Genomic DNA, 98,136 nt, shown 5'->3' on the forward strand with positions numbered 1-98,136 from the left:
ACAGCATTTCTGTTTCCTTCTGGAGCAGAAATTAAACAGATGTCTTTACTGTCTGCATAATCGCAATCAATATTTTCTAATCCTGCACCAACACGACCTATAAATTTTAAATTTACTGCAGCATCTAAAAATGATTTATCAATAGAAAATCGACTTCTAATTATAATTCCATCATAATCACCTATTTTAGCTTCAACTTCGGTTTTGGATGAGGTATAATCTTCATCATTTTGAAAGCCTAAATCATTAAGTTGATTTATTAAGAGTGGATGATTGGTATCAAGGTGAAGGATTTTCATGCTTATTTCCTGTGAAAGCAGGAATCTTTTTTAAGTTTAGATAAAAGTAATAGTTATGAGATACTGAAACAAGTTCAGTATGACAAAAAATTAATTATTTAGAACATTTATATTTTTGGATAATGTGTTTGTGTTTTTTCGTGTTGAACAGTTCCAGTATGTGCTATACTTAGTTTTTCAAAAAGAAGCACTTGAACTTCTTTATTATTCTTTGTCATTGGGTTGTGCTCTACACCTTTTGGAACGACAATAATTTCGCCTTGTTTGACAACTTCAGTTCGGTCTCTAAATTGCATATATAGTGTGCCTTTTATAACTTGAAACAGTTCGTCTTCATTGTCATGACTATGCCAAACAAATTCACCTTTAAGCTTTGCTAAAATTACCTGCATATTATCAACCACAGCAATTTGTTGAGGATGCCAGTTTTTATTAAATTTCGAAAATTTATCTTTGATATTTATTGCATTCATACTGTAAATGTACAAAAGCTAATACATTAAAAGCCAATTATTAATCCTGAAAGAACAAAGAATAAATAGATTCCAAGAATGTCATTACTTGTTGTTATAAAAGGTCCAGTTGCTATGGCTGGATCGATGCCACGTTTGTCTAAAACTATTGGTACAAAGGTTCCAACAAGAGCAGCAACAACTATAACAGACATCATAGAAGCAGCAATGGCAATGCTTTCTATAAGTTCTTGATTTATAATAAAACCAAAAAGAATGACCAAAACGGCTAATGCTAAGCCATTAATTAAGCTAAGACCTATTTCTTTAAAAAGTCTGCTCGCAATGCTTCCTTTAACATTATCGTTTGCAAGACCTTGAACTATAATAGCACTAGATTGAACACCAACATTTCCTGCCATGGCAGCAATTAAAGGTGTATAGAAAAATAAAGAAGGTACGGTTTCCATGACATTTTCGAAACCTTTCATTATAAAGACACTTCCTAAACCACCAAAAAGGCCTAAAACTAACCATGGTAATCGAGCTTTGGTGAGCTCTAGAATACTGTCATCTGCTTCAACATCTTGAGTAATACCTGCAGCTAATTGGTAATCTTTGTCTGCTTCTTCTTTCATGACATCTACAATGTCATCAATTGTAATTCTTCCTAATAAAATTTGATTGTTATCAACTACTGGAATGGCTTCTAAATCGTATTTCTGCATCACTTTTGCCACTTCTTCAACATCGTCGTTTACATATACATAATCGACACTTGAAATGTAGATGTCTGCAATTTTTTGATCGCTCTTGGCAACAATTAAATCTTTTAAAGATAAACGGCCAACTAGCTTATTTTGTTTATTTACCACGTAAATAGAGTGAACTCTGGTAACATCTTTGGCTTGGCCTCTAATTCTACGTAAACAACCAGCAACTGTCCATGTTTCATAAACTTTTACAAGTTCTTTAGCCATAAGTCCACCTGCAGTATCCTCATCGTAAGCTAAAAGTTCTGTAATTTCTGCTTTGTGCTCTTCGTCTTCAATTTGAGAGATTACTTCTGCTTGTCGATCTTCAGGTAATTCAGCAATAATATCTGCAGCATCATCTGTGTCTAATTCTTCAATTTCTTCAGCAATCTCTTTGGCAGAAAGGTTTCTTAATATTTTTTCTCGATTGTCTTCATCGAGTTCCATTAAAATATCAGAAGTAGTTTCAGAATCTAATAATTTAATAACATACACGGCTTCTTCTAGATCTAGTTCATCTAAAATTTCGGCTATATCTGCATAATGATACTCTTTAAGAAGTAATTGCAATTCCTTATCGTTTTTCATTTCAATAAGAAATTGAACTTGTTCTATAAGTTCATCTGTTAGCTCAAACTGTATGTTATCGTTTTCTTCTGACAATGGATTTAGTTATTTATATCGTTTTCAATTAAGATGGTTAGTTCAATAAATTGCGAAACACTTAATTGTTCTGGACGCATTCCAAAGATACTATCTTCTCTTAAATTATCGCTTAAATTCAAAGTTTTTAAACTGTTACGAAGTGTTTTTCTTCTTTGCTGAAAAGCTGTTTTAACCACTTTAAATAATAGATTTTCATTACAAGAAAGTACGTAATTTTCTTTTCTTTTTAATAATAACACACCCGAATCTACTTTTGGTGGTGGATTAAAAACAGTAGGATGAACAGTAAATAAATATTCGGCATCATAAAAGGCTTGAGTTAGTACAGATAAAATTCCATAAACTTTACTTCCTTCTTTAGAACAAATGCGTTGTGCTACTTCTTTTTGGAACATGCCAGAAAATTCAGGAATTTGATCTCGCATTTCTAATGTTTTAAAAACAATTTGTGAGGATATATTATAAGGATAATTACCAATTATAGCAAAAGGTTCGTTTTTGAAAACCTGATTTAAATTGTATTTAAGAAAATCTTGTTCTATAACTCGATTGGCTAAAGTTAAATAGTTGTTTTTAAGATATTCTACAGATTCTGTATCAATTTCTATTACATGTGTGGTGACATCTTTTTTTAGAAGATATTTTGTAAGAACTCCCATTCCTGGACCAATTTCGAGCACATGATTATAGCCTTTAAACGATAAGGAATTTGCTATTTTTTCAGCAATAGATTCATCGTTTAAAAAGTGTTGTCCTAAATGTTTTTTTGCTTTTACTTGATGGTCTTTAGACACAGTATTTCTTTTTTATTATTATTTAAAAGTAACTGAATATTCATCTACAATTTGAAGTTCTGTTCTAAAAGCAAGCATTTTGTCTGCAAACTTTTTTAAGCCTTCTGCTTTCAATTTTTCGGCATCTTCTTTATAATATGCATTTAAAGCTTCGCGTGAATAAGATCTATATTGTACAGAGTATGTATGGCCACCAAGATCTTCTTCAACTAATACTTTACTAAGTGTTGCTTTTTCAAATTTACCAGTTGCTAATACTTGTGGAATATGCTCTTTTATCCATTGAAGCCATTCATCATGGATGCTTTCGTCAATGTTTACTGTAACGTTATATATAATCATATTAAAAATAATAAGGACTTAAAGTATTAAGTGCTTAAAGCTGATTGTTATTAAAGTGTTTTTGCAAATAACAGAAGTTCTTCGTCATCTTCAAAGGGTTTGGTTCTTTTTTCAAAAGATAAGCCTAATTTTTCTAATAACTTAATAGAATTTGTATTAGTTGGTAATGTTATAGCAAAGATTTTATCAAGTTTGAATTTATTTTTAGCTAATTTTAAAATAGCCTCTGAAGATTCAAAACCAAAGCCTCTACCTTCATAGTCTGGTAACAAGGCAAAGCCAATATCAACATGCTCTAATTGCTCTCTTTTTACAAGACCACATGTGCCAATAGATTTATTGTTTTCTTCTTTAAGCTGAAGTTTATAGAATCCAAAACCAAAATCTTTATAACTTTTAATGGTTCCATTACTTAAGTAAGTTTTAGTATTAGTAACAGTTTTAAGGTTTCTGTCTCCAATATATTTTTTAAAATTTGGAGTATTAACTAATTCTAAAAAGAATTGAGCATCATCTAAAGTAATTTTTGAAATAATAAGTCGCGTTGTTTCAGCAATTTTCATAAAACTTTAATTAATTGTATCGCCACGAAGGGATCTGAAATTATTTCTTGAATCGACAAAATAGATGCTATCTTCATACTCAAATACTATTTTTTCGTAAAGTTCTTTAGCTTTTTCAGGTTGTTCTAGTTTTTTATAATAAAGTTCTGCTAAATAAAAATAAGCATCGTCGGCAAGAATATCATCGCTATAATTTGTTATTATATTTAAATAATTTTCTTCTGCTTTATGATAATTTTCTTCTTTATAATATAATTGTGCCTGTTTAAATAAAGCTTGGTCTTCTATACTTTCGCCTTTATGCTTGTTTAATATTTGATCTAATAATAGTATAGCTTGATCTGTTTTATTTTGAAAAGCCATTAAATCTGCTTTGGCATAAAGTTTTAAACCTGCCTGTGTCGAGTCTTCAAATTTATTATCTGTTATTAAAAGCATTAGTTCTAAAGCATCATTTGCAATAAGCTGAGACGTTGAAGATTTAAGAATTTTTAATTGAGATTCTGCCCATTGAAAATCTCCTTTATAATAACTTGTTTTTGCCACCTTAAAACGCGCTTCTTGAGAAAGTGTGCTATTTTTTAAATTACGTTGAATTTGAGAATAATAAATTAATGCTTCGTTAAATTTTTCTTGTAACACTAAAATGTCTCCTAGTTCCAATTTCGCTTCTGCTTCTTGAAAAGAAGACAGAGGAAGTTCTAAAGTTTGTTTTAAGAATGAAATAGCCTCATTAGGATTATGCATAAAGAATGCTAAAAAATGTGCATAAGATTTTTGAATGTAAAATGTTTGGGTAAATTTTCCGTAGGTATTAAAAATCTCCTGATATTGCTTATCTATATCATTATATTCAGATTCTGATACTATTAATACTTTAATTTCTATTAAGTAGTAAATTGCATTAAGTTTGGTTTCTAAATCTTGTGCCGTGTCCGTAATGTATGAAAAAATAGAAATTGCAGTTTGTGCTTCTTGGTCATTTAAGGCAATATGTGCCAATTCTTCAATCCTATTTAAACTCTCAGGTTGTCTATAGAAAATGGCTTTTTCTTGTGCAAAAGCTTTAGAATAATCTTTTTGTTGCACAAAAAGCCAGCTTAACATTTCATTCCACATTAAGTTTGGTTCTTGCTGAATTTTTTTCAGAAGAATTCGTTTTAAAATGAGGTTGTTTTCGTTTTCACTATTTTCACTAATAAAATCGCTAAATGCTCTTTTTATAGTATTTAGATAGGTGTCGTTTAACTCAACAAAATTTAAATAACTATCAAACATTTTCTCAATGTTTCCTTGATCTCCATAAATTCTAGCTAGCTGGATATTAAAATTTAAGTCAGGTTTTAGTAGCATGGCTTTCTCGTAAGATGTAATTGCCTGATCCAATAAGGATCTGTCTTCAAAAGTTTTACCAATTATAAAGACATAATTTGGATTTTCATCAAGTGTTGCAATAGCATCATTGTAATATTTATTGGCATTTGCTAAATCGTTTTTTAACTGATAATTATAACCTAACTCTATAAGAAGAGGAGGATAATTAATTCGTGACATTTGATTTAATAAAAGTGTTTCAGCTTGATCTAACTGCTCTAATTGTTGATGAGATTTTACTAACTGAAGGAGATAAGTATTGTTGTTTGGAGTTTTGTTATAAAGGCTTTGGTAAGTAAGAAGTGCTTTTTCAAAGTCTCCATTTTTAAAATATTCTGATGCAACAAGATCTTCTTGAGAGAAGGCATGGAAGCAAAAGAAAAATGATAATATAAATAAAAACCTCATAGCATAACTTTATGTAAATATAATAAATGTGCTTTGTAGAAAGTGTAAATGTTATTATAAAAAAAATGCCTGAAGGTTATTCAGGCATTTTACCAACCAAAATAAATGTGCTATTAATCTTGTTTTATTTAACATGATTCAAATACTCGATTGGGACAAATCGTACTAAATCAAATTGATTTATTCTGTTGCAACAACAGTAATGTTATTATTTTCAAATTTAGGTAATTCGAAATCTGAAAATAAGACTTTACTAGCCAAAACAATTAAAGCAATAAGTAGAAAAATACGTTTTACATTTTTCATTTATAAGTAGGTTTCTGTTTAGGAGGTACTAACTTGAAAAAAATAAATTAATAATCAAAGAAAAACGCTAAAAAATCGTTGAACAACGTTATATTTTAGCGTTTCATCGATAAAATAAGAAATATCCTACAGAAATATAACTAATTAATTTATTATTTTAAATCCAGTATAAGGGACTAAAACATCTGGAATTACAATGCCATCTTTAGTTTGATAATTCTCTAAAATTCCGGCTAGAACTCTTGGTAAAGCTAAAGAACTTCCATTTAACGTGTGAGCTAATTCGTTTTTACCATCATTATTTTTAAATCGAAGTTTTAGTCTGTTTGCTTGAAAAGTTTCAAAATTAGAAACAGAAGATATTTCTAACCAACGGTCTTGAGCAGTTGAAAATACTTCAAAATCGAATGTTAATGCTGAAGTAAAACCTATATCTCCACCACAAAGTCTTAAAATTCTATAAGGTAATTTTAGCTCTTTAAGTATGTGTTTTACATGCTCTACCATTTCGTCTAAAGCTTGATAAGAACGATTAGGATGTTCCACTCTTAAAATTTCAACTTTGTCAAATTGGTGCAATCTGTTTAACCCTCTTACATGAGCTCCATAGCTTCCAGCTTCACGTCTAAAGCAAGGTGTGTAGCCAGTGATTCCAATTGGTAAATCAGATTCATTTAATATTACATCTCTAAAAATGTTTGTACCAGGAACTTCTGCAGTAGGAATTAAATATAAGTTATCTTCTGTAACATGATACATTTGTCCTTCTTTATCTGGAAGTTGTCCTGTACCAAAGCCTGAAGCTTCGTTAACTAAATGTGGTAATTGATATTCTGTATAACCAGCTGCTGTATTTTTATCTAGGAAATAAGCTATTAAGGCACGTTGTAATTTGGCACCTTTGCCTTTGTAAACAGGGAATCCAGCTCCAGTAATTTTGTTACCAAGTTCGAAATCAATAATGTCGTATTTTTTTGCTAACTCCCAATGTGGTAGTGCTTCATTGTCTAGTGTTGGAATGGTTCCTTCGCTAAAAACTATTTCGTTATCTTCTTCTGTAGTTCCTTTAACGACTGAAGTATGTGGTACATTTGGAATTTTATATAACAACTGATTTAATGCTTCAACTTTTTCGTTAAGAGTTTCTGTTAACGTTTTAGTTATTTCTTTAAGTTCTGTTGTTTTTTCTTTTAACACATTTGCTTCAGAAGCTTTACCAGATTTGTACAAATTCCCAATTTCTTTAGATAAACTATTCGATTCTGCTAATGCATTGTCTAATAAAGTTTGCGTTTGTCTTCTGTCTTCATCTAAAGAAATAACCTCGTCAATCATTAGAGTAGCATCTATATTTCTAACGGCTAATCTTTTGATAACTTCTTCTTTGTTTTCTCTAATAAAAGGTACTTGTAACATGTATTAAAAATTTAAGCGACAAATTTAAGGAATTACTTAGTAAATCAATCTTCATTTGAAGGTAAAATCCAATCACAATGCTTAAAAACTTGCCATGGAACAGAAGCTATATCTACATTAGGATTAATTAACTGTTTGTAAGGCTTTCCATTAATACTTATTTTACTATCCACATAAACAGAAACATCTTCACCATTTTTTGCATATATATCTTTTAAGCGTTGAGAAAATTGCCAAATAACATCAGGTTTTGTAGATGCTAAATGGATTTGTTTGTTACTTAAAAAATCGTTTAGATTAATATTTGTAGGCTTTAGGGTTTTATTGTTTACTACTTTGTACATAGCAAATCCTTGTTTAGAACGAAGCATCATTCTCCAGGATAACCTATGTCCTTCTTCTGTCCAAAGCACATCATCTACAATAAAATGATGTCTTAAAGGAAGCGCTATTTGGATAGCAAAATATATAGAGAAAACAGCAATTAGAGGGTTTTTATAAGATGGGATAATAACCTCGTCTCCATTGTAGAATGGTTTGTTTTTTAGAAATATATTATGAATGGTTTTAGGGTCGAAAAAGAATAATGTAAAGGCTAAAGACAAATATGGAAAGATACCTACTTGAAATATAAAAGAATTAAATAGATGAAAAAATATCGATGCGAAAAAAGCCCATTTTCTAGTTGGTTTAAAAAGGAGTAAAGGAATAATTAATCCATCGAATAAAATACCACCATAAGCTAAAAAATAATGTACCCATTTTTGTTGAAGCAACTCTCCAACAAGGAAATAGTGTTGCTTTCCTTTCATTAATATTTCAATAAAGGTAGTGTTTAGCCAATCTGGATATATTTTAGCAATTGATCCATATGTGTAAACAATAAACATTTGGATAATGAAAATTAAACGACACCAATTAGGCATAGATATGCTCTTTATGTCAAGATTGTTTTTAGCATCTATAGAATAATACTTGTTTGCTGGCTGTAAAATCATGAAAGTACTTAATAAAATCAGTAAATAATAATGATTGTTATAAGATGCTTTTTGCATGAAATAAGTTCCAGCCCACATTATGGTAAACATGATAGTACTTATTCGATATTTATATCCAAACATAATCAATAAGCCAAAAACCCCCATAACTAGATAATAGGCATACATTATGTTGCCTGGAAGTGGCTGTAACCATTCAAAACCAATAAAAGAAAAGGTGAATTCTGGATCAATAAGAGTTCTTTTAATCCATCCAGTAAAAATGGCTCCAACAGACTCTAAAAAACATAATAGGCCAAAAATAATTCTAAAAACTATTAACGAGCTATTATCTATGTGTTTAAAGAGGAGTTTATTTAGCATGATATTTTTCAATAAAATTTAAAGAAGTCTCTTTGTCTTTTTGTAATTGAATTTTTAAGGTTTCTACAGAGTCAAATTTTTGTTCGTCTCTAATTCTATCTAAAAGCTCTATAGTTAAAGTTTTTCTATAAATAGTCTCATTAAAATTGAATAAATGAATTTCTATAGTTTGTTTATTATTAGAATCTATAGTAGGATTTAACCCAATATTCATCATGCCAAAAACTTCTTGATTATTAATGGTAGTTTTAACAATATAAACGCCTTGTTTCGGGATTAATTTATAAGATTCCTTAATGTTTATGTTAGCAGTTGGAAAACCTAAAGTATTTCCAAGCCCTTTGCCTTTTACAACTTTTCCAGTAATTATGAAATTGTTTCCTAAATATTTATTGGCAGTTTTAATATCGCCATCAACTAAAGCATTTCTAATTTTTGTTGAACTAACCGAAACATCATTAATATCTTGAGCTGATATTTCTTCAACTTCAAAATCATATTGTTTACCAAAGGCTTTTAAATCATCAATATTTGCTGAACGATTCCTTCCAAAATGATGGTCGTAACCAATTATTATTTTTTTTGCATGAAGTTGTTTGATTAAGATTTCTGAAACAAACTCCTCAGCAGTTAAGCGTGAAAATTCTTTAGTAAATTTTTTTATTACTAACACATCTAAACCAAGTTGATCTAAGATGTTACTTCTTTCTTCTATGGTATTTAAAAGTTTAATATTCGCATCTTTCTGTAAGACCATTCTGGGGTGTGGAAAAAAGGTAAGAACAACAGACTTTAAATTACTTTTTTTTGCTGTATTAACTAATCTCTCAATAATTTTTTTATGACCAATGTGGACACCATCAAAGGTGCCAATGGTAACCACTGTTTTCGAATTAAAATCTGCTGGTAAGGAATCGAAAATTTTCAAACGTTTATTATTTCTTCAAAAATAAAAAAAGAGGATTGATAAACATCAATCCTCTTTTAAGTTTATTTAGTATTAAAATTTATTTCTTAATGAAAGGTAAAGAAACTTGACTAGATTCTTTAGAAATTTTAATAAAATACATACCATTACTTAATTCTGAGGTATTAATTGTTAAGTCAGATTCGTTAGCAACTTTATTGCTTAAAACTATTTGACCTAACATATTGTAAACAGCATAAGCATCAGGAACAGTGTTACTAGTTGCTTTTATAGTTAACACATTAATTGTTGGATTAGGGAAAATACTAATAGAATTATTTAACTCATTTTCTGAAGTACTTAAAGAAGATACAATTATTGAAGTGTCTTCTGAATCGCCAAATGTGCCACCACTAAAGATTAGTGTGTCATCGTTAGTTCTTAATTCGTAAGAGCCATTGCCCCAAGCACAGCATATTCCATCTCCATAAACATCATATATAGTAAAAGTATAACAACCTGTTGCATTTAAAGTAAATACTTCGTTAATTGGTTCCGAATTACCATCTGTATAAGGGCCGCCAGAGTATAACACCGTATTAGACTCATCTATAAACTCCCAAGTTGTATCAGAACCATAATCATCTGGAATAATTTGCATTCTTACTTCATTAGTAACATAGGCACCTGCAGCAGAAAAACTTTTCGATGCTACATCATTACAAGCTCGTGCATCTGCACCTCCATTGACATTTGTAATCGTTGCGTTAAGGGTTTGAGTTCCACCATCAGCAGAAATGGTAGGAAGTGAAACTGCATCATATTCACCATATGCTAAAGAGCCAGACCAATTGTAGTTAGTAGCTCCATTTCCATCAACATCATAACTAATTGTTGCTGAGGTTAATGTTGATGTTCCCCAGTTGACAATCTTAATATTTGCATTAACATCTGATGTACAAGGAACTGTACTTAAACATTCTATTGCTATTTCAGCATCATTATTAACAGCAGTTAAAGGGGTTGCACCATTTGAAGTAACCAATCCAGCTCTAGATCCTGCCATTACGGCTTGAACTCTAACTTTTTGACCTGCCGTATAGGTATTCATACACGTATCATCTGTGTAATCCATATAATTCTCAATCATATCTACAGTTCCACAAGAAACATGTCCTGTTGGACAACCAAAATTTGGCGAATCAACTGCAGGAGTATCTGCTACTAAGTCTCCACCACCTAAACAACCTCCTTGAAAAGTGTGATATAATCCTAAATAATGACCAACTTCATGAGTCATAGTTCTACCTTTATCATAAGGAGGGCTTAATTGAAAAGAGCCATCATCATAATCAGAACTTCCAAAATAAATGTGTCCAGCACTTACACCATCAGTATCTGCTGGTCCTCCTGGAAATTGGGCAAATCCTAATGTGCCAGATAAATCTCCTACATATTTTGAAGACCACATATTCATATATAAATCACGATTCCAAATAGTTTGTGCTTTCCAATAATTAACATCAGACTCATTTGTACCATCTTGACAAATGTTTACACGATTAATTCCATTGGTTGGACATCCATTTGGCGTTCTTTGAGCCATAACAAATTCCACTTCTACATCTACGCCTCCAGCAGTACTTTCACCAGGAGTTCCTACCATCATTCTGAAATCTTCGTTCATTACTGTTACTTGAGAAAGAACTTGTGCATCAGTAATATTTGCTCCAGTACCTAATGGTTCTCCATTGTGTAAAACATGAACGACTAAAGGAATTTCTAAAACAACACGTCTTTGAGGCGTGCTTTCTAATTCTTGAATTTTTTGATTTAATTGCGTTCGAAATGTTTCACTGCCCATCATGTTAGGGTTTGTCTCTAGTAGTTCGGCATTATAATTATCTGTTAAACACTTAACGTTTTCTTGAGAGTTTTTTTGTTGTGCCATCATAAAACTAGGCATACATAATAGTATAAATAGTATTTTTGACAAAGTAGTTTTTTTCATAAGGGAGTAATTAAATATTTTAAGAAAAATTAAAACGTAAATTTAAAAAAAATATTAAGAAATTGTTAAATGTTCTGTGCAATTAACATGTTAATTATAGTCAGTTTAACTTTTTAACATATAAAGTAATAGAATAAAATATTATTGTTGATTGAGATATTAAATCGATATTTATTTATAATTTAGCATATTCACTAAAAATCAATAAACTATGCAATTAACTATTACTAACTTCAAATTAAATAAATCTTGCTTTATCTATTTAGCAGTTTTTTTATTTAGTTTAAATCTAATGGCTCAAAAGCCAATGCCAACAAGATCTTTTGAAATAAGTCTTGAGGCAGATGAAAAAATTGAAACAGAAATTAAAACTAATGGACGTTTTATTTTAGATACAGGAATTCCAATAGCTCTTTATGGTTTAAATTACGAAGTGCCTGCTGGCACACCAGAATCTATGGCGCAACATTATATTGCTCAAGAATCTGAAATATTTGGAATTAAAAAGAATGAAATTTCAAATTTACATCATCATGCTACTAGAACTACAAATGCTGGTTCAGTAGTGCGTTATCGTCAGTATTCAGGAAATTATCCAGTTAATAAAGCCGAATTAACGATTTCTATTTCACCACAAAACAAAGTGGTTTTTGTAATGAATAGTTATGAGCCAAATGTAAATATGGCAAATGTACAGCCAACTGTGTCTGAAGCAAGAGCCTACCAATTAGCTTTCGATTATTTAGATCCAAAATCACCTGTGTCATTTAGTGACAGCAGATTGATGATTTACAAGAATACTAAAATGACACGTCTAGCATATGAGGTTACAATATTAACGAGTAATCCTCTTGGAGAATGGCATGTCTTTTTAGATGCTAGAACAGAAGAGATTTTTAAAGTGGTAGATATGGCCCATTATTATTGCGAGCATAAAGAAGGAGAGCATAATAAAACTTGTAATCATGATAATAAAAAACCACCTGTTGAAAACGAACGTTTTATGCTAGTTGATGGAACAGGAATGGTTTTCAATCCAGACCCATTATCATCAAATACAGTGGCATATGGAACAGCAGGTTATGTAGATGGAAATGACGCAACAACTACACAGCTAGATGCTGCTAGATTTAGCGTAGTATTAAGAGATATTACATTTACAGGAGGGACCTATAGATTAGTTGGTCCACGTGCTGAAATTGTTGATTTTGATTCACCAAGTACAGGTTTATTTCATCAAGCAACATCAACATTTAATTTTAATAGACAAGATCAAGGTTTTGAACCAGTAAATACGTATTACCATATAGATTATTTAATGGGTTATATAAATGATGATTTAGGGTGTAATGTTTTGCCATATCAATATAGTTCTGGAGTTCGTTTTGATCCACATGGAGCTGGAGGAGCAGATAATTCATACTACACTGGAGGTACAGGAAGATTAGCTTTTGGAGAAGGTTGTGTAGATGATGCAGAAGATTCAGATGTTATCCATCACGAATTAGGTCATGGATTGCATGATTGGGTGACCTCAGGAGGATTATCGCAAGTAGATGGATTGAGTGAAGGTTCTGGAGATTATGTAGCTCAATCTTATAATAGAGGAGTTAGTATTGCTAATGGTTATTGGACATCTGCAGATGCAGCTTGGAACTATGTGTTTAATTGGGATGGGCATAATACTTGTTGGCCTGGTAGAGTTACCAATTATGGAGCTATTTATCCTGGAGGATTAGTTGGGCAAATTCATACAGATGGGCAAATATGGGCAAGTTGTTTAATGACAATTTGGGATCAGATTGGTCAACAAGAAATGGATAAAATATTTTATGAAGGATTAGGAATGACTAATGGTTCTTCAAGTCAGAATGATGCAGCTGTTGCTGTATATCAAGCAGCTGTTAATTTAGCTTATACAACGCCACAATTAAATGCTATTCATTCAGGTTTAACTGCTTGTGGATATACGTTACCTGCATTACCTGGCCCACCAGTAGCAGCTTTTAGTGCAGATAATGAATCTATTTGTTTGGACACAAACAATACAGTTAACTTTATGGACGAAACAGCTCCAGCAGGAACATCTTGGGCTTGGACTTTTGAAGGTGGTACTCCAGGAACTTCTACAGATCAAAACCCAACAGTCACTTATGCAGCAGATGGGATGTACGATGTAACTTTAGAAGTTACAAACTCTTTTGGGACAGATACTTTAACCTTAACTGATTATATTACAGTTGTTTCTGGAGGAGCTTGTCCATCCTGTACTATATACGATTCTGCACCGAACTTAAATATTGCTATTCCAGATGGTCCTGGAGGGAATGGAAATCCTGGGGCTCCAGCCGTTAATGTTATAAACATTCCTGGATCAGCAACAATAGATTATGTAACGGTTAGTGTGAATGTGTCACATGGTTGGATAAATGATTTAATTGTAGAAATTATTCATCCAGATGGAACAACTGCAACTGCTGTATTTGATAGAGAATGTAATGGTGAAGACAATATTATTGTTAATTTCGCTGATGGATATCCAGCATTCAATTGTGCAGCAACTACTGGAGATTATAATCCATCTTCTCCTTTAAGTGTGTTCTCAGGTCTAGATAGTGCAGGAGATTGGACGATTTCTATTACAGATAATTGGGACGCAATAACAGGTATTTTAAATAATTGGTCTATTGAGATCTGCGAAGAACCAACCATGTCAATTGCAGAAAACACGTTTGAAGATTTCTCAATATATCCTAACCCAAATAATGGTTCGTTTCATATAGCGTTAAATTCAACGTCTAATAAAAACATAAATATTGAAGTTTATGATATTAGAGGACGTGCTATTTTTAATAATACGTTTGGAAGCACAACTAGATTCAATCAAGAAATAAGTTTAAATAATGCACAGTCTGGAATGTACTTAGTAAAAATTTCAGATGGAGAAAAACAAACCATTCAGAAGATAATAGTTGAATAATTAAAAATACTTATTATTTAAAGGGAAGCAAATTTGCTTCCCTTTTTTATTTTCCATTGAATGTATTCATGGTATTATTAATACCTGCAGTACCAAAAGATTTTATTAACTCAAATGATTTTTCTAAACGTTCAGGAAGTTTTTTGTTTTCTGCTTCATCCCATTCGCCTAATACATAATCCACTTGAGAGCCTCTGTTAAATTCATTACTTATGCCAAATCGAAACCTATTATAATTAGTAGTATTAAGTTTGTCTTGAATATCTTTAAGGCCATTATGTCCACCATCGCTTCCTTTTGTTTTTAAACGAATAGAACCAAAAGGCAGATTTAAATCATCTGTGATTATGAGTAGATTTTCTAAAGGAATTTTTTCTTTTGTTAACCAATATAGAACTGCTTTTCCACTTAAATTCATGTAAGTATTAGGCTTTAATAAAATAAATGTTCTTCCTTTGAATTTGTAAGTTGTTATATCTCCTAATTTTTGAGATTCAAATGTTAGTGTTTCTTTTTCTGCCAAATAGTCTAATATTTTGAACCCTATATTATGTCTGGTGTTTGCGTATTTTTCACCAATATTACCAAGACCTACAATTAAAAATTTTTTCATGATGTCTGATTCTTCAATATTTTGGAAAGTATATTGTTTTTTAAATAGCTTTTTTAGAAAGTTACACATGTATAAGATTTGTGTAAAAATAAAAAAAGCATTCTGAAATATCAGAATGCTTTTTAATTAAGTTAACCTGTAAAAGTCTATTCTTGAGTTTCCGCAGCTACATCTTGAGTCTCTCCTCCTTCTGTAGTACCTTCAGCTCCTTCAATTTCTTCTTCATCATCTTCAGCAGCAACAACCATTGCAGCTCTAGCACGTTTTATTTGACAAACAACAGTATTGTCGGTATGCATAATTTTGTATAAATCGTTTTCTAAAGCAGTAACATATAATTTGTTACCAATTTTAAGTGGAGTAATGTCTACTTCAATAAAATCTGGTAAATTTTTAGGTAAAGCTTTTACTTTTAAACGACGTGAGTTTTTACGTAAAACACCACCTGCTTTAACACCCTTTGAGTTCCCTACAAAATGTACTGGAATTTCCATTACTATTGGTCTTTCTTCAAATAATTGATAAAAGTCAATATGTAAAATTTTGTCTGTTACTGGGTGAAACTGTATGTCTTGCATAATAGCATTATAAGTTTCACCATTTTCTAAAGCAATCACAACTGTATGCGCATTAGCCGTGTATACTAGTTTTGAGAAGGCTAATTCTTCAGCTGTGAAATGAACTGGTTTCTCTCCTCCGTATAATACGCAAGGAACCTGACCAGCATTACGTAAGGCTTTTGTTGCTTTTTTGCCTACGCTTTCTCTTTGAGATCCATTGATTGTAATTGATTTCATTGTTTGTGTTTATATTAATTATTAATTACATTATAAATTTAGAACTTATTGATTTGTTGTAATGTACATTATGCATCACATCAGCAAATAGTTCGGCACAGCTTAATACTTTAATTTTGCTGCTATTTTGTTTTAGAGGAATTGAATCGGTTACTATTAATTCTTCTAATTTTGAGTTTTCTATTCTTTCGTATGCACTTCCAGATAGAATAGGATGAGTACAAATAGCTCTTACACTTAAAGCGCCACGTTCCATCATGACATCTGCTGCTTTAGTTAATGTACCAGCTGTATCAACCATATCATCTACTAAAACCACATGTTTTCCAGTTACATCTCCAATTAACTCCATATGAGAAATAACATTAGCTTTAGCTCTTTGTTTATAACAAATTACTACATCACTTTCTAATGCTTTTGAATAAGCATAAGCTCTTTTCGATCCTCCCATATCTGGAGAAGCAATAGTTAAGTTATCTAGATTTAAGCTTTTTAAATATGGTAAAAAGATAGTTGATGCAAATAAATGATCTACTGGTTTCTCGAAAAATCCTTGAATTTGATCTGCATGTAAATCCATGGTGATAATTCGTGTAGCACCAGCTACTTCCAACATTTTAGCGACTAATTTAGCTGCAATAGGTACTCTTGGTTTATCTTTTCTGTCTTGTCTTGCCCATCCAAAATAAGGAAGGACAGCCGTTATATGTCTTGCAGATGCACGTTTAGCAGCATCTAGCATTAACAACATTTCCATTAAATTTTCTGGACCTGGATGTGTTGAGCCTATTATAAAAACACGAGTTCCTCTAATAGATTCTTCATAAGATGGTTGAAACTCACCATCGCTATAAGTAGAGGTTATAACATTACCTAATGGAACACCAAAAGCTCCTGCAATTTTATTTGCAAGATCTTTACTTTGTGTACAAGTAAAAATTTTAGCTTCTGTGTTTACGTTTGGCATTGTTAATGGGTTGTTTTGTAACGAATTAAACCGTTTTTGATAATTGAGGTGCAAATTTAGGAATTTATTTCAACTCCAAAAGCATAAAAGGCACTATTTTTAATTGTTTGTGCTAATTTATTTTCTAATTTTGCATTCTACTTTGCTCAAGTGGCGGAATTGGTAGACGCGCTGGATTCAAAATCCAGTTTCTTCGGAAGTGTGGGTTCGATTCCCACCTTGAGTACAAAAGGCTTTGCAGTTATTGTGAAGTCTTTTTTTTATTTAAAACAGTTTTGCAATTCCAAATCCAATATTAATGCTGCTGTATGCATCAAAAATTAAATCATAGTCAATTGCAAAAAGCATTTCTAGATTGTGTTTTGGAATTTCAATAGCATATTCGGCTCCAATTCTTGCTAACGCAAAATTTTCGTCTTCATCAAACTCCATTCCTGCTCCTAATTCAATACCAAATTGTTTAGTTAATTTGTAAGAGCCAACAATTACAGAAGCAATAGGCGTATTTCTTTCTAAAGTTTCTCCATCTGAATATTTTTTAATCAAAAAGTTCTCAATTATAATATCATTATGCAGGCCTAAAGCCCATTTTTCATTAAATGAATAGCTATAATCTAAAGCCCAAGAGGGAACAAAAACAGCCTTTTTTTCACCGTCTATTAGACCTTGAAAAATAGTGGTATGATTTATAATGACAGCTATAGAATGATGATGAAATTCATCAGAATTTTCAGGCTCTTCTTGTGCAAAGCCAAAGAAACCAATTAATAGAAAAGGTAATACTAGTAGGTTTTTTACATTAATTATCATAAGCCGAGAGTATAAAAATTATTTTACAAGATATCCATAACTTACAAAAATAACAAACTTTTCGTTTTTAATTGTATATTTGAACGCACCCTAAAAACTACAATAAACAATGTTCGATAATTTCTGGTTTCACGTAGAGTATGGCATTAACCACGTGCTTGATATTAATGCTTACGATCATGTTCTTTTTTTAATAGTTCTAGCAGTTCCATATCTTTTTAAAGATTGGAAACGTGTTTTATTATTAGTTTCTTTATTTACATTAGGTCATACTTTGTCTTTAGTTTTAGCTGCTTACAATGTAGTAAGTGTCAATGGCCAACTAGTAGAATTTTTAATTCCAATAACCATTTTAATAGTCGCACTTTTTAATGTGTTTACTGCTGGAAAAGGAGCGCAAAAAGAAAAAGTGGGTGTGCTTTTTTTCTCTACCTTATTTTTTGGACTAGTTCATGGATTAGGTTTTGCAAGAGAATTTAGAATGCTTGTTGGACAATCGGACAACAAATTAATAACACTTTTAGAATTTGCTTTAGGTATAGAAATAGCTCAAGTAATTATTGTATTTGTAGTTCTGTTTTTAGGCTACATCATGCAAACTGTTTTCAGGTTTTCTAAACGTGATTGGATTATGGTTATTTCTGCTATTGTTGTAGGATTAGTAATCCCTATGATTTTAAATAGTGATTTTCTAGCCTAAGCGAACCTTCATTTTTACCTAAAATTTTCATAAAACTTTAATTCTCTGGTTGTAATTAAAATACATACAACCTATATTCGTTGTATATTATTAAATTAGATTTTCACTTTGTGAAATACATATGAAAGAACACAAACAACTTAAATACGATAAGGCTTATTTAAGAATTGCTAAAGAATGGGGAAAACTTTCTTATTGTGAACGCAAACAAGTTGGCGCAATTATTGTAAAAGATAGAATGATTATTTCTGATGGATTTAATGGCACACCAACTGGGTTTGAGAATTATTGCGAAGATGACGAAGGTTATACCAAATGGTATGTATTACATGCAGAAGCTAATGCTATTCTAAAAGTAGCATCTTCAACACAATCTTGTAAAGGAGCCACCTTATATATTACCTTATCGCCTTGTAAGGAGTGTAGTAAGTTAATTCATCAAGCAGGAATTATTAGAGTTGTTTATAGAGAAGCTTATAAAGATAATTCTGGTTTGCAATTTTTAGAAAAAGCAGGTATTGATCTTGTTTTAATTGAAGATTTGAAAGCTAAATAAAACGAATGAAACTAAAGAAAAAATATCTACCACTTATCCTAGGTGTTGCTGTAGCAGCAGGAATCTTTATTGGTGGGAAATTAAATTTTTCTGACACTTCCGATAGATTATTTACTAAAAACAGTAAAAAAGACAAACTTAACAGACTAATAGATTATATAGATTACGAATACATAGACGATGTGAATACAGATAGCATTGTAGATGTAACTGTTAATGGTATTCTTAATAATCTAGATCCACATTCAGTTTATATTCCAAAAGAAGACATGGAAAGAGTTGCTGATAATATGAAAGGAGATTTTGTAGGTATTGGCATTAATTTTTATACTTATAAAGATACCATAACAGTAATTAGAGCAGTTGAAGGAGGTCCAAGTGAAAAAGCTGGAATTATAGGTGGAGATAGAATAATTATGGCAAATGGCGACTCTATTTTTGGCAAAGATTTTAGCAATAACGATATTATTAAAAAACTAAAAGGACCAATTAATACTCTTGTAGATTTAAAAGTTTATAGAAGAGGTGAACCCAAACTTTTAGATTTTACAGTTAAGAGAAATCACATTCCAATTAGATCTGTTGATGCAGCTTATATGCTTACAGATAAATTAGGTTATATAAAAATTAATCGGTTTGCAGAATCTACTTATAAAGAATTTAAACAGGAACTAACTAAATTAAAAAAAGTAGGCATTACTAAATTAGCAGTCGATTTAAGAAATAATCCTGGAGGTTTTTTAGGGGTTGCAGAACAAATAATAGATGAGTTTCTTGAAGAAGATAAGCTAATATTGTTTACTAAAAACAAACGTGGTGATATTGAAAAAAGTTATGCGACAAAAAAAGGATCTTTTGAAAAAGGAGAAGTCTACGTGCTAATAGATGAAAACTCGGCTTCAGCCAGCGAAATTGTAGCAGGTGCCTTGCAAGATAACGATAAAGGAACCATTGTTGGTCGTCGTTCTTATGGAAAAGGATTGGTACAACGTGAAATGGATTTAGGCGATGGAAGTGCAGTTAGGTTAACCGTTTCAAGATATTATACACCAACAGGTCGTTCTATTCAGCGGTCTTATGAAAATGGTAATAGAGATTATTATGATGAATATTTTGATCGATTAAATAGAGGCGAACTTTTAGATCCAGAAAAAATTGAAGTAGCAGATTCTTTAAAATTTACGACACCTAAAGGAAAGGTTGTTTATGGAGGAGGGGGTATTATACCAGATGTTTTTGTGCCTTTAGATACAAGTATGCAAAACGAAACTCTTACTTTTTTAGATAGAAGAGGTTTTATAAGCAATTTTGTTTTTGAACTTTTAGAAAAAGATCGTCATGCTTTCGATGGAATCTCTAGAAAAGAATTTATAAATGATTTTCAGTTTAATGATGATATGGTTCTAGATTTTCAAAATTATTTAAATGAAAAAACTAAGGCTAATATTACGTTTGTTGCTTATAACGAAGAAGTGAAACAATACATTAAAGCTACTTTAGCAGATCAGTTATTTGGAAATGGTGCTTTTGAAGAAGTTATCAATCAAACAGATATCATGATAGATGAGGTGATTACTTTAAGCCATAGAGAGGATTAAATTTTATCATGAATTTTAGTATGCTCACCATTATTCCAAAGCGTTAAAACATCTGTAGCTACTTGAGCTCCACTACCACATGCAATAGAAAATTGACTTCGCCAACCCGCTAGAGTGCCAGCAACAAATAGGTTTTCTTCTATTTTATGATCTATATTTTTTAACCAGATTCTGTTTTTATCGGCTTTTGCTCTTGGATGAGGTTCAATATACTTTTCTAAGCCTTTAATAGTCATTAAATTAGTATATCCAACTGCTACAACAACTAGTTTAGAGGTGTATGTTGCTTTGTTTGTTATTATAAAAAAACCATTTTCAATCTTGCTAATATCGCTTACTTTTTCATGTTCTATTTGTTGCACATGTGGATATATTGAAGCAAGTTGTTTTATGCCACTTTCAAGAATTGAAGCACCTGTTGTGCCAGGAGTTACACCTAAAGCATTATTAAATAATGCATTTTGAAGATGAGATGTTTTTTGGTGTGTTATAATTCCAATTTGTTTATCCTTAGCAAATTCTTGATTTTTTGCAGAACCTAGAACTAAAGCACAAGACATGCCTGAAGCACCACCACCAATAATTAAAACATCGAACATTATTTGTTGTTTTTTACATGCTTTTCAATTTTCTTTGAAAGTCTTAATATTTGCAATAAAACTAAAGCACACATAGACGCTAAAATAGTTATAAAAGCAACAAGACTATCATCCTCAAAAGGTGCATTAAAATTAACTTTCGTTAAATTGTAAATAATTAATGCAATTGCAATTAATGATAAAAGAATTTTGAAAATTTTCATTGGTTATAATATTTAATCTAACCCTGCAAATTTCGCTAATTTCAATCTAATAATAGATGCTTTTAGCATTTTATTTGTGTTTTTAAACTGTATCTTTGCCTCATGTTTCAATTAGGAAAAACAATCGTTTCAGAAGATATTATAGAGAAAGATTTTCTTTGTAACCTTTCGGCATGCAAAGGTGCTTGTTGTATTGATGGTGATGCTGGAGCTCCATTAGAAACCGAAGAGACAAAAATTCTAGAAGACATCTATCCTAAAATAATGCCTTTTTTAAGAAAAGAAGGCATTCAAGCTATTAAAGAACAAGGTGTCTTTATTACTACGGAATTTGGAGATTTTGAAACACCCTTAATTGATGATGCAGATTGTGCTTATGTTATTTTCGACAAAAATGGAACAGCTTTATGTGCTTTTGAAGAAGCTTATAATCAAGGTGTGATTAGCTGGAAGAAACCAGTCTCTTGTCATTTATATCCAATTAGAGTAAAAGATTATAGTGAATTTTCTGCTGTAAATTATGATAAATGGGAGATTTGCGATGACGCTTGCACTTTAGGGAAAGAACTACAAGTGCCTATTTATAAATTTGTAAAGGAAGCACTCATTAGAAAGTTTGGAGAAGATTGGTATGCCGAATTAGAGAATGTAGCCAAAGGATTTAAAAAATAAAATTCTGGATTAAGCTGTTTTTAAAACCGTTGCTTTTATCGGAATGTTAACAATAACTCTTGTGCCAGAAGGACTTCCGTTTTCAAATAAATCTTCAATTTCTATTTTATAGTCGTTTATAAAACCTTTAGAAAAATTTGCTAAACGTGCTTTTGTTATATCTATTCCAACAGATTGTCTTTTTAATTTTTTCTGGTTTTTAATTTTTTCTGAAACAGATCTTCCAACACCATTATCAGTAATTGTTATTGTTATGAAGTCAAGATTTATTTGAGAAACTTCTAAATGAATATTTTTTTCGCCAGATTTCGAAGACAATCCATGCCAAAGAGCATTTTCTAAAAAGGGTTGTAAGATTAAAGATGGTACTTTTATTACAGATGGATTCACTTGGTTATCTATTGTGGATTTAAAATTTATTTCATTAGAAAAACGCATATTTTCAATGTTCATATATAAATCCATTGTGTCTAATTCGTCTTGTAAAGAAATCTCTTTTTCGGTTGATGCAATGAGAATTTTTCGAATAAGTTTAGAGAACTTGTTTAAGTAATAAACAGCATTTTCTTTTTCATTATTAATAATATAAAGTTTTATTGAGTTTAAAGAATTAAAAATAAAATGAGGGTTCATTTGATTACGTAACATTTCTTGTTCTAGAGTTACAATCTTTTTCTCATTTTTCAACCTTCGTTGTGTTTGTAGAATAACAAAAAAGCCAACAATTAAAATTCCTCCAAGAAGACTTAACAGCAGAATTTTTCTATTTTGAATTAATTTTAGTTTTACTATTTCGTTTTCACTGGCTAAGGCTTTTATTTGATTGTTTTTCTTTTCACTTTCATATTTTAAAATTAAATCATTAACATATTGAAAGTTTTTTTCATTTGTAATGGTCTTGTCCAGCTCTACATATTGTTGATAATATTGAAGAGATGTTTTATAATTTAATAATTCTTCATTTAATTGAGATAGATATAAATAAGATTCAGATTCTTGAGATTTTAAATTGAATTTTGTAGCAATTTTTAAAGCTTCGTTTAGGTTTTTTTCAGATTCGTTAAAATCTTTCATCTTTAAATTTAACAAACCTAAATTTGCGTATGAAAGAGAAATATAATATTTATCGTTTATAATTTTTGCTCTTTCTAAAGCATTTTCTATTATTGGTAATGCCTCTTCAAAATCACCTTTTAGAATATCTATTTTACCAATACTATTATAGCAAATAACACGACCAATATCTGAGTTTATTTCGTTATTATATTTTAAAGAAGTTTTATAATTAATTAAAGCATCGTCTATTAACCCTTTAGCTTCTTGAGCATAACCTATATTATGGTAATTAATGGCTAGTCCTAATTTATTATCTAATTCCTTTTCTATTTCTAAAGATTTATAAAAAAGACCTAAGGCTAAATCATATTGTTTAAGTGCTAAATAGATATTTCCCATACTGTTTTGAGAAATGGCAATACTATGTTTTAGTTCTAGAGTAATTGGTTTAACACTTTCAGCTAGATCTAAGGCTTCTTTATGGTAATCTAAAGCTGTTCTAATAACGTCTAATCTTCTATAAACAACACCTAACATGTTTAAGCTTACCACTTGTAAATTTATATTATTTGCTTCAAGAGCTTTTGTTAAAGCTTCTTGATGCGTTTTTATAGCTTTATCATAAACAGATAAGTTTCTATAGCTTTCACCAAGCATATTAAGAGCATAACTTTGTCCTTCTAAATAATTTGATTCTAAGCTTTTAGACAAAAAGAATTTCATTTTTAGAGTATCTTTTTGATATTTATCAAAAACAGAGGTTAAATCTTTATATGATGATGTTTTATTTACTAAAAAATGATTGACTTCTATTTTAAATATAGAATCTGAAGGAATTTGAGAAAAACTAGTTAAAGAGAAAAATATCACGTTAAGAAACATTAGAAAACTGTTTCTTAAAGACATTTTTTGAGTATTTATGTAAGACATCAATATATTATAATTTACTTAAAAAATCTGTTTTTCTTTGTCTGGCAACAGGAATCTTATCATTAGAATCCATAACCACGTAACCTTCGCTTTTAACAAACTCTTTTATTTTATTAAGGTTTATTATATAAGAATTATGAATTCTAAAAAAGTAGTTTTTAGGCAATAAAGCATCTACTTCTTTTATTTTTTTAGTAACAACCATTTTTTGATTATTAATCATGATAAACGTACTATAATTCCCATCAGATTCTATATATAAAATATCGTCTACGTTTAAAAACACGAGCTTTCCATCTGTATTTATAGTAACTTTTTGCTTTTTTAAATTGGCATTAAAATTCAATAAAACTTCTTCAACTCTTGTAGCAGAGATATTATTGGTGTGAAACTTCTTTACCTTTTTAATGGTTTCTTTTAAATCGTCTGAGTCTATAGGTTTTAATAAATAATCAATAGCTTCGTTCTTTAAAGCCTTTAAAGCATATTCATTATAAGCAGTTGTAATAATTACTGCAAAATCTTTCTGACTAAAGCAATCTAAAAATTGAAAACCATCCATGGTAGGCATGTTTATATCTAAAAACAAACAATCTGGAGTGTTTTTTTTTAAATAAGCAATGGCTTCTTCAGGTTTAGTAAATGTTTCAATAACTTGAATTTCATTATCAAAACTTGCTAATTCCCAAGATAAGCTTTGTATCGCTTTTGGTTCATCGTCTACAATTACAGCTTTTATCATAGAATCAAATATAGCAATATATTGTTTTGATTTTGTTTTAGATGTATAGATGGAAGTGTTTTTTGTATAATAAGTTAATTTGAATTATTTATTAAGTATGTGTAAAAATTAGACTACCAACTATACAATATTTTATACCAACTATACATTTTCTCAATTTTGTATTGTAAAAATAAAGATATTTGATATGCTATTAATTAAGGGATATGCATTTCATTTTATAATGGTTGCTATTAATCGAACAAAAAAAAGCCAGTTTAAACTGGCTTTTTTTATGCCTTGTTATTTCTAAGAATACAGTAATACTCTTGCTTAGAGACGTGTTTTTTAGAAATATTTCCATGTATATTATAGTAATTTTATGTTTTGTAAAAAACTGAAAATCAGAAAGATGTAATTATTTTTAAAACCAAGTTACATTTAAAATCACTCTTATTTTGTTAAAAACTTGTCTACATTGTTTATAACTTAACCTTTCATTTTCAATCTCATTTTTGAATCTTTGTTAGTCCTAAATCGTGCCAGATTTTTCGTTTAATTTTTATAAAATAATTTAAATAATGTCTCAATTTACAGAACCAATTTTGCAAGAAAATAAGGATAGATTTGTAATTTTTCCAATTCAACACCATGATATTTGGGAATGGTACAAAAAATCTGAAGCAAGTTTTTGGACTGCAGAAGAAATAGATTTACACCAAGACTTAACAGATTGGAAAAGTAAATTAAATGATGATGAACGTTATTTTATTAAGCATATTTTAGCCTTTTTTGCTGCAAGTGATGGCATAGTAAATGAGAATCTAGCAGAAAATTTTGTTAACGAAGTTCAATATAGTGAAGCAAAATTTTTCTATGGTTTTCAAATCATGATGGAAAATATTCATAGTGAAACCTATTCCTTATTAATAGATACCTACGTAAAAGACGAAAAAGAAAAAGATCAGTTATTTAATGCTATCGAAAACTTTCCTGCCATTAAGAAAAAAGCAGATTGGGCATTAAAATGGATAGAATCTCCAAGTTTTGCTGAGCGTTTAATAGCTTTTGCAGCAGTTGAAGGTATTTTCTTTTCTGGTGCATTTTGCTCTATTTTCTGGCTAAAGAAAAGAGGTTTAATGCCTGGTTTAACTTTTTCTAACGAGTTAATTTCTAGAGACGAAGGAGTGCATTGCGATTTTGCTGTTCATTTACACAACAAACACCTAGTAAACAAAGTGCCTAAAGCACGTATTAGAGAAATTCTAATAGATGCATTGAACATTGAAAGAGAATTTATAACCGAGTCTTTACCTGCAAGTTTAATTGGCATGAATGCCAAGTTAATGGCTCAATACCTAGAGTTTGTTACAGACAGACTTTTAACAGAATTAGATTGCGAAAAAGAATATAATACTGCAAACCCATTTGATTTTATGGATATGATTTCATTACAAGGAAAAACTAATTTCTTTGAAAAACGCGTATCTGAATATCAAAAAGCAGGTGTCTTAAATAAAGAAGAAGAAGAAGATAAATTTAAATTCGACGCAGACTTTTAGTAGTACCCAAGGATATAAAATAAGTTAATAGTAACCCTTAACAATTTAATATTTCTAGTAAATATTCATTTAACTTATTTCCATTATAATTTTAAAAAATAAGTATTCAAAACAGTTTTGAATGCTTAAACCAACTAATTAACCCATTTTCTGAAGGTGTATCAGAAGAATAAAAAAGTGTAATAATATGTATGTAGTAAAAAGAGATGGTCATAAAGAACCAATGATGTTCGACAAAATCACTGCAAGAGTGAGAAAGTTATGTTATGGATTAAACGATTTAGTAGATCCAGTAAAAGTAGCTATGAGAGTTATTGAAGGTCTGTATGATGGTGTAACAACAAGTGAGTTAGATAATTTAGCAGCTGAGGTAGCAGCTACGTTAACAACTGCACATCCAGATTATGCTCGTTTAGCTGCAAGAATATCAGTTTCTAATTTGCACAAAAACACTAAAAAATCTTTTAGTGAAGTTATGCATGATTTATATACATATGTTAATCCAAGAACAGGTAAAAATGCACCACTTTTATCTGAAGAGGTCTACCAGGTTATTATGGATAATAAAGAGAAATTAGACTCTACTATTATTTATAATCGCGATTTTGGTTACGATTATTTTGGATTTAAAACTTTAGAACGGTCGTATTTATTAAAGTTGAATGGAATCATTGCTGAACGTCCTCAACACATGTTAATGCGTGTTTCAATAGGAATACATTTAAATGATTTAGATGCAGCCATTGAAACCTACGAGTTAATGTCTAAAAAATATTTCACACACGCAACACCAACACTATTCAACTCTGGAACACCAAAACCACAAATGTCATCTTGTTTTCTTTTAACAATGAAAGACGATAGTATTGAAGGAATTTATGACACGTTAAAACAAACTGCTAAAATTTCACAATCTGCAGGAGGAATTGGTTTGGCTATTCATAATGTTCGTGCAACTGGAAGTTATATTGCTGGAACAAATGGAACATCGAACGGAATTGTACCCATGCTTCAGGTATTCAATGATACTGCAAGATATGTAGATCAAGGAGGTGGAAAACGTAAAGGTAGCTTTGCTATTTATATAGAAACTTGGCATGCAGACATTTTCGATTTTTTAGATTTAAAGAAAAATCATGGAAAAGAAGAAATGCGAGCAAGAGATTTATTTTATGCTATGTGGATTTCAGATTTATTCATGAAACGTGTACAAGAAGATGGACCTTGGACCTTAATGTGTCCTAACGAATGTCCTGGACTTCCAGAAACTCATAGTGAAGAATTTGAAACTTTATACTTAAAATATGAGGCAGCAGGAAAGGGTAGAAAAACGATAAGAGCCCGTGAACTTTGGGAGAAAATATTAGAATCTCAAATAGAAACTGGCACACCCTATATGTTGTATAAAGATGCTGCAAACAGAAAATCTAATCAAAAAAATTTAGGAACCATTCGTTCTTCAAATTTATGTACAGAAATTATGGAGTACACGTCTCCAGATGAAGTTGCTGTTTGTAATTTGGCATCTATTGCTTTACCAATGTTTGTGAAAAATGGTGAATTTGACCATAAAGAACTTTTTAAAATAACAAAACGTGTTACAAAAAATTTAAATAAAGTTATCGATAGAAATTACTATCCTGTTGTTGAAGCAGAAAACTCTAATTTCCGTCACAGACCAATTGGCTTAGGTGTACAAGGTTTAGCAGATACATTTATTAAACTTCGTATGCCATTTACTAGTGATGAAGCTAAAGCTTTAAATCAAGAAATATTTGAAACACTTTATTTCGCTGCTGTAACTGCTAGTATGGAAGAAGCTGAAAAAGATGGACCATATAAAACATATAAAGGCTCGCCAATAAGCAATGGAGAATTTCAACATAACCTTTGGGGAATAAAAGACGAAGAATTAAGTGGCCGATGGGATTGGGCTAAACTTCGTAAAGATGTTAAAAAACATGGGGTTAGAAATTCCTTGCTAGTTGCTCCAATGCCAACAGCAAGTACGTCTCAGATATTAGGAAATAACGAATGTTTTGAGCCTTATACGTCTAATATTTATACACGTCGTGTATTATCTGGAGAGTTTATTGTAGTTAACAAGCACCTCCTTGAAGATTTAGTTGAACTAGGACTTTGGGATGAAAGTTTAAAGCAAGATATTATGAGAGCTAATGGCTCGATTCAAGATATTGATGTTATTCCTCAAAATATTAAAGAATTGTATAAAACAGTTTGGGAATTAAGTATGAAAGACATTATAGATATGTCTCGTCATAGAGGTTATTTTATCGATCAATCTCAGTCTCTAAATCTATTTATGGAAGGAGCAACTATGGCTAAATTAACTTCTATGCATTTTTATGCTTGGAAAAGTGGCTTGAAAACAGGAATGTATTATTTAAGAACGAAAAGTGCCGTAGATGCTATTAAGTTTACATTAGATAATAAAAAGAAAGAAGAACCAGTTGCCGAAGTTGTTGAAGTAGATAAAACAATAGTAGCACAACAACAACAAAAAGCAGCTAAAACAGCAACAAAATTTGGACAACAAACACAAGATGTTGAACCCATGTCTGCTGAAGAAATGAAAGCTTTAATTGCTCAAGCTAAAGAAGCTGAAGGTGATGACTGCTTAATGTGTGGTTCTTAATTAAATTTAATTTAAGTGTTATAAAAAAGCATCTCAGAAGAGATGCTTTTTTTGTTATTAAAAAAGATAACACTACTTTAATGGCATCTTTTTTAAAATTAAAAACCACAGTCTAATTTATGGATTACGGATTCTACGATATTTTACAGTTAATAGGAGCCTTAGGGCTATTTCTATTTGGAATGAAAGTCATGAGTGATGCACTTTTAAAATTAGCTGGAAATAAAATGCGTTCAATTCTAGCAACCATGACATCCAATAAATATCTTGGAATTTTTACAGGGTTTTTAATTACTTCAATTATTCAATCGTCTTCAGCTACCACACTTATGGTTGTTAGTTTTTCTAATGCTGGATTATTAACATTAACAGAATCTATAAGTGTTATTATGGGAGCAAATATAGGTACAACTATTACAGCTTGGTTATTAACCATTTTAGGATTTAAAGTAAGTATGAGTGCTATTGCATTACCTTTAATTGGTTTTGGCTTTGCTTTTACATTTATTAAAAGAGATCAAGCTCTAAATTGGGGAAATTTTATTATAGGCTTTGCTTTATTGTTTATTGGGCTTCAGTTTTTAAAAGAAGCCATGCCAGATTTAAATAACAACCCTGAAATATTAAGCTTCTTATCTCAATATACCCATTTAGGTTTTTTATCTGTTTTATTATTCCTATTTATAGGTACTATTCTTACAGTAGTCATCCAATCGTCAAGTGCTACAATGGCATTAACTTTAATTATGACAGCTCAAGGCTGGATTCCATTCGAATTAGCTGCTGCAATGGTATTAGGAGAAAATGTTGGAACTACTATAACAGCTAATTTGGCTTCAATTATTGCCAATTATCAAGCCAAAAGGACTGCCAGAGCTCATTTAATATTTAATTTACTAGGTGTCTTATGGATGCTTATCTTATTTTACCCTTTTTTAAGATTTATATCTTGGTTATCAGTTTATTTAGGGTCAGATTCTCCTTATATAAATGCAGCTGCAATTCCTGTAGCAATTTCGTTGTTTCATACCATGTTTAACATTATAAACACGTTTTTATTAATGTGGTTTATAAATCCAATTGCGAAACTTGTAGAGAGAATGATACCAGTAAAATTAATACCAGCGAAAGAAATTGATGAGCCAAAATTCTTAACAAAAGAGGTTTTAAAATACCCAGAAACTGCAATAGCTGGTTTAATTGAAGAATCTAAATATTTGTATAAAAATGCTGTTTTCGAAATAGTAACACATGCATTGAATGTTCATAGAGAAGATATTATTTCTAATCTGAAATTAAAAAAAGTAATTGAGAAGTCTAAAGTTCAATTTCAAACAGATGTAAGAGATTTATATGTTACAAAGGTGAAATATATTTATGGAGAAATTATTAATTATGCTACAAAATCTCAAAGTAAATTAAATTTAACAGAAGCTCAAAATAAACAAATAGCTGAAATTAAAATTGCTAACAGAAAAATGGTGGAAATTATTAAAGATGTTAGCGAGTTAAGTAGGAATGTAATTTTATATTTAAATTCTGATAATAAATATATTCAAAAAGAATACGATAAGTTTAGAAAAAAAATAGCAAAAACTTTGCGTGTTATTTATCTATTTAGAACGGAAGAAGATAACCAGTCTTATTATCAAACACTTCAAGAGCTAAAACATAAAGCAAAAGAAAACAGTTATAAAAACAATTTAGCTATTGACATGTTAATAAGAGAAGATTTAATTACTGTTGATATGGCTTCATCTTGGTTTAATGACAATAACAATGTAAATGATATGATAGAAAAACTTATTGTTGTTGCTGAATTACTTTATGGTAGAAAGGATTCGTTGTTAGAGAATGGCTTAAATAAAGACCAACAAAAAAGCGCCTAATTTAGGCGCTTTTTTTTTTATTAATATTTATAAATATTATTCCGAATCCTCAGATATTGTAGCTGGTTTCACAGAACTATCATGAGAATTATGATACTCTTCTAATAGATTCATTGTTGCTGTCAATAAATCTTTGGTCTCTAATAAAATACTAAAGTATAAGGTGGTGTTTTTAGGACTAGACTCTTCTGTTCTAGTACGTTCAACTTGTTTTTGAATCTTATCAGAAACTAAAGAGATAATTTCTTTTTTTCTAGTTAAAATAACTCCAATTTCTTCAAAAGATCTAGAATCAAAAGCTTTTTGAGTGTTGTTGAAGAATAATTCAAATCGATCATCAACTTCTTTTAATTCTTTAATCTGGCTAAACTTTAACTTCTTATGGTTATTGTGGATGTGTTTATAACTTACTTTAGAGATATATTCTAAAGATTGAGTCATATCCTGTAAGTAACCTAAAACATTAATATAGAAGTTACTTGCTCCAACACTAGATTCGTCTAAATTTTTAATAAAATAGAATATATTATCACGTAAGTCGTCAACCTCATTGGCTAATTTAACCACTTGTTTTTTACTCTTTTTAAGTAATGATAAATCTTGCCTTGCTAAACCAACAATGGCATTTGAATAAATTCTATTCGTACGCTTAACTACATTTGCTATATTATCTGCACTTTCATGAATAACACCTTGTACAGAGCTGCTTTCTGCTCTAGTTAAGCTATCTTCAGCTTTAACCTCTTTGGTTTTTTTATTATGAGCAATATAATTTCTTAAAATTAATCCAAAAGCTGCCAATAATAATATTGGGAACATTAAAGATAAATTTAAATTTAATAAATAGGCTACTAATGCTGCTGCAGAAAAAGCTATAACAGCAGTAAAGAACCAACCTCCTATAACGTTTAATACGCCAGCAACTCTATAAACAGCACTTTCTGCTCCCCAAGCTCTATCTGCTAAAGATGTACCCATGGCAACCATAAAAGTTACATAAGTTGTTGATAAAGGAAGCTTCATAGAAGTTGCTATAGAAATTAATACGGCTGCAACCATTAAATTGACAGCTGCTCGAACTAAATCGAAAGCAGGCATTTCATAAGTCTTATCTTTTTTTAACGGGATAATAGGTTTTTCAAACTGTTTTTCAATTTTTGCTTGCCAAGACTCAGGCAATATATATGAAGACATTTGAGAAGAAAGCATTGCAAACCTTACAAAACCACGTGATAAAAAATTTGGTTGGAAACGTTCTTTAGTGTCTTCCTGACTAGATAAATCTAATGATGTTTTAACAACATCCTTTGCTTTACTTGAAAACCATAAAGTGATAACCATAATTAATCCAGCAGCAACTAATAAATAAGTTGGTGTTGCTACCTTATCAGCCAAGAACCCCATACTAAACAACTCAGCTGACACACCAGAATTGGCCCAAGCAACATAAGATTGCCATCCTGCAATTGGTACACCAATAAAATTTACTAAATCGTTTCCAGCAAATGCTAATGCTAAAGCAAAAGTACCAACCAGTATTATTAACTTATATATATTCGTTTTTATAACAGTAATGAAAAGGAATGATAAAATAGACCAAAAAACTAGACTTGCAGAAACAATAAAAAGCACATTAGTTTCTAAAAAATGACTAATAGTTTCACCATTAATAATTTCGTATGTTTCTTTAGCATAAGCAGTCCCTTTTAAACCTTTCATAAAAATAAAGTAAGTAATTGAAGTTAATGCTATACCACCAAATACAGCACCAACCCAACTAGCTTTTTTCTCGAAATTAAACGAAAGTAAAACACGTGCAACATATTGAACAAGTGCTCCAATAGTAAATGCGACCACGACGGAAAGCAGAATTCCAAAAATAATTTCCGTGGCCTTAGTAGTGTTTATATAATTTATTACATCAGTAAGACCACCACCATCTTGACCAATTTTGATAAGTGCCATTGCAACAGATGCTCCTAGTAACTCAAAAACAATAGATACCGTTGTTGATGTTGGCATTCCAACTGTATTAAAAAAGTCTAGTAATAGAATATCAGTAATCATGACTGCCATAAAGATGATCATGATTTCATTAAACATAAATTCATGAGGATTAAAGATCCCTTTTCTTGCAACTTCCATCATACCACTTGAGAAAATAGCACCAACAGCTACTCCAATACTGGCAACAATCATAATAGTTTTAAAAGAAATAGCCTTAGAACCAATTGCTGAATTTAAAAAGTTTACAGCATCATTACTAACCCCAACTACCAAATCGGCAACTGCTAAAATGGCTAAGGCAATAATCATAAATAAGTATATATTTTCCATATTTTAATATCTTATAAGAGTTTGCAAATATCAATAGTGTAATTTACAGAAATGTTATCTAATTGTTATTATTTAAAAGTGAATATCGAATTGAAGTCTATATGCTAATCTGCTATTTATATTCTCTGTGTCCACATAAGTAAAATCTGATTGAACTTTTAATTTGTGTCCAACTATATATTTAGATACTCCAAGTGTATATTCATTAACCGTGCTTTCACCTGTAATACTTTTACTTAAATCTACATTAGAGTAACGACTTGCTACTTCCCAATTGCTTTTAAATAAGTATCCTGCTTGTAAGTTAACAGCATTTCCTACTTGAGCTACTTGTCCAGTAGGAATACCTTCATCATCTTTAGCTATAGGGTCTTCTGCATCTCTGTCTGCATATTCTCCCATAAAAGAGAAGCCTTTATGTTTAAAAGCGGCATCTACAAATATTGTAGTTATGTTAGTTTCATAATAACCAGTATCAGTAATCATATAAGCGCCTTGATTACTTCTAGTTTTTACAGCATTATTGTTAAAATCGTAAGTAATACCAATAGCAAGTTTTGGAGTTTCAGGCCTGTTTAAAGAACTACCTAAATAGTCTCCATTTTTAGGAAATAAACCAAAGGGTAAGAATTCTAATCGTCCAGTATATTCAAATCCACCTAAATTTCCAGTAGTCACATTTCTTCCTTCACCTTGAGAAATAGCAATTATTTCTCTTATTATAAAATTTTCTGTTAAATTAAAGTGATGTCTAAATTGTACACCTACATCTCTATCTATATTAAATCCTGCATTTAAAATAGATCGATCTACAAATTGCAAGTTTCCTGAAGAAATTACACGTTCTCTATTTCCAGGAAGTTTTGTTTGTCCAAACCAAAATTCGAAGTTTTTATAAAAATTCCATTTTATAACAGCGTCAAGAATATATCTTGGTGTATTACTTGTATAAACAGAAGATCCAGAAATATCTCTATTAGATAAACCAAGCTCTAATTTATACTTAAGTTTTGGAGTTAAAGCGTACCCATCAAATTTTAATCTGGCTCTTCTAACTAAAAAATTAGATTCGCCATTTATTAATTCGCCATCATTATTTTCCCAACTAGCTAATGCTAAAAATTGCATTCTTGCACCTACTTTCATGGTCCATGAACTGTCTTTGCCTACTAAGTTGAAAATGCCTTTTCCGAAAGGTGGAGATTTAATTTCTTGTGCAGTTGAATTACTTATTACACTTAATAAAAGCAAAATAAGAATTACTTTAAATTTCATAACCGAGTTTTTAGTTTTTGTCGCTGCAAAGAACCAACTCTAATGTTAAGTTAATGTTTCCTAAAGATTAAATCTAATTTATAAAAAAAAAGGCTGCCTTGGCCTAAGGCAGCCATAGAATTCATGATAATATAGTCGACAAAAACTAATAAATTATATGAAATTACTAATTGATTGTCTTAAGACTTAGCAAATATCATTAATGTGATTAATGTAATTGTAATCTAAATATTAAGGAATCATTAAAATTAGACAACAATAAAATAATTTAAAATTCTGATAATTAGGCAAAAACAACTTTAATGTAAATTTAATGTTAACAAAATGTTGTTTAAACGTTACCAAATAATTATATTTGATATATAATAAATCTAAACCCAAATAATTATGAAGAAAATAGTAATGTTTTTTACCTTTTTAATTACTGTGGGCTCTTTTGCACAAGAAAGAGAATTAAAACTTAACAAAGACACAAACCTAATTGAAGTTGTTTATTATCATGACAATGGAGTAGTAAGTCAAACAGGGACTTATACTTTAGATGGAAAACTTCAAGGCGAGTGGTTGAGTTTTGACACAGAAGGTGAAAAAGTTGTTTCTGCGAATTATGATAATGGGAAGAAAGTCGGCAAATGGTTTTTTTGGAGTGATAAAACTCTAAAAGAAGTAGATTATAATAACAATGCAATTGCAAGTGTAAATGAGTGGACTAATCCAACTTCAGTAGCACTTAGAAATTAAGTAGTTATATATTTAAAAACAATAAAGCATCTTATATTAATAAGATGCTTTATTGTTTTAGACTAATTCATATTTATTCGACAGTCCAAGATGCTCCCCAAGTAGCATAATCTGTTCCTGTTCCTGTTCCAATACCTGAAATAAAATCTGCTTCAGTAAATGTTTCACCTGTATCGTTTTTCAAGTTTAATAATACATCCGTAAAAGTAACATTTGTAACATGTAAATCGCCACTTAGTACGCCAGCTCCAGTTGGATTATCTCCAGCATCACCATCTAAATCGAAACCTTCTTCGAAACCTTCAATTAATACATTGTTAAAAATTCCTTGAGTCCCAGCTCTTAATCTTATTGCTTCATTTCCAGATGCAGAACCTTGACCAATTATAGTTAGGTTGGTAACAGTAGGTTTAGAATAGTAACCTGCAGCATTACTAAAATCTGTATTGTATCCATCTGCCTCAATACCCTTATCATGATTTGCTCCATGTTTTACATAAGCATTCATAATAGTTCCTGTGTAGCCTTCAGTCCAATCGATAGAGTCATCTTGAGCATTAACAACAGATATATAACTAGCATTTACAGTTCCACCAAAGAATTCAATACCATCATCTTTGCCTTCAAAAGCTTGAATGTATTCTAAAACAGTTCCGTTACCAACACCATAAAATGAAAATCCATTATTTTCAGATTGACCGTCTGCAGCTCCACCAGAATATTCTACACGTACATAACGAATAATACCTGAATCGTCAGCTTCATCAGTTCCTCCAAAAGGTAAACTAGCAATTTCTGAAGTTGATGTTGAAGAACCTGTAACCGAGTTAATAGGAGCTTTTCCTAAAAGGATTAATCCTCCCCAATCTCCAGCAGAAGGAGAAGAAGCATCTGAAGTAAATACAATTGGACTATCAGCAGTTCCATTAGCAATTATTTTAGCACCTTGAGAAATTGCTACATAAACATTTGCCCCAGAAGCTAAAGCTTCAATAGTCATTCCTGCAGGTATTTCAAGAGTAGTACCATTTGCCATAATTAGAGAGCCATTTACTTTGTAGGTATTATTAGCATCAAGAATTAAATCTTGAGTGTATGTTCCAGAAAGGAAAATAGTTTCTGGATCAGTAGTTCCACCACCATTATTGTTATTTGTAACACTATTGTCTGTGATGTAGATATCTGATGTGTCGTCTGATGAACAAGAGAAAAGCATGCTTATTGCAGCGAATCCTAAAATTAAGTTATTTTTCATTTTTTCTAATTTGATTTAATTTTTATTAGTTTATTAATTGTGTTTAAAATTTATATTTAAGTTGTAATCCTAAGTCCATTCCTCTTTTATAATCTGTAACACCTTTGCCATTAGCCGAGTTTATAGATATGTCTCCTAAAGTTGTTTCTCTAAAATATTCTATGGTTGGATTTAGTAAGTTTTTAATGCTTATGTTTACTTCAAGATTTTCTCCAATATTATTTTTCCATATAAAATCTAAAGTTGGAACTCCTTTTTCAATAACATTTCCTAATTGCCCAGAGCCTAATGCGTCTATTCTATCAGAAAAATAAGAGAATATTAAGTTGGCAACTGGTTTATAATTCCCAAAAGTTGGTGAATAATTAATATCTGCATTCAAAATTAATGGTGAAGCACCTTGTAATTCATCTTCAGATTTTTCAAAACTTACATCATAATACTCACCATCAATAGAACTGTATAAGTCTTGTTTAGTTTTCATATAAGTAGCATTAAAACCAACAGAGAGTTTAGAATCATTTTCTTCATCACTAAGGATGTTTTTTCTAACTTCTACTTCTATACCATAAACATTAGCTTTGTCTCCGGTTCTAAAATAACGTTGCGTTCCTGTAGCATCTGCTCCAACAACTAAGTTTATAGGATCATTAATTTGTTTAGTGAATAAAGCCACAGAAATAATTTCACTTTTAGTATAGAACCATTCGTATTTTAAATCGATATTGAAAATTTTCGAATAACCTATATCTAATAAGTCTGGATTTCCTCCAATTTTGGTTGAAATGTCTTCATAAACAAAAGGAGCTACTTCTTTAAATTCTGGTATAGAAACTGTTTGACTTGCAGAAAAACGCAAATTCTGATTATCGTTTAATGTATACTTAACATTTAAACTTGGTAAAAAGAAATTTTTGTAAGAGCTTAATGAATTTTTACCTTGATTTCCTAAGTTAATAACATCGAACGAAATATCTTGTTGAAATGATTCTAATCTAATACCTGGTAAAATTAACCATTTTTCACCAAATGTAATTTCAGCATCTGCATATCCTGCAAAAATATCAAGTTTACCTTCATAAGTGTTTTCTGGCAAACCAGGTCTGTTTGTGTTTGATAATCCAGGAATATTATTAATAACTTTAATTTCATAAACACCATTATCCTCTGGATTTAGATTTAGATTATCTAATGTAAAAACGCTATTAAAGTTATTTACATTAGTAATTTGGTAATTAGAATCTACAATATCATAACCATAACGAATGTTCTCAAAATCTCTTTGTTTGCTTCTTCCATTAAAGCCAAAATTTAGTTTTAAATTATCATTTAAATTGTAAGCAAGGTTTACTCTACCATTGTATTCTTCATCCTCAATATTTTGAAAATAACGTTGGTTATCGAATACTACATTACTATAAAAAATAGGGTTTGTATCACTATCATTATCTAATGCGTACTGATAGTTTTCTAAACTAATTCGCTTTCTGTCTGGTTGTTTAGAAAACACATAGTTATATCCAAACCCCCAATCAATATCAAATTTTCCTGAAGTATGATTTCCTAATAATTGATTAACATACATTTGAGTTTGATCAAACTGAACATTCATTTGGTAAAAACCTTCGTCTGTATTTACTTGAGCATCTCTATTTCTTCCTTTACCATCTATCCCAAAATATCCAACTACATCAGACGAATTATTAATAAAAAGGAAATTGTATTTAATTGAATTATCATAATCTATACGATAATTAACACTAGCCATTGCTGTTGTAGTAGTATTATATTCATACTCTTCAGCATTATTATCAAAAGCCTTTTTTTCAGTTAAAGTATAATCAACAGCAGACCCTTTTCTATATTCGTAATTATTACCAAAAGAAGCAGTTGCGAATACACTTAATTTCGAGTCGTTTTTAAACGTAAATGATTTTCCAGTAGATGCGCCATAATTAAAATTTATTGGAGTATCTACACTTACTGGATCCACGCCATGAGATAAAATAACAGCAAAAGGGTTATGGTCGTATCTTCCATAATAACCAAAATATCCTGTTCCTTCACTACGTACAAAATCTTTATCTATTGCATTGGTATTAAACCCTGTTGCTGTAAAGGCATCAAAAAACCAGTTGCCTGAATAATCTTTTGAATTGATATTTACATTTCCAGCTGCAAAATCTCCATAGAAATTAGTGGTATATGCTTTACTTATAGAAACATTTTCTATGATATCTGAAGAAAAGATATTTAAGTCAATATTCTTTTTATTAACATCGTTAGATGGTAATGATAGTTCATTCATGGTAGTGTTTAAATACCTGTCTCCTAAACCACGAACATAAACATTGCTTGAACCTTCTTGTTTAGAAACCCCAGAAATTTTTGCAACAGCTCCAGCAGCATCGCTTACTCCTTTTCTTGATAATTCTTCAGCACCAATACTTTGTTTAATTTCTACAGCCTTTTTTTGTTCTAGTAATAGGGCAGTTTCACTTTCTCTTTTAGTAGAAGTTGTTATAACAATTTCATCTAAAGAAGCTGCACTTGCTTTCATAGAGACATTTAATTCAGTGTCTTTATTTTCAAAAATTTCAACTTTAATTTCTTGAGTCTCATAACCAACAAAACTGTAAATTACAGTATGTATTCCTGGTTCAATACCGTTTATGGAGTATAAACCATCAAAGTCTGAAGTAGTTCCTTTAATAGTCCCTTTTATTAATATATTTGCAAAAATTAATGGTTCGTTATTAGAATCTAAATCTATAAGTTTTCCTACCAAAGATCCCGTATTTTGTGCATATGTAGTTAACGATGCAAAAAGTGTAAAAAAGAGTATTATTTTTTTCATTTCTAATAATAAGTTCTTGTGTCATTTTGTTTTGGCAAAGAAACTTTAACAATGTAAAGTCGGTGTTAATCGTGAATTAAACCTGTGTAATAAAACTGTTACTTAAATGTTATGAGATTAACATAATCTTCCTTTTTAATAAATGATTTCTTAACATAGAGAAGGATAAATTTGTTCATATCTGCTATAAAAAGCATGCTTTTAAGAAGATGAAAAATGTATCTTGCAGCAGTAAAATAGGTAATATGAATTGGGAACAGTTACTCTCTTTAAAACGTTTTGGAGACACAAATAAACGCTTAAGAAAAGAACAAGATGAAACAAGATTAGGATTTGAAGTTGATTACGATAGAATTATATTTTCTTCAGAATTTAGAAGTCTTCAAGATAAAACACAAGTCATTCCATTATCTCAAACAGATTTTGTTCATACTAGATTAACACATAGTTTAGAGGTTAGTGTGGTAGGAAGAACACTTGGCAGAAAGGTAGGCGTAAAACTAATTGAGAAATACCCTCATCTACAAACCATACATGGTTATCAAGCTAATGATTTTGGTGCTATTGTTGCAGCAGCAGCTTTAGCACATGATATTGGAAATCCACCTTTTGGGCATTCTGGTGAAAAAGCCATTGGAGAATTTTTTAAATCAGGTTTTGGAAGTCAGTTTAAAAATCAATTAAAAGAAAAAGAATATCAAGATTTATGCGATTTTGAAGGAAATGCCAATGGGTTTAAAATTGCTACTGAAAGCAGAGTAGGTAGAGAAGGAGGGTTGCGTTTAAGTTATGCGACTCTTGGTGCTTTTATGAAATATCCAAAAGAGTCTTTGCCAAAAAGACCAAGCAATCATATCGCAGATAAAAAATACGGATTTTTTCAAAGTGAAAAAGAGCTGTTTTTAGATATAGCTAAAGAATTAGGGTTAATAAATAGAGGGAATGAAAATAATATTAGTTATTCTAGACATCCATTAACTTTTTTAGTTGAAGCTGCAGATGATATATGTTACACCATTATTGATTTTGAAGATGGAATAAATCTTGGGCTTATTCAGGAAGAATATGCTTTAGAATATTTAATAAATTTAGTTAGACATTCAATTAATTCAAAAAAATACAATCAGCTTTCAACCACGCAAGATAGAGTGAGTTATTTAAGGGCTTTAGCAATTAATACTTTAATAAATGAAGCAGTAGAAGTATTTTTAAATAAAGAAGAGGATCTTTTAAATGATAAATTTACATGTGCATTATTAGATAAAAGTAAATACGAAGCACAAATAAATGATATTATTAAATTGAGTATAAAAAATGTTTATCAATCAAAAGAAGTTATAGATAAAGAAATAGTAGGCTTTGAAGTTATTAGTACTTTATTAGAAAAATACACTTCAGCAATTATTAATAATTTAAATCAAAAAGCATCAGCTTATGACAAGCTTATTTTAAAAAGTATTCCAGAGCTTGATCTAAAGGAGGGCAACTCAATCTACCATAAATTGTTAGGTGTTTGCAACTATGTATCATTATTATCAGATAGTAGAGCCATTTTAAAATTTAAGATGATAAAAGGAATTACATTTTAAAAATTACGTATTTTGTCGTATAAATATGCATTTTATCGATTTTTATATGTATATTTACAATTCAAAATGCTAAATCTATCCAAAATGAAAAAGAATCTTCTTGGAGCAATAGTCATTATATTTGTGGCTTTTGCTTGTTTTTTAGTAATAAATGAAGTTACTAACAAAAATACTTCAGAATTAGAAATACAACAATTCTATTCAGATGTAGAATAATAATTACAGTGCTTATATTATATTATTTTATAAGAATTCTTGATGATTAAAAAATTAATAATTTTAAGGATGTGATTTAAAGCTTATTAAAAAAATAAAATAATTGTTAGCATTTTGTATTTTTTAATAATTGAGTTAATTTAGCAATTCTAAAAAAATAACTCATGAAAAAATTTTCCCTATTAATTTTTGGAGTATTATTAGTTTCTTTATTTACATTATTTGTTATAAAGAATAATAATATTTCAACTAATGAAGAATCTTTAGTTTCTGTTGAAGAATTAAAACAAAAACATAAAGAAAATCTAGAAAAAAGCCCTTTTACAGAAAGCCTTAAATTATCTAAAGAAGAAAGAAAGGCAAATGGATTGCCTCCTAACAAATATAATGAAGAGATGTGGGAGTTAACCATGAATCCTGCATTAGGAAGACCTACCCCAGAAAAAGTTGCTGAATTACAAAGGCAACTTCTAGAAGAAAGAAGACAAGATCTGTTAAATGGGCGAGTACCTGGTGATGCTATAGATAATGGTTGGTTAGAACGTGGCCCAAATAATGTAGGTGGTAGAACTAGAGCATTAATGTTCGATCCAACTGATGCAAATAATAATGTTGTTTTTGCTGGTGGAGTAAGTGGTGGATTATGGAAGAATACGGATATTTCTAATGCAAGTAGTGTTTGGACAAGAGTAGATATTCCAGAAAACCTTGCTGTATCAGTAATTACATACGACCCAAATAATCCTAGTACTTTTTATGTAGGTACAGGAGAATCTTATGTAGGACATACAGATGGTTCAGTAAACGGAGATGGATTATGGAAATCTACAGATGCTGGGGAAACATGGACTAATATATTTGGTGGAAATACAGGGACAAGTTACTTTGTATCTGCTTCTACCATAACGGTAAATTCTCCTTCAGGAATTGCTGGAGACTATCAATCTTATCCAACAACAGCTTTTGGTACAGAAATAACATCAACAATTATTGCAGATTTTGTTTTAGCTAATGATGGAACTGGAGTTCCAACAGAAGCTTGTAATTCTTTTGGACCAAGTGCAGCAGGTAAAATTGCAGTTATAAGAAGAGGAGATTGTCCATTTGTTGATAAGGTATTAAACGCTCAAAATGCAGGTGCCGTTGGAGTTATAATGATGAATAATGTGCCAGGTGAACCTGTCCCAATGGGTGGAACAAATGGATCAATTACTATTCCATCTGTAATGATAAGTATGTCAGATGGTGATATTTTAGAAGCAGCAATGGCTTCTGGTACGGTTAATGGTTCTTTAAACCCATCTAGTGGAGATTTTACTGCTATGGTTGTTCCAGGTGTTCAACAAATTAACGATGTAAAAGTTAGAAATAATGGTGGTAATTCTGAAATTTATGTAGCAGCTGGAGATGCGGTTTATGGCTCTTCAAATGCAGCAACTACTATAGGAGGACTTACTTATGGGATGTATAAATCTGTAGATGGAGGAGCAAACTGGTCTTATATAGATTTACCTTTAACTGCTGATGGACATAAACATGCACCAAATGATATAGAGATTGGTCCAAATGGTAAAATTTGGATGTCTACTACAAATAGTCATTTATATGGAGATGGTGGTGGCAAAGTATTTTCTTCAACAGATGGAAATACTTTTACACAAGTATATGCAATTAATGGTGCAGCTAGAACACAAATTGCAGTTTCTTCTACAGTTGCAGATAAAGTTTATGTGCTTGCAGAAACATCAACTGGTGTTACAATTAAAAAAACTACTTCAGCTTTCGTGCCTATATTTCTTGTGCAAAACAAAGCACTACCAACAGATGCTGATCCAGGTGTCACTCCTGAATTTACAAGAGGACAGGCTTGGTTCGACTTAATGTTAGAAGTAGACCCAACAAATGATGAAATTGTATATGTTGGTGGAATCGATTTATTTAAATCTACAAATGGTGCTACAACATGGAATCAATTCTCGCATTGGTATGGTGGTTTTGGATTTCAAGAAGTTCATTCAGATCAACATATAGCTGCTTTTGGACATGGAGATTCTAATAAAGTTATATTTGGTAACGATGGAGGTGTGTATTATTCTGCTAATGGAGGAACAACAACTCAGTCAAGAAATGTTGGATATAACACATCTCAGTTTTACACTGCAGGCGTAGCTCCTACAACTGCACTTTCTGGAGATTACTTCGCTGGTGGGTTACAAGATAATGGGACTCAATTATTACAAAATGCTAATCCGAATGGTGTCGATGATGCCATAGAACCTTATGGAGGAGATGGTGCATATACCTTTTTTGATCAAGATGGTACAGATAGATACTTTATAAGAAATTATGTTTACAATAGCGGAATTAATTTACGTCATTTAAATGCAGATGGATCTCTTGGTACTAATGTTACAATTAATAATGAAGGTGCTAGTAATGGAGCTTTTATTAATCCACAAGCTTTAGATTCTAATTTAGATATATTATATTCTAACTATTCATCAGGAGGCGTGTTTGTTATAAAAAGATATTCTGGTATTAAGTCTGCTGCCACTTTAACAAGTTCAGATTTAACCAATGCAACAGAACTGACAACTACTCCAACTGCATTTACAGTCTCAACGCATACAACAGGTTCTTCAAAATTATTAGTTGGAACAAGACTTGGTGATGTTATTTTAGTTGAAAACGCGAATACAGCTTCACCAACATGGACTAATTTAGATGGAAATGTATTAGTAGGAAGTGTTTCAGATTTAGAATTTGGGCAATCAGATAATGATATTTTTGTAACGATGCATAATTATGGTGTAAACAATGTTTGGTATACAAGTGATGGTGGAACAACTTGGGAAGCTAAAGATGGAGATTTACCAGATTTACCAGTAAAAGCAATTTTACAGAACCCTTTAAATTTAGAGGAAGTAATTATTGGAACTGAACTAGGTGTTTGGTATACTAATAATTTTTCTGCTTCTTCACCAACTTGGCGTTCAGCTTTTAATGGCATGAGTAATGTAAAAGTATTAGATTTAGATTTAAGAGATGATAACATGGTGTTTGCTGCAACGCATGGTAGAGGTATTTTTTCTGGAATGTTTACTCCAGATTTCTTAAGTGTAGAAGAAAATACATTAGCATCAGATTTAACTTTGTATCCAACTGTTTCAAATGGTGAAATTACTATTTCAGCTAAATCAAATATTGGAAAAATAAATTTAGCAATCTATAACTTAAGCGGTCAATTAATTTATAATTCTGCTTTAGACATGAGTACTAATAATAGAAAACAGTTGTCTTTAGATTTAAGTTCTGGATTATACTTAGCTAAGTTTTCAAAAGGAAGTTTTACTGAAACTAAAAAGTTTATAATCAAATAAGATTATTATATTTTATATATAAAAAGAGGTGACTATTAGTTGCCTCTTTTTTTTAATACATAATTATTTTAAAAAATTTAAAATGATTTTGTAGATGTTTTGAGAATCTATTTGGCAATCTAATTGTAATTCTTCAACTAACCCATGCTCGATAAATTCGTCAGGAATTCCTATTAATTTTACGGTGTTTTTGTAATTATACTGCGAAGCAAATTCCAAAATAGAACTTCCAAAGCCACCTTTTATACATCCTTCCTCAACTGTAACAATTGTTTCATAAGAATTAAAGATAGTGTGAAGTAATGTTTCATCTAGAGGTTTAACAAATCGCATATCATAATGAGAAACGATTTGAGGTTCTGGTAACAATTTAATGGCTTCAGTACAGTTTCTAGAAATTGTTCCAATACTTAGAATTGCAATTTTATCCCCTGTTTGTAATTGAATTCCGGTTCCAATTTTAATTTCATTAAATGGTTGTTTCCAATCTAAAGTAACACCTCTTCCTCTTGGGTATCTAATGACAATTGGATGTTTTAATTTCCCCAATTGAGATGTATACATCATATTACGAAGCTCTACTTCGTTTCTTGGTGCAAAAATGATGAGGTTTGGAATGCATCGCAAATAAGCTAAATCAAAAACACCATGATGTGTTGCTCCATCTTGACCAACTATTCCAGCGCGATCTAAACAAAAAATAACAGGTAAATTTTGTAAAGCCACATCATGTATAACTTGATCGTAAGCTCGTTGTAAAAAGGTAGAGTAAATATTGCAAAATGGAATATAACCCTGAGTAACCATACCAGCAGCTAGAGTGACGGCATGTTGTTCAGCAATACCAACATCGAAAGCACGATCTGGAATTTCTTCCATCATGTATTTTAAAGAACTTCCAGTAGGCATAGCTGGAGTAATTCCTATAATAAGTTTGTTTTTTTTAGCTAATTCAAGAATGGTTAACCCAAAAACATCTTGATATTTTGGAGGTTGTTTGACACTCGATTTTGAAACTAATTCACCAGTTTCTGCATCGAATTTTCCAGGTGCATGGTATGTAACCTGATTGTCCTCTGCTTGCTTTAAGCCTTTGCCTTTTTTTGTTATAACATGTAAAAATTTTGGACCTTTTACTGTTTTTAATCTTTCTAACTCAGATATTAACTGAGGTAAATTATGTCCATCAATTGGGCCAGAATAATCAAAATTTAAAGCTTCAAATATATTATCTTGTTTTTGAGTCCCTTTTTTTACATTCGTTAGATACTGTTTTAAAGCTCCAACTGAAGGGTCTATACCAATGGCATTGTCATTTAATATTACAAGTAAATTAGTGCTAGTTACACCAGCATGATTTAAACCTTCAAAAGCCATTCCACTAGCAATAGAAGCGTCTCCAATAACTGCAATATGTTGTTTAGAATATTCTCCTTTTAATTGCGATGCAATGGCCATACCTAAAGCAGCCGAAATAGAAGTAGAAGAATGGCCAACACCAAAAACGTCATATTCACTTTCTTCTCTTTTAGGAAAACCACTTATCCCATGTAATTGTCTATTAGTGTCAAATATCTCTCTTCTTCCAGTTAATATCTTATGTCCATAAGCTTGATGACCAACATCCCAAATAAGTAAATCTTCTGGTGTGTTAAATACATAGTGTATAGCTATAGTAAGTTCAATTACACCTAAGCTGGCTCCTAAATGGCCTTCTTTTGTTGCAACAATTTTTATTATAAATTCCCTTAACTCTTTGGCTAGTTGAGGTAATTGTCTAGAATCTAGTCTGCGTATCTCTTCTGAAGAATTTATTGTTTTTAAAAGATCTGAACTCATTCGTATAAAATATTCAGTAAAATTATTAAAATAGATAGAATATCTACTAAGATGTTAATATTTTACTTATTTAATATGTAAATTGGAATATTGCAGTATATTTGAAAAATTCACTTAATATCTAATAATTTATTTAAAATGAAAAAAAATTACATCCAAAATTTTATGGTAATAGGATTGTTATTTTTTGGGTTACTAGGGTATTCTCAACATGCTTTAGATAATTCAGAATATGGCAATGTTATTCAAACGTATTTAGCTCAAAATCAAGCAAAATATAAAATTTCTGCAAATGATATTGAAGATTTATACGTAAACAAAGAGTACTTCTCTAAAAGCACTAAAATAAACCATGTATATGTAAATCAAAGATATCAAGGTATTGAAATACATAATGCCATTTCAAGTGTTGCAATTAAAGACAATGCTGTATTTTATTATGCAAATAATTTAATTGGGAATATTAGCCAAAAAGTAAATACAATAATGCCTCAAATAAATGCACAACGTGCCATTGAAAATGCTGTAACTCAATTAAATTTAGGAAGCATTCAAGGGCTAGAATTGATTTCAGGTAATGACAAAGAATTTTTATTTACTAGTGGTAATGTGTCACAAGTAAATATTCCTGTGAAGTTAGTTTATACTTTAACAGAACAAAATGAATTAAAACTTTCTTGGGATTTAAGCATAAATACTTTAGATAATAAACACTGGTGGAGTATTAGAGTTGATGCAATTTCAGGAATAATTCTTGATAGAAACGATTGGACAATATCATGTGATTTTGGTGATGGAAATCATGCTAATCATACTAATCATGCATCATCTAAAAATGAAGACATTTCATTATTTAAATCAAATGCATTTGTAGCAGATGGTTCTCAATATAATGTGTTTGCTTTTCCAGTAGAAGCTCCTAGTTTTGGAGGAAGAACGTTATTAAGTTCACCAGCAGACGATGTTGCTTCTCCTTACGGATGGCATGATACAAATGGAACTGCAGGTGCAGAATATACTATTACTAGAGGAAATAATGTTTATGCTTATGATGACATAGCAGCAGCAAATACTCCTGGAACTTCTCCTGATGGAACAGGGTCTTTAAATTTCGATTTCCCTTTAGATATTAATCAAGATCCAAGTGGATATCTAAATGTGTCATTAACAAATTTGTTTTATGTAAGTAACATAATGCATGATGTTTGGTATCAATATGGATTTGATGAAGCTTCGGGGAATTTTCAAGAAAATAATTATGGAAATGGTGGTTTAGGTGGTGATTCTGTAGATGCTCAAGGCCAAGATGGTGGAGGAACAGATAATGCTAATTTTTCAACACCTTCTGATGGTAATAATCCTAGAATGCAAATGTATTTATGGTCAGCACCAGGTGGAATACAAAACTTAGTAAACGTAAATAATAGTTCTGTTGCAGGTCCATACCCAGCAGTAAACCCTGCTACAACGCCACCAAATAATATTACAGGAATAGGTAGCACACCAGTAACAGCCGATTTAATGTTAGTAAATGATGGGTCTGGAACTCCAACAGAAGGTTGTAATCCTATTGCTAGTGTTGCAGGTAAAATTGCCGTTATTAGAAGAGGGAATTGTCCATTTGTAGATAAAATTCAAAACGCTCAAGATGCTGGAGCTGTAGCTGTTATAGTGGTAAACCATAACAACCCAGATAACGACCCAGCTTACGTGCCTTATGTAAATATGGCTGGAGAAACCAATCCCGTATTTACTATTCCTTCAGTATTTATGAATTATGATAATGGTGAAATATTAATAGCTGCTATGCAATCTGAAACGTTAAATGTTACTTTGCAAGGAACAGAAGCTTATATGATAGATGGAAGTTTTGATAATGGAATTGTAGCTCATGAATATGGCCACGGGATTTCAAACAGACTTACAGGTGGTAGTAGTGTTAACTGTTTATCTAATTCTGAACAAATGGGCGAAGGTTGGTCAGACTGGTTCGCTTTAATGTTAACTATGAAGCCTGGAGATCAACCAGAAGACCCAAGAGGTATTGGTACTTATGCCTTTGGTGAACCAACTGATGGATTAGGTATTAGATTAGCACCTTATAGTACAGATTTTTCAATTAACGACTATACATATATTGATACTAACGACACAAATGTAGCTGTCCCTCATGGTATGGGCTTTATTTGGGCAACAGTAATCTGGGATTTAACCTGGGCTTATGTAGATAAATACGGTTTTGATGAAGACCTTTTTAATGGAACAGGTGGAAACAATAAAGTGATGCAAGTTGTTATGGACGGGTTAAAATTACAAGGTTGTAATCCTGGTTTTGTAGCAGGAAGAAATGGTATTTTAGCAGCAGATATGGCTTTAACAGGTGGTGAAGACCAATGTTTAATTTGGGAAGTATTCGCGAACAGAGGAGTTGGTGCAGCTGCATCTCAAGGATTTGGTTTTTCTAGAACAGATCAAGTGGAAGACTTTGCACTTCCAAATTTTGATGACGAGAACAGTCCTTATTATGGTGATAATGCTAACTGTACAAGTTTAAGTGTGGAAGAATTTAATTCTAGTAGTTATAAAGTTTATCCAAATCCAACGAATGGTCGTTTATTTGTTAAAACAGCTAAAAACTATGGTGAAGTAACTATGACTCTTACTGATATTAATGGTAGACAAGTGCTTTCTAAGAAAGTAGAATTATTTAACGAAGTGGAAATTGATGTTAATAAATTACAGTCTGGTATTTATATTTTAAGTATTAATGGACAATCATTTAGTGCAAACCATAAGGTTATTAAAAACTAATTGACTTTAAATAATATTTTAAAGGCAGCTAATGTTATTTAGCTGCCTTTTTTTATTTTTACAGTTATGGAAAACATATTTGATGATGTTTATTTTATGAAAAAAGCACTTCAAGAAGCCGAAATGGCATTTGAAAAAGGCGAAATTCCAGTTGGTACAGTTATAGTTGTCGATAACCGGATTATTGCTAGAGCACATAATTTAACCCAGCTTTTAAACGATGTTACTGCTCATGCAGAAATGCAAGCCATTACTGCAGCTTCAAATTTTTTAGGTGGAAAATATCTTCAAAATTGTACGCTTTATGTGACTTTAGAACCATGCCAGATGTGTGCTGGAGCTTTATATTGGAGTCAGATATCAAAAATAGTATATGGAGCTAGAGATGAAGAACGTGGTTGTATTAATATGAAAACAAAATTACATCCTAAAACTACTATTGAAGGAGGCGTTTTAGCAGAAGAAGCTTCGCAGTTACTAAAACGGTTTTTTATAGAAAGAAGAAATTTAAACTAAGCATCTTTTTTTTCTTTATACTCACGCATTTTTTCTAAACTTTCTTTTGTTATCATATAGTCTTTAACATTTTTATCTTTCCATCTATAATATGAAAATAATGGAAAAACTAATATGAAAAGACCAACAACTCCAAATCCAATTAATTTTTCTGAATATTCTAAATCTAACAAATAACCAGCAAGAATACTTCCAACAGAAAGGATTAAGATAATAAGAGTAATTATTTTTATAGCAAAAGTTGTCATTAAGTAAAGTTGATTAATTCCTTTCTATAGGCCGTTAATAATTTTGATTTTGAAACAAAGCCATAATATTTACCATCTTTAATTACAGGTAAATTCCATGCATTTGTATCTTGAAATTTTTGCATCACTACACGCATCGAATCTTTATCATAATCAATAAAACCTGGTGGTAGTTGCATGAAAGTTTCAACAGAAGTAGAATGGTATAAAGATTGGTCGAACATAATACTTCTAATATCATCTAAAAGAATGATACCTACTAAAATGTTATCTTCATTAATTACAGGAAATAAATTTCTATTAGATTTTGAAACTCCTTTATGAAGCATATCTCCAAGGGACATATTTGGTTTTAAAGTTACAAAATTCTTTTCAATCACACTATCTATATGCATTGTAGTTAGAACATTCTGGTCTTTATTGTGTGTCAACAAGTCGCCTCTTTCAGCAAGTTCTTTCGTATAAATAGTGTGCTCCATATAATTTTTAGTAATCATATATGAAATAGCAACGGTTATCATTAAAGGTAAAAACAGCTCATAGCCTCCAGTAATTTCAGCAATTAAAAAAATGGCAGTTAAAGGTGCATGTATTACTCCAGCTATAAGTCCAGCCATTCCAACTAATGTAAAGTTAGATTCAGACACTTGATGCCCAAGCCCAATATTATTAACAACTTTAGCTACAACATTTCCTAAAGCACTTCCCATAACCATGGTTGGTACAATAACTCCTCCAACACCACCAGCAGCAAAAGTAGTAGTCATGGCAACAGCTTTAAAAATGGTGAAGCCAATTAATAGAACAATAACAACCCAAATATTATCTAGGTATTCATCAAATAAATTGGTTCCTAAAGCATGCAAATAATTTCCATCAAATAAATCTTTAGTAAAACTTAAACCCTCACCATATAGAGGAGGAATAAAATAAAGCATCACACCTATAGCTAGACCACCAACTAGTAACTTGGCAAATCTGGTTTTAAACCTGTCGAAGAAACTATAAACTGCAAAGTAAATTTTTGTAAAATAGATAGAAGCAATTCCAGTACCAATTCCTAGAATAATATAGAAAACAGTATCGTGTAATGTGAATTTATCTGTAAGTGTGAAATTAAAAAGCACTTCATCTCCTAGAAAAAAATAAGATGTTAAAACAGACGAAATTGAAGCAATTAGTAAAGGTAAAAGTGACGCAAAAGTTAAATCTAAGCTAAAAACTTCAACTGCAAAAACAATAGCTGCAATTGGCGATTTAAACATAGATGCAACTGCACCAGCTGTTGCACAAGCAATAAGTAGAGTTCTTGTTTTTTTATCAATATGCATCCATCTACTTAAATTAGAACTAATGGCAGAACCTGATGTAATTGCTGGACCTAATAACCCAACAGAACCACCAAAACCAACAGTTAATGGAGCAAGAATTAATGGATGATAAATAAGTTTATAGGATAATAAGCCTTTTTGTCTTAATAGAGAGTATAATAGCGATGGAACTGCACGTTTTATAAAAGGAGGAACAGATGGTACCATCTCTTTTTTAAACATATATTTTTTAATAAGATAAACGATAAGTAACCCTAAAATGGGTAAAATAAAATACAATTGATTCTGAGAAAAAACGATTCCTTTTTCTAATGAATTCTGAATGAAATAAGTAATGTTTTTTAAAGTTACTGCTGCTATTCCTGTTAGTAAGCCAACAACTATACTCAATAATAAAACAAAATTTTTCTGAGAGATATGCTTATATCTCCAGATTAAAAATTGTTTTATAAAAGATTTTAAATTCATTTAAGAGGTTAATTCAGATTTTAAAAGTACTAAATCTTCCATATAGATTTGTCTTAACGTTTCTACATAAGGTCTATTGTTATAATAACCCATATTAAAATCTTCAATGGCTTCATTAATATTTATTAAAGCATTTTCAAAATTACCTTTTTCTTTTAATATCTTAGCTTTATAGTATTTGGCATCTGCACTTAAGTTTCTGGAATATTGTAGTTGCTTATCAAAATTTATCAAGGCATTTTCTAAATCACCAGATTCAAAATATGCAATTCCTCTATATAAGAAGGCTGTTAATTCTACCCAGCCCTCACCAGATTCATTTATTTCCTGATTGATATACGTATCAAAGTAAGCAATAGAATTTTTATAATCATTTAGGCCTAAATAAGCTATGCCTCTCCAATAGTCAACACTATGTCCTTGAGGGTGATCTGTAAAATTAGGTGTTAACACATCTGAAGCATCAAAATCTGCAATGGCTTTTTTATAATCTCTATAAAACCATAGATATAAATAACCTCTCCATGGTTGCCAAGTTATTGGATCATATGTTACAGCACCATCATACCAATCTTTCCACTGGTGTGGAATGCCTCTTTTTAAATAAGTTACTGATAGTTCTCTATAAGTCTCTGCTTTTGTAGAATCTAACTCTAATGCATAAGCAAAAGCATTCATATGTTCAGGTGAACCTTGATAATATCTAAAGCCATAATCATAAACCTGCTTTAGCTTTTCTTCTTTGCTGCTACAGGATATAAAGAGAAATAAAATAAAAATACTAAGGAATAATTTCTGTAATGTTTCCATGTTCTATTCTATAAGACAAATACATATATGAATCTCTAAACTCATTTCGAGTAAAATTTGGATTCCAATCTTTTAATTGAGTTGTTAAGTGAAATAATTGATTAACTAAATCTTTATTGAAGCTTGTTGGCTCTAAGTCTAAATCGTTTTCATAAATAACATATCGTCCAGCTTGACCTTTACAATTAATAACAAATCGAATATTTAAATAACCAGAATCATTATAATTATTATTTTTATAGTTGGTTAAAATAAAATTCCGCAACCCGTTTTTCCCTTTACTATATGTAGCTCTTTCTGGGTTGTAATAATCGAAAATATAGTCATTGCAAGTTTCAAATCCTTCAGATAAAAGAGATTCATCAGGATCTATATATGCCACACGTTTAGTATAGGTGTTTTTAGATGGCATAAATTTGTAATTCATAACATAATAAGCATAACCATACATTCCAAATAATATGACTGTTAGGAAAACAGTAAGGTATAAGATAAACTTAATTATTTTCTTTCTCATGAATTAAAGCTACTAAAAAATCCTGCAATAGCAGGATTTCTTATCTTATGATTTTAAGTTGAGTTTTAAACTTAATTCTTCCAGTTGCTTGTTGTCTATTGGAGCAGGAGCATCTATCATGACGTCTCGTCCTGCATTGTTTTTAGGGAAAGCTATAAAATCTCTTATAGTTTCTTGACCTCCAAGAATAGCAACTAATCTGTCTAAACCGAAAGCCAATCCACCATGTGGAGGAGCTCCATATTCAAAAGCATTCATTAAAAAACCAAATTGAGCTTGAGCTTCTTCTTTTGTAAAACCTAAATAATCAAACATTAAAGCTTGAGTTTTTTTGTCGTGAATTCTTATAGAACCACCACCAATTTCGTTTCCATTTAATACTAAATCGTAAGCATTGGCTTTTACATCTCCTGGGTTTGTTTCAAGCATTTCTAGTTGTCCAGGTTTTGGAGACGTAAATGGATGATGCATGGCATGATAACGCTCAGTATCTTCATCCCACTCTAAAAGAGGGAAATCCATCACCCAAAGAGGAGCAAATTCGTTTGGATTACGCAACCCTAAACGCTCTGCTAATTCCATACGTAAGGCAGATAATTGTGCTCTTACTTTATTTTTATCTCCAGAAAGCACACAAACTAAATCGCCAGCTTTGGCACCAGTTTTTTCAGCCCATTTAGCTAAATCATCTTGATCGTAAAATTTATCGACTGAAGATTTGTAGCTTCCATCATCATTACAACGAGAATACACCATGCCTAAGGCACCAACTTGTGGGCGCCTTACCCAATCAATTAATTGGTCTATTTCTTTTCTTGTGTATGCATTTCCTCCTGGAACAGCAATTCCAACAACCAATTCAGCATTATTAAAAGCCTCAAAATCTTTGTGTTGAGCCACTTCGTTTAACTCTCCGAATTGCATTCCAAATCTTATGTCTGGTTTGTCGTTTCCATATAAGCGCATGGCATCATCATACAGCATTCTAGGGAATTCTTTAACCTCCACACCATTCACTTCTTTTAATAGGTGTCTTGTTAACCCTTCAAAAGCATTTAAAATATCTTCTTGTTCTACAAAAGCCATTTCGCAATCTATTTGTGTAAATTCAGGCTGTCTATCTGCACGTAAATCTTCGTCTCTAAAGCATTTTACAATTTGAAAATATTTATCCATGCCACCAACCATCAATAACTGTTTGAAGGTTTGTGGGCTTTGCGGAAGCGCATAAAACTGCCCTTCGTTCATTCTGGAGGGCACTACAAAATCACGAGCTCCTTCTGGAGTAGATTTAATTAAGTATGGTGTCTCAACTTCAATAAACCCTTCTTTAGACAAATAATTTCTAACTTCTTGAGTGACTTTGTGACGAAAAATCAAGCTGTTTTTTACCGGATTACGTCTGATATCTAAATAGCGATATTTCATTCTAATATCTTCGCCACCATCGGTTTTATCTTCAATAGTAAAAGGAGGTAATAAAGCTTCGTTTAAAATGGTCATTTCAGAAACCAAAATTTCAATATCTCCTGTTTGAATATTTGGGTTTTTAGAAGCACGTTCAATAACAGTTCCAGTTACTTGAATCACGAATTCACGACCCAGTTTTTGGGCCATTTCCATCATGGCTTTAGGCGTACGTTCCTCATCAAAAACCAATTGTGTAATTCCATATCTATCTCTAAGATCTACCCAAACTATAAATCCTTTGTCTCGAGATTTTTGTACCCAACCAGAAAGTGTTACTTCGTTATTGATATGTGATGCTCTTAATTCACCACAGGTATGACTTCTATACATAAATTTAAAATTTGAACTTGCCTGTTTTACCTCAAGTTATTAAATAGGTTGCAAATTTAATGAAGTTAACCGATTATCAAATAAAAAAGCCTCAACATTTGTTGAGGCTTTTCCTGCTATTAATTAGAACTCATAATTGAGCTATAATGTAATATTATATAGTTTCCTCTATTGCTTCAAATACTGGATCGTTATTTACCTTAGAATGAATCCACATTTTAAATTTTGTTACCAAGTAAAATAATATAGGAACTATAATTAATGTTAAGAAAGTTGCAATTAATAAACCATAAATAACGGTCCAGGCCAATGGTCCCCAGAAAACTACGTTATCTCCACCCATATATATGTTTGGATTAAATTCACCAAAAAGAGTGAAGAAGTTAAGATTAAATCCAATAGCTAACGGAATTAAACCAAGAATAGTTGTTATAGCTGTTAATAAAACTGGACGTAAACGAGCTTTCCCTGCTTTTATAATACTTTCTAATAAATCTTTATCATCTAAATATTCTGATGATTCTATATCCAATTCTGCTTTTTTCCTGTCTATTAATAATTGCGCATAATCTAGAAGTACTACGCCATTATTTACTACAATTCCTGCAAGAGAAATAATTCCCATCATAGTCATCATAATAACAAAAGCACTTCCTGTTATAACAATACCACCAAAAACACCAATAAAACTTAAAAAGATGGCAATCATTATAATAGCTGGTTTAGAAAGTGAGTTAAATTGAAATATTAAAATGAAAAATATTAATCCTAAGCCTGTAACAAGTGCACCCATTAAAAAACTCATTTGTTTGTTTTGTTCTTCAATCTGCCCAGTATAATCAATTTTGATGTTTTTAGGTAATTCTTCAAAACTTTTCATTTCGTTTTGAACCTCAGACACAATAGCACCAGCATCAGTAAATCCAGGAGATAAAGCAGAATACACAGTAACAACACGTTTAACATCTTTATGTTTAATAGCACTAAATCCAGAATTATTTTTTTGAACGGCTAGAGCTGATACAGGAACTTCTTTAATTTTTCCTGAATTATCCCTAAAGGTTATATTTTGATTAAATAAGGCACTTTGATTGTATCTATTTTCTTTGTTAAAACGCACATAAATATCGTAATCTTCACCTCCTTCTTTAAAAACGCCTGCTTTAGCACCAAAAATGGAGTTCCTTAATTGTTGACCAGCCTGAGAAGCAGAGATGCCTAATTCCCCCGCTTTTTTCCTATCAACTATTACTTGCATAGATGGTTTGTCTTTATTAACATCTATTTTAAGTTCGTCTATTCCTGGAATATTTTTAGTATTAATATAGTCCCGCATTTTTTCAGCTGTAGCAATAAGCTCATTATAGTCATCTCCTTCTATTTCTATATTAATAGGAGCTCCAGCTGCAGGACCATCAGCATTTTTTTCAACAGATATTAAAACACCTGGATAAATACCAACTAATGCTTTTTGTACTTTTTGTCTTAACAGCTCACTATCCTCTCCTCTTCTGTATTTAAACTCTCTCATAGAAGCCGTAATTTTTCCTTTATGTGGCATCTCGGCATCAGAACCTGAATCTGCTTGAGGATTTCCAGCGCCTTCCCCAACTTGTGAGACAGCACTTTCAACCATAAAGTTATAATCACCATCTGTATATTGATCGTCGTTTAATACTGTGTAAACTTTCTTCTCAATTTCTTTAGTTATAGCATTTGTTTTTTCGATAGCAGTTCCTTGAGGATATTCTATGTAAACAATAATTTGATTGGGCTTATTGTCTGGAAAGAATTCTACTTTAGTTCTTTGTGTAGCTAAAGAAATTCCAAAAGATATGATGGCAATTACTAATAGAGCAAAAATTCCAATACTATAAATAAATGGTTTTCTTCCACTAAGCGCTTGTCGTAATTGTTTTTCATAAAAGTTCTCTAACTTTACTAATGTTTTTGTTTGGAAATTATTTGCCCATTTTCTTAAAAATAATCTATAAATCCAGAGCATGATAGCAGTAAATATCATTAATGTACCTAGTCCTCTGTATGAATCTCCTGTTATATAAACAAGAATGCCTAAAATAGCCATTAAACTGGTTGTTAAAATAATACGTTTTAATGGCATGTCTTTATCTTCAACACTCATAAATTGAGAAACTAATACCGAATTGAAAAAGATCGCTACAAATAATGAAGAACCTAGAACGGTAGATAGTGTTATTGGTAAAAGCATCATAAACTCTCCCATAATACCTGGCCACAAACCTAAAGGAATAAACGCAGCTACGGTTGTTGCAGTAGATATGATGATTGGGAATGCAATTTCTCCAATACCTTTTTTGGCTGCTTCCATTCTACTCATGCCTTCTTCATCCATGAGTCGATATACATTTTCTACAACAACAATTCCATTATCTACAAGCATTCCTAATCCCATAATTAATCCAAAGAGAATCATGGTATTTAAAGTGTAACCTAGTGAGTTTAAAATCATTAAAGACATGAACATAGACATGGGAATAGCAAAACCAACAAATATGGCATTCTTAAACCCTAGGAAGAACATTAAAACAGTAACTACTAGAATAACACCAAAAATAATATTGTTTACAAGATCGTCAACCTGCCCAATTGTAACAGGTGATTGGTCGTTAGCTATGGTTACTTTTAAATCTTGAGGGAATACATTTTTAATGGCATCTTCAACAATTTCTCTTGTTTGGTCTGCAGCATCAACCATGTTTTTTCCAGCACGTTTTTTAACGTCTAGCATAACTACTGGCTCGCCAAATTCTCTAGCAAATGTGGTTTTGTCTTTTTCTTTAAAGGATACAGAAGCAACATCTTTAAGGTAAATAGCGTTTCCGTCTTCCGACTTAACTACAAAGTTTTCTAATTCTGAAGGTGATTCTATTTCACCAATAATACGAATGGTACGTCTTTGCCCACTTGTAATTAAATTACCTGCAGACATGGTAACGTTTTCGTTGTTTATGGCATTAATAATATCGTTAAAAGTAACTTGAGTAGCCATCATTTTGAAAATGTCTACAGCAACTTCAACTTCTTTGTCTTGAGCACCACGAATATCTACTTTCTTAATCTCCAATAGGTCTTCAATTTCATCTTGTAGATATTCGCCATATTCTTTTAATTTTTCTATTGGATAATCACCAGAAATATTAATATTAAGAATTGGCATTTCTTCAGAAAGGCTTAATTCAAAAACATCTGGTTCAACTTTTGCGCCATTAAATGTTGGCCAATCTTCGCTTGATGTTTCTTGATCTATTTCATCTTTTACTTTCTGTTTGGCTTGTTCGACAGTAATATTTTCATCGAATTCAATAACAACCATTGAGTAATCTTCTTGAGATGTTGAAGTAATTTCTACAACGTTACTCACTGTTTTTAGTATATCTTCTAAAGGGTCTGTAATTAGTTTTTCAACATCTTCAGCAGTATTTCCTGGGTAAACAGAGCTAACGTATATTTTAGTTTCGTTTACTTCAGGAAAGTTTTCTCTTGGCATGTTAAAAAAGGCAGAAATACCTAAGTAGAGGATAACTGCTATAAGAACATAATTTGTTGTTTTATTATTTATAGCCCAAGATGAAAGGCTAAATTCTTTATGGACTTCTTTTTTCTTTTTTTTAGACATTGATTAATGTTTTAGTGTTTTTTTAAATGTTTTAGAATAAGAATTGTAAAAATTACTTGATACTATTAGAATCATATAAAATTTTTACTGTTTGCCCATCTTTTACACTACGTGCTCCTTCTTTAATTATTTCGGCTTCATTTTCAATACCTTCTAGTACTTCAATAACATCTCCTTGAGTTCTACCTGTTTTAATAATAACTTTATTTGCAGTACCTTCATTTTTGTCGTTTATATCTTTTACAACATAGATGTACTGTTCTCCTTCAGCATTTTCAGATATAATACTTTGTGGAATTAATAAAGCATTTTCATTTGTATAATCATTAATTTTAAGTCTTGCCGTTAAATTAGGTTTAATAATTTTATCCTTATTAGGAATACCAACCTCAATTTTAAACGTTCTGTTGTTTGGGTTTATATAATCTCCAACTTGGCGAACTCTGGTTTCAATATTAATTCCAAGTACAGGAAAATCAACTTGGACATTTTTTCCTTTAGTAATATTAGTTAAATAACTTTCTGGCACATCTGTTTCAATATACATGTTATCTAGATTAACAATTCGCATTAATTCAGATTGTCCTGCCATAACAACAGTTCCTTGCTCAGTCATGACATCATCTATAGTTCCGGAAAATGGTGCTCTTACAGTTGTTTTCGCAATTTGTTCTTGCATTTGCTTAACTGCTTTATTTTGGGCTTCGTATGTGGATTTTGCTTGTAAAAACTCAATTTCACTTCCAATGTTTTGATCCCATAATCTTTTTTGACGTTCGAAGGTTGTTTTTGATAAGTCTTCTTGAATTTGTAATTGTGCTAATTGTTGGCTTAAACCACCATCATCAATTTTTGCCATTACTTGTCCTTTGCTAACGTTTTGTCCTTCTTTAACATATAAATGAGTTAATATGCCATTATATTCTGGGTGAATAACAATTAAATCTTTTGTTGTTACGTTTCCTTGTATTTCTAATTGGTGATTAAATACTTCATGAGTAGCTTTAAAAGTAGTAATTAAAGGTACTTTTTTAGTAGTATCTAAAACAGAAATTTTATCATCAAGTAATTTTATTTTACCTTCTAGAACTTGTAAATCGTTTACCAGCTCTGTTTTTTTGTTTCTAATAGTTTCAAGATTATTGCTTTCTAAAACTTTTTCTACAGAATTTTTTTTACCCTCTCCACATGATGCAAAAAGTAATACTGTAATTAAGATAATGGATATATTTTTCATAGAATTTGTATCGTATTTTTCTAGTTTAATTAGTCTACTATAGTGTTAAGTACAGTTTCAAGTTTGGTTTTTGAGTTTATGACGTTAATCATGGTTTGTAAATATTCGTCTTGTGCACTATATAGCTGTGTTTGTGCTTGCCTTAAATCGAAACTTGAGGCTATTCCTTCAAAAAATTTAGTTTGATTTTTTCGCTCTATTCGTTCTGCAAGGTTTAAGTTTTCTTTTTTGTTATAATATTCTTCAATAGCAAATTGATAGTCGCTTTTTGCTGATGCAATTTCGAGTTTAATATTTTGTTCAACTTCAATTAAATCTTCAGTAGCTTTATCAAGATTTATCTTAGCACGTTGGGTGGAAGCACTACGCATTCCTGAGCTAAAAATAGGGATGTTCATGGTTACTCCAAATAAAGAAGATCCAAACCATTCTTGATTGTTATGAGTGAAAGTAAATTCTTCATTAAAACCATTATAGCCTGCATTAATAAAAGCAGACAAATTGGGTAAAAATTTACTTTTTTCTAATTTTAATAGTAACTCTTTGGTAGCTTTATCGTTTTCTGCAATCTTAAAATCTATTGTGTTTTCTACATTTTCATTTACCTCTAATAAGCTTAAACTAATGTTTTTAAGTGTTAATGCTTCTAAATCTTCTGTCAAGGTTGTATTAGAATTTAAATCAATACCTAATGTGATATTAAACATTTGGTAAGCAATAATTTTCATTCTAGACATATTGCTGTAGGCACTTTGTAAGTTGGATAATGTAATTTCTAATTGCTCTACATCTTCTTCTTCTGTTAGACCATTTTCGTATATTTTAGTCGTTTCGTTTAAATTTTTTTGAATTACTTCTATGTTTTTATTTATAATAACAAGTGATTCCTCTGTTAATAAAACATTACCATAAGCGTTTATTACAGCCTTTCTAACATCAAGATCTGTTTTTTCTTTTGCAAATCTTGAAATTTCTAAATACACTTCTGCTGATTTTAATCCAACTAAATAAGAACCATCAAATAGTAATTGATTTAAAGTAGCCATAGCAACAACACTTTGATCTGTACTGAAAGCTACAGGTATAAACGTGCCTGGATCTCCACCAGCTATTTCTCCTGGTAATAATGACACTTGTTGCTTTAACCAATTTTGATAATCTATTTTTGCGTCCAATTGAGGAAGTCCAGTAGCTGTAGCTTCCCATTTTTGTTTTTTGGCTGCCTCAATATCTCGAGTAGCATTTTTAGAAGCTCTATTGTTTTCTATAGCAAAATCGATGGCTTCAAGTAGACTAAAATTATATGCATCTTCTTGGGAATATATAGAGATAGTAAAAATTAAACTAAATAAAATGATTAGTTTGGTTTTCATATTTTATTTTTTGTTGATGATTTTAGTTAAAATGTTTAATCCATTTGGAGTACAAATACCTCTTAAATGATATTCTAAATAGTTGTCCATGAGCATATTCATAGAAAAATTATTTAAAGGAAATAAATCCTGATCTTTTAAAGATACCATACTGTTAAAGTAGATTCTGGATATAAATTCGATATTAATATCTGGTCTGAAAATATTGGTCTTTACTCCTCTTTTTAAATTGTCAATAACACATTCTTGCATAACTTCAAATTGTTTCTTTTTTAAGGTTGCAGATATTTTAGGGTAATATTTTTGAAGTTGATATTGTGGGGAAGACTTTTCGTCTTTCAAGTGTTGCATAACAAAACTCTTTATATCGTATAGCTCTTCTATAGGGTTTTTTTCTAACTCACAGATACAATCAATACCATGCGAAATAATTTCAAACATATGCATGGTTGTAGCTTCAACTAGTTTCGTTTTATTATCAAAATGCTGATAAATGGTTTTTTTTGAAATGCCTAGATTGTTAGCAATATCATCCATGGTAACACTTTTAAAACCATAGGTAATAAACAATTCACTGGCATTAGAAATTATTTTGTCCTTCATAATAGGTGGCAAAACTACAACAGGAAACTTTAAAAACCAAAAAAGTTTCCAAAGTTTTAACATTTTCTTAATATTGACTAAAACTTATAGTATAAGTTTCTATTATTGCACTATTTTTGTTTCATGCAACAAATAGCTTTTTATCAAGAAACTTTTGTTTCTTTTTTAAACACATTTTCAGTACATAGAGAGCCAGCCTCACTTTATAATCCCATCAATTATATTTTAAAATTAGGAGGTAAACGCTTACGTCCAGTTTTAACTTTAATGACTGCCGAAATATTTAATTGCGATTATAAAAAAGCATTAAATGCTGCGTTAAGCATTGAAGTGTTTCATAACTTCTCTTTAATTCATGATGATATAATGGACGATGCTCCTTTACGTCGTGGTCAAGAAACAGTTCATGAAAAATGGGATTTAAATACAGGGATTTTATCTGGAGATGCCATGTTAATTATGGCTTATCAATTATTCGAAAATTATAATCCTGAAACATTTCAAGCTCTCGCAAAATTATTTAGTAAAACAGCTTTAGAGGTTTGCGAAGGTCAGCAATTTGATATCGATTTTGAAACCAGAGAAGATGTGACTATTGCAGAATATTTGAAAATGATTGAATACAAAACAGCTGTTTTAATTGGTGCTGCAATGAAAATGGGTGCTATTGTAGCTCAAGCTTCAATAGAAGATCAAAATTTAATTTATGACTTTGGTAAAAATCTAGGAATTGCTTTTCAATTACAAGACGATTATTTAGATGCATTTGGTGATCCTAAAACCTTTGGGAAACAAGTTGGTGGAGATATTATTGAAAATAAAAAAACCTTTTTATATTTAAAAGCAGTCGAGTTTTCAGCAGAAGATAAAAAAACAGAACTGTTGCATTTGTATAGTTTAAATACCAAAGAACATTCTGAAAAAATTAAAACAGCTAAGCAAATTTTTATCTCAAGTGGTTCTGCAGAAGCGACTCAAAAAGAAATTCAGAATTATACTTCAAAAGCCTTTATAGTGCTTGAAAAATTAAATATATCTAAGGAAAATAAAGTGGCATTAAGACAATTTGGAGAACAATTAATGAATAGAAACGTATAATGCAATTACCAGCTACTTTCGAAGAATTAGTTAACAAAGCGACTCAAGATAATTTATATAAAAATTTAATAAAACAATTAAATAAAGATCTTTTGTATGCTAATATTGATTTAGATTTTAGTGAAGACGTACTGCCATCTAGTTTAAAATTATTGCTTCATGAAACCATCTATAAATTGATTCAAGAAAAATTTATGGATTACCTTAATCTGCTATACATAATTGATGTGTCTGAGAAAAAAGTAAAACAATTAGATGGAAGTGATACCTTGTTATTATCTGAACAAATATCTTTTTTAATTCTACAACGTGAATGGCAAAAAGTTTGGTTTAAAAATCAATATTCTTAAAAGTAAACACGTACAAATGGCATCCATGGATCTAAGTAGGTGCTTTTTGAACTGTCATAAAGCAAATCATATCTAATACCAATTGTAACATGTCTGGTGCTATAACCAGCACCTAAATATAAAGATGGATACCAATAATTTTCATCGATATAATCTGTTCGGCTATCCCAATCTATATTGACATTATTCTGTTCAAACTCGGTAGAAAGTTGGAGTTCAGGAATGGGATTAAACAGACCAAGAATACTTCCACCAATGATTGATGATTTATAGTAATTCTTTTCTGTATTATAAGTGCCACTAAGGCCAATTCCTAATGCAACATAGTTATTAAGTCTATAAATAGCACTTGGAGCAAGAGTTCCACTAAAATATCCATCTCCAAACCCAAGTCCTATTCCTCCTCCAAATTGAACACGACTCCAAAAATCATTTGGTTGTTTGTTTGCATTTACTTGAGCATGTAAGTTTATAGCTATCAAACAGATTACTAATAAAACTAAGATGTTTTTTTTAGACAATAAGTAAGATTTATTCATGATTTTAATTTTCGTTAAAAATGGGACTGTATAAAAATAATAAAACCATATCTAATTTTACTAAAAGTTGTACTTTTGTGTAAATTTTGTTTGAACTTTTTAGTTTTACATTTTATATGGATAAATTTTCCTTTTTAAATGCAGCACATACAGCATATTTTGCTGACCTTTATGATCAATATTTACAAAACCCAGATTCTGTAGAACCAAGTTGGAGAGCTTTTTTTCAAGGCTACGATTTTGGTAGCGAAAGTTATGGCTTAGTCGATGAACTAGTCGATGGAGTATCTTGCGAGCATGTTTCTGAAAATCTTACTAAAGAATTTCAAGTTATAAAACTTATAGATGGTTATAGAACTAGAGGACATTTGTTTACAAGAACAAATCCTGTTCGTGAGCGAAGAAAATATGCTCCTACCTTAGAAATTGAAAATTTCGGCTTATCTAAATCAGATTTAAATACGGTTTTTAGTGCTGGTGAAGTTCTAGGAATAGGGTCTCAAACGTTACAGGAAATAATAAATCATTTAGAAAAAATTTATTGTAGCTCGATTGGTGTTGAGTATATGTATATTAGAAAACCTGAAGAAATACAATGGATTCAGGATAAATTAAATGTAAATGATAACCAACCTAATTTTGATGTTGAGCAAAAGAAGTATATTCTTAAAAAACTAAATGAAGCAGTGTCTTTCGAAAACTTTTTACACACCAAATATGTTGGTCAAAAACGTTTTTCATTAGAAGGTGGAGAATCTTTAATCCCAGCTTTAGATGCATTAATTGAAAAAGCTTCAGAATATGATGTAAAAGAATTTGTTATGGGAATGGCACATCGTGGTCGTTTAAGTACCTTAACAAATATCTTCGGAAAATCGGCTAAAGATATTTTTAGCGAGTTTGATGGAAAAGATTATGAACAAGAAGTTTTTGATGGTGATGTTAAATACCATTTAGGTTGGACTAGCGATAGAATTACAAATACAGGTAAAAAAATAAATTTAAACATTGCTCCAAATCCATCACATTTAGAAACTGTTGGAGCAGTTGTTGAAGGAATTACAAGAGCGAAACAAGACGATAAATATCCTGAAAACCCATCACAAGTATTACCAATTATTGTTCATGGTGATGCTGCTATTGCTGGACAAGGCTTGGTTTATGAAATTGTTCAAATGGCTCAATTAGATGGTTATAAAACAAATGGAACCATTCATATTGTAGTTAATAATCAAGTTGGTTTTACTACCAATTATTTAGATGCTCGTTCAAGTACCTATTGTACAGATGTTGGAAAAGTAACACTCTCTCCAGTTTTACATGTCAATGCAGACGATGCAGAAGCTGTTGTACATGCTATGTTATTTGCATTGCATTTTAGAATGAAATTTAAACGCGATGTATTTATAGATTTATTGGGTTATAGAAAATATGGTCATAACGAAGGCGATGAGCCACGTTTTACGCAACCAAAATTATACAAAGCAATTGCAAAACATCAGAACCCAAGAGATATTTATGCAGATAAACTAATAGCTCAAGGGATTATAGATAGCGCTTATGTTCAAAAATTAGAAGAAGATTACAAAGCATCATTAGAAGAAAAGTTAGAAGATTCTAGAAAAGAAGATAAAACAGTTATTACTCCATTTATGCAAAATGAATGGGAAAATTACATTACTGTTGAGGAGGATAAAATGATGAAGCCTATTGATACTACTTTTTCTAAAAAAGGATTAGAAAAAATAGCTGACACTATTTCAACCCTTCCAAAAAATAAGAAGTTTATTCGTAAAATTTCTAGATTAGTAGAATCAAGAAAAGATATGTTTAACGAGAATAAGTTAGATTGGGCAATGGCAGAACATTTAGCTTATGGAACGTTACTCGAAGAAGGTTATGATGTTAGAATTTCAGGACAAGATGTTGAAAGAGGAACCTTTTCACACAGACATGCTGTAGTAAAAGTTGAAGATAGTGAAGAAGAAATTATTCTATTAAATAATATTAGCGATAGCCAAGGAAGATTCTTTATTTATAACTCTTTACTTTCTGAATATGGAGTTGTTGGTTTTGACTATGGCTATGCCATGGCAAGTCCAAAAACATTAACTATTTGGGAAGCACAATTTGGAGATTTTAGTAATGGTGCTCAAATTATGTTGGATCAATATATTTCTGCTGCCGAAGATAAATGGAAACTTCAAAATGGTCTAGTCATGTTATTGCCTCATGGATACGAAGGTCAGGGAGCAGAACATTCATCTGGACGTATGGAACGTTATTTGCAACTTTGTGCCAAAGACAATATGTTTGTTGCAGATTGTACAACACCTGCAAATATGTATCATTTGTTGCGTAAACAAATGAAAGCTAATTTTAGAAAGCCATTAATTGTGTTTACACCTAAAAGTTTATTGCGTCATCCACTAGTAGTTTCAACAGTAGACGAATTTGCCAATGGTAGTTTTCAAATGTTAATAGACGACGAAAGAGCAAAAGCAGATAAAATTAAAACTTTGGTATTTTTAACTGGAAAATTCTATTACGATTTACTTGAAGAACAAGAAAAACTAGAAAGAACAGATGTTGCATTAGTAAGAATAGAACAACTATTTCCATTGCCAGTTAAAGAAATAAGAGCAATACTTAAAAAATATAACAACGCAACAGACCTGGTTTGGGCACAAGAAGAACCAAAAAATATGGGAGCATACAGCCATATGTTAATGCATTTAGACGAAGCAAAAACATTTAGAGCTGCAACACGAAGAGCTTATGGAGCTCCAGCTGCTGGTAGCTCTGTTAGATCAAAAAAACGTCATAAAGAAGTTATAGATTATGTTTTCGATAAATCAAAAAACAATCAACGTTAAATTGAAAAAAAGCTTATTCATATTATTTTTACTTGTCTCTGTAATATCTTATTCACAAGATAAAGATAATTATAGCAAAGTAGTTGCAGATTTTCAATCGTTATATAATGAAGGCAATTACAATGCTATTTATTATATGTTTAATTACGATATGAAGAAAGCTATGCCACTAGCAAAGACACGAGCTTTTTTTGCTGATTTAAATAGTAAATTAGGAAAAATAACTCAAGTTGAATTTAATAAAATAAAAGATTTAGCACACATCTATATTGTAACTTTTGCTTCAGAAGTTAGAGATATAACATTTTATTTAGATAATAATAATAAAATAGGTGGATTGCTTGTAACGTATCATAAACCAGATAATTTACCAGTTCTTGATAGAAATACGACTAAAATGATTCTGCCTTTTAATGAAGAATGGTTTGTATTTTGGGGAGGAATAGATAAAAAAAACAATTACCATGTCGCTCATGAAAATCAGAAATATGCTTACGATATTTTAATAATAAAAGATGATGCGTCATTTAGTGGAGATCCTAAAGTTAATGAGAATTATTACGCTTATGGAAAAGATATTATTGCTCCTTGCGATGCGAAAGTAGTTAAAGTTATAACAGGAGTTAAAGATAATATTCCTGGAGAACTAAATTCAGAACAACTTACAGGAAATACAATTGTTCTAGAGACAAATAATAAAGAATATATTTTGTTTGCACATTTAAAAGAAAACTCCATTGCAGTAAGAGAAGGCCAATTTATTAGAAAAGGAGGCTTATTAGGAAAATGTGGAAACTCAGGGAACACTACAGAACCTCATTTACACCTTAGTCTACAAAATACGTTGGATATGAATATTGCTACAGGAGCAAAATTATATTTTGATAGGATTTTGGTTAATGGAGAATTACAACTAGATTATCTTCCTGTAAAAGGAGATGCAATAAAAAATAGAGACTGATAACAAACCGTTTACAAATAAAATTATAATTATGATTTTAGAAATGAAAGTTCCTTCACCAGGAGAATCAATTACAGAAGTAGAAATAGCAACTTGGTTAGTGCAAGATGGAGATTATGTAGAAAAAGACCAAGCAATTGCTGAGGTAGATAGCGATAAAGCAACTCTTGAGCTTCCTGCAGAAGCTAGTGGAACAATTACACTTAAAGCTGAAGAAGGTGATGCTGTTGCAGTTGGTGCAGTAGTTTGTTTAATTGATACAAGTGTAGCTAAACCAGAAGGAAAAGAACAATCTGTAAAAGAAGAAAAAAAGGACGAAGCTCCAAAAAAAGAAGTTGTTGAAACTCCAAAAGCGACAGAGACAAAAACATATGCAACTGGTACTGCAAGTCCTGCTGCTAAAAAGATCTTAGCAGAAAAAGGTATGGAAGCTTCTTCAATTTCTGGTACAGGAAAAGATGGTCGTGTAACAAAAGAAGATGCTATGCAAGCAGTGCCTTCTATGGGAACACCTACAGGTGGAACTAGAGGTACATCAAGAAGTAAAATGTCTATGTTACGTCGTAAAGTTGCTGAAAGATTAGTAGAGGCTAAAAATACAACAGCCATGTTAACGACTTTTAATGAAGTAGACATGTCTCCAATTTTCACTTTACGTAACGAGTATAAAGAAATTTTTAAAAATAAACATAATGTAGGGTTAGGCTTTATGTCATTTTTTACATTAGCAGTAGTTAGAGCATTAAAAATGTATCCAGCTGTTAATTCAATGATAGATGAAAAAGAAATGATTTCTTATGATTTTGTGGATGTATCCATAGCAGTTTCTGGACCAAAAGGTTTGATGGTGCCAGTAATTAGAAATGCTGAAAACCTAACATTTAGAGGTGTAGAAGCAGAAGTTAAAAGACTTGCTATTAGAGCTCGTGACGGACAAATTACAGTTGATGAAATGACTGGAGGAACATTTACTATTTCAAATGGAGGAGTTTTTGGATCTATGTTATCAACACCAATTATCAATCCTCCACAAAGTGGTATTTTAGGAATGCATAATATTGTTGAACGTCCTGTAGCAGTAAACGGAAAAGTAGAAATTCGTCCAATAATGTATGTTGCGTTGTCTTATGACCATAGAATAATTGATGGAAAAGAGTCTGTTGGTTTTTTAGTTGCGGTTAAAGAAGCTCTTGAAAATCCAGTGGAATTATTAATGGATAATGATATTAAGAAAGCATTAGAGCTATAAAAAAGAATTTCATATAATACAAAATAATAAAGCGCAACTTATTTTTAAGTTGCGCTTTTGTCTTGAAAATAACTAACTAAAAAAATTAACAAGAATATTGATTGAGATTACAGTTACAACAACAATTACTAATCCAATTATAAAATATTTGTTTACTCCGTTTTCTTCGTTTTCCATTATCAATAGGTTATAGATTTAGGGTGTTTTTAAAAATTTAGGAAATGAAACTCCGTGTCGGTTAAGACACAGAGTTTTCTGTTATTCCCTAAAAAGTAATTGATTAATAGCTTGGTAAATATCTAAATATTTTGAAATCCAAACAATACGTAACATTACGTATTTTTATATATAAATAAGAAAATATTGAAATGGTATAAATAAAGAAAGCTCTAAATAAAAAGAAATTTATTTAGAGCCTTCAAATTCTCCCTAAGAACTAATTAATAGCAATACAAATATCGGTATAAATAGTACACTAAACAATACGTAACGTTACGTATATTTTACTCTAAATGCTTTTGGTTTTCTTTAACCCAAATTAAAAGACTGTTTTGTATAGGAGCTAAATCTAGTTTTTTAATAATATGACTTTTATGTTTTTCTACTGTTCTATTAGAAATAAACATAAGTTCACCAATTTCTTTAGCAGTTTTATTTTGAGCTATTAATTTTAAGATATCTAATTCTGTAGGTGTTAAAAGTTCTAATTTTTTGGGTGTTTCTTCAACCTCTAGATAGGAAAGTAATTCGGGACTAAAATAAGGCATAGCTTTTATTACAGAATCTATACAATGTTCTATTTCAGCAAGAGCAAATTCTTTTAGAACATAACCATAAACGCCTAAATTTTTAGCCTCGTTGTATATGTTTTCGTCTTTTTCGAAAGTAATAAGTATTATTTTAGTTTTCCAGTTTAGTTCTTTGCATTTTTTAGCAATATCTAAACCTGTTAAAAAGGGCATTTGTATATCTAAAATAGCAATCTCTGGGTTATGTGTTTCTATAAGCTCAAAGGCTTCTTTCCCATTAACAGCACTAGCAAGTACATTGTATTTTTTTTCTAAGAGAAAATCGTTAAGCCCTTTTAATATAAGAGGATGATCGTCTGCTATAATTATGGAAGTTTTCATGTGCTATTAATAAATTCTATAGAGAGTAAAATCTAATTTTATTCAAAAAATAAGAAATTTACTACAATTTCAAATATAAATATTTCTTTTCATAATCTATTACGGCTTTCCCTTTTTTTAAAATATCTGCCCCAATAATACCGTCTACTGGTTGAGCATTGTGGTTTGTTAATGCTGTGTTTACATGTGTTAGATTAAATAAAATTAAAGCCGTTTTGTCTTTTTTCCATTTGCCAATTTTCAATTTATTCTTTTTTGAAATTTGTGTTAGCATATCTGTTGCACCAGCTCCAGCAGCTTTTACTTCAGAATCTTTAACCTTAAGTTTAAAAGTTTCTATAGCATCAAATCCTACACAAGAACTTGAAGCACCTGTATCTAAAATAAACAATCCCTTTACACCATTAATGCTGGCTTTAATTTCAAAATGATTTGTCTTAGTTAGTTTTAATTTAACTTTTGTATAACCTTTGTCTAATAGATAATCTTGAAGCTTTACCATAACTAGTAATTTCTTTCAAAGATAATAATATAAAAACTTCTATTTTTGCAAAATGATAGTTACAGATACACATACACATTTATATAGCGAAGCGTTTGCCGAAGACAGAAAAGAAATGATTCAAAGAGCTATGGACGCAAATGTCTCTAGATTTTTTATTCCTGCTATAGATTCATCATACACAGAAAGCATGTTTCAATTAGAGGAAGATTTTCCAAAAAACGTCTTTTTAATGATGGGTTTACACCCTACGTCTGTAAAAGAAAATTATCTAGAAGAATTAGCACATGTTGAGGGCATGCTTGCTAAAAGACATTTCTATGCCATTGGAGAAATAGGTATAGATTTGTATTGGGACAAGTCTACATTAAGTATTCAAAAAAAAGCTTTTAAACATCAAATTCAATTAGCTAAAAAGTATAAATTACCAATAGTGATTCATTGTCGTGAGTCTTTTGATGAAATTTTCGATGTTTTAGATGAAGAAAAGAGTGACGATTTATTCGGAATATTTCACTGTTTCACTGGAACTTTTGAACAAGCAAAACGGGCTATTTCCTTTAATATGAAATTAGGAATAGGAGGCGTTGTTACGTTTAAAAATGGTAAAATAGATCAGTTTATAAATCAAATAGATTTAAAACACATGGTCTTAGAAACAGATTCACCTTATTTAGCACCAAAACCCTATCGAGGAAAACGTAACGAAAGTGCTTATATAATTAAGGTATTAGAAAAACTATCGGAACTTTATAAGCTACCTCAAGAAAAAATTGCCGAAATTACAACTCAAAACTCAAAAGACGTATTTAATATATAAGTATGGAATCAAGCAAACCTAACATTCTTTTAATTTATACAGGAGGGACTATTGGAATGATTAAAAATCCCAATACAGGAGAATTGCAATCCTTCGATTTTAATAACCTGTTAAAACGTATTCCAGAATTAAAATTGTTAAGCTGTCATATTTCAACTGTTTCTTTTGAAAATCCTATAGATTCTTCGAATATGAATCCAGAATATTGGATTCAAATGTCGGAAATGATTGAAGAAAATTATGATACTTTTGATGGATTTGTTGTACTGCATGGAAGTGATACTATGAGCTATACTGCTTCAGCCCTGAGTTTCATGTTGGAAAATTTAGCAAAACCAGTTATTCTTACTGGATCGCAACTGCCAATCGGAGATTTGCGTACAGATGCAAAAGAGAATCTAATTACCTCCATACAAATGGCAGCTTTAAGAAAAAATAACAAACCAGTTATAAGAGAAGTTGGGTTATATTTTGAATATAAATTATATAGAGGAAATAGAACGACTAAAATAAATGCAGAGCATTTTGAAGCTTTCGAATCTTTAAATTATCCACATTTAGCTGAATCGGGAGTTCATATTAAAGTAAATAATGAAGCTTTGTTTGCTCCAAATCTTAAAAAAAAATTAGTAGTCCATAAAAATCTAAACACCAATATTGCATTAATAAAATTATTTCCAGGGATCTCTAAATCTATTTTAGAATGTATTATCTATAATCCTAGTTTAAAAGGGATCATATTAGAAACCTATGGGGCTGGAAATGCAACAACAGAAAATTGGTTTGTATCTTTAATTAAAGAGGCTATAAATAAAGGAATTCAAGTAGTAAATGTAACACAATGTTCAGGAGGAAGCGTAAGCATGGGGCAATATGAAACAAGTTCACAACTTAAAAAAATTGGTGTTATTTCAGGAAAAGATATAACTACAGAAGCAGCTATCGTAAAATTAATGTATTTATTAGGAGAAAAAATTTCTGCTAACACCTTCAAAACCATATTTGAAACTTCTTTACGAGGAGAATTGTCTTAAAATTAACTTTCAAAATTTTTAGCTTTCAAAAGTTTTTTTGTTATTTGCCAATCGTATTATTAAATTAATATTGAGAGAGGTGGCCGAGTGGTCGAAGGCGCACGCCTGGAAAGTGTGTATACCTCAAAAGGGTATCGAGGGTTCGAATCCCTTCCTCTCTGCTGATATTTTTATTTTTTAATCGTATTTTTTTTATATCTTTAACACTTTAACTAATAAAATTAAGAACAAGAACAATGAAAAGATTATTTTCTATTCTAGCCATTACTGGAATTATGGCTTTCGGAACTGTTAATGCAAATACAACTGCAAATATAACAGCATCAATAGCAGCTACTGTTGCTAGTGTATCACAAGATGAAGCAGCAGCTGATGAAGCTTCAGAAGATCTTGGATTTCACCAAGAACTAAAAAAACGATTTATAGAAGGAGGTCCTGGATTTATGGGAATCGTTCTGTTATGTTTAATTCTTGGTTTAGCAATTGCTATCGAAAGAATTATCTTTTTAAACCTATCTACTACAAATACTAAGAAATTAACTCAAGATGTAGAAGACGCATTACAATCTGGTGGTGTAGAAGCTGCAAAAGAAGTTTGTAGAAATACAAAAGGACCTGTTGCCTCTATTTTCTATCAAGGATTAGATAGAACAGACGAAGGTATTGAAGCTGCTGAAAAAGCTGTTATAGCTTATGGTGGTGTTCAAATGGGTCAATTAGAGAAAAACGTATCTTGGATCTCATTATTTATTGCCTTGGCTCCAATGTTAGGATTCATGGGAACAGTAATAGGGATGATTCAAGCCTTTGATAAAATTGAAGCAGCAGGAGATATGCAACCATCTTTAGTTGCAGGTGGTATTAAAGTAGCACTTTTAACTACAGTATTTGGTCTAATTGTTGCTATTATACTTCAAGTATTCTACAATTACATTATTGCAAAAATTGATAGCATTGTAAACGATATGGAAGATGCATCAATCACTTTAATGGATTTATTGATTAGAAACAAGAAGTAATAATAACCTAAAACACATTAAACAATGAGTTTACATAAAATATTAACAATTATTGTTGCCATACTTTCTATAGTAGGAGTCATATTCGCTTTAATGATTATGTCTGGAAATGAAAGTATGATAGATAATATGATATATGTTACTTATGTAGTTCTTGCTCTTATACTAGCTTTAGTACTAGTGTATGTGATTAAAGGATTATTTGCTGGTAACATTAAAAAGACATTAATGTCTGTTGGAGCATTCTTAGTAATTATCGTAATTTCTTATGCAATGTCTTCAGGAACAGATTTAGATTTAACACCTTTTACAGATAAAGGCGTTGATATAACTGAAGCAACATCTAAAAATGTTGGAGCTGGATTATATGCTTTTTATGCTTTAGCTATTATTGCTATTGGTTCTATGGCTTTATCTGGAATTAAAAAAATAACGAATAAATAATTATGGCAAAAAGATCAGCACCAGAAGTTAATGCAGGCTCTATGGCTGACATTGCATTCTTACTCCTAATATTTTTCTTGGTTACTACAACCATTGAAACAGATTCTGGGTTAAATAGAAAATTGCCTCCAATTGACGATACAGAACAGGAAGACGTTATTATTAAAGAGAAGAATATTTTTCAACTTAATGTAAATCGTAATAATGATTTGTTTCTAAAAACAGGTGGCGAAGAAAAAGTCATTCAAATTAAAGACCTACGTAATGCTGCAGTTACCTTTTTAGATAATGGTGGTGGAACAGGTCCAGATGCTTGTAAACGTTGTCAAGGAAAGAAAAACCCTAGATCTTCAGATAATTTCGATAAAGCTATTATTTCGTTACAAAACGATAGAGCGACTAAATACGAAACATATATAGCTGTTCAAAATGAAATAATTGCGGCATATAATGAGTTAAGAAATAGAGAGTTTCAAAAAAGTTTCCCTAATTTAGAGTTGAACTTTGTTGAAGCTGAAAAACGCTATTCAGATCCTAGAACTCCTTCAGCAGAAAAAGCGAAATTAAAAGACAAATTAGAAGAAATTAAAATTTTAATTCCGCAAAAATTCTCTGAAGCAGAACCTAAAAAGTCTAATTAGATAAATAAATAATATGTCTAAATTTAAAAAGAAAAAAAGTGGCGATATGCCAGCAGTTAATACAGCATCTTTACCAGATATTGTATTCATGCTATTATTCTTTTTCATGGTGGCAACTGTTATGAGACAGAACACGCTAATGATTGATAATAATTTACCTTTTGCTGATCAAGTTGAAAAACTAGATAAAAAAGATTTGGTAATGTATATCTACGCTGGAAAACCAAGTAGCAATTATAAGTCAACATATGGTACCGAAGCAAGAATTCAATTAAACGATAAATTTGCTGAAGTAAATGAAATTCCTGCTTTTATTGCTGCCGAACGTGCTTCTAAGAGAGAAGAATTAATCCCGTTCTTAACTACTGCTTTAAAAGTAGATAGCGATGCAAATATGGGTTTAATAACAGATATTAAACAAGAATTACGTAAAGTTAATGCACTTAAAATTAATTATACAACTAAAAAAGGTAATGCCTTACAAGGGTTGAAAAAATAATTATATTCTTAATTTTATATTATAAAAAGGCGTTTTGAGAAATCTTAACGCCTTTTGTTTTATATTTAATCTTGTTAAATTACAATTTAGATATGAGGATTATACTCACTGTATTTTTGAGCTTAATATGTGTAACAGCCATCCGGTCGCAAGAGAAAGTTACAGACACAACTAAAGTAATTGACCCAAAATATAGAGAAGACCAGTTTTATTTAGCTATTACTTATAATTTACTTGGTGATAAACCAAACAACGTCTCTCAAACTGGTTTTTCAAGTGGTTTCCATTTAGGATATATAAGAGATTTACCTTTAAACGAAAGAAGAAATTTTGGCTTAGGTCTAGGCCTAGGATTCTCATTAAATTCTTACAATCATAATATTTTTATATACGAAAGCGACGCTGGAGAGATAGAGTATATTAATTTAAGTGACTCTGATATTAATTACACTAAGAACAAATTCTCTACTTATCTTGTTGAAATGCCTTTGGAAGTAAGATGGCGCACCTCTACAATCGAAGAATTTAGATTTTGGCGTATTTATACTGGATTTAAAGTGGGTTATCTAGTAGCAAGCTCCACAAAATTTAAAGGGGAACAGGGGAAAATAAAAAATAATAATCTGAAGGATTTTAACGATTTTCAATATGGTTTAACCTTAAGTGCTGGATATAATACCTGGAATTTTCACATATATTATTCTTTAAACCCAATACTTTCTAAAGATGCTAAAATAGGAGTACAAGCCATAGACATGTATGCTATAAAATTTGGTCTTATATTTTATATTCTATAACCAGTAATTAACTAAAATTAATTGTGGTAGCAAACCAATAAAAAATCCAAAAAGCAATTCTATGTTGGTATGTGCTTTTACATGAAGTCTTGATGTAGCAATAGCTCCAATAATTATAAACATGAGCGCTAAAGTACCATTAACATTAATGCTAAAATGAATACTTAATGCTATATAAAACATGGTGACTCCTGTTATCCCAATCATATGAATACTTGCCTTAAATTTTAAAATAGCTAGAATAAAACAAGCTAGAGTGGAAATTAAAATGCCTACAAAAAAATAATACAGTTCTATAATTTCTGTAGGTGGTAAAACCCGATTAATTATTAATAATGTAATGCAACCATTTAAAAACAATGGAACTATTCGTTCTTTTGCTGTGTCTAAATATATAGAATGAACTCTCCCAATATTTTTTAATAGAAAATAAAGTAAAATTGGTAATGCAATAGTTAATATTAAAAGTGAAATTATTTTAGCCTGAATAATTTCTATAGGAATAAATCTAGGCGATTTTGAAAAGTAAAATACCACTCCTAACATTGGCATAAGAATAGGATGAAATATAAACGAGATACTTTTTAAAAGCTGATTCAATTTTTTGTTTTAAAAGTAAGGAATTTATTGATGTCTACACCTAATTACGGAAAAACCGTAATTAAAAGTGTGTATTTCATCGAAAACTGTGAAATATACGTAACCTTACGTATATTTTTAATGAATTATTTTTCTAGGTTTATAAACAATTAATCGATAACGCTTTTTTTGTTTATGAAATTTTACTTTTTAACAGTCCAACAGTCCAACAGTCCAACAGTCCAAATTTACACTATTTAAAATAGTTTGTTTTCTTCTATTAAATGTTTTGTTATTTACGTGTCAGAAAGACGATTTTGAAAGTAAAGAACAAAATAACTCAAATAAGTACCCAGACATACATTCTCAAATACTAAGTTTGGATGAGGTACAACAAAACAGCAAACTACAAAAGTCTTTAAAAAAGATTTCTAATAATTTTGATGTAAATCAAATTAAGACTAAAAATAAAACTTCTAATTCAACTTCTAACGTAGGAACTAACTCAAAAATAGATGCTAGCGATTGATCTTTTTCAATTTTAACAGACAAAATTTTACATGTCACTTCCAATGGAGGAGAAGCTTGGTCCTTTAAAATTGAAACACCACTATTGGCAGAAGCCACATTTGAAAATTTTGTAATTACTGATAATGGTGAGGACATTAAGTTTTTTATATATTCTTATATTACTTTAGACTTTAATGAAGAGCTTAGACATTTTCTTATTTCTGTTTTACCCATCGAAGATAATCTAATTGATGTTGTAGATTTTCAAGGATTTCTGAATGCAAAAATGCATTTAATAGATGGTTGTTTGTATAATATCCCAGAAGATGGAGGAGCCATCCAAACTATTTGGTGTAATGATGGAGGAAATGGAGGCAATATGCCAACTTCATCGGGTGGTGGTGGTGGAGACATAGCGCTTATATCAAATGATTGTAAAGGTATTTGCACTGTTTGGCAACACGTTCAAATTGGTGATGATAGAATGGCAATTGTTATTGGTTATTATCTTTGCGCACCAGACGAAAGCTGTAATTATGGAGAAAATAATGAAGAAAACAATGGTGAAACTGGAGGTAATAATGAACAAGGTAGCGGACAATTTCCAGACAATAATAACTTAGGTGGCACAAGTGGAGGAGGTACTAGTTCCTCTTCTGGAGGCCAGCCAGCAGTTGGAGCCTTACCTTCTATAGAACAGAATGAAATTACATTAACACCTAAAGAAAAAGTATTAGAATGTTTAAATGATAATAACATAACATTAACACCAACACAACTAGAGTGGTTGAACAATTCAAGTAATGGCATTAAAATTAAAGGAATGTCAACTATGATTGGAAATGTTGGATGTGAAGATATGATAGATATTATTCTGGAATATATAAACGCCTCTCCACCTAGTCCACTTGATTTTAAAGATTATGCTTATGAACAATTAGAGTGTTATGGAATTCAAGAATTGATGAATAGTGCTTATTTTACAAGTGCACTAACTGATTTAAGAAGTAGTGCTCCAGGAGCTTCAAGTGAAAAGGGTTATGAAATTTCTAGAAATAGTATGGGGAATATTTCTAAAAACTTTGTAGATGGTTCTTCAGGGTTTGTTACTTTAAGACATGGTGGTGAAATTATGGGAGGCATGCATATTCATCACGATCCAGGTGAATTAATGTTTTCTGCTGAAGATATTTATAATTTATACCAATATCATACAGGGAACATCGTGAACAATCCAAATCAATTTTCTAGTTATGAGGTCTTTACAGTTTTAGTCACTATACATGGAACTTATATGTTAAAAATGAAAGACAAAAGTTTATTAGGGTATATTTTTCAAAATAAATCATTATTAGATATTAATGGAAAATTAGGGCATTATTATAATTTATCATCGTCCTCAATAAATGAAGATGATAGGTTTATTAAAGGTCTTTTAAAAACCTTTGAATATTATAGACGTAAGTTAAATAATATGCCTAGAATTCCAATTAACTTCTATAAATTAGATGAATCCATTCAAAAATTTGATAGACTGACATTAAACGATTCGGGAGCAATAATAAAAACACCTTGTAATTAAAAAAACTATGAAACATTTAATAAAATTTTTAATGCTTATCATGTTTATAAGCTGTAAAGCACAAAACATTGTACCAATTTTTAACGATACTGGTGTCGATCTTCCAGAGAATAATGCCTATTTAAAAGACGTTGATAACGATTATAACCCTTATGTTGGCACTTGGAAATGGGAGAGTGGGAATAATTCCTTGACCATTATCTTTAATAAGTTAGAACAATATACTTCTGGAGATGGTGATTATTCCGATTTACTGCTTGGAGAATATCAATATATAGAAAATGGTGTTGAATTGGTAAATACATTCCCTTTAATCGAGCCAATAGGAATTCCTAATATTGTCAATCAAGAAGATGCCATGCGAAATAATAACATAGTTTCTTACTCTATTACAACAAATGATATTGGATTTCCACCCTGTCCTGAATGTGCTCCAAATACGCGTTTTATAATATTAAGTATTAAAGAACCTACCAAACCTGGATTATGGGGAGGAATTGTAATGGCTCGATTTGTTGAAAGTGGCGTAGAAAAAATTAGAGCAAAAATAACCATGAGATTTAATGAAAATGCAAGTATTAACTATTCTGGTCCCGAGATTATAACAATTCCTGTAGGAGTTTATACATTTATTAAGCAATAATTAAGAGCTTAGCTTGAAATTTAAAAAATATGTTGCCACGAATATTTTAATTATTCGTGGCAAATTTATTTATCATATCTTCTTACGCAATCGAGCCACAGGAATATCTAATTGTTCTCTGTATTTTGCCACAGTTCTTCTAGCAATAGGATAGCCTTTTTCTTTTAAAATTTTGGCAAGTGCTTCATCTGTTAAAGGTTTTCTTTTGTTTTCGTCTTCTATAACAGTTTCAAGAATTTTTTTAATTTCTCTGGTGGAAACTTCCTCTCCTTGGTCGTTAGTCATCGATTCCGAAAAGAATTCTTTAATCAATTTCGTACCATAAGGCGTATCTACATATTTACTATTGGCAACTCTGGAAACCGTAGAAACATCCATTTCTATTTCGTCTGCAATGTCTTTAAGAATCATTGGGCGAAGTTTGCGTTCATCGCCACTTAAAAAGTATTCTTTTTGATAATGCATAATAGCACTCATGGTAACAAATAAAGTCTGCTGACGTTGCTTAATGGCGTCTATAAACCATTTGGCTGCATCCAGTTTTTGTTTGATAAACATGACGGCATCTTTTTGCGATTTCGATTTGTCTTTAGACTCCTTATAACCTTTCAACATGTTATTATACTCTCTCGACACATGAAGTTCAGGTGCATTTCTACCGTTTAGGGTTAATTCTAATTCGCCATCAACAATCTTAATAGCAAAATCTGGAACCACATGTTCCACTATGCGGTTATTTCCAGAATAAGAACCACCAGGTTTCGGATTTAGATGTTCTATTTCGTCAATAGCATCTTTTAGCTGCTGCTCTGTAATATCGAATTTTTGAAGTAATTTTTTATAATGTTTTTTAGTAAATTTCTCAAAGGCATTGTCTATAATATCGATAGCCAACTCTACATCTGGACGTTTTTCTTTTCTGTGTAATTGAATGCTTAAACACTCTTGAAGGCTTCTGGCTCCAACTCCTGCTGGATCTAATTGATGCACTATTTTTAAGACCTTTTCTATTTCAGCTTCAGTGGTATATATGTTTTGTGTAAACGCCAAATCGTCCATAATGTCGATTAACTTACGACGTATGTAACCACTTTCGTCAATACTTCCAACTAAAAATTCAGCTATATCAAACTCATCATCTGTTAATCTAAAGGTGTTTAACTGATTGATTAAATGTTGTGTAAATGACGTTCCAGCAGCATAAGGCATGGTTTTTTCTTCATCATCGCTACTGTAATTATTGGCTTGAGTTCTATAATCAGGTACATCGTCGTCGCTTAAATAATCATCAACGTTTATATCGTCTGCATTTATAGATTCATTGTCATCTTCAAAATCGTTTGAATTATCAAAAACGTCATCTAAATCTTCAAGCTGTTCTTTACCACTCTCAAGGGCTGGATTTTCTTCTAATTCTTGTTTTAGACGTTGCTCAAAGGCTTGCGTTGGCAATTGTATCAGCTTCATCAACTGGATTTGTTGAGGCGATAACTTTTGCGATAATTTAAACTGTAAATATTGTTTAAGCATTGTAAGGATTTGGTTTCATCTGTTAATATTTATTGTCTTTCAACGGTCAGATGCAATGCCTTATAATCAAATAGGTTGGGTTGCAACTTATGGTTAATGGCATTTAATATAAAAATAAAAAAAACAATCTATATAAACGTAGATATAGATTGTTTTATGATTTTATTTAATCTTTTAATTTAAAACGAAAATTTAATGTTTATGAATCTTCGCTTCTTGTCTGCCGATAAGCAAGTGTTCTGAAAGACAACTTTTAGAATTCAGCATTTTGAGGTGTTCTAGGAAACGGAATCACGTCGCGAATATTACCCATGCCTGTGGCAAACATCACCAATCGTTCGAAACCTAAACCAAACCCAGAATGGACTGCAGTTCCGTATTTACGTAGATCTAAGTACCACCATAATTCTTCTTCGTCTATGTCCAGAGCTTTCATTTTTTCTTTAAGCACGTCCAAACGTTCTTCACGTTGCGAGCCTCCAACCATTTCGCCAATGCCTGGAAATAAAATATCCATGGCGCGAACGGTTTTACCATCTTCATTTAAACGCATGTAAAAGGCTTTGATGTTGGCAGGATAATCAAACAAAATAACCGGACAGTTAAAGTGTTTTTCCACCAAATAACGTTCGTGCTCACTTTGTAAATCGGCTCCCCATTGGTCTATAATATATTTGAATTTCTTTTTCTTGTTTGGTTTGCTGTTTTTAAGAATGTCTATAGCTTCCGTGTAGCTTACACGTTTGAAATTGTTGTCCACCACAAACTTAACTTTTTCAATTAAGCTCATTTCGCTACGTTCAGCTTGAGGTTTTGTTTTTTCCTCGTCCAATAATCTGTTTTCTAAAAACTCTAAATCTTCACGATTGTGTTTTAAAATATAGCTTAAAACCGATTTCATGAAATCTTCAGCTAAATCCATGTTTCCAGCTAAATCCATAAAAGCAACTTCTGGCTCTATCATCCAAAATTCTGCTAAATGTCTAGAAGTGTTAGAGTTTTCAGCTCTAAAAGTTGGGCCAAATGTATAGACTTTCCCTAAAGACATAGCATAGGCTTCTGCTTCTAACTGACCAGAAACGGTAAGGTTGGTTTCTTTTCCAAAGAAATCTTCTTTATAATTTACGTTACCTTTTTCATCTAAAGGAGGATTTTTAGCATCTAAATTACTAACACGAAACATTTCTCCAGCACCTTCAGCATCACTACCTGTAATAATTGGTGTGTGCATGTAGTAAAAACCATTTTCGTTAAAATATTTATGAATGGCAAAAGACAAAGAAGAACGTAAACGCATAACAGCACTAAAGGTGCTGGTTCTGGTTCTTAAATGAGCATTTTCTCTTAAAAATTCGAAAGAATGTTTTTTAGGTTGAATAGGAAAGGTTTCTGGATCTGAATCTCCTAATATTTTTATTGAAGATACTTGAACTTCGACACTTTGTCCTTTCCCTTGACTTTCGGTTAAAGACCCTTTAACATGTACGGCTGCTCCAGTAGTAATACGTTTTAAAATGGCTTCATCTGTATTTTCAAAATCTACTACACATTGAATGTTGTTTATTGTAGATCCATCGTTTAAAGCTATAAATCGGTTAGCTCTAAAGGTTCTAACCCATCCTTTTATTTCAACGTCTTGTAAGGTGTTTTCTTTTGAAAGTAAGTCTGCAATGGTGTTCGATTTCATTTTGATTTATTTTTTCACAAAGATAATTCTTTGTTCTATTTTTTTAATTGTTGTTTTCTATATCGTTTTCAGTTACCTCAATATCTTCATCTTCTTCAGGAATAATATTTATTGAAGGTTCTTTTAAAACTTCTTTATTGGCAATACTTCGTTCAAGTGATAATAATAATGAAGGAAGCAGTAATAAATTCGATAGCATGGCAAATAAAAGAGTGGCAGACACTAAAGCTCCTAAAGCTACGGTTCCACCAAAACTAGAAAAAGTAAATACTAAAAACCCGAAGAATAAAACAATGGAGGTATAAAACATACTGACTCCAGTTTCGCGAAGTGCCGCATAAACCGATTTTCTAATTTTCCAGTGATTGGCTTGTAATTCTTGCCTGTATTTTGCTAAAAAGTGTATAGTATCGTCTACCGAAATACCGAAAGCGATACTAAATACTAAAATAGTTGACGGCTTTATTGGCACCCCTAAATAACCCATTAATCCTGCTGTAATAACTAAGGGTAACAAGTTTGGTACTAATGAAACGACTATCATTCTAAATGAACGGAACATATAAGCCATAAACAAAGAGATTAAAAAGATGGCTAATGATAATGAAATGGCTAAGTTTTTAACCAAATATTTGGTGCCTTTTTGAAATACGAGAGCTTTTCCAGTAATGGTAACATTATATTTATCTTTTGGAAAAACCTTATTGATTTTGGTTTGAAGGTTGTCTTCAATACGTTCCATTTTATCTGTGCCAATATCTTTCATGAACGTAGTAATACGAGCATATTGGCCTGTACTATCAACAAAATTGTTTAATAAATTGATATTAGAAGTTGAATTTTTTGCATAACTTAAAATAAAACTGTTTTCTTGAGATGTTGGCAATTGGTAGTATTTAGGGTTCCCATTATAGTATGCTTGTTTGGAATATTTAACAAGGCTTACAATAGAAACTGGCCTTGAAAGTTCTGGAGTCTCTAAAATAACATCTTCAAGCTCGTTCATACGCTTTAAAGTAGCTAACTTCATCACGCCTTTTTTACGTTTGGTATCTACTAAAATTTCAACTGGCATGATGCCATTAAATTCTTCTTCAAAGAAACGAATGTCTTGAAAAAATTCAGCTTCTTTAGACATGTCTTCTATTAAACTACCAGAGATTTTTATCTGATAGATGCCAATCATACTTACAATTAAAAGAACTATGGATGTTATGTAGATAGTAATGCGTCTTTCTTTTACCATGCGTTCCATCCAATTAACAAAACCACCAATCCAGCGTTTGTTTAGATGCTCTAGGTGTCTATCTTTAGGATAAGGTAAAAACGTGTATAGAATAGGGATAATAAGCAAGCACAATAGAAAAATAGCAAGAATACTCAATGAAGCCACAAGACCAAATTCTTTTAAAAGCGTACTTTCAGTAAGCATGAATGTAGCAAACCCAGAAGCAGTAGTGACGTTGGTCATTAATGTGGCATTACCAACTTTGGTAATAACACGTTGTAAAGATTTCACTTTATTGCCATGTAATTTTACTTCGTGTTGATACTTATTTATTAAAAAGATACAGTTAGGAATACCTATAACTATTATTAATGGAGGAATTAAAGCTGTTAAAACAGTTATCTCGTAATTTAATAAACCTATAATTCCAAAGGTCCACATAACGCCAATACAAACTACTAATAGCGAAATAAATGTGGCTCTAAACGACCTGAAAAAGAAAAAGAAAATTAAGGAAGTAACTCCTAATGCCAGACCAATAAATTTTCCAATTTCATCTACAATGTTTTGGGCATTTAAGGTTCTTACATAAGGCATTCCAGAAATTCTAACATCCAGATTAGTTGTATTTTCAAAAGCCTCAACTTTCGGTAATAGATAATCAAAAACAAAATCTTTTCGTGCTGGTGTATTTACTATATCTTTTTTAAGATAGATAGCAGTTCGGATGGCCTTGGTATTCTTGTTAAATAGAAAGTTATCATAAAAAGGATATTTTTTAAATAACTCTTGTTGAAGTGTGTCTAACTGGGTAATAGACTGAATGGAGTCTTGAATAAAAGGCGCTAGTTCAAACCTTTCATTTTCTGTGTCTTTTACTAGTTTTTTGAGGTCTTTTATAGAAACAACAGCTTCAACTTCATCTAAATCTTTAAAAGATTCAGAGAGTTTATTCCAAGCATTTAAATTTTCAACGGTAAAAAGTGAAGAATCTTTAATTCCTAAAACAACCAGATTACCTTCTTCACCAAAAACTTTTAAAAAATCGTTATAAACAACATTTACTTCGTGGTCGTCTGGTAATAAATTAGCTTCAGTATAGGTAAAGCGCATGTTTTTCCACTGAGTGCTAAAAAATATAGTAGCCACCACAACAACAAGTAGAATCGCAATTTTATTTCTTAAAATAACACGAGCTACAACATCCCAAAACCCTTTTGTAAATAGTTTAAACATATATTATAAAAACAGGCGCAAAGTTAGGTAAAAGCAATGTATTTGCTTAATGATTTTGCTTATAATGTTTTGTTTAAAGTGAATAAAATGAAATGAATTATGAGGAAGTTAAATTTTTAAGGATTCAATAAATAAAAAAAAGCGACTTAATAGTCGCTTTTAGATTATACTGTCATAATTTCTTTTTCTTTAACCTCTAAAATATCATCTACTTTCTTAACGTATTTATCTGTTAAGTTTTGGATGTCTATTTCAGCATTTTTTTGGAGATCTTCTGAAGCATCATCCAATTTTTTAATTTCAGAATTGGCATCTTTTCTGGCACTTCTAATACCAATCTTAGCATCTTCAGCTTCAGCTTTAGCTTGTTTTGCTAAATCACGTCTGCGTTCTTCTGTTAGAGGAGGTACGTTGATTATAATGGTATCTCCATTATTCATAGGATTAAAACCTAAGTTAGCATACATAATACCACGTTCAATTTCTTGAAGCATGTTTTTTTCCCATGGTTGTACTGTAATAGTTCTACCATCAGGAGTGTTTACATTGGCTACTTGATTTAACGGTGTTTGAGATCCATAGTAATCTACCATAACACTTCCTAGCATGGCAGGACTTGCTTTTCCAGCTCTAATATTTACAAATTGTTTTTCTAGATGCTTTAAGGCAGCATCCATAGATTCTTTAGTTGAGTCTAGTATAAACTGAATATCTTCGTTCATCTTAATATAATTTAATTCTTTTGAAGCTAATTCAAAAAATAAGCCAAAGGATAAAAATAAGAATTATAAATTAACTTTGGTTCCTATATTTTCACCTGAAACCACTTTTAATAGGTTTCCTTTCTTATTCATATCAAAAACAATAATAGGTAATTCGTTTTCTTGGCTTAATGTAAAAGCAGTAGTATCCATAACTTTTAAGCCTTTTCTTAAAACATCATCAAAAGAAATATGATCGAATTTTATGGCTTTTGAATCCTTTTCAGGATCTGCATTGTAAATACCATCTACACGTGTGCCTTTTAAAATGACATCGGCTTCAATTTCTATGGCACGTAAAACTGCTGCCGAATCTGTAGTGAAATATGGATTTCCTGTTCCTCCTCCAAAAATAACAACACGTCCTTTTTCTAAATGTCTAAGGGCTCGTCTTCTAATAAATGGCTCTGCTACTTCTTCTATATGGATAGCCGTTTGTAATCGTGTAGGAACTCCAGCATCTTCAAGTGCACTTTGTAATGCCAGACCATTGATAACGGTTGCAAGCATACCCATGTGGTCTCCTTGTACTCTGTCCATACCATTACTTGCTCCAGCAACACCTCTAAATATATTGCCACCACCTATAACTATGGCAACTTCAACGCCAGTTTCAGTAATTTCTTTAATGTCTTTAGCATATTCTGATAAACGTTCCGGATCGATGCCATATTGTCGGTTACCCATTAGGGCTTCTCCTGATAATTTTAAGAGAATTCTTTTGTATTTCATTAGTTGAATAGGTCTTTTAAAAGATTCCCAAATTGAGGGAATTAGAGTTTAGCAAAACTACATAAATTTTTTGTTTTTAGTTTTAAAAATTAGTTTACAGATAGTATAAAATTTAGATATAAAAAAACCACTACTAAATTTAGTAGTGGTTTTAATATTAAGTTCTTTGCTTAATGCTTAGAAAAACGTTTAATTAACCTAAAGTTACACGTTTAAAATCTGTAATAGTTACATCTCCATAAGATGCTACGTACTTAGCAACGTTTATCTTTTCATCTTTAATAAAGTTTTGATCTAATAAACATTTTTCTTGGTCTAACGTGGTGTTATCTGAAATAAATCGCTCCATTTTACCTGGAAGGATTCTGTCCCAGATTTGTTCTGGTTTCCCTTCAGCTTTTAATTCTACTTTAGCAGCTTCTTCAGCTTGAGCCATAACTTCAGGTGTTAATTGCGCCATAGAAATGTATTGAGGGACGTTTTTAAGGGTTTTACCTAATCGTCCTAATTCAATATTGTCTTTTTCTATAACTGCAATTCTAGCTTCAGTTTCTGATGCAATAAAAGCAGGATCAAAATCTTTATAAGAAAGAGTTGTTGCTCCCATAGATGCCACTTGCATAGCAACGTCTTTTACCAAAGTATCAGCATTATCAACTTCTTTAGATAAGCCAACTAAGGCTGCAATTTTATTAATATGAACATATTGTCCAACATAAGGTGCTTCTAATTTCTCAAAAGCTGTAATATCTAATTTCTCACCTATTACTCCAGTTTGTTCTGTTAACTTTTCAGCAACTGTCATGCCACCAAAATCAGACCCTAAAAAGTCTTCTTTAGTGTTATAGTTGATGGCTTTTTCAGCTAATTCGTTTGCTAATGCAACAAAGTTTTCGTTTTTACCAACAAAATCAGTTTCGCAACCTAATACAATAGCAACACCTACTGTATTGTTATCATTTATTTTAGCAATAGCAGCACCTTCAGAAGATTCTCTGTCGGCTCTTTTTTCTGCTACTTTTTGTCCTTTTTTACGTAAAACTTCAATGGCTTTGTCAAAATCACCTTCAGCTTCCACTAAAGCTTTTTTGCAATCCATCATTCCTGCACCTGTTGCTTGTCTTAATTTATTTACTTCTGCTGCTGTTACTTTTACCATAGCTTCCATACATTTTAATATTTAAAAAAGTCGTTTAATCTATTTTCAAACTAGAAAAGAATAAACGACTTATTTAGGTTGTTTTTAATAATTTATTCTTCCTCGTCTGTTGCTACTGCTTTCTTTTTAGAAGCAGATTTTTTAGCTGCTTTAGGAGCATCATCTTTAGACGCATCTTTATCAGCTTTACGCTCTGCTAATCCACCTGCAATAGCTTCAGTTACGTGGCTTAAAATTTTGCTAATTGATTTAGAAGCATCATCATTTGCTGGAATTACATAATCAACCTGACGTGGGTCAGAGTTGGTGTCTACCATAGCAAAGATAGGAATGTTTAATTTTTGAGCTTCTGCAATAGCAATGTGTTCGCGTTTAATATCTACAACAAATAATGCTGCTGGTAAACGAGTCATGTCTGCTATAGAACCTAAGTTCTTTTCTAATTTTGCACGTTGACGGTCTACTTGTAAACGCTCTTTTTTAGATAAAGAATTGAAAGTACCATCTTTCTTCATTCTATCAATAGTAGCCATTTTTTTAACAGCTTTTCTAATAGTAACAAAGTTAGTTAACATACCACCTGGCCATCTTTCTGTAATGTAAGGCATGTTAATGTTACCTGCTTTTTCAGCAACAATATCTTTAGCTTGTTTTTTTGTTGCAACAAATAAGATTTTACGTCCAGAAGCTGCAATTTTTGCAAGTGCTGCTCCAGCTTCATCTATTTTTGCTGCTGTTTTGTATAAGTTAATAATATGGATGCCATTACGCTCCATATATACGTAAGGAGCCATGTTTGGATCCCATTTACGTGTAAGGTGTCCAAAGTGTACACCTGCTTCAAGTAAGTCTTTTACTTCTACTGCCATTTTTTAATAGTTTACGTTCTGTTGAATTAGCAATGATTTAGTGGTCGTTTTTCAATTCGCCTGAATCATTTAGATGCTAAACTAAATCCTGTCTTTTGGACTAGGACAACAATAACTAGTTTAATTTTTTGTTTTACGCTGAAAACTAATTCAGCAATTTTGGTATTAACGTTTAGAGAACTGGAATTTCTTACGAGCTTTCTTCTGACCGAATTTTTTACGTTCAACCATTCTTGGATCTCTTGTTAATAAACCTTCTGGTTTAAGAGTTAATCTGTTTTCTGCATCTAATTCGCACATTGCACGAGATAATGCTAAACGGATTGCTTCAGCTTGACCAGTAATACCACCTCCATATACATTTACTGTAATATCAAAGTTGCCATCATTGTTAGTCATAGCTAAAGGTTGGTTTACTTTGTACTGCAAGGTAGCAGTAGGAAAATAAACAGCCATGTCTTTTTTATTAATCGTGATGTTACCTTTTCCTTTTGCAACATACACACGAGCAACAGCCGTCTTTCTACGGCCAATTTTGTGAATTACTTCCATGTTATTTGAATTCTTCTAGGTTAACTGTTTTTGGTTTTTGAGCTTCATGAGTATGAGCTGTGCCAACAACAACATTTAAATTACGGAATAAATCTGCACCTAATTTGTTTTTAGGTAACATTCCTTTTACTGATTTTTCTACTAATCTTGCTGGATCTTTTCCAAACATTTCTGTAGCAGATAAACTTCTTTGACCACCTGGATAACCTGTGTGACGAATGTAAGTTTTATCGTTCCACTTGTTTCCTGTTAAGTTGATTTTTTCTGCATTGATAACTATAACGTTATCTCCACAATCAACGTGTGGTGTGAAGTTAGGCTTATGTTTACCTCTTAAAAGTTTTGCAACTTTAGAAGACAAACGACCTAGGCTTTGACCTTCAGCATCAACTAAAACCCACTCTTTATTAACAGTAGCTTTGTTTGCTGAAATTGTTTTGTAGCTTAATGTGTCCACACTTATTAATTTTTCTAATTAAACATTCCTCTCTTTAAAAGAGTTTGCAAATTTACGATTATATATTTGATTACCAAATAGTGTAGTAAGATATTTTTAATAACTCTGTTAATATCTTTTATGGGTCTTATTTTTGAGTTAAAAATCATAATTTTAGCTGTAGTACATTATTTACAAATACTTATATCAGTTTTTATATATTCATTTGTTAGTAGTTAAAAATAAATGAGTTATATTTTTTTTTAACTGTTTTAAATTAATATTAATAATGTATCTTTATTGGGTAATTTTTAAACCAAAAAAATATGAATTTAAAATGGTCTTATACGGTCTTGGGGATTTTAGCTATTGGACTTTGTTTAGCATCCTGTAAAGAAAAGACAGATTCCGTAGAAACTGAACAATCGAAAGCTATTGCAAGTACAGGTGAATACGATAGAACCGTATTACCAATTGTTAGGCCCAAACGTCCTTTTTATACAGAATTGGATGTAAGAGATGTAAAAGCACCACCTCGTTTTGAGGTAAAAGCACCAAAAGGAGCACCAAATGTTGTTATTGTTTTAATAGACGATATGGGCTTTGGAGTTACTAATGCCTTTGGAGGCCCAATTGAAATGCCAACAATGGATAAACTTGCTGATAACGGATTGCGTTATAATCGTTTTCATACTACCGCTTTATGTGCGCCAACACGATCTGCACTAATGACTGGCTACAATCACCACTCGGTAAATATGGGTTCTATTACGGAAACAGCAACATCATTTCCTGGAAATGATGCCATTAGGCCACAATCTATAACACCAATGCCAGAAGTATTACTTCAAAATGGTTATAATACAGCTATGTTTGGGAAATGTCATGGTGTTCCGCCATGGGAATTATCCGTATCCGGGCCCCAAACACAATGGCCGGCACATTCTGGTTTTGAAAAGTTTTATGGCTTTCTTGGAGGAGAAACCAACCAATGGGCGCCATTAATCTATGATGGTGTTACCATGATGGAAACACCAAAAGATTCTGATTATCATTTTACGGTAGATATGACGAATCAAGCTATTTCTTGGGTTCGTTTTCAGCAAGCAATGACGCCAGAAAAACCATTTATGATGTATTATGCTCCAGGAGCAACACATGCACCACATCATACACCACAAGAATGGATTGATAAAAACAAAGGAAAGTTTGATGCAGGTTGGGATGTGATGAGACAAGAAACTTTTGAAAGACAAAAAGCATTAGGAATCATACCTCAAGACGCAAAATTAGCTCCAAAGCCAAAGGATATAAAAGACTGGGAAGATTTGACAGACAAGGAGAAGAAATTGTTTTCACGTCAGATGGAAGTATATGCCGGATTTGCACAACAAACGGATTATGAGATTGGACGTTTAAAAGAGGCTATTGAAGATTTAGGCGTTATGGATAACACCGTATTTATCTATATAGCAGGAGATAATGGTACGAGTGCAGAAGGTGGAATGAATGGAATGTTTAATGAAATGACGTATTTCAATCAAATACCAGAAACAGTTGATGATATGTTAGAACATTATGATGAATGGGGAAGTCCAAGTACCTATCCTCACATGGCAGCTGGTTGGGCAGTAGCATTAGATGCGCCTTTTACATGGACCAAACAAGTGGCCTCAGATTTTGGTGGTACACGAAATGGAATGGTTATTCATTATCCAAAAGGTATTACAAAAACTGGAGAGATTCGTGAACAGTTTAGCCATGTGAATGATATTGCACCAACAGTTTATGAAATTGTAGGCGTTCCTGCACCAAAAGTTGTAAATGGTATTAAACAAAACCCAATAGAAGGAACCAGTTTGGTTTATACATTTAATGAGAAGGATGCTGAAGAACAGCATAAAGTGCAATATTTTGAAATGTTTGGAAACAGAGGTATCTATAGCGATGGTTGGTTAGCCAGAGTAATACATAAAACGCCTTGGGGAGCAAAACCTTTAAGAACCTTACAAGAAGATATTTGGGAATTGTATAACGAGCAAGAAGATTTTGCTTTAACTAATAATCTGGCTGATAAACACCCTGAAAAACTTAAAGAACTCCAAGAACTTTTTATGAAAGAGGCTGAAAAATATCATGTATTACCTATAGATGACAGGTTGTTTGTTAGATTGACGGCATCAGCAGTAGGAAGACCAACGCTTATGGATGGTCGTAAACAGCTTATATTAGGAGAAGGTATGAGAGGCATGGCACCAGATGTTTTTATAAACACTCACAATGTATCGTTTTCTATAACTGCTGATGTGGAAGTAGATAATAATGGGAATGGTGTTTTAGTATGTCAAGGAGGACGTTTTGGTGGCTTTTCACTATACATAAAGAATGGTATTCCAGCTTTTACGTATAATTTTTTAGGTTTAGAATCTTATACAGTTAAAGCAACTGAAAAACTTAAATCTGGAAAACACAAAATTGTTATGGATTTTAAATATGATGGTGGTGGTCCCGGAAAAGGTGGTTTAGCAACCATTATTGTTGATGGTAATAAATCAGCAGAAAATAGGATTGATAAAACTCAAATGACCATATTCTCTGTAGATGATATGGCAGATGTTGGAATAGATGAAGGCACGCAAGTAGCTGATTACGGTTCTTCAAATAAATTTAATGGAAAAATAAAAAAAGTTGTTATTGACGTAAAATAATAGTCTAATTTATTAAAAAGTAAAAAGCCCAATTTAAATTTAAATTGGGCTTTTTACTTTAACACACTTATGCTTTTTATTTAAATGTTAATCATTTTAACAAAAGATGTTAAGTCTAGGTTAAACCATTCCAGTTATTTGGAATGAGCGCATGTTTTAAGTAGTTTATATATCAAAGAAGTTTAATTAAAAAAATATTTACAAATGGAAAATTTAAATAGAAAGACCGTTGCTATTTTAGCAACTAATGGATTTGAAGAAAGTGAATTAAAAGAACCAAAAATAGCATTAGAAGAAGCTGGGGCAGATGTGCATATAGTTTCTTTGGAATCTGGAGAAATTAAAGGGTGGTCCAATGGAAATTGGAGTAATACCTATAAAGTAGATAAAACTTTAGACAAGGTGTCACAAAGTGATTATAATGCCTTATTGATACCTGGAGGAGTTATAAATCCTGATTTATTAAGACGAAATGATAAAGCAGTATCTTTTGTAAAATCATTTTTTGAAAACAAAAAACCTGTAGGAGCAATATGTCATGGTCCATGGTTGTTAGCAGAAGCTAATGTTTTAAAAGGACGTAAAGTAACTTCATATAACTCTATTAAAACAGATATGATTAATGCAGGTGCAAATTGGGTTGATCAAGAAGTTGTGGTAGATGAAGGATTGGTAACTAGTCGTTCACCTAAAGATTTACCAGCTTTTAATTCAAAATTAATTGAAGAAGTTTATGAAGGGAAACATAAATTACAAACCGCTTAAACTTTGAATTAATTTTAAAAAGCAGGATTTTGATAAATCCTGCTTTTTTTATTTACTTTAAATTCAGATAAAATACTTTATAGACATTGATTTAATTTTTAAACCCTCTTTTTAAAAATAAAAATTCACTTATTTTAAACTTATTTGATTAATTATATCTAAATTAGGTAATTAATATTTCCCCCTATCTATTAAGAGCACTAATTAAATACTGTTTATTAGTGAACACAAAATCATTAGTTGTAAAATATTACCTAGCATTCGCTTTAGCATGTTTAATGCTATCAAGTTGTAGTAACTACAAAAAAGTTAATGTAAAAAAAGGAGTATTAGATTTAACCGATTGGGATTTTAAACATGATGGCGTAACCAATCTAAGTGGTGAATGGGAGTTTTATTGGAATCAATTACTCGAACCAAAGGATTTTAGTAGTAATTCATCTCATAAATATATTGAATTGCCTGGTGTTTGGAATGGATATCAACATAATAATGAAGAACTTCCAGGAGAAGGTTTCGCAACATTTAGATTGCGAATTAAAAACAAACTGCAAAACGAAAAACTAGGACTTAGAATTCCGTACCATTTTACTGCTTATAAATTATGGATTAACGATAGCCTTCATGCAGAAAACGGTAAAGTTGCAGATTCTAAAATTAGATCAATTGCTCAAACCTTACCTTTATATGTTTACTTTAGTCCTCCAGAAGGCGATATAGTAGTTACAGTTCAAATTTCTAATTATACTTTTGATAAAGGAGGTTCTCCAGCGACCTATAAATTAGGACTTGAAAAACAATTAATAGCCATTCGTGCTAGACAGGTGGCACTCGATCTATTTTTAGCAGGAATTCTTTTTATCATGGCTTTTCATCATTTAGGATTATACTATTTAATGAAAAAAGAGATTTATACCTTATACTTTAGTATAGTTTGTTTTTTGGTTATGTTTAGAACTATTAGCTTAGGAGAATCTTTTTTAATTGAATTATTTCCTGACTTCGATTTTGAAGCATACACCAGACTAGTCTTTATTGGATATTTTATTGGTCCACCAATATTTATTTTATTTATTCAAAAACTTTATCCTAAAGATTCTATTCTAATTCTAGGGAAAATATTTATGCTTATAGGTGTTTTATTTGCTGGGTGCTTAATTTTTCCAGCTAATGTGTCTTCTAAATTCATAACACCTTACGCATTAATTTTACTCGTATTATATAGTTACTTGCTATTCATCCTTATTAGAGCATGTGTAAATAAAAGAGAAGGTTCTTTTGTCGCTTTGTTTGGATCTGTTATTATGGTTGGCACTGTAATCAATGATATTTTATACGATAATCAAATAATTAACACAGGTTATTATTCTTCTTATGGGTTAGTTGTTTTTATATTTAGCCAATCGTTTTTATTGTCTATCAAGTTTACAAATGCTTTTAGCTCTATTGTAAAACTATCTTCTAATATTAAAAAAATCAATATTGCCAGCAATCGCTTTGTACCTAGCGAATTCTTGAGTTTCCTTGGAAAAGAAAGTATCGTAGATGTTAAACTTGGCGATCATGTTACTAAAGTAATGACCATATTCTTTGCTGATATTAGATCTTTTACCTCTATTTCTGAAAGTTTAACACCAGAGGAAAATTTCAACTTTATTAATTCCTTATTAAACAAATTCGGACCTATAGTAAGAAAAAATAATGGCTTTATTGATAAATTTATTGGAGATGGTATTATGGCTTTATTCCCAGACAATCCAAAAGATGCCTTGGTTGCCGCTATAGAATTGTTAAAAGAGTTGGAGGAGTATAATGTAAATAATGGTATTGGCTCTGCACCAGTAAAGTTAGGAATAGGTATCAATACAGGAACACTTATGCTAGGTACTATTGGAGAAGAAGAAAGAATGGATGGAACCGTTATTTCCGATTCTGTTAATTTAGCCTCCAGATTAGAAGGTCTAACTAAAATATTTAGTTCAAATATTATTGTAAGCGAAAATGTCTTGTTAGAAGTAAAAGATGTTTTAGATATCGAATATAGATTTTTAGGAAAAGTACCTGTTAAAGGAAAGAACATTTCCGTTGCTATATATGATGTGTTCTCTTCAGATTCCAAAGAAATGAAATCAATAAAACATGAAATTAAAGAAGATTTTGAAAAAGCGATTGCATGTTATGAAAATGAATCTTTCAACGAAGCAAAAAAATTATTTGTAAAAGTACAAACCCTATTTCCTGACGATTTAGCCACCCAATACTACCTAGATCTTATTAATAATAAAAAGTAAAAACTAAGAAATTTCAAATGTTTTAGATAATTAATAATCAGATGAATTATCAATTTCTTAATTGTTGGTTCCTCATTAAATCCATTGATGTATGACTATTCCTTACAGAAATCCAATTTTTCATGACGAAGGCAAATCAACCTATGCTGGCGATTTCGAATTAACAGATCAAGCCCTAAAAAATTATAAAGTTGCTAGAGATAAATTTGGCACAACAGAAATCGATTTGCCAACGGGCTCTTCGTTTACAGTAAAAGATTATCAATATAGATTAGATGATGGTAGCGTAGGTATGCACTTTGTTCCTGTTAGTAATAATGACAGTATTATGGGACCAGATAAAATCTATAAATCAGGTTTTTATTATATAGATGAATTTCTTCGAAAAAAAATGAATTTAAAACCAGAAGAACCAATTTATGCATTGATAAACTATTTTCATCCAGAATTAAATAAAGGGAAATTAACAGAGCTTTTAGCACCTACTTCAGAAAAAATTGAAATGGGCTTTACGCATCTAGGTGCATATTACGGTAAAGGCTATACAACCAATGCTCCCATGTTATACCATTGGCACAGATTTGGTGTCACTGGCGAAGCCAATCAAACAGTTTTTGGTTATCCAGCTAACGTTCAAATTATTTCACTTAAAGGTGTACCACAAGCAACCGTAAATAAAAATTTAAGATATGTAGATGTTTGTTTAAATAGTGGAGTAGAATTTCCTAGCAAAGATGCACAGATTTATAAACATGCTAAATTTAGACCTGTAGATATTAATACAGCACTTATGTTCTATAGAGATTGGATTAATTATGAAACATATTTACATACAGACGATTCATGGAATACCTATTGTGCTGCTCATAAAACCTTAGTGGCAACGATAGCTTTAAATCTGCCTCATAATTTGGCATCGTTTCAAGAAGTTTATGGAACCTCTGAAGGTGCAGATTTATTCGAAAAATTCAAGTTATTTTATAACAATGTGATTGGACCAGATCCAGGGTTTTTACCTACAGATGAAACGTATTTTGAACCAGTTTGGAAACAACAAGGTTTAACAGCAGATCAAATTAGTCCCTTTACTTTAGAAGAATATAATGCCTATGAAAATGCCAGAATAGCTGGAACTATAAATTCATTTAAAGGAAAAAAACCTTTACCACCAAATAAGGCAACTTGTTGGGCAGCACAAACATCAGCCGATGTTATTTTTGATATTGTTCAAGTCTATGCAGATATGTTAGATGTTGGTCCAATTATTTCGAGTGCAGTTATTTTAGGATTTATGGACACCATCGACGATCGAATGGGAATTAGTAAATTAACTTATTTATGGCATGCCATGCCTATTGTAGATAAATTAATGATGGCTCATGCAAATATCTATGCAGCAAAAGATTCAGACAACTATTTAAAAACTACATTCGAAGAATTAGTTGTAGCATATGGAGGCACAAATGATACGTCTAATAATTTAGATGAAGAACTAAAAAAACTTAAAAGCTTTAAAGGCATTTTAGAGTTTATAAAAAGCGACCCAATTCCGAAAGCTATTGCTGCTTGGGCTCTTCTTGGTGTTGTTTCTCATTGGGATGACATTATTAAAACAGGAACCTTAACTGCAACAGATGCTTATGTAAAATTTATGGAAGCTTGTAAAGAAGACATGGAAAAAGCAAAAGCTTTATACATTAAAGACCCAAGTAAAATAGAATTTAACACACCACCAGCTATTGCACATTTAATTTGTAATGGCATGTACGAACCAGATGAATTTGTGACACTTACAGAAGTTTGTACCATTATAGATATAACTGAAGCGCAATTAAAAACATCTTAATTCTTACATCATGAATAAAAAATCTAAAGATAATCATCCAGAATTATTTGAAAACATGTATCCACCTCTCACAACAGAAATGAAGGGGCTTATAAAGGAATTACAAGAGATTGTTAAAAATCCTGAAGTCGTAAAAGCTTTTAATAAGGCCATCTCTGAAGTGAATCCTGTTTTACAAGATGGAAGTAATAAACCAAATCCGTGGCTTGGAAAAACCATCGATTATTTTGTAAGCTATTTTGAGAATTGGTTTACATTTTTACCAACACCAACAGGAGGCTTGGGTAAAATCATGCCTTTTACTTATTTTTATTTAGATAACCCTTCGGCATTTCATTTTTTAAATACCTTCGAAAGTAGACAAAATAAAAACGAACCATATTCTAAAGAGATTTTTAACTGGACTGTTAAATTTATTAAAGCTCGTGGGAAGTTTATGGATTCGAAAGAATCTTTAATGTATATGGATAGTTGGCTTGATGATCCTTCTGCTAATATGAACGATTTTATAATCCCGAAAGGAGGTTTTAAATCATTTAATGAATTCTTTACTCGCGAATTAAAAAAGTCTGCAAACCCAAGACCTATTTCAAATCCAGAAAACGATGCTATAGCAGTGGCTTCAGGAGATACTGAAATAAATTTTATTGAATCAGATTTAACCTTAACAACGCCTTTAAAAGTAAAAACAAGATTTATAAATGTGATAGAGCTTTTAAATGGTTCAAAATATGCCAAACATTTTGTTGGTGGTACAGCCGTGTCTTGTGTATTGATGCCTAATAGCTACCATAGATATCATGCTCCAGTAACTGGTAAAATTGTAGAATCTCAAGAAGTTCAAGGCATTTACAATGGTATTATGGATGGTGAAGATTGGTTTAACAAAGGAGATATTGGAGAAAGCACAACCGATTTCAGCATTTTTGAAGATTTCCATCGTTCTTATTTTATCATGGAAACCAGTCAATATGGTTATGTAGCTTTAATTCCTGTAGGTCTAAATACCATAAGTGCTATGTTTCCATCTTTGGTAAATAAAAAATCAACTTTGGTGCCACCAGGTTCTCCAGCAGTACCAATTAAAAAAGGAGACGAACTTGGCTATTTTGCCTATGGAGGTTCTTTAAATATGTTAATGTTTCAAAAAGGAGTATTCAGTTCGGTATCTGTTTTAATGGGACAGCGTTTGGGTGAAATGAAACCAATTATTAAGTAACTATATTTGTCTTGTCCTGA

General features: G+C 31.1%; 81 protein-coding genes and 2 tRNA genes (1 of these 83 running past the window's edge). 36 read left to right on the plus strand and 47 right to left on the minus strand.

What is annotated here, in order from left to right; genetic code table 11:
- The 12 genes from FVF61_RS13715 to FVF61_RS13765 all read right to left on the minus strand — a co-directional run.
- Positions 1 to 299: the 5' end (the start) of a 2-hydroxyacid dehydrogenase gene (locus FVF61_RS13715; RefSeq protein ID WP_148457365.1), read on the minus strand. It extends 646 nt beyond the left edge of the window; 299 of the gene's 945 nt are visible here — the first part of the coding sequence; it begins with the start codon at positions 297 to 299; its stop codon lies beyond the left edge, outside the window.
- A gap of 107 nt (positions 300 to 406) precedes the next feature.
- Complete coding sequence (locus FVF61_RS13720) at positions 407 to 772, minus strand: cupin domain-containing protein (RefSeq protein WP_148457367.1); 366 nt, start codon at positions 770 to 772, stop codon at positions 407 to 409.
- 26 nt (positions 773 to 798) lie between these two features.
- Positions 799 to 2,148, minus strand: coding sequence for a magnesium transporter (gene mgtE, locus FVF61_RS13725; protein WP_148457545.1), 1,350 nt, complete (start codon positions 2,146 to 2,148; stop codon positions 799 to 801).
- 26 nt (positions 2,149 to 2,174) lie between these two features.
- Positions 2,175 to 2,966, minus strand: coding sequence for a 16S rRNA (adenine(1518)-N(6)/adenine(1519)-N(6))-dimethyltransferase RsmA (gene rsmA, locus FVF61_RS13730; protein ID WP_148457369.1), 792 nt, complete (start codon positions 2,964 to 2,966; stop codon positions 2,175 to 2,177).
- An 18-nt stretch (positions 2,967 to 2,984) separates the two neighbouring features.
- The gene (locus FVF61_RS13735) at positions 2,985 to 3,308 is read right to left on the minus strand and encodes a DUF4286 family protein (protein ID WP_148457371.1); all 324 of its coding nucleotides are present in this window, start codon (positions 3,306 to 3,308) and stop codon (positions 2,985 to 2,987) included.
- Positions 3,309 to 3,358: 50 nt separating this feature from the next.
- Complete coding sequence (locus tag FVF61_RS13740) at positions 3,359 to 3,871, minus strand: GNAT family N-acetyltransferase (protein ID WP_148457373.1); 513 nt, start codon at positions 3,869 to 3,871, stop codon at positions 3,359 to 3,361.
- 6 nt (positions 3,872 to 3,877) lie between these two features.
- A complete protein-coding gene (locus FVF61_RS13745; protein ID WP_148457375.1) occupies positions 3,878 to 5,653 on the minus strand; it encodes a tetratricopeptide repeat protein in 1,776 nt (591 codons plus the stop codon).
- A gap of 180 nt (positions 5,654 to 5,833) precedes the next feature.
- Positions 5,834 to 5,959 carry a hypothetical protein gene (locus FVF61_RS14420; protein ID WP_262712027.1) on the minus strand — a complete coding sequence of 42 codons (126 nt, stop codon included), beginning with the start codon at positions 5,957 to 5,959 and terminating at the stop codon, positions 5,834 to 5,836.
- A 144-nt stretch (positions 5,960 to 6,103) separates the two neighbouring features.
- Positions 6,104 to 7,375 (minus strand): serine--tRNA ligase, encoded by a 1,272-nt coding sequence (gene serS, locus FVF61_RS13750; RefSeq protein ID WP_148457377.1) that lies wholly within the window; start codon positions 7,373 to 7,375, stop codon positions 6,104 to 6,106.
- Between the two features lie 44 nt (positions 7,376 to 7,419).
- On the minus strand, positions 7,420 to 8,736 hold the full coding sequence (locus tag FVF61_RS13755) for an HTTM domain-containing protein (protein WP_148457379.1): 1,317 nt from the start codon (positions 8,734 to 8,736) through the stop codon (positions 7,420 to 7,422).
- Positions 8,726 to 9,664, minus strand: coding sequence for a bifunctional riboflavin kinase/FAD synthetase (locus FVF61_RS13760; RefSeq protein ID WP_148457381.1), 939 nt, complete (start codon positions 9,662 to 9,664; stop codon positions 8,726 to 8,728). The genes FVF61_RS13755 and FVF61_RS13760 overlap by 11 nt, the downstream gene beginning before the upstream one ends.
- Positions 9,665 to 9,743: 79 nt before the next feature.
- Positions 9,744 to 11,654 (minus strand): M43 family zinc metalloprotease, encoded by a 1,911-nt coding sequence (locus tag FVF61_RS13765; protein WP_148457383.1) that lies wholly within the window; start codon positions 11,652 to 11,654, stop codon positions 9,744 to 9,746.
- Between the two features lie 211 nt (positions 11,655 to 11,865).
- Here FVF61_RS13765 and FVF61_RS13770 point away from each other — a divergent pair, with 211 nt between their 5' ends.
- Positions 11,866 to 14,634: a T9SS type A sorting domain-containing protein gene (locus FVF61_RS13770; protein WP_148457385.1), complete on the plus strand. Its 2,769-nt coding sequence runs from the start codon at positions 11,866 to 11,868 to the stop codon at positions 14,632 to 14,634.
- Between the two features lie 46 nt (positions 14,635 to 14,680).
- On the opposite strand, the gene pth is transcribed toward FVF61_RS13770, so the two are convergent.
- From pth to FVF61_RS13785, 3 genes are all read right to left on the minus strand, one after another.
- The gene (gene pth, locus FVF61_RS13775) at positions 14,681 to 15,247 is read right to left on the minus strand and encodes an aminoacyl-tRNA hydrolase (protein WP_394348929.1); all 567 of its coding nucleotides are present in this window, start codon (positions 15,245 to 15,247) and stop codon (positions 14,681 to 14,683) included.
- A 146-nt stretch (positions 15,248 to 15,393) separates the two neighbouring features.
- Positions 15,394 to 16,044 (minus strand): 50S ribosomal protein L25/general stress protein Ctc, encoded by a 651-nt coding sequence (locus tag FVF61_RS13780; RefSeq protein WP_148457390.1) that lies wholly within the window; start codon positions 16,042 to 16,044, stop codon positions 15,394 to 15,396.
- A gap of 25 nt (positions 16,045 to 16,069) precedes the next feature.
- The gene (locus FVF61_RS13785) at positions 16,070 to 17,011 is read right to left on the minus strand and encodes a ribose-phosphate pyrophosphokinase (protein WP_148457392.1); all 942 of its coding nucleotides are present in this window, start codon (positions 17,009 to 17,011) and stop codon (positions 16,070 to 16,072) included.
- A gap of 144 nt (positions 17,012 to 17,155) precedes the next feature.
- Between FVF61_RS13785 and FVF61_RS13790 the strand changes: the two genes are divergently transcribed.
- Positions 17,156 to 17,237, plus strand: a tRNA-Leu gene (locus tag FVF61_RS13790).
- A 38-nt stretch (positions 17,238 to 17,275) separates the two neighbouring features.
- Here the strand turns inward: FVF61_RS13790 and FVF61_RS13795 are convergent.
- Entirely contained in the window at positions 17,276 to 17,821 is a 546-nt protein-coding gene (locus FVF61_RS13795) for a hypothetical protein (protein ID WP_148457394.1), read from the minus strand.
- Positions 17,822 to 17,930: 109 nt separating this feature from the next.
- Here FVF61_RS13795 and FVF61_RS13800 point away from each other — a divergent pair, with 109 nt between their 5' ends.
- The 3 genes from FVF61_RS13800 to FVF61_RS13810 all read left to right on the plus strand — a co-directional run bounded on the left by FVF61_RS13800 (position 17,931) and on the right by FVF61_RS13810 (position 20,675).
- Positions 17,931 to 18,521 carry a HupE/UreJ family protein gene (locus tag FVF61_RS13800; RefSeq protein ID WP_148457396.1) on the plus strand — a complete coding sequence of 197 codons (591 nt, stop codon included), beginning with the start codon at positions 17,931 to 17,933 and terminating at the stop codon, positions 18,519 to 18,521.
- A 121-nt stretch (positions 18,522 to 18,642) separates the two neighbouring features.
- Positions 18,643 to 19,077: a deoxycytidylate deaminase gene (locus tag FVF61_RS13805; protein WP_148457398.1), complete on the plus strand. Its 435-nt coding sequence runs from the start codon at positions 18,643 to 18,645 to the stop codon at positions 19,075 to 19,077.
- Positions 19,078 to 19,082: 5 nt separating this feature from the next.
- The gene (locus FVF61_RS13810) at positions 19,083 to 20,675 is read left to right on the plus strand and encodes a S41 family peptidase (RefSeq protein WP_148457399.1); all 1,593 of its coding nucleotides are present in this window, start codon (positions 19,083 to 19,085) and stop codon (positions 20,673 to 20,675) included.
- Here FVF61_RS13810 and FVF61_RS13815 read toward each other — a convergent pair.
- Both FVF61_RS13815 and FVF61_RS13820 read right to left on the minus strand, forming a co-directional pair.
- Positions 20,672 to 21,274, minus strand: a complete 603-nt coding sequence (locus FVF61_RS13815; RefSeq protein WP_148457401.1) for an FAD-dependent oxidoreductase — start codon at positions 21,272 to 21,274, stop codon at positions 20,672 to 20,674. The genes FVF61_RS13810 and FVF61_RS13815 overlap by 4 nt on opposite strands.
- Positions 21,274 to 21,477, minus strand: a complete 204-nt coding sequence (locus tag FVF61_RS13820; protein WP_148457403.1) for a hypothetical protein — start codon at positions 21,475 to 21,477, stop codon at positions 21,274 to 21,276. Before FVF61_RS13820 ends, FVF61_RS13815 begins: the two co-directional genes overlap by 1 nt.
- Positions 21,478 to 21,579: 102 nt before the next feature.
- Between FVF61_RS13820 and FVF61_RS13825 the strand changes: the two genes are divergently transcribed.
- Positions 21,580 to 22,149, plus strand: coding sequence for a DUF3109 family protein (locus tag FVF61_RS13825; protein WP_148457405.1), 570 nt, complete (start codon positions 21,580 to 21,582; stop codon positions 22,147 to 22,149).
- Between the two features lie 9 nt (positions 22,150 to 22,158).
- Here FVF61_RS13825 and FVF61_RS13830 read toward each other — a convergent pair whose 3' ends face one another.
- Both FVF61_RS13830 and FVF61_RS13835 read right to left on the minus strand, forming a co-directional pair.
- Positions 22,159 to 24,111: a tetratricopeptide repeat-containing sensor histidine kinase gene (locus tag FVF61_RS13830; RefSeq protein ID WP_148457407.1), complete on the minus strand. Its 1,953-nt coding sequence runs from the start codon at positions 24,109 to 24,111 to the stop codon at positions 22,159 to 22,161.
- A gap of 31 nt (positions 24,112 to 24,142) precedes the next feature.
- Entirely contained in the window at positions 24,143 to 24,877 is a 735-nt protein-coding gene (locus FVF61_RS13835; protein ID WP_148457409.1) for a LytR/AlgR family response regulator transcription factor, read from the minus strand.
- A gap of 560 nt (positions 24,878 to 25,437) precedes the next feature.
- Between FVF61_RS13835 and FVF61_RS13840 the strand changes: the two genes are divergently transcribed.
- The 3 genes from FVF61_RS13840 (at position 25,438) to FVF61_RS13850 (ending at position 30,963) form a co-directional block, all read left to right on the plus strand.
- Entirely contained in the window at positions 25,438 to 26,418 is a 981-nt protein-coding gene (locus tag FVF61_RS13840) for a ribonucleotide-diphosphate reductase subunit beta (protein ID WP_148457411.1), read from the plus strand.
- Positions 26,419 to 26,605: 187 nt separating this feature from the next.
- On the plus strand, positions 26,606 to 29,074 hold the full coding sequence (locus tag FVF61_RS13845; protein WP_148457413.1) for a ribonucleoside-diphosphate reductase subunit alpha: 2,469 nt from the start codon (positions 26,606 to 26,608) through the stop codon (positions 29,072 to 29,074).
- 119 nt (positions 29,075 to 29,193) lie between these two features.
- A complete protein-coding gene (locus FVF61_RS13850) occupies positions 29,194 to 30,963 on the plus strand; it encodes a Na/Pi cotransporter family protein (protein WP_148457415.1) in 1,770 nt (589 codons plus the stop codon).
- A 36-nt stretch (positions 30,964 to 30,999) separates the two neighbouring features.
- Here the strand turns inward: FVF61_RS13850 and FVF61_RS13855 are convergent, their stop codons facing one another.
- Together FVF61_RS13855 and FVF61_RS13860 are read right to left on the minus strand one after the other, a co-directional pair.
- Complete coding sequence (locus tag FVF61_RS13855) at positions 31,000 to 33,300, minus strand: inorganic phosphate transporter (protein ID WP_148457417.1); 2,301 nt, start codon at positions 33,298 to 33,300, stop codon at positions 31,000 to 31,002.
- A 72-nt stretch (positions 33,301 to 33,372) separates the two neighbouring features.
- On the minus strand, positions 33,373 to 34,575 hold the full coding sequence (locus FVF61_RS13860; RefSeq protein ID WP_148457418.1) for a porin: 1,203 nt from the start codon (positions 34,573 to 34,575) through the stop codon (positions 33,373 to 33,375).
- A 387-nt stretch (positions 34,576 to 34,962) separates the two neighbouring features.
- On the opposite strand from FVF61_RS13860, the gene FVF61_RS13865 reads away from it, so the two are divergent.
- Positions 34,963 to 35,316: a toxin-antitoxin system YwqK family antitoxin gene (locus tag FVF61_RS13865; protein ID WP_148457419.1), complete on the plus strand. Its 354-nt coding sequence runs from the start codon at positions 34,963 to 34,965 to the stop codon at positions 35,314 to 35,316.
- A 73-nt stretch (positions 35,317 to 35,389) separates the two neighbouring features.
- Here FVF61_RS13865 and FVF61_RS13870 read toward each other — a convergent pair whose 3' ends face one another.
- Both FVF61_RS13870 and FVF61_RS13875 read right to left on the minus strand, forming a co-directional pair.
- Positions 35,390 to 36,571: a multidrug transporter gene (locus tag FVF61_RS13870; protein ID WP_148457420.1), complete on the minus strand. Its 1,182-nt coding sequence runs from the start codon at positions 36,569 to 36,571 to the stop codon at positions 35,390 to 35,392.
- A gap of 43 nt (positions 36,572 to 36,614) precedes the next feature.
- Complete coding sequence (locus tag FVF61_RS13875; RefSeq protein ID WP_148457422.1) at positions 36,615 to 39,428, minus strand: TonB-dependent receptor; 2,814 nt, start codon at positions 39,426 to 39,428, stop codon at positions 36,615 to 36,617.
- A 245-nt stretch (positions 39,429 to 39,673) separates the two neighbouring features.
- Here FVF61_RS13875 and dgt point away from each other — a divergent pair, with 245 nt between their 5' ends.
- From dgt to FVF61_RS13885, 3 genes are all read left to right on the plus strand, one after another.
- On the plus strand, positions 39,674 to 41,017 hold the full coding sequence (gene dgt, locus FVF61_RS13880) for a dGTP triphosphohydrolase (RefSeq protein WP_148457424.1): 1,344 nt from the start codon (positions 39,674 to 39,676) through the stop codon (positions 41,015 to 41,017).
- An 84-nt stretch (positions 41,018 to 41,101) separates the two neighbouring features.
- On the plus strand, positions 41,102 to 41,233 hold the full coding sequence (locus FVF61_RS14425; protein WP_262712031.1) for a hypothetical protein: 132 nt from the start codon (positions 41,102 to 41,104) through the stop codon (positions 41,231 to 41,233).
- Positions 41,234 to 41,397: 164 nt separating this feature from the next.
- Positions 41,398 to 44,613 carry a T9SS type A sorting domain-containing protein gene (locus tag FVF61_RS13885; protein ID WP_148457426.1) on the plus strand — a complete coding sequence of 1,072 codons (3,216 nt, stop codon included), beginning with the start codon at positions 41,398 to 41,400 and terminating at the stop codon, positions 44,611 to 44,613.
- Positions 44,614 to 44,676: 63 nt separating this feature from the next.
- Here FVF61_RS13885 and dxs read toward each other — a convergent pair whose 3' ends face one another.
- Positions 44,677 to 46,452: a 1-deoxy-D-xylulose-5-phosphate synthase gene (gene dxs, locus FVF61_RS13890; protein ID WP_148457428.1), complete on the minus strand. Its 1,776-nt coding sequence runs from the start codon at positions 46,450 to 46,452 to the stop codon at positions 44,677 to 44,679.
- A 138-nt stretch (positions 46,453 to 46,590) separates the two neighbouring features.
- Between dxs and FVF61_RS13895 the strand changes: the two genes are divergently transcribed.
- Together FVF61_RS13895 and FVF61_RS13900 are read left to right on the plus strand one after the other, a co-directional pair.
- Positions 46,591 to 49,263, plus strand: a complete 2,673-nt coding sequence (locus FVF61_RS13895; RefSeq protein WP_148457430.1) for a T9SS-dependent M36 family metallopeptidase — start codon at positions 46,591 to 46,593, stop codon at positions 49,261 to 49,263.
- 66 nt (positions 49,264 to 49,329) lie between these two features.
- Positions 49,330 to 49,779, plus strand: coding sequence for a nucleoside deaminase (locus FVF61_RS13900; protein ID WP_148457432.1), 450 nt, complete (start codon positions 49,330 to 49,332; stop codon positions 49,777 to 49,779).
- On the opposite strand, the gene FVF61_RS13905 is transcribed toward FVF61_RS13900, so the two are convergent.
- From FVF61_RS13905 to FVF61_RS13945, 9 genes are all read right to left on the minus strand, one after another.
- Complete coding sequence (locus FVF61_RS13905) at positions 49,776 to 50,027, minus strand: hypothetical protein (protein WP_233586857.1); 252 nt, start codon at positions 50,025 to 50,027, stop codon at positions 49,776 to 49,778. The two genes, FVF61_RS13900 and FVF61_RS13905, sit on opposite strands and share 4 nt — an antisense overlap.
- Positions 50,027 to 51,826 carry a chloride channel protein gene (locus FVF61_RS13910; protein WP_148457434.1) on the minus strand — a complete coding sequence of 600 codons (1,800 nt, stop codon included), beginning with the start codon at positions 51,824 to 51,826 and terminating at the stop codon, positions 50,027 to 50,029. The genes FVF61_RS13905 and FVF61_RS13910 overlap by 1 nt, the downstream gene beginning before the upstream one ends.
- The gene (locus tag FVF61_RS13915; protein WP_148457436.1) at positions 51,827 to 52,636 is read right to left on the minus strand and encodes a tetratricopeptide repeat protein; all 810 of its coding nucleotides are present in this window, start codon (positions 52,634 to 52,636) and stop codon (positions 51,827 to 51,829) included.
- The gene (locus FVF61_RS13920) at positions 52,608 to 53,153 is read right to left on the minus strand and encodes a hypothetical protein (RefSeq protein ID WP_148457437.1); all 546 of its coding nucleotides are present in this window, start codon (positions 53,151 to 53,153) and stop codon (positions 52,608 to 52,610) included. Before FVF61_RS13920 ends, FVF61_RS13915 begins: the two co-directional genes overlap by 29 nt.
- A 45-nt stretch (positions 53,154 to 53,198) precedes the next feature.
- Positions 53,199 to 54,953: an aspartate--tRNA ligase gene (gene aspS, locus FVF61_RS13925; protein WP_148457439.1), complete on the minus strand. Its 1,755-nt coding sequence runs from the start codon at positions 54,951 to 54,953 to the stop codon at positions 53,199 to 53,201.
- A gap of 154 nt (positions 54,954 to 55,107) precedes the next feature.
- Positions 55,108 to 58,611, minus strand: coding sequence for an efflux RND transporter permease subunit (locus FVF61_RS13930; protein WP_148457441.1), 3,504 nt, complete (start codon positions 58,609 to 58,611; stop codon positions 55,108 to 55,110).
- Positions 58,612 to 58,663: 52 nt separating this feature from the next.
- Positions 58,664 to 59,848, minus strand: a complete 1,185-nt coding sequence (locus tag FVF61_RS13935; protein WP_148457443.1) for an efflux RND transporter periplasmic adaptor subunit — start codon at positions 59,846 to 59,848, stop codon at positions 58,664 to 58,666.
- 29 nt (positions 59,849 to 59,877) lie between these two features.
- A complete protein-coding gene (locus FVF61_RS13940) occupies positions 59,878 to 61,221 on the minus strand; it encodes a TolC family protein (RefSeq protein ID WP_148457445.1) in 1,344 nt (447 codons plus the stop codon).
- Positions 61,222 to 61,224: 3 nt separating this feature from the next.
- Positions 61,225 to 61,824: a TetR/AcrR family transcriptional regulator gene (locus FVF61_RS13945; RefSeq protein ID WP_148457447.1), complete on the minus strand. Its 600-nt coding sequence runs from the start codon at positions 61,822 to 61,824 to the stop codon at positions 61,225 to 61,227.
- A gap of 123 nt (positions 61,825 to 61,947) precedes the next feature.
- Here FVF61_RS13945 and FVF61_RS13950 point away from each other — a divergent pair, with 123 nt between their 5' ends.
- Both FVF61_RS13950 and FVF61_RS13955 read left to right on the plus strand, forming a co-directional pair.
- The gene (locus FVF61_RS13950; RefSeq protein WP_148457449.1) at positions 61,948 to 62,922 is read left to right on the plus strand and encodes a polyprenyl synthetase family protein; all 975 of its coding nucleotides are present in this window, start codon (positions 61,948 to 61,950) and stop codon (positions 62,920 to 62,922) included.
- Complete coding sequence (locus FVF61_RS13955) at positions 62,922 to 63,272, plus strand: hypothetical protein (RefSeq protein WP_148457451.1); 351 nt, start codon at positions 62,922 to 62,924, stop codon at positions 63,270 to 63,272. Before FVF61_RS13950 ends, FVF61_RS13955 begins: the two co-directional genes overlap by 1 nt.
- Here FVF61_RS13955 and FVF61_RS13960 read toward each other — a convergent pair.
- Positions 63,269 to 63,811 carry an alpha-ketoglutarate decarboxylase gene (locus FVF61_RS13960; protein ID WP_148457453.1) on the minus strand — a complete coding sequence of 181 codons (543 nt, stop codon included), beginning with the start codon at positions 63,809 to 63,811 and terminating at the stop codon, positions 63,269 to 63,271. The genes FVF61_RS13955 and FVF61_RS13960 overlap by 4 nt on opposite strands.
- Before the next feature lie 116 nt (positions 63,812 to 63,927).
- Here FVF61_RS13960 and FVF61_RS13965 point away from each other — a divergent pair, with 116 nt between their 5' ends.
- Genes FVF61_RS13965 through odhB form a run of 3 tightly spaced genes read left to right on the plus strand, consistent with a single transcriptional unit; the run spans position 63,928 to position 68,897 of the window.
- Positions 63,928 to 66,687 (plus strand): 2-oxoglutarate dehydrogenase E1 component, encoded by a 2,760-nt coding sequence (locus tag FVF61_RS13965; RefSeq protein ID WP_148457455.1) that lies wholly within the window; start codon positions 63,928 to 63,930, stop codon positions 66,685 to 66,687.
- Between the two features lies 1 nt (position 66,688).
- The gene (locus FVF61_RS13970; protein WP_148457457.1) at positions 66,689 to 67,648 is read left to right on the plus strand and encodes a peptidoglycan DD-metalloendopeptidase family protein; all 960 of its coding nucleotides are present in this window, start codon (positions 66,689 to 66,691) and stop codon (positions 67,646 to 67,648) included.
- Positions 67,649 to 67,679: 31 nt separating this feature from the next.
- Positions 67,680 to 68,897, plus strand: coding sequence for a 2-oxoglutarate dehydrogenase complex dihydrolipoyllysine-residue succinyltransferase (gene odhB / locus FVF61_RS13975; RefSeq protein WP_148457460.1), 1,218 nt, complete (start codon positions 67,680 to 67,682; stop codon positions 68,895 to 68,897).
- A gap of 503 nt (positions 68,898 to 69,400) precedes the next feature.
- On the opposite strand, the gene FVF61_RS13980 is transcribed toward odhB, so the two are convergent.
- Both FVF61_RS13980 and FVF61_RS13985 read right to left on the minus strand, forming a co-directional pair.
- On the minus strand, positions 69,401 to 70,027 hold the full coding sequence (locus FVF61_RS13980) for a response regulator (RefSeq protein ID WP_148457462.1): 627 nt from the start codon (positions 70,025 to 70,027) through the stop codon (positions 69,401 to 69,403).
- Between the two features lie 61 nt (positions 70,028 to 70,088).
- Positions 70,089 to 70,529, minus strand: coding sequence for a retropepsin-like aspartic protease family protein (locus FVF61_RS13985; protein WP_148457464.1), 441 nt, complete (start codon positions 70,527 to 70,529; stop codon positions 70,089 to 70,091).
- A 52-nt stretch (positions 70,530 to 70,581) separates the two neighbouring features.
- On the opposite strand from FVF61_RS13985, the gene FVF61_RS13990 reads away from it, so the two are divergent.
- From FVF61_RS13990 to FVF61_RS14025, 8 genes are all read left to right on the plus strand, one after another.
- The gene (locus FVF61_RS13990; RefSeq protein WP_148457466.1) at positions 70,582 to 71,349 is read left to right on the plus strand and encodes a TatD family hydrolase; all 768 of its coding nucleotides are present in this window, start codon (positions 70,582 to 70,584) and stop codon (positions 71,347 to 71,349) included.
- A 2-nt stretch (positions 71,350 to 71,351) separates the two neighbouring features.
- Positions 71,352 to 72,383, plus strand: coding sequence for an asparaginase (locus FVF61_RS13995; RefSeq protein WP_148457468.1), 1,032 nt, complete (start codon positions 71,352 to 71,354; stop codon positions 72,381 to 72,383).
- A gap of 73 nt (positions 72,384 to 72,456) precedes the next feature.
- Positions 72,457 to 72,544, plus strand: a tRNA-Ser gene (locus FVF61_RS14000).
- Positions 72,545 to 72,619: 75 nt separating this feature from the next.
- A complete protein-coding gene (locus FVF61_RS14005; RefSeq protein WP_148457470.1) occupies positions 72,620 to 73,402 on the plus strand; it encodes a MotA/TolQ/ExbB proton channel family protein in 783 nt (260 codons plus the stop codon).
- 24 nt (positions 73,403 to 73,426) lie between these two features.
- Positions 73,427 to 73,846, plus strand: coding sequence for a hypothetical protein (locus FVF61_RS14010; protein ID WP_148457472.1), 420 nt, complete (start codon positions 73,427 to 73,429; stop codon positions 73,844 to 73,846).
- A gap of 2 nt (positions 73,847 to 73,848) precedes the next feature.
- A complete protein-coding gene (locus tag FVF61_RS14015; RefSeq protein ID WP_148457474.1) occupies positions 73,849 to 74,487 on the plus strand; it encodes an ExbD/TolR family protein in 639 nt (212 codons plus the stop codon).
- A 13-nt stretch (positions 74,488 to 74,500) separates the two neighbouring features.
- Complete coding sequence (locus FVF61_RS14020) at positions 74,501 to 74,986, plus strand: ExbD/TolR family protein (RefSeq protein WP_148457476.1); 486 nt, start codon at positions 74,501 to 74,503, stop codon at positions 74,984 to 74,986.
- 92 nt (positions 74,987 to 75,078) lie between these two features.
- Complete coding sequence (locus FVF61_RS14025) at positions 75,079 to 75,783, plus strand: porin family protein (protein ID WP_148457478.1); 705 nt, start codon at positions 75,079 to 75,081, stop codon at positions 75,781 to 75,783.
- On the opposite strand, the gene FVF61_RS14030 is transcribed toward FVF61_RS14025, so the two are convergent.
- A complete protein-coding gene (locus FVF61_RS14030; RefSeq protein WP_148457480.1) occupies positions 75,778 to 76,383 on the minus strand; it encodes a hypothetical protein in 606 nt (201 codons plus the stop codon). The genes FVF61_RS14025 and FVF61_RS14030 overlap by 6 nt on opposite strands.
- A gap of 268 nt (positions 76,384 to 76,651) precedes the next feature.
- Here FVF61_RS14030 and FVF61_RS14035 point away from each other — a divergent pair, with 268 nt between their 5' ends.
- The 3 genes from FVF61_RS14035 (at position 76,652) to FVF61_RS14045 (ending at position 79,097) form a co-directional block, all read left to right on the plus strand.
- A complete protein-coding gene (locus FVF61_RS14035; protein WP_148457482.1) occupies positions 76,652 to 76,891 on the plus strand; it encodes a hypothetical protein in 240 nt (79 codons plus the stop codon).
- A gap of 84 nt (positions 76,892 to 76,975) precedes the next feature.
- Positions 76,976 to 78,454: a hypothetical protein gene (locus FVF61_RS14040; protein WP_148457484.1), complete on the plus strand. Its 1,479-nt coding sequence runs from the start codon at positions 76,976 to 76,978 to the stop codon at positions 78,452 to 78,454.
- Between the two features lie 7 nt (positions 78,455 to 78,461).
- Positions 78,462 to 79,097, plus strand: a complete 636-nt coding sequence (locus FVF61_RS14045) for a DUF6705 family protein (RefSeq protein ID WP_148457486.1) — start codon at positions 78,462 to 78,464, stop codon at positions 79,095 to 79,097.
- Positions 79,098 to 79,169: 72 nt separating this feature from the next.
- On the opposite strand, the gene rpoN is transcribed toward FVF61_RS14045, so the two are convergent.
- From rpoN to rplM, 9 genes are all read right to left on the minus strand, one after another.
- Positions 79,170 to 80,627 (minus strand): RNA polymerase factor sigma-54, encoded by a 1,458-nt coding sequence (gene rpoN, locus FVF61_RS14050; protein WP_148457488.1) that lies wholly within the window; start codon positions 80,625 to 80,627, stop codon positions 79,170 to 79,172.
- Positions 80,628 to 80,880: 253 nt separating this feature from the next.
- Positions 80,881 to 82,314, minus strand: a complete 1,434-nt coding sequence (asnS, locus tag FVF61_RS14055; RefSeq protein ID WP_148457490.1) for an asparagine--tRNA ligase — start codon at positions 82,312 to 82,314, stop codon at positions 80,881 to 80,883.
- 43 nt (positions 82,315 to 82,357) lie between these two features.
- The gene (locus FVF61_RS14060) at positions 82,358 to 84,778 is read right to left on the minus strand and encodes an efflux RND transporter permease subunit (RefSeq protein ID WP_148457492.1); all 2,421 of its coding nucleotides are present in this window, start codon (positions 84,776 to 84,778) and stop codon (positions 82,358 to 82,360) included.
- Positions 84,779 to 84,942: 164 nt separating this feature from the next.
- On the minus strand, positions 84,943 to 85,500 hold the full coding sequence (gene frr, locus FVF61_RS14065; protein WP_148457493.1) for a ribosome recycling factor: 558 nt from the start codon (positions 85,498 to 85,500) through the stop codon (positions 84,943 to 84,945).
- Positions 85,501 to 85,563: 63 nt separating this feature from the next.
- Entirely contained in the window at positions 85,564 to 86,271 is a 708-nt protein-coding gene (pyrH, locus tag FVF61_RS14070) for a UMP kinase (protein ID WP_148457495.1), read from the minus strand.
- A gap of 193 nt (positions 86,272 to 86,464) precedes the next feature.
- Entirely contained in the window at positions 86,465 to 87,430 is a 966-nt protein-coding gene (tsf, locus tag FVF61_RS14075; protein ID WP_394348930.1) for a translation elongation factor Ts, read from the minus strand.
- Positions 87,431 to 87,522: 92 nt separating this feature from the next.
- The gene (rpsB, locus tag FVF61_RS14080) at positions 87,523 to 88,299 is read right to left on the minus strand and encodes a 30S ribosomal protein S2 (protein ID WP_148457499.1); all 777 of its coding nucleotides are present in this window, start codon (positions 88,297 to 88,299) and stop codon (positions 87,523 to 87,525) included.
- 165 nt (positions 88,300 to 88,464) lie between these two features.
- A complete protein-coding gene (gene rpsI / locus FVF61_RS14085) occupies positions 88,465 to 88,851 on the minus strand; it encodes a 30S ribosomal protein S9 (protein ID WP_148457500.1) in 387 nt (128 codons plus the stop codon).
- A gap of 1 nt (position 88,852) precedes the next feature.
- On the minus strand, positions 88,853 to 89,308 hold the full coding sequence (gene rplM / locus FVF61_RS14090) for a 50S ribosomal protein L13 (protein ID WP_148457502.1): 456 nt from the start codon (positions 89,306 to 89,308) through the stop codon (positions 88,853 to 88,855).
- Positions 89,309 to 89,613: 305 nt separating this feature from the next.
- Here rplM and FVF61_RS14095 point away from each other — a divergent pair, with 305 nt between their 5' ends.
- The 5 genes from FVF61_RS14095 (at position 89,614) to FVF61_RS14115 (ending at position 98,116) form a co-directional block, all read left to right on the plus strand.
- Entirely contained in the window at positions 89,614 to 91,995 is a 2,382-nt protein-coding gene (locus FVF61_RS14095) for an arylsulfatase (RefSeq protein WP_148457504.1), read from the plus strand.
- A 204-nt stretch (positions 91,996 to 92,199) separates the two neighbouring features.
- Positions 92,200 to 92,760 carry a type 1 glutamine amidotransferase domain-containing protein gene (locus FVF61_RS14100; protein ID WP_148457506.1) on the plus strand — a complete coding sequence of 187 codons (561 nt, stop codon included), beginning with the start codon at positions 92,200 to 92,202 and terminating at the stop codon, positions 92,758 to 92,760.
- A gap of 221 nt (positions 92,761 to 92,981) precedes the next feature.
- The gene (locus FVF61_RS14105) at positions 92,982 to 95,051 is read left to right on the plus strand and encodes an adenylate/guanylate cyclase domain-containing protein (RefSeq protein WP_148457508.1); all 2,070 of its coding nucleotides are present in this window, start codon (positions 92,982 to 92,984) and stop codon (positions 95,049 to 95,051) included.
- Positions 95,052 to 95,142: 91 nt separating this feature from the next.
- Complete coding sequence (locus FVF61_RS14110) at positions 95,143 to 96,897, plus strand: hypothetical protein (RefSeq protein ID WP_148457510.1); 1,755 nt, start codon at positions 95,143 to 95,145, stop codon at positions 96,895 to 96,897.
- Positions 96,898 to 96,907: 10 nt separating this feature from the next.
- Positions 96,908 to 98,116: a phosphatidylserine decarboxylase gene (locus FVF61_RS14115; RefSeq protein ID WP_148457512.1), complete on the plus strand. Its 1,209-nt coding sequence runs from the start codon at positions 96,908 to 96,910 to the stop codon at positions 98,114 to 98,116.
- The last annotated feature ends 20 nt before the right edge of the window (positions 98,117 to 98,136 follow it).

The sequence above is a fragment of the Xanthomarina maritima genome, from assembly GCF_008084905.1.
GTDB classification, from domain to species: domain Bacteria; phylum Bacteroidota; class Bacteroidia; order Flavobacteriales; family Flavobacteriaceae; genus Xanthomarina; species Xanthomarina maritima.

Bases quoted from the DNA above. Each gene is read 5' to 3' on its own strand.
- tsf (WP_394348930.1), bottom strand. From the start codon at position 87,430: ATGGTAAAAGTAACAGCAGCAGAAGTAAATAAATTAAGACAAGCAACA.
- FVF61_RS14015 (WP_148457474.1), top strand. From the start codon at position 73,849: ATGGCAAAAAGATCAGCACCAGAAGTTAATGCAGGCTCTATGGCTGAC.
- FVF61_RS13990 (WP_148457466.1), top strand. From the start codon at position 70,582: ATGATAGTTACAGATACACATACACATTTATATAGCGAAGCGTTTGCC.
- FVF61_RS13945 (WP_148457447.1), bottom strand. From the start codon at position 61,824: ATGAAGGACAAAATAATTTCTAATGCCAGTGAATTGTTTATTACCTAT.
- FVF61_RS13915 (WP_148457436.1), bottom strand. From the start codon at position 52,636: ATGGAAACATTACAGAAATTATTCCTTAGTATTTTTATTTTATTTCTC.
- aspS (WP_148457439.1), bottom strand. From the start codon at position 54,953: ATGTATAGAAGTCATACCTGTGGTGAATTAAGAGCATCACATATCAAT.
- rpsB (WP_148457499.1), bottom strand. From the start codon at position 88,299: ATGGCAGTAGAAGTAAAAGACTTACTTGAAGCAGGTGTACACTTTGGA.
- FVF61_RS13835 (WP_148457409.1), bottom strand. From the start codon at position 24,877: ATGATAAAAGCTGTAATTGTAGACGATGAACCAAAAGCGATACAAAGC.
- FVF61_RS13900 (WP_148457432.1), top strand. From the start codon at position 49,330: ATGGAAAACATATTTGATGATGTTTATTTTATGAAAAAAGCACTTCAA.
- FVF61_RS13850 (WP_148457415.1), top strand. From the start codon at position 29,194: ATGGATTACGGATTCTACGATATTTTACAGTTAATAGGAGCCTTAGGG.
- FVF61_RS13745 (WP_148457375.1), bottom strand. From the start codon at position 5,653: ATGAGGTTTTTATTTATATTATCATTTTTCTTTTGCTTCCATGCCTTC.
- FVF61_RS13825 (WP_148457405.1), top strand. From the start codon at position 21,580: ATGTTTCAATTAGGAAAAACAATCGTTTCAGAAGATATTATAGAGAAA.
- FVF61_RS13980 (WP_148457462.1), bottom strand. From the start codon at position 70,027: ATGAAAACTTCCATAATTATAGCAGACGATCATCCTCTTATATTAAAA.
- rpoN (WP_148457488.1), bottom strand. From the start codon at position 80,627: ATGCTTAAACAATATTTACAGTTTAAATTATCGCAAAAGTTATCGCCT.
- FVF61_RS14095 (WP_148457504.1), top strand. From the start codon at position 89,614: ATGAATTTAAAATGGTCTTATACGGTCTTGGGGATTTTAGCTATTGGA.
- FVF61_RS13920 (WP_148457437.1), bottom strand. From the start codon at position 53,153: ATGAGAAAGAAAATAATTAAGTTTATCTTATACCTTACTGTTTTCCTA.
- FVF61_RS13985 (WP_148457464.1), bottom strand. From the start codon at position 70,529: ATGGTAAAGCTTCAAGATTATCTATTAGACAAAGGTTATACAAAAGTT.
- FVF61_RS13895 (WP_148457430.1), top strand. From the start codon at position 46,591: ATGAAAAAAAATTACATCCAAAATTTTATGGTAATAGGATTGTTATTT.
- dxs (WP_148457428.1), bottom strand. From the start codon at position 46,452: ATGAGTTCAGATCTTTTAAAAACAATAAATTCTTCAGAAGAGATACGC.
- FVF61_RS13875 (WP_148457422.1), bottom strand. From the start codon at position 39,428: ATGAAAAAAATAATACTCTTTTTTACACTTTTTGCATCGTTAACTACA.
- FVF61_RS14420 (WP_262712027.1), bottom strand. From the start codon at position 5,959: ATGAAAAATGTAAAACGTATTTTTCTACTTATTGCTTTAATTGTTTTG.
- FVF61_RS14020 (WP_148457476.1), top strand. From the start codon at position 74,501: ATGTCTAAATTTAAAAAGAAAAAAAGTGGCGATATGCCAGCAGTTAAT.
- FVF61_RS14060 (WP_148457492.1), bottom strand. From the start codon at position 84,778: ATGTTTAAACTATTTACAAAAGGGTTTTGGGATGTTGTAGCTCGTGTT.
- frr (WP_148457493.1), bottom strand. From the start codon at position 85,500: ATGAACGAAGATATTCAGTTTATACTAGACTCAACTAAAGAATCTATG.
- FVF61_RS13930 (WP_148457441.1), bottom strand. From the start codon at position 58,611: ATGTCTAAAAAAAAGAAAAAAGAAGTCCATAAAGAATTTAGCCTTTCA.
- FVF61_RS13820 (WP_148457403.1), bottom strand. From the start codon at position 21,477: ATGAAAATTTTCAAAATTCTTTTATCATTAATTGCAATTGCATTAATT.
- FVF61_RS13855 (WP_148457417.1), bottom strand. From the start codon at position 33,300: ATGGAAAATATATACTTATTTATGATTATTGCCTTAGCCATTTTAGCA.
- FVF61_RS14110 (WP_148457510.1), top strand. From the start codon at position 95,143: ATGACTATTCCTTACAGAAATCCAATTTTTCATGACGAAGGCAAATCA.
- serS (WP_148457377.1), bottom strand. From the start codon at position 7,375: ATGTTACAAGTACCTTTTATTAGAGAAAACAAAGAAGAAGTTATCAAA.
- FVF61_RS13845 (WP_148457413.1), top strand. From the start codon at position 26,606: ATGTATGTAGTAAAAAGAGATGGTCATAAAGAACCAATGATGTTCGAC.
- odhB (WP_148457460.1), top strand. From the start codon at position 67,680: ATGATTTTAGAAATGAAAGTTCCTTCACCAGGAGAATCAATTACAGAA.
- FVF61_RS13955 (WP_148457451.1), top strand. From the start codon at position 62,922: ATGCAATTACCAGCTACTTTCGAAGAATTAGTTAACAAAGCGACTCAA.
- FVF61_RS13940 (WP_148457445.1), bottom strand. From the start codon at position 61,221: ATGAAAACCAAACTAATCATTTTATTTAGTTTAATTTTTACTATCTCT.
- FVF61_RS13770 (WP_148457385.1), top strand. From the start codon at position 11,866: ATGCAATTAACTATTACTAACTTCAAATTAAATAAATCTTGCTTTATC.
- asnS (WP_148457490.1), bottom strand. From the start codon at position 82,314: ATGAAATCGAACACCATTGCAGACTTACTTTCAAAAGAAAACACCTTA.
- FVF61_RS14010 (WP_148457472.1), top strand. From the start codon at position 73,427: ATGAGTTTACATAAAATATTAACAATTATTGTTGCCATACTTTCTATA.
- FVF61_RS13795 (WP_148457394.1), bottom strand. From the start codon at position 17,821: ATGATAATTAATGTAAAAAACCTACTAGTATTACCTTTTCTATTAATT.
- FVF61_RS14005 (WP_148457470.1), top strand. From the start codon at position 72,620: ATGAAAAGATTATTTTCTATTCTAGCCATTACTGGAATTATGGCTTTC.
- pyrH (WP_148457495.1), bottom strand. From the start codon at position 86,271: ATGAAATACAAAAGAATTCTCTTAAAATTATCAGGAGAAGCCCTAATG.
- FVF61_RS13910 (WP_148457434.1), bottom strand. From the start codon at position 51,826: ATGAATTTAAAATCTTTTATAAAACAATTTTTAATCTGGAGATATAAG.
- FVF61_RS14025 (WP_148457478.1), top strand. From the start codon at position 75,079: ATGAGGATTATACTCACTGTATTTTTGAGCTTAATATGTGTAACAGCC.
- FVF61_RS13885 (WP_148457426.1), top strand. From the start codon at position 41,398: ATGAAAAAATTTTCCCTATTAATTTTTGGAGTATTATTAGTTTCTTTA.
- FVF61_RS14115 (WP_148457512.1), top strand. From the start codon at position 96,908: ATGAATAAAAAATCTAAAGATAATCATCCAGAATTATTTGAAAACATG.
- FVF61_RS13935 (WP_148457443.1), bottom strand. From the start codon at position 59,848: ATGAAAAATATATCCATTATCTTAATTACAGTATTACTTTTTGCATCA.
- FVF61_RS13810 (WP_148457399.1), top strand. From the start codon at position 19,083: ATGAAACTAAAGAAAAAATATCTACCACTTATCCTAGGTGTTGCTGTA.
- pth (WP_394348929.1), bottom strand. From the start codon at position 15,247: ATGAAAAAATTTTTAATTGTAGGTCTTGGTAATATTGGTGAAAAATAC.
- FVF61_RS13905 (WP_233586857.1), bottom strand. From the start codon at position 50,027: ATGACAACTTTTGCTATAAAAATAATTACTCTTATTATCTTAATCCTT.
- FVF61_RS13815 (WP_148457401.1), bottom strand. From the start codon at position 21,274: ATGTTCGATGTTTTAATTATTGGTGGTGGTGCTTCAGGCATGTCTTGT.
- FVF61_RS14100 (WP_148457506.1), top strand. From the start codon at position 92,200: ATGGAAAATTTAAATAGAAAGACCGTTGCTATTTTAGCAACTAATGGA.
- FVF61_RS14045 (WP_148457486.1), top strand. From the start codon at position 78,462: ATGAAACATTTAATAAAATTTTTAATGCTTATCATGTTTATAAGCTGT.
- FVF61_RS13780 (WP_148457390.1), bottom strand. From the start codon at position 16,044: ATGAAATCAATTACAATCAATGGATCTCAAAGAGAAAGCGTAGGCAAA.
- FVF61_RS13720 (WP_148457367.1), bottom strand. From the start codon at position 772: ATGAATGCAATAAATATCAAAGATAAATTTTCGAAATTTAATAAAAAC.
- FVF61_RS13860 (WP_148457418.1), bottom strand. From the start codon at position 34,575: ATGAAATTTAAAGTAATTCTTATTTTGCTTTTATTAAGTGTAATAAGT.
- FVF61_RS13765 (WP_148457383.1), bottom strand. From the start codon at position 11,654: ATGAAAAAAACTACTTTGTCAAAAATACTATTTATACTATTATGTATG.
- FVF61_RS13805 (WP_148457398.1), top strand. From the start codon at position 18,643: ATGAAAGAACACAAACAACTTAAATACGATAAGGCTTATTTAAGAATT.
- FVF61_RS13735 (WP_148457371.1), bottom strand. From the start codon at position 3,308: ATGATTATATATAACGTTACAGTAAACATTGACGAAAGCATCCATGAT.
- FVF61_RS13740 (WP_148457373.1), bottom strand. From the start codon at position 3,871: ATGAAAATTGCTGAAACAACGCGACTTATTATTTCAAAAATTACTTTA.
- FVF61_RS14425 (WP_262712031.1), top strand. From the start codon at position 41,102: ATGAAAAAGAATCTTCTTGGAGCAATAGTCATTATATTTGTGGCTTTT.
- FVF61_RS13830 (WP_148457407.1), bottom strand. From the start codon at position 24,111: ATGTCTTTAAGAAACAGTTTTCTAATGTTTCTTAACGTGATATTTTTC.
- rpsI (WP_148457500.1), bottom strand. From the start codon at position 88,851: ATGGAAGTAATTCACAAAATTGGCCGTAGAAAGACGGCTGTTGCTCGT.
- dgt (WP_148457424.1), top strand. From the start codon at position 39,674: ATGAATTGGGAACAGTTACTCTCTTTAAAACGTTTTGGAGACACAAAT.
- FVF61_RS13755 (WP_148457379.1), bottom strand. From the start codon at position 8,736: ATGCTAAATAAACTCCTCTTTAAACACATAGATAATAGCTCGTTAATA.
- FVF61_RS13785 (WP_148457392.1), bottom strand. From the start codon at position 17,011: ATGCCAAACGTAAACACAGAAGCTAAAATTTTTACTTGTACACAAAGT.
- FVF61_RS13960 (WP_148457453.1), bottom strand. From the start codon at position 63,811: ATGAATAAATCTTACTTATTGTCTAAAAAAAACATCTTAGTTTTATTA.
- FVF61_RS13800 (WP_148457396.1), top strand. From the start codon at position 17,931: ATGTTCGATAATTTCTGGTTTCACGTAGAGTATGGCATTAACCACGTG.
- FVF61_RS13965 (WP_148457455.1), top strand. From the start codon at position 63,928: ATGGATAAATTTTCCTTTTTAAATGCAGCACATACAGCATATTTTGCT.
- FVF61_RS13865 (WP_148457419.1), top strand. From the start codon at position 34,963: ATGAAGAAAATAGTAATGTTTTTTACCTTTTTAATTACTGTGGGCTCT.
- FVF61_RS13950 (WP_148457449.1), top strand. From the start codon at position 61,948: ATGCAACAAATAGCTTTTTATCAAGAAACTTTTGTTTCTTTTTTAAAC.
- FVF61_RS13870 (WP_148457420.1), bottom strand. From the start codon at position 36,571: ATGAAAAATAACTTAATTTTAGGATTCGCTGCAATAAGCATGCTTTTC.
- FVF61_RS13995 (WP_148457468.1), top strand. From the start codon at position 71,352: ATGGAATCAAGCAAACCTAACATTCTTTTAATTTATACAGGAGGGACT.
- FVF61_RS13840 (WP_148457411.1), top strand. From the start codon at position 25,438: ATGTCTCAATTTACAGAACCAATTTTGCAAGAAAATAAGGATAGATTT.